Source organism: Bacillus sp. 9.4, assembly GCF_055486415.1.
On record NZ_JBVFMU010000001.1, the window covers coordinates 393,113 to 505,278 of the forward strand.

Sequence of the window (112,166 nt, forward strand, 5' to 3'; positions counted from 1 at the left end):
CTAGTAAGACAAGCACAATGCAGTTTTTATTGCCATATGGATTTTTGCTTTTTAGAAGTTATTCTGGCGCGCAAAGAGTCACAATGTGTGTTTCAGGCTCAGCACCTAAACGAAGAGGCACTTTTGTCGTGCCGTAGCCGTTGCTGATCAGATATGCCGCGTTTTTAACAATACCTGTATTCCCCAGTTCATAAGGGCCAAATTTCCCAAACCTGATCTGGCCTCCATGGGTATGTCCGCTGAATATCATATCAATACCGTCATCTTCATTGATTTGTTCATGAATCTCCGGATTATGGCAAACCAGAATATTCAGCTGGCTTTCATCAAGTTCTTTGATGGCTTCCTCATAATGATCCATCTCCATCCTGATATCATCAACCCCCGCAATCGCAATCGTATGCCCATTGTATGAAAACGGGACTGACTCATTTCTCAGAGTGATGACGCCGTGCGCTTTAAATATGGAATACAGCTTATGCTGCCTGACTTCATAATCATTATTCCCCCACACAAACACGATAGGGACCCCGAAATGTACGAGCCTTTTGATGTTTTCCTCGATTCTCGCACTGGGCACCCCGCCCTCAGCTAAATCACCGCCGATTATAACCAAGTGGGGGGCATGGCTTCGCGCTTTTTCTAAAAGGTCTTGATCGATGAGACGTTTGTGAATGTCTGAAATAAAAAAGATTGTCAGAGGCGGCTTGCCCTTCATCTTTGATAAAGGAAACGTATGTGTCTTCAAATGATTGCCTTTTGCTGTTGCATACATTTTTGCCGTCATTGCCGCTGCCGCAACAGTTAGTACACCGGCAATTTTCACTGATAGCTTCATAAAAAACTCTCCATTCTTTTTAGAACTTATCAATAAGACGGACAATAAAAAAAAGACGTTTCTATCGTTTGAGAAAACGCCCCATTTTATTTACTTTCAAAATATAGATTAATGTCATATTTGTGCTTCATCATGTGAAAAACAGACTCTCTTGCCTTCCATTTATCAGGCTGCGGCCAGAGATCCGTGCTTTTCTGAATAATTTCACATCTCAGTTTATGGAAATCAGTCTCGGATTTTTCTTCCTTTTTCTTGAAATAATATGAAGTGCAGTAGGCAAAAGCGGTTGCCAGCATCCAAAATAAATAAAAGGTATGGCTAAGTATTTCTTGAAGTATAAGCTGAGGCTCCGGGCTTTTGATCATGATCATAACACATAATAAGCCTAGGCAGATAAGTGAAGCCCATCGCCATCTGCGGCATTGTGCTGCATAATTTTCGAATTTTTGTTTTCGTTTTACCAGCGCTTGGAGCATCTGTTTGGTCGGCGCGTCTGTAAACTGATCCAGCTGATTCCATAAGGATTCCATACGCTTCACACCTTGTCCATTTTCATTGCTACAATATATGAACGTAAAATAAAAATAATACCCTATTCATCCATTAAGGGGATGTCCAAAACTTGTCCGGTGTAAACATCATTTCCATTCAGATGATTATACGCTCGAATTTTTTCTTCTCCTGTCCGGCTTTTATAATACTTCATGGAAATGCGGTATAGCGTTTCTTTCTTTTGGACGGTGTGCTTGACAACGCGATTCGGCACATTTTGAACTGGCTCAGCCGGCTGCTGTTGCTGTTCTTGCTGTTGTACTGTTGATTGGGAAGAGGAAGCAGCCGCGGCGGTTGCTTCCTCCTTATTTGCCGAGTCTTCTTTTTCCGCTACAGCAGTCTGTTTCTTATCATCAGCGGTTTTTGCCGGCTCTTTTGGCTTGGAATCTTCAGGCTCTTTTTTTGACTCCTTCTGCAGTGCGGTTTCTTTAGTGTCTGCGGTATCGTTTTTATCCTCTGATTTCGGGACAACCTCATATTTGCTTTGGCTGCTGTCAATAAAAACATCTTCATAATCGTCATGATTATCCGGGTGGCTCTTTAGATAAAATAAGGTGACTAAAACGATAACCGGCACAAATACAAATATTACTGCAAGTACTGTGAATAATGGCGTTTTTGTTTTGCCTTGCTTTTTTTTCTGTTCTCTTTGATTTTTTACAGATTGTCTTGTCGGAAGGCTTTCTCCATCATCGACATAATCGTCCGCCAATGCGGCGTTTTGATCTTCATAAAGATTCTGGGCTTTTCTTCTCTCTACTCTCGACATGTTCGTCATGTTTATCCCTCCTCACATGTTCAAAACGAATCTGACAGGCAAACACGGCATCAATGATAAAATGCGCCGTCATCGGAACAAATAAGTTGCCGGTCCATTCATACATCAGACCGAGCAAAAAGCTGATTGCTGTCACCATAATAAATAACAGCCATTTTGACAAATACCGAAAGTGCAGAGCGGCAAATATAAGGCTGGCCGCCCATAAACCGATATGAGTCTGCAGCACTCCTCTGAATAACATTTCTTCCGCGAAAGCAATCAGAAGCGTTAAAAATATAATATGAGGGATTGACCTCTTACTGAATATTTTTTTATTGATTCCGCCGTCATCATATAAATGAGACGGAAACCATTTCATTACTGCCATATCGGCTAAAATAACAATAACAGCTATAGAAACACCATACCAGATGATTCGCATATCGCGAATGTCCCAGAGCTTTAATACGTCCCGTACATCCTCAAAAAAGAACAGTCCTGCTGCAGCAGCGGCAAAGATGATGAGTAGCTGCGTCAAATATAACTGCTTCAGCATATCACGGTCAGACATATGCTGAATATAATCTTTTTGCTGTTTCAGTTCAGCTCACCTACAGTCTGCAAGCTGAATATCCGGTGCAATTCCGAACTCCAGCTGTCTAATGGCGCCATTTTACTCCGTTCCCCTTTTTGTTCATACAAGGATAAATCAAAACCGCAATGTGAACAGCACGGGAGGTTTCCGTCATCAGGCTCGTATGATTCATCAAAGTAGGTTAACAGTGCCTGCCTTAAACAGCCGTCACGCTGAAGCAAAAATGATACACGGTGCATTTTTTCCAGCTTCAGCTCCATGCGATATGAAATTTCTTTCTTCATCAGTTCAACTGATGTTTTTCCCTGCATAAAGAGATGAATCATCATACGGGCCTGTGTCTCTCCGACTCCATACTGAAGTAATACGTCACGAAGCCTTCTCTCATCCCGCTCCTCCGTCTTCTCTAGCACACGGATTACGTCGGCGATTTCTTCAGCTGTGACACTCTCCATCTGGATAATCTGTTCCTGCAATTCAAAATCCCCTGGCGCCCGCAGCAAAATGCTGACACTCGGCTTTCCGTCGCGTCCCGCTCTGCCGATTTCCTGCATAAAAGCTTCTGCCGTCTGCGGGAGGTGAAAATGAATTACATATCTGATATCAGGTTTATCGACACCCATTCCAAACGCATTCGTACAACATATCACATCAAGCTGGTTATGAATAAACTGCTGCTGAATTAAAATCCTGTCCCCTGACTCCAAACCGCCATGGTAAAAGTCGGCTCTGCTGCTCGTTTTGCTTTTAATTTCACCCGCTAATTCCTCAGCCCATTTCCGTGTCGGACAATAAACAATTCCCGGACCTTGCAGGTTTTCAACCAGCTGAATGACCCTATCTGTTTTTTCGGCAGTATCCGCCGCATTTTCAACCCTCAGTGCGATGTTTGGGCGGTTGACTGAGTTGAGATGGCGTACAGCATGCTGCAGCTCCAGCAGGTTCATGACATCTTGCAGCGTTTCCTTTGTAGCCGTGGCCGTCAATGCCAGAACGGGCGGGTGACCAAGTTTTTTTCTCAGCTGCCCGAGCTTTGAATAATCAGGCCTGAAGTCGTGTCCCCATTCAGAAATACAATGCGCTTCGTCAATAACAAATAGGCTGATCGGGACGCTTTTCAATTTTTTCAATACATATGGAGACTGTAAAGCTTCAGGAGACAAGTACAAAAATTTATATCGATGAATATGTTCTAAAACAAATTGTCTTTCCTGCCTGTTAAGCATGCTGTTCAAAGCTGCAGCACGCTTTTCCCCCCGGGCTTTGAGCTGCTGCACCTGATCCTCCATTAAAGAAAGCAGTGGAGAAACGATTAATACCATGCCGTCAAGCATATAACCAGGCAGCTGGTAGCAAAGCGATTTTCCTCCCCCAGTCGGGAGCATTGCAATGGTATCCTTCCCGCTGAGTATGCTTTCAATAATGTCCTGCTGCCCTTTTTTAAAGGAAGTAAAACCAAAAAACTGATATAACGTTTGCTGTAATTTAGTCATATTGCTGCACCTGCTTTGTCAATGCCAGTCTGATTTGAAAGTAGCTGAACCGCTGTTCCAGCCCGTCGCGAATTTGTTTGATTTTATTCGTCCGCATCCGTTTGGCAAACTCTGCGATTTGAAGCTGGTCTTCTGCTGATACATAGTCATTAATCATAAACGCAGGCTCATGGAGAGAAATCTCGACAATGTGGTCTTCGATCGTCGCTGTTTTCAGCTTTCTGATTTCAGCAATTCGATGTATCGGAAACCCTTGTTTGACCATCTGCCATGTTTTCCTCGTCGACTCTGTCAGGGCATTATCTAAGTGCACATCAGAAAGGAGATCCTTTAACAAAGCATCTTCACACTCCGGAAGAGAATGAATAAAATAATGTACCGAAGCCCAAAACATGATATAGACATACCATTCATCTTCTTTCAGCGTATCAGCAAGCTGCCTGCTCGTATAACCGATCCGATCGTGCGAAGTTAAGGAGTAGACAAAAATTTGCGCTGCTTTGTCTTCAATCATTTTCAGATGCGCCTCAAGCATGGCAAAAAGGCTTTTTGCCATCTCTATATGATCCGTATGCCGGGACAGGTATTTCTTTACCCAGTGAAGTGTCTTATGATTCTTTGTGACAGGGATATACTGCCTGCTCCCTTGCTGTTTATGGGATAGGACCTGCACAAGCAGCGAAAGCCTTTTCCAAAGCACGCCGGCAGCCTGCTGATAATGAGCGCCGTGACAATGAACGGGCCAAGGCCGCTCGCTAAGGGCATGTCTCAAAACTGCTGCGCCGCTGGCTGTCACTTTGTATGTATCTGTTTCAGACATTGGCGAGAGATATGAATGCTTTTCAAGCTTATCAAGCGACGCAGAAATATCGCTTCTCGAACATTGCGCCGCCATTCCAAAGTATTTTGCAGTCTGAAATAAGCCGGCATCTTGAATGGTTTGTGACGACCTCTTGCCCTTGAATAGGTGAAAAACAGCGCTTCCCGACCGTTCCCCGTTTATTTTGCAAAGGCAATCGAGAACCATAATATCGAAGTAATTTAATGACAACCTATCCACCTACATTCTTCCTGACAAAAATCGTTGATTTGCTCTTTTTATTTTAACAGATTTCAAACAGAAATCGACGTTTAAAGTCATCATTAAGGGGGATGTTATGTAGATAACCCCTTATGTGATAAGCATTCTCAATCATTTTTCTGTTGAAATGTGGCAGCAACATCATTACAATAAGTAAGAGGAATAGGTGTTAAATTGATTAAATATAAAGATTGATCCATTTGTTCCACCAAGAACAATCTGGGAGGTTTTATTCATGGCAAAGTACACAATCGTAGACAAAGATACATGTATTGCATGCGGCGCTTGCGGAGCTGCTGCACCAGACATTTACGATTACGATGATGAAGGCATCGCGTTCGTAACGCTTGATGAAAACAAAGGTGTTGTCGAAGTTCCTGAGGTACTGGAAGAAGATATGATTGACGCTTTTGAAGGATGCCCTACTGATTCCATCAAAGTGGCGGATGAGCCATTTGAAGGCGACCCGCTTAAATTTGAATAGAAGTAACAAAAAAGCTCCCGAACGGGAGCTTTTTTATTTAATGGATATGTGCACTTCGCTGCTGCTCAATCCATGGCTTAAGCTTGATAAAAATTAGTGAGAATACAACCGTAATTACAATACCTTTTATCATGTTAAACGGCAGGATACCTGCGACGACTGCTGTTTTTAGCGCGCTGTCGGATAATGCCGGTGAATGTAAAAACCACGTGTATGCCGGAAGAATCAGAACATAATTTAAAATACTCATTAAAATGGTCATCGCTGCAGTTCCCAAAAGCAGGCTGACAGCCAAGCCCTTTGCTGAGTTGAGTTTTTTAAATAAGAAAGCAGTCGGTAATATAAAGAGTGTTCCTGCAATAAAATTCGCAACTTGCCCTACAGGAACTCCGGCCATGCTTCCCTGAATGATATACTGAAGAACATTTTTTATCGCTTCTACGGCAATACCGGCCAAAGGTCCGTAAATCAGAATGGCAATAATAGCGGGAACGTCGCTAAAATCGATTTTTAAATAATCCGGAAGACCCGGAAACGGGAAATTTAACAGCATCAAAACAAATGCAATGCTGCTCAGCATGCTGACCACAACTAATTTTTTTACTTTCACTTCATTCTCTCCTTTTCGATCACATCTTACTCGAAAACGGAAAGGTTCTTTTCCAGCCAATAAAAAAACCGCTTCATATATAAAAGCGGGGTTTCGAAAATTAGGCTAGGCAAAGAAACGTTTGAAAAATTCAATTTCAAAACGCTTATGAACCTCCATCTTCTCCCATCCAGACTGTACTGTCGGCTCCGGAATCTCACCGAATCCTGCTGTAAAGACAGCTCGCGGGCTTAGAGCCATTGGCTCATCACCGCCGGTAGGGAATTTCACCCTGCCCCGAAGATTGATCATATGAAATTTAATTACATTATAAACGATAACTGGTTGGCTGTATAGAGAATTGCTTCAAATTATATATATTACCTGCAAGCTATCAGATCATTGATTTATTAGGCTTTACTTTTATCCTTTACTGCGTCAATACACGTTGACACTCTTTTGAGAATATGTTAAATTATCAGATATTTAGTTTGTCAATTTAGGAGGAAATCTAACGATGTTTCGAGTATTGGTCTCAGACAAAATGAGCAACGACGGTTTACAGCCACTTATTGAATCAGACTTTATTGAAATCGTTCAAAAAAACGTAGCAGATGCAGAAGATGAATTACATACTTTTGATGCTCTTTTGGTGCGAAGCGCGACAAAAGTAACAGAAGACCTTTTTAACAAAATGACTTCTTTAAAAATTGTCGGAAGAGCCGGTGTCGGTGTCGATAATATCGATATTGATGAGGCTACGAAACACGGGGTAATCGTGATCAATGCTCCGAACGGCAACACCATTTCGACAGCTGAGCATACATTTGCAATGATCTCTTCTTTAATGAGACACATTCCGCAGGCTAATATCTCAGTGAAATCCAGAGAGTGGAACCGCACAGCTTATGTGGGTTCAGAGCTCTATGGAAAAACGCTTGGTATTGTAGGATTAGGCCGAATCGGAAGTGAAATTGCACAGCGTGCGAGAGCGTTCGGTATGACAGTGCACGTTTTTGATCCTTTCTTAACGGAAGAAAGAGCGAAAAAAATCGGCGTAAACAGCCGTACATTTGAAGAAGTGCTTGAAAGTGCGGATATCATTACCGTTCACACGCCTTTAACAAAAGAAACAAAAGGCTTATTGAATAAAGAAACGATTGCAAAAACGAAAAAAGGCGTTCGCTTAATTAACTGTGCGCGAGGCGGAATTATCGATGAAGCTGCACTTCTCGAAGCTTTGGAAAACGGGCATGTTGCGGGAGCGGCTCTTGACGTTTTCGAAGTTGAACCGCCAGTTGACAACAAACTTGTTGATCATCCATTAGTCATTGCCACTCCTCACTTGGGAGCATCAACGAAAGAAGCACAGCTCAATGTCGCCGCCCAAGTGTCAGAAGAAGTTCTGCAGTTCGCAAAAGGCCTGCCTGTCATGTCAGCTATCAACCTGCCTGCCATGACAAAAGATGAATTTGCTAAAATTAAGCCCTACCATCAAATTGCAGGAAAAATTGGCAGCCTTGTATCACAGTGCATGAAAGAACCAGTACAGGATGTTGCCATTCAATATGAAGGCACAATTGCTAAACTTGAAACATCGTTCATTACAAAAGCCCTTCTGTCAGGCTTTTTAAAACCGCGCGTTGACTCTACTGTTAATGAGGTCAATGCCGGGGGTGTCGCAAAAGAACGCGGCATCAGCTTCAGTGAAAAAATTTCCTCTTCTGAATCTGGATACGATAACTGCATCAGCGTAAAAGTGACAGGAGACCGCAGCACCTTTACTGTAACGGCTACGTATATTCCTCATTTCGGAGAACGAATTGTCGAGATCAATGGATTTAATATTGATTTTTATCCGACAGGTCACTTGGTGTATATCCAGCATCAAGATACAACAGGTGTCATCGGCCGAGTAGGACGTATTCTCGGAGATAATGATATTAACATTGCAACCATGCAGGTTGGCCGTAAGGAAAAAGGCGGAGAAGCCATCATGATGCTTTCCTTTGACAGACATCTGGAAGATAAAATTGTGAAAGAACTAACAAATGTCCCTGATATTGTGTCCGTGAAGCTCATTGATCTGCCATAATCCAAAAAAACTCAAGCTATAAAGCTTGAGTTTTTTTATTGTCTATTCTCGTGTGTTTTTATGCAAAATGTCTAAGACACTCCTTAGCTCAGAAACAGGTATTTGGCCTGGTGCCGACGCCTCTTCTCCCGCGCCAAAAGTACAAGCCGATCCAAAAACCTCACCGCTCAGCCTGCTGATAAGCCCTGTTGCAGCCATTGACATTGTAATAATGGGACGGTCTGCATATTTTGTTTTCATTGTATACGTCGCATCAAGCAGCGTTAGGAGATCTCCAGTATCATTCGGCATGACAGCCATTTTTGGAATATGCGCGCCTAATTCCTGCATTTTTCGAAGTCTGGAAAGAATTTCATCTTTTACAGGTGTTTTTTCAAAGTCGTGATTTGACATCACCACATAGACGTTGTTTTCTTCCGCCATCGATACTAACGCTTTTACATGTGCATCTCCTGAAAATAATTCGATGTCTATCAGATCGATGTCTTTTGTTTGGATTGCCGATTCCAGCAAAGCAAGATAGGAGCTTTCGTCCATCTCCATGCTCCCGCCCTCTTTGTGGGTTCTGAATGTAAATAGAAATAGCTTGTCTTCTAAAGATTTACGAAGCTTAGAAATGAGCTTTGTGACCGCTTCTCTGTCATTCGCTTTTTCAAATACGTCGACTCTCCATTCAACAATGTCCGGATTCAGTAATTTTACTGCTTCTGCTTCATTCAGAATTTGTTTTTCTGTCTTTCCCATCAGCGGAATGATGATTTTCGGCATTCCTTCCCCGATGGAAACTCCTTTAATCGTTAACACGTTCACTCGTCTCAAATCCTTTCAATCGTTACCTTGTTTTATTATACACGTACAACTTTTTTTTGAAAATTTCTATTATATGAATAGCAACTAAAAAAGAGCCTTAAAGGGCTCTTTTTAGTTTAAGGAAATCGGATTTGGAGCAGCTGGCACCGGAATTGCATCTGATATGTCATATTTGCCGATTTTTATCGTTCTGGTTTCCGTAAAGGTCACTTCTGTGAAGCCAAACTCTTTTGCAGTCAAAAGTAGTCCCTCAATCATTAAAATACCGGCAATAGAATCATCAACTTCTGACTCCTTTGAAAAGCGGATATATAAGTGTTTCTGTTTCTTCGTTACAGATTGGACAGCACCCGCTTGAATAAGAGGTGTCGTATCTTCTTGGCTGCTCGATTCCATCTCCTTAATCGCTTCTTTTACTGTATCAAAAGAATTATTTGACGGAACGAGAAAGTCTTGTCCTTGTTTATTTTGGTACAAGTAGTAGGATCGTTTTGACTGTTTGGGAATCGAAATTTCCGTAAAAGTGCCATATGAGCCAATCCGAACCCCAGTCTCATTTTGATCCGATAAAAATTTTACTTTTTCATAAGGACTCCATTTTAAGGATTCTTTAAGCAATTTTTTTAACAGTGTATCATCTTTTATAGAAAATGCCGTAGCTGGCTGATGGACTCGTATACTTAATTCCTTCTGCTTTGGTTTTTCCTTTATTTCTACTTCATCTATGAAGGTTGGAATTGTAATGGCATGATCAAGGATGCCCAATTCACTACTTTCAAACAGCATATCCTGGATCGTTTGGTCTGCATTTGTTTTTTGAATGCTGACGGGTATGATTGCAGATGTATCGGCATCAGCAACCGCTACAGTGATGTAATTGTCTTGTTCCTTTTCAGGAACGACAAACGATGTCTGATCCAAGGATGATGCAGCTTTTGGGCTGTCTTCTGTCTCAGTTTTCGTTACTGCGTTCTCTTGGGACGCTTCTTTTTGTTGAGGCTGTGCCTGATCAAAGAAATGAGGAGAAATAATGAAGGCGATATAAACCGCAATTGCAGCGGCACACGCGGGGCCAATCCACCTGACAGCGGGCTTATTTTTACGCTTTGCCATCGTCAGCCGCTTGTAAATATCCTGAGGCGAACGATGGTCTTTAACTGCCGGAAGTTGACTTAACAACTCCTTTATCTGTTCTTCGTTCCATTCTGACTTCATCATCCATTAGCTCCTCCCTCAAAAGCTCCATATGTTTCCGAAGTACTTTGAGCCCTCTGTGTTGGGTCGTTTTTACTTTGCTTTCCGAGAAGCGCAGAGCCTTGGCTGTTTCCTGTATTGAATACCCCTGAATAAACCGCAAGATAATCACAGCTCTTTGATCGATTGTACATTGATCAAGCGCAGCATAAATTTCCCGGACATTTTCATGTTGAACGGCAAGTTCGTCCGGTAGCAATTGCTGATCCCTGACATCCTGTGTATCCCAGTCAAATGTACCGAGTATACGCTGTCTGATTGTTTGCTGTTTACGGAACCAGTCTATCGCAACATGGCGTGCGATAGACAATAGCCATGTTTTTTCACTGCTTCTTCCTTCAAACGTATGATAAGAATTTAATACCCGGATATAAACCTCTTGAAGAAGGTCTTCTGTCTGGTTTTTATCCTTTACCATATAAAATAAAAATTGGTACAAATCTTGATGATATGTATCATATAATAATTGAAAGGTTTCTTCCATTTGAAACCCCTCCGTTCACTTTTTTGTCGTATGAATAGCTTGAAAAGTTACATTACAACTATATTACGAGTAACTGGAATTTGGAAGGGAATTTATATTAACATATCCTTAAATTTTATTAATGTTGGCTATTAAAAAAACACCCGCTTAGTCAGCGGGTGTTTCTTATGGAACAAGATTCTTCGGCAAATTCAGACTCGATTTTACCGTTTTGTCGGAATATAAAAAGTAAATGTTGTTCCTTTATCTATTCGGCTGTGCACAGTAATTGATCCGTTGTGGGCTTCCACGATATTTTTAACGATAGCCAGCCCTAACCCGGTTCCTGCTCTGCCCCTTGTCCGCGCTTTATCTGCCTTATAAAACCGTTCAAAGATAAATGGCAGATCTTCTTCCGGTATGCCGGACCCGGAGTCTTTGATATCAATTTTCAATCCATCCTTCACAGAATGGACTGAAATGGAGACACTGCCGCCGGCTGAAGTATGCCGCAGCGCGTTATCGATCAAATTGGTAAATACCTGCTCCATCTTGTCTTCATCAAACATAAATTCCTCTTCTGTGAGAGAAATGTCATGATGTAAAGCAATATTTTTTTCTTTAGCAACACCGGAAAACTTCCGAATGATCTTTTCTAAAAACTCATTCACATTGATTTTTTCATAATGTAAGCCTGTATGGCCTGATTCCATTCGGGCTAAATCAAGCAAATCATTAACTAAACGGCCCATTCGGAGCGATTCGTCATAAATGATTTGGGCAATTTCTTTCCGGTCTTCTTCAGAGCTTGCAATGTCATCAACAATTGCTTCACTGTATCCCTGGAGCATGGAGATCGGTGTTCTCAGCTCATGACTGACATTTGCGATAAAGTCCTCCCGCAGCTTATCAAGGCGGCGTTCTTCTGTCATGTCACGCAGTACGGCAACCGCTCCTCTGACATGCGATTCCGCATAAAGCGGCGACATCAAAAGCACCCATGATCTGCCTTGCAGCGTCATCTCAATCATTTGTTCTTTTTCAGTGCTGACAGCGTTTTGAAACAGCTCTTTTGCTTCAGGCGGAAGGTTGTCGCCTTCTTTGATATTCATGTTCTGTTCATAATACCAAGCCTGAAGAAAACGTTCAGCCGGCGGGTTGGTCACAAGAATCGTACCGTCAATATTAATGGTAATAACCCCGTCAGCCATACTGCTCAAAATGTTAGAAAGCTGCTCTTTTTCTTGATTGAGCGCATTGATATGAAAGTTAAGCTGCCGGCCCATTTGATTAAAAGCGGTTGCCAGTTCACCGATTTCATCCTGAGTTAAAATCGGGATTTTTGTGTCGAACTTGCCCTTCGCCAAATCCTGCGCGCCTTCTCTCATTTTTCGGAGAGGGTACGTGACCCTGCTTGATAAAAAGAATGCGAAAAATGTGGTCAGCACAATCGCAATTCCAGCGGCAAGAAAAATATAGCGGGTCGTATGTTTTGTTGTATCTTTAACGGCAAGCAAAGACTGGGATAAAAAGACCATGCCTTTCTTTCCGTCTTTTTCATACGGGACACCTACAATCAGGCGTTCATTATCCGTGTCTGTATCGCTCAGTCCCGTCCGTTTGCTTACTTTTTTATGGTCTTTGAGAGCTTTATTTAAGTCTTTGTCATGCTGTATTTGCTCAACCGTAATAGACGACAGGCGATTTTTATCATTCGGAGAATACCAGTGGTTCTTCTCATCCTGGATGATGGCAATGCTTGTTAAGTTATCAGCGAGCTCCCAAGTGATTGACCTTGCCAGTGCCTGGTCCTCGTGATTTTCTAGGATGACAGCAACTTTATTCGCAAGCTGTGTTAAATCATTCTCGGCTTCTTCCACATGGTAGTTTTCAATAAACTCCAGCAAAAGAACCGTTAAAATGAACAATACGATCAAGACGAGTGAAAGGATCGTAAACCACAGCTTGCCTACTACGCTTTTCCAAAATTTCATTCAGCGCCGACCTCAAATTTATAACCTACACCCCATACGGTGACAATTTTTTTCGCAGCCTCCGGAGAAACCTTGTTCAGCTTCTCTCTCAAGCGTTTGACGTGAGTGTCCACTGTCCGTAAATCACCAAAAAACTCATATTGCCACACTTCTTTCAGAAGCTTTTCCCGATCATACACCTTGTCAGGCGTTTTCGCTAAGAAATATAGAAGCTCATACTCTTTTGGCGTCAGGCTCACTTCTGTACCATCAGCTGTTACGCGGTGAGCGTCATGGTCTATGGACAGATGTGAAAACACGAGCACATTTTTCGTCGGTGTATTGGCATTGAAATAAGAGGTTTGGGATGCTCTTCTCAAAAGGGCCTTTACACGCAGCACGACTTCTCTCGGGCTGAACGGCTTAACAATATAATCATCTGTTCCCGCTTCAAACCCCTGCACCCGGTTTGCTTCTTCTCCTTTTGCGGTCAGCATGATAATGGGTGTCGCTTTTTTTTCACGAATTTGCCGGCACACTTCAATTCCATCAGTCCCCGGCATCATCAGATCAAGCAAAATTAAGTCATAATTGGCTTCAAGCCCTTTGGCAATGGCTTCATCACCATTTTCCGCTTCATCTATAGCATAATTTTCACGTTCAAGATACATTCTTAAAAGGCGGCGAATTCTGGCTTCGTCATCAACTACTAATATTTTTGTTTCGTTCGTTTGGTCCATGTTTTCCCCCTGCTTTCCTTCTGTTACTTTCATTTTATCAAATCGTGAGAAAGTTTGAGAACTGTGTCGCTTTCAAAGGACTATGCATAAGAATGAAGTCCGGCAAGCACAAGATTTACGAATATTAAATTAAACATAATAATAGCAAAACCGATTACGGCCAGCCATGCTGACTTCTCACCGTGCCAGCCTCTTGACAGTCTTAAATGCAAGTAGGCGGCATAGAACAAAAATGTGATCAGCGCCCATACTTCCTTAGGGTCCCAGCCCCAAAATCTGGTCCACGCGAGCTGAGCCCAAATCATTGCAAAGATCAGCGCGCCGAGTGTAAAGATCGGAAATCCGATTGATACTGCCCTGTACCCAACCTCATCCACCAGATCAAGATTGACGTTTTTCACCAGCGGATGTAATAGAGCGCTGATTCTTTTTCTGATGATCAGACGGAGAGCCCCATACAACACAAGACCTGCTCCAAATGACCAAATGACAGTGTTCACTTTTCTGCCTGAGAAAAGCGCGGGAAGATCAACAAGCGGTTCCATTCTTCCTTCGGTCAAAAGCTCTCCCTGATGCGGACCGACAAGCGCGGGCATTTCGTACACCATCACGCTTTTTTCTTTACTTTTGTCCACCCAGTTAAACTCCGCTTCATAGCCTGCAAGACGAAATGCTGATGTGATTGCAATAAAGGCTACGGTTGTGACCAGGATAAACATAATCGCTTCAAGCCAGAAGGTCTTTTTGCTTGGCTTTGTCTGGTCTACATGCTTCAAAAGAAAGATGACACCAGCGACAAAGCTGATGGCAAGTATAGCTTGCCCAAGCGCAGCCGTTGTTACGTGAATATACAGCCAGTTACTTTGGAGCGAAGGAATTAAAGGCGAGATATCTGTCGGAAACATGCTGGCGTAGGCAATCAGCAATAAAGCAATTGACAGCGTAAACAGGCCTAATGAAGGCAATCTATAGAGAAAATAAAGAATGATAAACGCCAAAACAAGCATCATGCCAAAAGCGGTGGTGAATTCAAACATATTGCTGACAGGCGCATGGCCGCTGGCAGCCCACCTTGTGATGAAATATCCAAGGTGGCAGAAAAAACCAACAATAGAAAGGGTGATTCCAATGTTGGCCCATCGGTTTGGCCTGCCCTTTTTATTTTTATTCCCACGTATGGCCCCGCCGAAAATTGGGACAGCGATTAAATACACAAGAAAGGCCGCATAAAGAAAATTTCCGCTCAGCTCTGCCATGACATCACTCCCTTTTCGCCTATTTCTGTGTTTTGATTAATTCTTTTTGGTCCGCCGGTTCAGTCAGTCCGGAATCAGCCAATATAAATGCTAAATCCTTCTTCAGGCCAAACCAGTTTTTATTGGTATGCCCCGCTACCATAACTGCACCGTCCTGTGAGTGCAGCCAAATTCTTCGATGCTGCCAGTACATACCTTGAATAACACCGATCATAAAAATGGCTCCGCCGACAGCAAGCACCCAGAGTGTCAGATCCTTTCTGACTGTAAGTCCAGTAATGTTTTTCGTTTCGACATGGTCAAATTTCAGCTTGTATTTATTATTGCCTGATCCTTCGATGGTTTCTTGGATGGCGACAAAGCTCTTTTCGCCTTTCGGTTTGTCCGGCGTTATAATATTAAAGACAAAAGCCGGATTGTTAGGGATCTTTGTTTTTGTGCTTGGCTCTCCGTCCTGATTAAAATAGAAGTCAGGCAGGTAGCTGGCGATTTCCACCTTGTAACCGTTGCCAAGATCATAGACCGAATCTGGATCCAGAAGGTTGATCTTCAGGCTCCCAAAGGATTTTTTTGTTTTTTTATCAATCAGCTGGAACACCATTTGGTCAAGCTGATTCTCTTTGTAATCCACCTGGTAAACGGAAAAAGATTCAAAACGCAGCGGCTGATTGACACGGATGTCTTCTTCTGTTACTTTTTTCAGCTTCGGCTTCTCGCCATAAACAATTTTTCCTTCTCTCTTGTAGAGTACGGCATCGGTTTGAAAGTTCTTTGCCACTCTACCGTCCCCGACTCTGTCAATGGCATCTGCAAATACCTTTTTTTCTGTTTTGCTGTTATAGGTCTCTACGCTGAATTGATTGTTTTTCAAATAATATTTTCCGTCTGTACCCGGAATTGCGGCGGTTTCGCCTTCTCTGACCCAAAGCGTCTCATCGACGTACATGCCAGGTACAAATCTCAGCATCGCACCAATCAAAAAGATGATCAATCCAATATGGTTGACATACGGGCCCCAGCGGGAAAAGCGTCCTTTTTCAGCAAGAATGCTGCCCTCTTTTTCTCTGATTCTATAATGTTTTTTCTTTAATAGAGCAACTATCTTTTCTTTCGATTCCCCGTTCAGTACAGTAACTGTTTCACTGAACAAGCGCTGCCTTCTTAAAAAAGCTGGGCTCCTTCTGACGCCTTGGTTTTTTAACGCTCTGTACAACGGAATGACCCGATCAAGGCTGCAAATCACGAGTGAAATGCCGATCGAGGCAATGAGCAGCAAATACCACCAAGAACCATATAAATGATGAAACCCGAGCAAATAATAAAGCTGGCCAAACGTGCCGTACTGCTCCTTGTAATAAGTATCAGCCTGTGCGCCCGGAGGCAGATAGGCTTCCTGGGGAAAAATGGTGCCGAACGCTGATGCGGCAAGGGTTATGACGATAAGCCATATTCCCACCTTAACCGAGGAAAAGAAATTCCAAATTTTGTCGATGATCGTTTTGTTATAGGTTTGCGAACGTCTTGCGCTTCCGTCATATCTCATATCAGCGAGCGGAGGTTGAGTTTCCTGAAGAGCTCTTCCGCACGATTCGCATAAAACGGTTCCGACCGGGTTTATATGTCCGCATTCACATTTGACTTGCTTCATCCCGAAGTCTCTCCGGGTTTTATGAGATTCATATAATCGTGTATCATGCTTTCTGTCATAGTGCCGGTCACCACCTTGACAACTTTTCCTTCCGGATTGATCAAAAAGGTTGTCGGAAGTGGAGATACGTCATAGGCATCAAGCACTTGGCGATCTGTATCCAGAACAACCGGGAAATTGACTCCGTAGGATTTCATAAAATTATGTACTGCTATCTTTGACTCCCCAACATTTACAGCGACAATTTCAACACCTTGGCTTTTAAAATACTTATATTGGTTTGCCATATAAGGAAACTCTTTTTTGCACGGTTCACACCATGTACCCCAGAAATTCAAAAAAACACCTTTCCCTTTTAAGTCACTGAGCTCGATACGTTTCCCATTCGTATCCTCTAGGACAAAATTCGGTGCGTCGGACCCTTCGGATATACTCTCTTTGCCGGCAAATACAGCGTTGTAAATGGTATAGCCGAGTGCGCAGATTAAAACGAGAAGGATGCCGGTCCGAATGAATAAACGCCTTTTTTTCTTCATTGTCCACTGCCCCCTTCCCCCTATTGCAGATCCATTCAATTATATCATTGCACGTTCATTTCACATTTCTTACTTTTTGAAGGTTATGTGAAATTTAGAAAGCGTTTTTACCGTGATCCGCCAGTGCTCTGAGCCTTTTTACTTCGTGAGGCGTAAGCTCTCTGGCATCGCCCGTGTGCAGGCCTCGCAGGTTTAAAAACGCGTATTCCTCACGCTTCAGCTTGATTACCTCATGTCCGATCGCTTCAAACATGCGGCGCACCTGTCTGTTGCGTCCCTCATGGATCGTCAGCTGAATAATGCTTGTCTGCTTTTTCTTATCCAAAGACAGCAGCTTCGCTTTAGCAGGCGCTGTTTTGCCTTCCTCCAGCCTAATTCCGCGCTCCAGCTTTCTGAGCAGCTCTTTAGGCGGGATTCCTTTCACCTTCGCCACGTATGTTTTGTCTATTTCATACTTAGGATGCATTAGCTTATTGGCGAATTCGCCGTCATTGGTTAAAAGCAAAAGACCGCTCGTATCATAGTCCAGACGCCCAATCGGATAAATGCGCTGCGGAATATTTTTAAAAAAGTCCGTCACCACTTTGCGTCCTTTATCATCTTGCGCTGCGGAAATAACGCCTCTTGGTTTATATAAGAGAAAGTAAACCGGCTCTTCGCGTTCAACCTTTAACCCGTTTACCTCAATCTGATCAGAACCGGTGACCTTAACACCTAGCTCTGTTACTACTTTGCCATTCACCTTTACTTTTCCTTCTTTAATCAGCTCTTCTGCCTTTCTGCGCGACGCAACTCCGGCATGAGCAATCACTTTTTGCAGTCTTTCCATGTCTTTCACCTCAAGTATTATCTTACTTTTTTCAACCTTAACAAACAAGCTTTTTCAAATTCCTATGCCAAATCTAAAAAAAACGCCGTTTTCAGGCGCTCCCAAATAATAACGTAACGATGATGATAGATGCAACTACGCCGATTAAATCTGCAAGAAGTCCCACCTTTAATGCATCACCCATTTTTTTAATGCCGACTGCTCCGAAATACACAGTCAGTACGTAAAGCGTTGTATCTGTAGATCCCTGCATGACGGAAGCCAGCCTGCCGATAAAGGAATCGGGCCCGTATACTGCAATTAAATCGGTCGTCATTCCGAGTGCGGCCGTACCGGAGATCGGGCGGATCAGAGCAAGCGGCACTACTTCAGCAGGGATGCCGATAGCGGAGAAAGCCGGTTTTAAAAGATCCATTATAAAATCAAGCGCGCCTGATGATCTGAAAACAGTTATAGCGACAAGCATTCCGACTAAATAGGGGATAATGGAAAAGGCGATTTCTATCCCCTCTTTTCCGCCTTCGACAAACGATTCATATGTCGGAACCTTTTTGATCGTTCCATAAAGAAGAATTCCGGCAATAATGATTGGAATCATGGCTAAAGACAGCCAGTTGATGATTTCCATCCGCTCACCTTCCCTTCTTTTTGCGGCGGTAATAAAAATACCGATCAATGATAATGGCACCGATTCCGGAAATAAGCGTTGCCAAAATGCTTGGCCCGACGATATCTGTCGGCGTTTTGGAGGAATAAGCCATTCGGACAGCGATCACCGTTGTCGGGATGAGTGTGATGCAGGACGTATTAACAGCTAAAAAAGTAATCATCGACCGGCTTGCTTCCGATCGGTTTCCGTTCAGCTTTTTCATTTGTTCCATTGCTTTAATGCCAAGCGGAGTTGCTGCATTTCCGAGGCCGAAGAAATTCACCATAAGATTAGATAAAATATAGCCCATCGCCGGGTGATCCGGCGGTATATCAGGGAACAGTTTAGATATAAAAGGCCTGCACATCCGGCTGAAAATATCCAAAAGCCCTGACTGCTCGGCGATTTTCATTAAGCCAAGCCAGAAAACAAGCACGCTCATCAATCCGAATGAGATCGTAATCGCTTCTTTCGCACCCTTAAACACGGCTTCATTTACATCTTGCAGAGTTCCGTTGCACATCGCAAAAACGAGTCCGATCACGGTTAAACAGACCCAAATTATATTGACCATTTTGCTCCGCCTGCCGCATTCAGAAAGATTGATTTAAACGTTTCAAAAAATTGTTTCTTCGGTTTTTGATGCCGCTCATTTTCATAATAGATCGGCACTTTTGCGATGGTTGCATCGTTGAACATGATCTCCATGTGCCCTACGATGTCAGGGATTTTCGAGGCATCTTTTTCCCATGCTTTTTTCGGCTTGAGCAGTGTGGTATTAATTTTTACATCTTCTTTTTCCTCTTCGGTCAGCAAATAGGTGATATCACGTTTGATAAAAGCCTTCGATTCATAAAATGTGCCTTTCAGCTTTGGAATATCCCCTTTTTTTGCAATTAAATAGGTTTGATAATGCTCAAACACATAGTTAAACATCTTCATATGGTCATCCCAATCATTAGGGTCATTAATGGTGACGGCTATCAGGTCAATGCCGTCCTTTGAAGCCGTAGAGACCAGTGTCCGTTTTGCAAGTTTTGTATAGCCTGTTTTTCCTCCTGTGCTGTACGGATAAAGCATGGTCAGCAGTTTGTTTTTGTTTTTCCATACGCTTTCCATCGTTTCCGCTTTGTATATTTTTGTGCCTGAAATCTTTTGATAGTCTTTCAGCTTCATAGCATACTTAGTTAAAATGGCCATGTCATAGGCTGTTGAATAATGATTTTCATGGTCGTCCAATCCGTGCGGGTTTTGAAAACGGGTGTTTTTCATACCAAGCTGCTCGGCTTTTTGATTCATCATATAAACAAACCCATCGAGGCTCCCACCGACATGCTCAGCAATCGCGACAGCGGCGTCGTTTCCTGATCTTAGCATCAGGCCATACACAAGATCTTTCAGCTTCACTTTTTGACCTTCTGTTAAATAAATGGCGGAGCCTTCTGTTCTGACAGCATTTGCCGAAACCGTCACTGTTTGATCCATTTTGCCGGATTCGATGGCGAGGACGGCGGTCATAATTTTTGTGATGCTCGCGATCCGCCTTTTTTGATGCTCGTCCTTGGCATATAACACTCTGCCTGACGCACCGTCAATAATGATCGCGCTTTTTGCACTGACATCTATAGCAGCATGTGCTGTATTCACATTTACAGTTGCAATAAGAAAAGAAATCATGATCACGAATACTGCCTTTTTGAAAATGCGCATGTTTGCTCACGTCCTTGTGGTGGTTTGTACAAGTTTATGCGCATGTCCATCAGTTATGAATAACAATTATATTTCTGGAAGCAAACATAAAAAAACTCTCCCTGAAAAAGGGAGAGTAAACGTTATCTGATTGGCGCCATGCTTGATCCGGACGCTTCGTAATGAGCCAGCTCTTCCCTCATCTTCAGAAAGGCCGCGCTCAACGGCAATAATAATTGCTCAAGCGACGCAGGAACAGCATGATAAAACTCAATTGCGCTGACCCCAGTATAAGACGCCCGGCTATTTTCACACCACGTGTCTTTTTTCGGCATAAAGAACTCTTCAATGCATTGGTGATACACATTATAAAGTGTTTTTTCCGCTCTGGCTTCCTGAAAAGGCTCCTGCATCAGGAGACGGCGGCACGCTTCTGCGCCTCCTTCACAAAATACTGCCATTCTTCTCAGAGTGCTCAGCACATCACAGCAGTATCCTTTTTCAATAGGCAATTCAGCCTGTAAGGACTCAAGCGTCGTTTGATTTAGGTAATCGTTCACGGTATTGACAACCATTGATAAGAATTCGCCTGTTTTTTGAGTCTGCGCTCGCACAATCGAATGTCCCATTTCGTTTGGTATCTTCCCCTCATGTCTTTGTCTCTCACATTTTGCTTCTTTCATGATAGCTTCTTCCTTATATCTTATGATGATGAAAAAGCGCGATTCATTAAACTTCTATTTTATATCTTCGAAGGTTTGGTTAAAGTTTTCAAAAAATAAATCTGCTTCTTCTTGAAGAACGTCTTCTTCCGCATTTTCAGGCAGCGGCGGAAGCTCGTCCAGCGTTTTCAGACCGAATTGTTCAAGAAAAGTCGGCGTAGTACCGTATAAAATGGCCCGCCCCGGACCATCGGCACGCCCTACTTCACACAATAGCGCCTTCGCGACAAGACTGTGTAAAATCCGCTCTGATTTTACTCCTCTGATTTCTTCAATTTCTGCTCTCGTAATTGGCTGTTTGTATGAAACAATGGCCAGTACTTCTAAAGATGCTTGAGAAAGGCCCTTTGACGGCACTTCAATCAGTTTTTTCAAGTAAGGCGCAAAGTCTTTTTTGGTAGAGAGCATGTACGTATCTGCATACTCAATAAGTTCAATCCCTCGTGTATCTCCGCGGTATTCGTCCGCCACATCCGCCATGATCGTGTTCAGTTCAGGCTCTTCGATTTCAAGCACTGTTAACAGCTGCTTTTTTGTAAGCCCTTCATCGCCTGCCGCATAAAGAAGGGCTTCCACAATAGCTTTCCAATTCACGATATCAAGCCCCATGAATGGATTCACTCCCCGTAATGTAAATATCTGAAAAATTGTGCTCCTGTTCAATGAGGACCAGCTGATTTTTCATCAGCTCAAGAACAGCTAGAAAGGTCACTACTAAATGTTCTTTTTGCTCATATGGAAACAGATCCATAAAGTTGATTCTCGTTCCTCTAGATTTCAAGCTGTGCACGATTTCGTTCATTCTGGCTTCGATTGGTATGTCCTGTCTTGTAATTGTTGTTTCCATCGGCCTGTTTATTTTTTTGCGTTTCAGCACTTTTTGAAAAGCTCCGATCATATCATAGACCGTGACAGAGAGCTTTTGCTCAGACTGTTTTACTTCTTTTGCATATTCACTCAAATCACTCGGCGGTTTCGTGAACGATTTTTGTCTTTCTTCTTCCCGTTCTTTTAAATCCTTCGCCGCATCTTTATATTTTCGATACTCAATCAGCTTTTCAATCAGTTCCTCCCGCGGATCTTCTTCTTCAAGTAATTCATCTTCAAAAAGCTCCTCCTCTTGCTTCGGGAGCAGCATTCTGCTTTTAATGCTGAGCAGCGTGGCAGCCATAACCAAATACTCGCTGGCCATATCGAGCTCAAGCACACGCATCGTATGTACATATAATAAATATTGTTCAGTGATCTTCGCCACAGGTATATCATATATGTCAATTTCAAGACGATTGATTAAATGAAGCAGCAGGTCCAATGGGCCCTCAAACGTATCAATTTTCACTTGATATTCTTCCATCATCTCACCATTTTCAAGTATCACTCTCATTGCCGGAAAAACTGGCTACCCTATAGTATAAGCCACCAAAAAGCTCTCGTCCAATACTATTTCATTTCCTGTTTTGAACAAGTTTGTACAGAATATTCAAAACACGAGAGGTGTTTGCTCGGAGCGCTGAAGCGGGAGAAAAAGCCTTAGCTTCTGGTTTTCCTTTCTAAGAAGCAATAGAGGCCGAGCGTTCTTTTTTCCTTTTATCCCTTCTATGGTACACTAAAAGCACATTAAAGGAGGAAACACCTTGTATCCGAAAGCTTATATAGATTATCTCGTTGAGTTTCACGCGACACGGGATTATTTTGAATGCCATGAAATATTAGAAGAATATTGGAAGGAAGATCCGCCAAAGAAACGAAAACGCTATTGGGTCGGCTTTATTCAGCTTGCAGTTGCTTTATATCATCACAGAAGGCAGAATACAGCCGGGGCAAAAAGACTGATGGCGAACAGCATCCGGATTCTTCAAGCAGAATACCGGGCAGTCGAAGACTTAGGGCTCGATCATGGCCGTTTGCTCGAACTTATGCAATCGGTTTACGAACAAATCGAAACCGGCTCTGCCTATAAAAGCATTATGCTGCCAATCAAAGATGAGAAACTGGAGGAAGCATGCAGGATCGAATGCAGGGAAAAAAAGTATACATGGGGGCAGCCCAGTGCACTCAGCAACATATTTCTTATCGACAAACACCGTTTGCGGGATCGGACTGACGTCATCAGTGAACGTGAAAAAGAAATAGAACGCAGAAAAAAAAGCAGAGGCTGATCACAGCCTCTGCTTAATTATTGTATGAAATGTCTTGATCCTGCTGACCTTGACAACGTTCGAAAAAGCTCTGCGTTAATTCATTTGGAACCAGTACTTGCGTTTTGAATAAATGCTTTAAAGCATCCATCATCTGTTTTCCGATTCCTTGATGGCGATGAGAAGGATTCACACTGATATGCCGGATCTCAACCTCAGAATCCTTTTTTTCGACTCCGATTGCTCCGACGATATCCTCGTCCTCTTTCCAAAGAAAGAGCTGGCGGTCTGTATCCGTTTCGTAGTCCTTAATTGTCTGCTGAAGCTGCTTAAGGTCTTTTTCATTCGGCATAAACGAAAGAAGCCCCATCGCAATCTTTTCAAACGATTTTTTATAACGAATTAACATAAAAACCCCTCTATATCCAAAATGTCCAGTCTGCTATTAACGGATACGAATAGGTGATCCGTTTTCTCACATTATATCATTTTCGCCATATTTTTAAACTGTTTTCAGCAAATTATTCAAATGAGCGGTTTAAATTTGCCATTTCAATGGCAGAAACAGCACAATCTACACCTTTGTTGCCCGCTTTTGTGCCGGCACGCTCGATAGCCTGTTCGATGTTTTCAGTTGTTACAATTCCAAAGATGACAGGTACACCAGTAGTGTTTGCTGCTTGCGCGATGCCTTTTGCAGCTTCATTGCAGACATAATCGTAATGTGTCGTCGCGCCTCTGATGACAGTGCCCAATGTGATAATAGCATCATATTTTTTTGTTTCCGCCATTTTTTTCGCAGCAAACGGTATTTCAAATGCGCCTGGAACCCAAGCCACATCAATATCATTTGTGTCTACGCCATGTCTGAGCAGCGCATCTTCTGCTCCGCTCAGCAGCTTGCTCGTAATAAAATCATTAAATCTTCCTACTACGATTCCGATTTTAAGACCTGTACCAACTAAATTTCCTTGTATGATATTCATATGATTCCCATCCTTTTTTGTGATATTTGTAATTAGAAATGAAGTAAATGACCTAGCTTGTTCATTTTGGTTTGCAAATATTTTTTATTGTGTTCTTTCGCCTCCATTTGAAGCGGCACTCTTTCTGAAATACTGAGTCCGTAGCCTTCAAGGCCTGCGATTTTTCGCGGATTATTCGTCAAAAGCTTCATATTCCGGACACCGAGGTCGCGTAAAATTTGTGCTCCGATGCCATAGTTGCGAAGATCCGGCAAGAATCCAAGCGCCTCATTGGCTTCTACGGTGTCATAACCTTGTTCCTGAAGCTTATAAGCTTTTAATTTATTGATTAAACCGATGCCTCGTCCTTCTTGGCGCAAGTACAGAAGCACTCCACGGCCTTCTGCGGCAATTTGGTTCAGCGCGGCGTGCAGCTGCGGTCCGCAGTCACAGCGATGAGACCCAAACACGTCACCTGTGAGACATTCTGAATGCACCCGGACCAATACCGGTTCTTCTCCGAACGGCACCTCTCCCATCACAAATGCGACATGCTCTTTTCCATCTACCTCATTTGTGTATCCATAAACCTTAAATGTCCCAAAATCAGTAGGCAGCGTAATGTCAACTTCACGCTCGACAAGTGTTGTCAGATTGTAACGGTATTGAATCAAATCCTTAATGGTGATCATTTTTAATTGATGCTTTTTCGCAATTTCAATGAGCTCAGGCACTCTCGCCATCGTTCCGTCTTCATTCATAATTTCACAAATGACGCCGGCTCCTGGAGATCCGCAAGCTTCAGCAAGATCAACAGCAGCTTCTGTATGGCCCGCTCTTTTCAGGACACCTCCTTTTTTCGCAATCAGTGGAAAAATGTGCCCCGGACGCTGAAAATCAGATGGCACGGATTTGCTGTCCAGCAATGCTTGAACGGTAAAAGATCTTTCTTGAGCGCTGATACCTGTCTTCGTTTCACGATGGTCTATGCTTACGGTAAATGCAGTGTGGTGAGAATCTGTATTATGCTCAACCATAGGGTGAAGATCAAGCCTGTCTGCGATTTCCTCACTGAGCGGCGTGCAGATCAGTCCTCTCCCATGTGTCGCCATAAAGTTAATGACTTCAGGCGTTGCATGCTCGGCAAGAGCCACAAAGTCTCCTTCATTTTCTCTGTCTTCATCATCTACAACGATGATGACTTCGCCTTTTTTTAAAGCGTCCAGTGCTTCTTCTATCGGATGAAACATGCAAATCTTCCTCTCTAAAAGCCGTTTTCGCTTAAGAAGGCTTTTGTAATGGTTTGTTGGGTCTTATTTTCATTGGCTTTATGCAAAAATCGATACATATATTTTCCGATCATATCGCATTCGATATTCACTTTAGAGCCGATCGTTTTTTCTGAAAAAATCGTTTCGCTGATCGTATGCGGTATTAAGGAGATCGTCACTGTGTCTTCTGTCAGGCCGAATATGGTTAAGCTCACGCCATCCACAGTAATTGATCCCTTTAAAACCAATGTTTTTGTTAATGACGGGTCCATTTTTAAATCATAGTAAACTGCGTTGCTTTTCTCTTCAATTCGTGTGATTTCCGCAGTTCCGTCGACATGGCCTGAGACGAAATGGCCTCCGAAACGGCCGTTTGCCGCCATCGCTCTTTCCAGATTTACTTTGCTTCCTTTTGTTAAATCATTCAGTGACGTAGCTTTGACTGTTTCAGGCATAACATCCACTGTGAATTGATTTTTTGTAAAATCAGTGACAGTCAGACAAATGCCGTTCACTGCAATGCTGTCGCCAAGATGAACATCCTCTAAAATCTTTGAGCATTTAATAGTTAAGGCCATTGAATGCCCTGCTTTTTTCATGGATTCGATTGTGCCTGTTTCTTCGATAATTCCTGTAAACATGGTCACCATCCTATTCCTTTGTCGGTTTTGCCGTCAGTTTGATATCACGGCCGATTTGGGTTATATCAGTGAATTGTAATAAGGGGACATCTTTCATTGATTGAAAACCTTCACCGGAGATTAAGCTGGGAGCATGCGTTCCTCCGATTAGTTTAGGGGCAAAATAGAAGATGATTTCTTGAAAACAGCCTTCTTTGACAAAGCTTCCGTGAACAGCTGAACCGCCTTCCACATACACCGACATGATGCCTTCTTCCGCTAGGATCTTCAAAACATCGGGAATTTGAATGCGCTCGGTTTCAAGTGTAAATATGTTCACTCCGAAAGCTGAAAGCCGTTTTTTCTTTTCCTCTTCTGCGCGTGCCGTCGTAAAAATCCATGTCGGCGCTATTTGATCGCAAATCACTTTAGCGTCCTCAGGAATCGAGAGTACGGTATCAAGTATGACCCGAACCGGCTGTTTTGTTACATTCGGCAGTCTGCAGGTTAAGCTCGGATTGTCGGCTTTCACTGTGCCAACTCCGACTAAAATGCTTTGGTGTGTTTTCCTGTATTGCTGAGCATCCTGTCTTGCAGCCTCTGACGTGATCCATTTGCTGTCACCCGTGCTGGTAGCTATCTTGCCGTCAAGGCTGGCAGCCGCTTTTAGCGTGACGTACGGAAGGCCTGTCCTCATAAAGTGCAGAAATTTTTCATTCAGCCTCTCCGCCTGGTCTGCCAGGATACCTTCCCTTACCTCAATGCCGGCTTCTTTGATCATGCTGATCCCTCTTCCAGCCACAAGCGGATTAGGATCTCTCATCGCCACGAACACTCTTTTGATGCCAGAGTTGATAATCAATTCTGCACATGGCGGTGTTTTTCCGTAATGGCTGCACGGTTCGAGTGTAACGTAAATATCGGCACCCTCTGCATGTGCTCCAGCCATATGGATGGCATGAACTTCTGCATGAGCTTCACCATATTTTAAATGGGCGCCCATTCCGACAATTTGTCCGTCCTTTACGACAACAGCGCCGACGAGCGGATTGGATTCGGTCTGTCCTTCGCCCTGCTTCGCAAGATCTAAGGCCAGCTTCATATAATACTCTTCCATTTGTTTCCCTCCCCTCTTTTGTTATTTACCGTCAAAAAAGCCCCGAATTTATAAAAAATTCGGGGCTTTAGGTATTTTACGCAATAGGAAATAACACTATGCATTTTTGAACCATTTGCATAGCGGTTCATCATCCTTCTCCCATCCAGACTTTCACTGTCGGCTTCAGCTTAAACTGAATCCACCGCGTGCTTATGCACACGGGTCACGGGCTCTAAAGCAAATGTGCTTTACTACCGCCGGTCGGGATTTCCACCCTGCCCCGAAGGATACAATCTTTATTCATTTGTCCTTATTGGCTATTATAGCGATCCTTTTTAAAGTACGCAATGAAATAAACTTACAATTTGAGAAAAACAAAACATCACCCTTCGATCCGAAAGGTGATGTTTTTTAATCATTCACTTTTGCAACCTTGATTAATCCGTCGATCCGCTTTGATTTGCTGAAGTATGCCTTAATCTTGTCACCTTCTTTTATATCAGATAAATCCTGATTTAATTTTTTTCCGTTGAAGATGATTTTCGTTCCGTTTTCTGCTACTCCATGATACTCTGAGCCGTCAATTTTCGTCACTTTATATTCCTGGATGGTGTATTCCTCTTCTTCCGAGGACAAGGTTTGTCCAATTGCTGTCGGAACATCCTTCAGCTCAACATCATTTATGTACATATAACCGCCTGCAAGTAAAAGCAAAAGCACTAACAGAATGGTAATCTTGGTTTTTATTCTTCCCATTTCTAAACCTCCAGCCAATATGAATCTATTCATTCATATGAGTTATTCCTTATTTTCATGAATAAAAAACCGTAAATTCTCGTAAATTATTAATATAACGATACATAACGGGAATATGTTTCACATTTCTGCAAAAATTTCTTTTCTATAGATATACGAATTTATGTTCTGGTTTTGGGGGATAACCGTAAAAAAGATATAAAAAAAGCAGCCCCAATGGGAAACTGCTTGATCCTAATTTGTTTTGCGCATTTCTTTAAACGGGTAGAAAACAAACTTTGACGTACCCGCAATTTGTTTTTTCGTGAAGAGGCCAAGTCCGTTACGGCTGTCCATGGAATTCCGACGATTGTCACCCATCACAAAATACTTGTTATCAGGCACTTTAACCGGGCCGAAATCATCGGTCAAATGGTCAAAACCGTCCTGTTTCGCTCTCTTTTTATTAGCCGCCAAATAAGGTTCGTCCACCTTTTTCCCGTTGATATAGAGCTGGTCATTTTTCATCTCAACCGTATCGCCGGGAAGGCCGATAATACGTTTGACATAGTGAACATCATCTCCGTTTAACACGACGATGTCTCCTCTATCAAACTCGCCGATGTATTTGACTGTCATATTGACAAAGACCCTTTCACGGTTGTGAAGTGTAGGATACATAGAGTCACCATCAACGACATACGGCGCAAAAATAAAGTTGCGAATGAGCAAAGCAAGAACGACAGCAATCACAATTGCTTTTGCCCATTCTAATATTGATTTTTTCTTCGAAACATTTTCTGATTTCAACTGATTTCCTCCAATAAACAACGGTCTTCAATTTATGTTATCACGAATCGAAAAAAAATCCCATTAGGACCATTGAAGTGATTTTACAAACTGTTAATCTTCATCTTCTACCCACATCATGCCTATTTTTTCTTGTCGATCATAACTAGGCCTGAAAATATTGAAAGAAATGAATCGCATAATTCAGAAGCGATGGACTCAGAAGAAAGAGAGTTCTCATATGCAAAATCTTTAGATCGTATATAAAGCATGAGGTTACGGGCAGTTTGTTCATTTACTGCATTCCATTGATCCCCCAATCCATGATACCCATGGCACTTGACAAAAAACAATTCACGTCATAAAGGTTACTGGAATGTTTGCAGCAACCTATTTCACAGGTGATAACCGCATCCCGTTTTTGCTTTCATGATATGTTAAAAATCATTCAAGCTCGAAAAAAAACATGGATCAGCCTCCAAAAAATAAATCCAATATATTCCCGGCAGTTGAAGACTCTTTATTATAAAACTCTGAATATCCGCAGTTCTTACAGTAAACCACTAGAAATCGGTTATGCTGCACGTCAAACAGCTTTGATAATCCCGTGCCGGTTGTAGCTATTTCTTTTTGTCCGGCTTCAGTACTGCCGCATTTTATACAGCCTTTGTTGTTCATATCGCGATCTCCTTTTCATTACATCACGTTTGTTTGATTTATTTTACTACAAAATATCAATCCCAATGACCCGTACTACTTTAAAGTTTACTTAATTTTGATTACATACTAATTGGGTTCGTTTCTCAGCTTGGTAAATCTTCTGGAGAAACGGAAAAGCTCCATGACCAAAACATTCAAACTCAGCCAAACACCGCCGAAGGCGTAACCCGCAGCAACATCACTCGGATACTGCTCATTAAAGTACACACGGCTCAGCCCGATGAGGAATAAAACGATAATCAACAAAAAAACGCAACAGTTTGCAGACGCGCCTTGTGAGAATGACGAACAAAAAGATAAGCACAAAAACCAAAAATGACAAATGCCGTTAAAGTCTGTTCGCTCGGGAATGGATATAATACATGACTTTCCAAAGGAGCGTGAACAGGATGAAGGGAATGAAAGAGCCGTCTAATTCCCTCTTCATAAAGCTCTCGCACCAACGACTAGGAGAAAGAGAGTTCGATTTTCCGGTCTTGCCCTTTGAATACCGTCCAAAAAAAAGTTAGAACAATAACGGCTAACAGAACACCTCTCGACGCAAAAGCTTTCTGAATTGCAGCTGGGCCCAGTCTATACCCGATCCAATACGACATGCTTACTCCCGCACAGCTCCCCAATCCGGCCGCTAACATGCTTAGCACCCAGTTTAACTTTTCTTGAAACACGAGAACACCGGCAAACTCTCCCGGTCCAAGTAAAGCTAGAAGCTCTAACATCAAGACAATAAACAAGACGGCATATCCGTACTGTTCGAGCAACCCCGTCAAAACTTGCATGTGATTCTCCTTAAACTTTTTTGTTCTTTTATCATTCCCAATCCACTTTTTGTATAATCAGCACAATTTCACCTTCAGTCGTCCAACAACATTGTCTATGGCGGGATCTTCTCTCCTATACTCGTCACTCATACATTCTTTTTTGACAAGGAGGAGCAACAGCATGAAATGGGAGGAAACAAAAGATACGCAGGGAGTTTGCCAAAATTTTGGGCAGTTCATTCTGCCACCGAGTCAGGTGTTTGTTTGCCTACCTCATTCCTTGGCCATTCCCCATTTTTCCCGTTTGAGGTTCGCAATGATAAAGTATTTCACTTAGTTTCGTACATGAAGAGGTAAATTCTTTGCTCTCCGAACTAGGATGCGGCGCATGACGATTACTGCATTGCATAACCACTGGTTATTTAGTGAGCCGTGTGCAATGTATATGCACTTTGAGTCAGCACAGGATAGTCCTATTACATTCGACAGAAAAGCAGCTGCCACATTCAGAGTAGTTAAAAGAATAGACAGATAGCTGGGCTTCCGGAAGCTTTAAAGGAGGCTCTTTTTTGAGCATTTTTATAAATCAATGAAAACAGGCATCTCCTAAATATTTTTGCCAATAAGTTTACGCTAATCAACTCTAGTACTAATACATATAAAAAGTAGAATACTATGAAAGGAGATTTGATGGTATGATTGATTATCCTATTAATATAAACAACGTTTCCGGGAACAGTGTAATTAACGTAGGGGGCGCTTTTATGATCAGGCCTTTAACTTTGTCCAAATCTGTGTTTGGCTCTGGAGGTTTAAACACAGGAATTGTCTTTGAAAATAACTTTGTAAGCAAGGCTAAAATGATTAATCATCAATTTACTGATCAAAACGTCACCAAAACTTTTTAATCGATTCATTACGGGGGCTTGCGATGTCTCACTAACTAAACACCTGGTTTTGCCAACCGCCATCAACACTCGGCGGTTTTTTATTGAACATTTTTGGCCAATAAAAAAAGCTTCCTCTCTAAGAGGAAGCCTTTTGCCTGCCGATTAGCCTTCTACGCGAACTTCTTTCATGACATCGCCGTTAGACATGTTTTTCGCGAATTCTAATCCGCTTGTTACTTTACCGAATACAGTGTGAACACCGTTCAAATGAGGCTGTGGCTCATGAACGATGAAAAATTGGCTGCCGCCAGTGTCTTTTCCGGCATGTGCCATAGAAAGTGCGCCCGCCTCATGTGTATGCGGGTTGCCTTCTGTTTCACATTTGATTGTGTATCCCGGACCGCCAGTACCAGTTCCGTGCGGGCAGCCGCCTTGACTGACGAAGCCAGGAATCACTCGGTGGAATGTAAGCCCGTCATAAAAGCCTTCGTTCGCAAGCTTTTCAAAGTTTGCGACAGTTCCAGGTGCAGCTTCAGGATAAAGTTCAAATTCAATTTTGTTCCCGTCTTCTAATAAAAAGTAACCTGTTTTCAATTGTATGCCTACTTTCTTTATTTTAATTTTCAAAGGAGATTATGTATGATAGGTTATGGCCTGTCTCTCCTTGTCGCGGCTATTATACCACACCTTTCGGGGGAAAACGAATCTCCCGGCTTTACTAAAAAATAAAAATGAAACCTGAATCTCTTTATCTCCGTCTAACCTAACGGAACTGTATTTTTCATGATTCAGGTCCTCACAAAGCAGCACTATCCAGCTGCTTGTGAAATTGAAGGAGGTCAAACTGCTTTGAAGAAAATTTGGATTGGAATGCTGGCAGCGGCCGTTTTGCTGCTGACGGTTCCGAAGGTCAGTCTCGCGGATGCCGCAGTTGGAGATGTCATTGTAACACTGGGTGCTGATTTGTCAGAATCCGACAAACAAAAAGTGCTTGATGAAATGAATGTCCCTGATAATGCCACAACGGTAACCGTGACCAATAAGGAAGAACATGAATATTTAGGAAAATATATATCGAACGCGCAAATCGGATCGAGAGCGATTTCTTCATCCTCAATCACCATTGCCAAAAAAGGCTCCGGATTGAATGTTGAGACCCATAATATCAGCGGCATCACGGATGAAATGTACCTGAATGCACTGATGACAGCCGGTGTTAAAGATGCGAAGGTGTATGTTACAGCACCGTTTGAAGTATCCGGGACTGCGGCTTTAACTGGATTGATTAAGGCGTATGAAGTTTCTTCAGACGAAGCGATCTCGGAGGATGTTAAGCAGGTCGCCAACCAAGAGCTTGTCACGACATCAGAGCTTGGAGACAAAATCGGTAACGAAAATGCGGCAGCCCTGATTGCAAAAATCAAAGAAGAGTTTGCTAAAAACGGGGTGCCTGATAATAAAGCTGACATCGAAAAACAAGTGGATGACGCAGCTTCTGATTTAAACGTCACACTTACTGACAGCCAAAAGAACCAGCTTGTCTCCCTATTCAATAAGATGAAAAACGCTGACATTGACTGGGGACAGGTCAGTGACCAGCTAGATAAAGCGAAAGATAAGATTACGAAATTCATAGAATCAGATGAAGGCAAAAACTTCATCCAGAAAGTCATTGATTTCTTCGTATCTATCTGGGATGCGATTGTATCTATATTCAAATAAGAAAAGCGCCGAAAAATCGGCGCTTTCTTTTATTGCTTTACACCCGTTTTAAATGGCAGATCAAGTTTTACAATATCTTCGTATGTTTCTCGCTTCACGACTAAATGAGCCTCACCGTTTTCGACAAATACAACGGCGGGTCTCGGAATACGGTTATAATTGTTGGACATGCTGTATCCATAAGCGCCTGTACAAAAAACGGCAAGAAGATCGCCTTCTTTTACTTCCGGCAGGTCAATATCCCAAATCAGCATATCTCCGCTTTCACAGCACTTTCCGGCAATTGATACCGTTTTGTCATGCGCTTCTCCGATCCTGTTGGCTGCCGCAGCTTCATATTTAGCTTGGTAAAGCGCAGGACGAATATTGTCGTTCATGCCTCCGTCTACTGCCACATACTGGCGGACACCCGGCACTTCTTTTTGAGAGCCAACCGTATAAAGAGTTGTGCCTGCGTCTCCCACAAGAGAACGGCCCGGTTCGATCCAAATTTCCGGGATATCAAAACCGTAACGGGAAGCATTTTCTTTCACAGCTCCGATAATTTTTTCAACGTATTCAGTGGCATGAAGCGGTTCATCATCTTCCGTATAACGAATGCCGAAACCTCCTCCAAGATTCAGCACCTTGGATACAAATGAATATGAATCTCTCCACTCGTCTAGTTTTTTGAAGATTTTTTCCGCTGCTAACACAAAACCGGCCGTATCAAAGATTTGCGATCCGATATGGCAATGGACACCCAGCAGCTGAATGTGTTCCGATTGTAATACTTGTTCGATGGCCCGTTCAGTTTGTCCGTTATGAAGGTCGAAACCAAACTTTGAATCTTCCTGGCCCGTTGTAATGTAGTCATGCGTATGCGCTTCTACTCCGGGCGTGATCCGAAGAAGAACATCGATGGAGTGACCCGTTTCTTTACATAGGTCTTCAAGAAGCGCAATTTCATAGAAATTATCCACCACAATGCAGCCGATGCGGTGCTCAAGCGCCATGCGCAGTTCTTCCCTGCTCTTATTGTTTCCATGAAAGTGGATGCGTTCTGCCGGAAAGCCTGCCGCAACAGCCGTATATAGCTCTCCTCCGGATACGACATCTAAAGAAAGTCCCTCTTCCTCAGCGAGCTGAATCATTGCGACTGATGAGAATGCTTTGCTCGCATATGCCACCTGTGCTTTCAGCCCTGCAGAAATAAACGCCTGCTTAAAGCTTTTAGCACGCTCACGTATTAAAGCCACATCATATACGTAAAGAGGTGTACCATATTTCTCAGCTAAATAGAGAGCATCCACACCTCCGATTTCTAAATGACCATGTTGATTTTGTCTGCTTGTGCCGTGTAAGAACAATGTCATTCCCTCTTTCTCCGCTTATGGATGAAAGGACAGTTTTATGGACTGTCCCTTCATAATTAAGACATACATTATCATACTCTTCAGTCAGTTTCAATGCGATTATGAATTGGTAGGCTGTCTTAAGCGATTTTTGGGGTGAACGATACTGGGTCTTACTTTTGCGCCAGGTTTCGCTGTGCGGACAAGAACCTGCCACAGCGCCTTTCCGTTAAAGGGAATCAGCGGCCATAAGTACGGTGTCTGAAGGGATTTGATGCTTGCCATGGCAATAATTAGCACTGTAAATCCGATGACGAGCCCTTTTATATGAAATAAGGCAACGAGTATCATGAGGACAAGACGGCTCATTTTGTTTGCCAAGCTTAATTCATAACTAGGCGTCGTAAAGGTTCCAATCGCCGCAAGTGAGACGTACAGAATCACCTCAGGCGAAAAAAGGCCGACCTCAATCGCAATCTGCCCGATCAGAACAGCGGCAATTAAACCCATTGCTGTCGATAAAGCCGTCGGTGTGTGAATGGCAGCCATTCTGAGAAACTCGATTCCTAAGTCAGCTAAAAATATCTGCAGGATGATCGGGATATGCGTATCTTTATTTAAACCGATAAATTTCATGTTGTCCGGAAGCAGATCAGGCTGAAGCACAAAGAGAAACCAGATCGGAAGAAATAAAGTAGAAGCAAGAATACCGAAAAATCTTACCCATCTTAAAAAGGTCCCGACTGAAGGAGCCTGCCTATATTCTTCAGCATGCTGCACATGGTGAAATAAAGTCGTTGGGGTAATGATTACACTCGGCGATGTGTCCACTATAATGATAACATGGCCTTCTAGAACATGATTTGCGGCCACATCCGGTCTTTCTGTATAGCGCACGAGCGGAAAAGGATTATAGCTTTGATTAACAATGAATTCCTCGACAGTTTTGTCTGCCATTGTTAATCCATCGACATCAATGGATGCAATTTCTTTTTCTACGATCTCAACCAGATCCGGATCAGCTATATCTTCTATATAACAAATGCTTAAATCCGTCTTTGACCGCTCACCAACTTTCGTCATCTTGACTCGAAGGCGTTCGTCTCTGATCCGCCTTCTGAGAAGGGCCGTATTGACGACGATATTTTCAACAAATCCGTCTCTGGCTCCCCTGACCACCTTTTCCGTATCAGGTTCTTCCGGGTTTCTGCCCGGATAGCTTCTGACGTCAATTATAAATGCGAAGCCTGCACCTTCAACAATGACAGCGACGAGCCCGGACAGCACTTGGTCGGTGGTTTCATCCAAGGTTTTTACTTTTTCGACCTGGGCGTTAAGCAGCCTGTTTTCGACGATGTCGACCAGCTCATCAGGGTCTTCTTTCCGATTGTTAATGGCAACAAGTTCTCTCATTAAATGAATAATATAGGCTGTATCGCATAATCCATTTAGATAGTAAAGCTGGATCTCTTTATCTAAAATCGTGAGCTTGCGAACACCTACATCATAGCTCGTCCCCATCCCAACACGGTTTTTGAAATATTCTTCATTTTTAGCTGGATTCCGATAAACCCGAATTTTCTCTTCCTTGTGGTCCGGCATGATACCCGCTCCTTTCTAAAATAAACTCGACCGCTTTCATGGTGATTGGCGACCCTTTTGAGATATCGTCTTTTCTGCCCATTTTGCCGATATCCCCGATACCGACAATAAGCGGGAGATCAAGTTTATCAAGGCAATAGACTGTATCTCCACTCATTCTGTGGTCATCAAATTCCCTTTCCCCGACTTTATCGACGCCGTATTCAGTTATTTCTCCATTGCGGTCAATGCTTACATCGACCCTGGTCCATTCAGCCTGATGTGTTTTTGACGCGACCGCAATCACACCGAGCACTTCAATAGACGGATGGGTTGCGACATAGGTCAGAGCGGCTTCTCCCGGACCCTCTCCTTGAAGGCCGGAGTCGTCAAACATGACAAATACAGGATCATACGGTGCTGAGGCGATCAGCTTGACAAGCTCGGCGCCGCTGCGGGTGGAAGGATTCCCTTTTGATTGTGAAATACATCGACCTCCCACTTTGCTTGCGGCGTATTCAATTGTTTTAGCGGCATAAACATCCCCGTCTGTTACCAGTATGACCTTGCGTTTTGTCGTCATGTCGGCATTATCCTTTCGGTTTGAAAATAACAGCTACGATAAAGGCGAAAAGAATAGCGGCTGAGATACCGGCCGAGGTCAGCTCAAAAATCCCCATGCCGATTCCTATAAATCCGTGTATATGCGCCTGATGCATAGCACCGTGCAGAAGACTGTGACCGAAGCTGACGATCGGAACGGTGGCGCCTCCTCCGGCAAATTCAATAAATTTATCGTAAATGCCGAAACCATCTAATATTGCACCGATTACAACAAATGATGTCATGACATGAGCTGGCGTCAATTTAAAAATATCCAAGAGCAGCTGGCCGACGATACAAATGGCCCCGCCGCATACAAAAGCCAAAAGGTAGTCCATGTTAAGATGCACCTCCTGCACGCTCAAATACAACCCCGTGGGCGATAGTCGGAATGGTTTCTTTTTGCTGGATCATCGTCGGGCTTAACAGCGCCCCGGTCGCCACGACAAATACACGGTTTAATTTTCCTTCTCTCAGCTGCTTAAAAATATGAGAGTAGGTGACAACCGCTGAACAAGCACAGCCACTCCCCCCGGCAAAGACCTGCTGATCCGGAGTGTAAATCAGAAGCCCGCAATCATCATGCTTTGTGCCGACTGGATATCCATCTTCTTTTAAGATGTCTTTTACGATTGGAGAACCGACGCCTGACAGGTCACCTGTCAGGATTAGATCATAATCATCCGCTGTCCGGTTGAGATCTTTAAAGTGCTGCTTAATCGTATCAGCTGCAGCCGGAGCCATAGCCGATCCCATATCAAAAGGATCTGTAATTCCTAAATCAGAAACCTTTCCGACAGTCGCACTTGTGATTTGGATATCACCCGGTGTCTGACTGATGACAACTGCACCGCTTCCGGTTACAGTGGAGGTAGCAGTGTCCGGTTTTTGCCCTCCGTATTCTGTCGGATAGCGAAACTGTCTTTCCGCAGTTGCATTGTGACTGCTTGTGGCAGCCAGTGCCCTTTTGGCAAACCCGCCATCAACTAAGGCTGATGCGACAGCCACTGTTTCCATTGATGTTGAACAGGCGCCAAACATACAAAGAAATGGGATTTTCAAGTGTCTTGCCACATAGTTAGCCGTCACGTTTTGGTTCAGCAAGTCGCCTGCGAGCAATAGGTCAATATCATCTTTTGTCAGATTGTTTTTTTGAAGCGCAACATTAACAGCGTCTTCCATGAGCTGCCGTTCCGCCATTTCCCAGCTTTTTTGATTACAATGCATTTCGTCATAGGTTTTATCAAATAAAGAGCCGAGCGGTCCGTCTTTTTCCTTTGGTCCTGCTGCCGTTCCCGCTGAGTTGACAAATATGGGATGTTCAAATACCCAGGTTTGCTTTCCTGTTAATTTCATTTTCTTCTCCTCCTATGACATCAGTTTCTCAAAAGCAAACCGAATCATTCCAACGATGTATGCAGCTACAACTCCGAAAACAATAACATTTCCTGCCAGTTTAAACATATTTGTCGCTACTCCAAGCACTAATCCTTCACTTTTATATTCAAGAGCCGCGCTTGCCATACTGTTGGCAAAACCTGTGACAGGTACGGCTGAACCTGCGCCTGCGAATTGTCCGATTCTGTCATAGATGCCGAACCCTGTAAGCAGGGCGGAAATTAATATCAGCGTTGCAGCTGTTGGATTCCCCGCAGTTTTTTCATTGAAATCAAAAAAATGGATATAAAAATTTTGCAGACCTTGCCCGATTGCACAAATCAGTCCGCCCACTAAAAAGGCTTTTACACAGTTCCAGACGTAAGGCGGCTTAGGCTGATATGTTTTCACTTTTGATTTGTAATTTTCTTTTATGTTTGTCATCTTGAAACCTCCTTATGAATGGTCAATAAAGTACAGCCAATGAAATAAGGATCCCGCGATTTTCCCAATCACGATGGCCATTAACAGAATAATGATTTTACTTCTGAGCCCGATTCGTTTTGCCAAAATCGGCAGGACATTTAAAACCTCTGTAAGAGCAGCCGCTAGCATCCCGACGAACAAACCTGCCAGAAGCCCGACCGGCACAGCTATCCATTTTGTTAGATAAAGATGATTCATATGAAGCGTCTCCCATCCCCCGCAAACCGCGCCAAGAATAACAGCCGCTTCATAAGCCTGAACAAATCTCATTGTTTTGGTGAGCTGCATCAGCCGCGGAATGATTCCCATTACGGTTAAAAAAGCAACGAAACCCGCCCCCACCGTTATGCCTCCGCCGAGCCCGACAAAAATAATGAACAATACACTAACGATCATGCAGATCCTTTATGGTTTCTTGATTCTCATGCATGGCCACATATTGATCGAGATCAAGCTGATAGTTAAACATCTCAACCTCCAGCGGGCTGGGCTCTTCATTTAGGCGCTTTTTAAATATGTGGTTAAAAAACACGATCATCCCCAGTCCCAAACCGATGCTGTATGGGATTTGAAGCAAATATGGATAGTCATTCCTCTCTCCGGTTATGATTTCATATAGTGCGATATGAACATCTCTCATGCTTACATCCTCATGAAAGTTCATGATGGCAAGACACGATCCAATAAACAGAAGCAGCCAGACACCGATAAATAGAACCGTTGATAAATTTCGCTTTCGATATTGAATTTCAACAATGGTTTCTGCTCCGCCTACGGTTTGAACATCAAGTGTCGGATCTTGTAAATGAATGGCTCTGAGGACTTGTATGATATCCAGAATTACGATATTTTTATCTTTTTCGCTCACCTGATAAAGCGGCATAGCCGAAAGTTTCTTTTTCAGCTGAAGCTGCCCTTCTATTTGCGCGGCATCTCCAACGGTAATAATATCCCCTGGATGTGCCAGCACCCGGTGGCGAAGCCGGATAAATATTCGTCGTTCCATCATTGATCACCATCTTTCGGTGGTTATATATGTAGTATGTGGTTCGATTTTGTTCTCATTCATCCGCTCGAAAAGACCATAAATTACCACGCTTTTGCACATAAAAAAGCTAGCCTGCACTGCAGACTAGCCATCCGTATGATCCATTTGAACCTTGATCTGTTTTAATATTTTCTTTTCAAGCCTGGAAACCTGCACCTGAGAGATCCCGAGCCGCTCAGCCACCTCGGACTGTGTCTGGTCTTTATAATATCTGAGATAGACGATTAGTTTTTCCCTTTCCTCCAAATCGCTGATTGCTTCTTTCAGCGCAATTTTGTCAAACCATTTTTCTTCTGAGTTGTCAGCGATTTGATCAAGCAGGGTAATCGGATCTCCGTCATTTTCATAAACGGTTTCGTGAATCGAAGATGGAGCCCTTACCGCCTCTTGGGCCAGTACAACATCCTCAGCTTCAATCTCCAAATGGTCAGCGATCTCCTGCACCGTCGGCACTCTGCCCAGTGTTTTCGAAAGCTCATCCTTCGCGCGCCGGATTTTGTTTCCAAGCTCTTTTAATGACCGTGATACCTTTACAGTTCCGTCATCACGGATAAATCGCTGGATTTCTCCGATAATCATCGGCACTGCATACGTTGAAAAACGCACATCATAGGTTAAATCAAATTTGTCAACAGATTTTAACAGCCCGATGCAGCCGATCTGGAAGAGATCGTCAGGCTCATATCCTCTGTTTAAAAACCGCTGTACGACAGACCAAACAAGACGCATGTTTTTTTCTATGAGGAGGTCTCTTGCCTGCTGGTCGCCATTTTGGCTTTGTTTGATTAATTCCTTTACTTCATGATCCTTCAGCTGAGCGTTTTTGCCGTTTTTCTTAACCTCCACATCCATAACAAATCTCCTTAATTACAAAGCGCTTTGCTTTTTGATAAGTGCTTTGTTAAGCGAATCGTTGTTCCCATTTCAGGCGATGAATCGATACTGACATCATCCATGAAATTTTCCATAATGGTAAAGCCCATTCCAGAGCGCTCAAGCTCAGGCTTAGTCGTAAATAGAGGCTGACGGGCTTCTTCAAGATCTGTAATGCCTAAGCCTTCATCACGAATAGTCATATATACGACATGATCTTCCAGCGTCACTGAAATGTAAACTTTCCCTTCACAGTTCTCTTCATATCCATGGATAATTGCATTTGTGACTGCCTCTGACACGACTGTTTTGATTTCAGTCAGTTCATCCATTGTCGGGTCCAGCTGAGCTATAAATGAAGCAACTGTCACACGGGCGAACGATTCATTCTGACTGAGGGCAGAAAACTCAATGTGCATTTCATTTTTCATGATGCCACCCCCAGTGTCAGGAGCGCCTGCTGTTCAGATTGTTCAAATCGGATAATTTTAAACAGACCCGACATATCAAACAATCGCTTCACCGCAGGAGAGATAGCGCAAACGACCATTTCCCCGCCAATTTGCTTAATTTGCTTGTATCTTCCTAAAATAACGCCAAGCCCCGAGCTGTCCATAAAGGAAAGATCCTCCAAGTTCAGCACGATATGGCGAATATCATCCTTCTCCAATGATTGAGTCACTTTTTGCTTCAGGGTTTCAGCCGTATGGTGATCGAGTTCGCCTGTTAATCGAATACAAAGCACAGATTCTTTGACATTCATGTCAATTCCAAGGCTCATGCTCATTCCTCCTTGATATGATCGGATAATGAGTGTTTCGATTTCGACGGAATGAATTCCTTCACCGTGACAAAACTAGTGGTCATTCGGCATAATTACTTAAATTTTGTCCAGTCTCCCATCGTCCGCTTCAAGAATGTGATAAACCCGGCTTTCTTCATATCTTCTTTTGCAGCAACAGGACTTTCAGCGAGTACTTCTCCATCCTTTTTCAGAACTAGAGTGCCAAGCTCTTGGCCTTTTTGAATCGGAGCACTAATATTGTCCTTCATCTTGATTTCTTTTTTCACATCGTTCATATCCTCGCCTTTTTTCGTCAATATTGAAATCGACTCAGATGTAGAGAGTTCGATCAATTTTTGTTTCCCTTTTTTGACCTTTACTTTTGCTACTGTTTCATTTCGTTTATATAAAGGATGCGTTTCATACTGGCTAAAGGCGAAGTCAAGCATTTTTGTCACTTGCGCGTTTCTTTCTTTAGGCGTGCTCGCTCCGAATACAACCGCTATGGCCCGCATGTTTCCTTTTTTTGCCGAAGCAGTCAGACAATATTTCGCTTCGCCTGTATAGCCTGTTTTTACGCCGTCTACACCAGGATAAAATTTGATAAGGCGATTTGTATTCACAAGCCAAAACTTTTTATCTGTATTTTCACGAAGGTAATCTTCATACGTGCCGGTAAACTTCGTAATTGATTCGTATTTCAATAATTCCTTAGCCATGATTGCCATGTCATAAGCAGAGCTGTAATGTCCTTCCTCGGTCAATCCGGTCGGGTTTTTGAAGGATGTATTTTTCAATCCCAGCTCTTTTGCTTTTTTGTTCATTTTCTGAACAAATTCTTCTTCAGAGCCGGAAATAAATTCAGCCATGGCGACGGAAGCGTCATTTCCCGAAGCGATTGCGATACCCTTCAGCATTTCTTTGACAGTCATTTCTTCGCCGGGCTCAAGGAAGATCTGTGAGCCGCCCATTGACGCCGCATGCTCGCTTGTACGGACCTTATCACTCATTTTGATTTTGCCTTTATCTAAAGCTTCCATAATCAAAAGCATCGTCATAATTTTCGTCATGCTTGCAGGCGCCAGTCTCTCATTGCTGTTCTTGTTGTAAAGCACTTTTCCTGTGTCACGTTCTATCAGCACCGCAGACTTCGCTTCATGAGCAAGCTCCGATGTACGTTTTCCGTCTTGTTTTGCAAATGCAGACGGTGCAAATGTAAGCAGCATTATACCAATCAACAAAGTGGATAAAAGACGTTTCATCTCAAAAGCCCTCCATTTCATAATCCTTTTTATTTTTTCCAAGCGGGATGGTTTTATACGCCACTGATGGAAAATGTTTCGAATTTTGGGCATAAAAAAAGACAGCTGTGTGATATCAGACACAGCTGTCTTTTGGTTCTGCATTGATTCATATTTATTCGTACTGAGCGACGATCGCTTTAACAAGCTTCAAGAATCCAGCTTTTACTTTTTCGGTCACTTCCATAACTTCATCGTGACTTAAAGGCTGATCCAGAATTCCGGCTGCCGCGTTAGAGATGCAGGAAATGCCAAGAACCCGCATTCCCGCATGATTCGCCACAATGACTTCCGGAACAGTAGACATGCCGACTGCATCAGAGCCCATCGTTCTTAAGAAACGGACTTCTGCCGGTGTTTCGTAAGAAGGTCCTGTCACAGCAGTGTACACGCCTTTTTGAATTGGGATATTAAGGTCTTTCGCAATCTTTTCAGCCAGGCTGGACAGATCTTTGTCATAGGCTGAAGACATATCTGGAAATCTGGCGCCGAAATCAGCTTCGTTTGGCCCGATTAACGGGTTTGTTCCCATAAAGTTGATATGATCGGTAATAATCATTAAGTCTCCCGCACGGAATTCAGTGTTGACACCGCCTGCGGCATTTGTCACGATCAACGCTTCCACACCGAGCGCTTTCATCACGCGTACAGGGAATGTGACTTTCTCCATTGAGTAGCCTTCATAAAAATGAAAGCGGCCCTGCATTGCAATGACGGAAACTCCTTCAAGAGTGCCAAGCACAAGTTGTCCGGCATGCCCTTCAACAGTAGATACCGGGAATTCAGGTATGTCTTCATATTTCAGCTTGACCGGATTTTCGATTTCGTCAGCCAAAATGCCAAGACCTGAGCCTAAAATAAGGCCGATCTTCGGAGATTCCGGCAGGTTTTGTTTAATAAAAGCTGCTGCGCGTTCAATTCTGTCCTTCAAGAAACAGTCCCCCTATTGTAATAAAGATAAAAAGCTTTTCCCGTATTTCGGTTTATTCGTTTGGAAATTATCAGCGATCGTTGCGCCAATATCAGCAAATGTATCTGCAAGCGGCAGCATTTGCGCTTTCTTATGTTTTTTGCTGTAAGCGAGAATCGGCACATACTCGCGTGTATGGTCAGTCCCATGATGAATCGGATCATTGCCGTGGTCGGCTGTAATAATTAACAGATCGTCTTCTCTCATTTTTTCAAACACTTCCGGAAGCCGCGCATCAAATTCTTCAAGCGCGCGTCCGTAGCCTTCAGGGTCACGGCGGTGTCCGAATAACGCGTCAAAATCAACAAGGTTCGCAAAGCTCAGACCCGTAAAGTCTTCTCCCAGCGTATCGATCACCTTGTCCATTCCGTCCATATTAGAAACCGTTCTGCGTGAAGAAGTAATGCCTTCTCCGTCGTAAATATCAGAGATTTTACCGATTGAAATCACATCTAAGCCGCTGTCTTTCAATTCATTCATGACAGTACGGTCAAACGGCTTCAGCGCATAATCATGACGGTTTGGCGTCCGTTTGAATTGACCCCGCTCTCCGACGAACGGCCGTGCAATAATGCGGCCAACCATATATTTCGGATCAAGCGTCAGCTCTCTCGCCGTTTCGCAAATGCGATACAGCTCCTCAAGCGGCACAACCTCTTCGTGAGCGGCAATTTGCAGAACAGAGTCAGCAGACGTGTAAACAATTAAAGCCCCTGTCTCCATGTGCTCCTGACCAAGCTCATCCAAAATCGCTGTGCCGGAAGCCGGCTTGTTTCCAATAATTTTGCGGCCAGATCTCTTTTCCAGCTCTTGAAGCAATTCATCAGGAAAGCCTTCCGGGAACACTTTAAATGGTTTATCAATGTATAAACCCATAATCTCCCAATGGCCGGTCATCGTATCTTTTCCGTTTGACGCTTCTTGCATTTTTCCATAATACGCAAGCGGATGTTCTGTTTTTTCTACACCTTTGATATCTTCGATAAGACCAAGGCCGAGCTTTGCCATATTCGGCATATGTAATCCGTTCATATGCTCGGCAATATGACCGAGTGTATGAGCGCCTTCGTCATTAAAGTCAGCGGCATCCGGCGCTTCGCCGATTCCGACTGAGTCCATCACAATTAAAAACACACGATTATATTTGTATGCAGGCATCTTGAAAGCCTCCTTTTTTTCTATACGTCTATTGTATCGCTAAGAGGTCTGACAACTCAAGTATAAACCGTTTTCATTCCCGTTGACAATGTATTTGGAAATAATGAGAAACTTCAATATTTTCTGTCGCTCTAAACAAAAAAGCCGCAGCCACCTGCGGCTATGCTCGCGGATGAAACTGCTTGTACACATCCTTCAGCCTTGTTTTCGTCACATGCGTATAAATTTGCGTCGTGGATATATCCGCATGACCGAGCATTTCCTGCACCGCTCTTAAATCTGCCCCGTTCTCAAGCAGATGCGTCGCAAAGGAATGCCTGAGCGTATGCGGAGTCAGCTCTTTCTTAATGCCGGCTTCCAACGCGATTTTTTTCAGGTTCTTCCAAAATCCCTGGCGGCTGATCTGTTTGCCGTGATGATTTAAAAAGAGGGCGTCAGACACATTGTTCTTTAACAGTTTTCCCCTGGCTTTTGTCATATATTCCTCAATGGCGGAAGCGGCGGCTTCACCAATTGGCACAATCCGTTCTTTTCTGCCTTTGCCGAAGCATCGGATAAACCCCATAGATAAATGAACATCTGCCGTTTTCAACTCAATCATTTCACTGACTCGTATGCCTGTCGCATAAAGCAGCTCCAGCATTGCTTTATCCCGATAGCCGAATGGGCTCGTCAGCTTAGGCGTGTCCAATAATCGCTCGACTTCATTGAGTGCGAGCACCTTTGGAAGCGCCCGTTCCGTCTTTTGTGTTTCGATATGAACGGAAGGGTCCTTATCCGTTACTTTTTCCCTGAGCAGAAATTGATGAAAAGAGCGAATGGATGCCAAATGCCGCGCCGATGTCTTGCCGGATTTCCCCGAGTCCTTCAAATGCTTTAAGTATTGGATAATATGTATGCGGGTAACGTGATTCCAATCCGTAACATGAAGGGTTTCTGTTAAGTAGAGAGAATAGCTTTTCAAGTCACGTTCATAGGATACGATCGTATTTTGAGAGAGCCCTCTCTCTACCATGACGTAGTGGATGAAATCCTTTATTTGATCTTTCACTCTTGATCTACTCCCCGTTTTGGTAAAAAAAGATCAACCGGTCGAACCATCCGCCTTTTTCATCCTGATCCATTTCAACAACTTTTACAGCGGAGCCTTCCGGTTTATCATACCGATGATAGTTTTCATACTCTTGATTCACCCATATCATAGCATAATAGAACAAACCGGTAAAACCGGTAAACAGGATGAAAACTTTCAATGCATCGACAGCTGTTTTCAGGAATCTTCCCATGTCCTAATCGATCCTTTCCTATGGTTCCAGTTATATAAACCATATGCCAAATCAGAAAGGTTTTATACATAGAAACAGCAAAAAACCCTTTCCCCATGAGAAAAGGTTCGCGCTCGGCACCATCTATTCAGTTTCTTTTCCGTTACAGCGGTGGCAAATGCCGTGAAACGTCAATCTATGATCTTTAATCTTAAATTTCCAATCACGTTCAATGATTTCTTCCACGTCTTCAAGCAAATCTTCTTCAATTTCATCAACGGCTCCGCACTCCATGCACACCAAGTGGTGATGAAAGTGAGCTGCGCCCTCTTTCCGAAGGTCGTAACGGGACACACCGTCTCCAAAGTTAATTTTATCTACGACTTTTAATTCAGTTAATAATTCAAGCGTACGGTATACTGTAGCGAGACCGATCTCAGGAGATTTCTCTTTTACGAGGAGGTATACATCTTCTGCGCTTAAATGGTCTTCTTCGTTTTCAAGCAGCACTCTTACTGTCGCTTCACGCTGTGGCGTAAGTTTATAGCTGGATGAGTGCAGTTGTTTCTTAATTCGATCAATACGGTTTTCCATGTCTTTCCCTCCTACGCCGCATTCCATGACTCATTATAACAAAATACGCGCAGAGTTCCAACTATAATTATTATAAACTGATAAATAAAACGGTTTTCTTTTAATAATAATTTTAAAAAAGTCTAGATGTAAGCTTTTCCATTAAAACAGGAGATAAGTATGCTTCAAAGAGAGATGAGATCAGCGCTAAAAACAGAATGACCAGCAGCACAAAGGCATACCGCCCGAACCATTGAATCGGCGCGTCATGGAGGCTTCGTTTCACGAACAGCTGTCTGATTAACTTTAAAGAAAACGCAATTGCACATGTGCCCATAATGAGATAAGCCGGAATCAGCAGCACATTTTGCGGCAAAACGGAGACAAATGATAGGAAAAACCCGCTTACTCCCATCTGATTGACTAGGAACCCGACAGTAAAGCCGACGACGATCCCTTTCAGAAAGATCATGATGAAAATAATCGGCATCCCAATGACGGAAATTCCCAGTATCCACATCAGGCCTAAATACTTTGCATTATGAAAGATACTTTGCCCAAACATATCAGCTGAACTTGCCTGTTTTCCATCCGAAAGCTGTCCAAAAAATTGACTTAAGTAGTAGTATAAATCTTCTTTCTGGCTGATGGTCATACTGTTGACAATAATCGCGCCAAAGATGACACCCATGAAAAACAGCACTGACACAAATATATAAAGAGAGAGATGATCTTTAACATGCCTGAGAAACATGTCCTTATAAGAGATTTTTCGCATACCGTTTCCTCCCGCCCGCTCTAGTGATTTGATTTAATAGATTGTATGAAAGAAACAGAAAAACATGCCCTTTTTCAAAAAGAAACGATAGAGACGAATGCTAGGCGGCTTTTTGGGGCACAAAAAAATCCTTATCATCAACTGCTGTATGATCATAAGGATTCTTATGCTTCCGTTTATTCAAAATCTCTTTTTTGCTTTTTGTCATTCTTTCATGTGTGCTAAAAGATGGTGCGCTGCCTCTTGATAATAAGACGTCACGTCCGCCGTTTCTCAATCGATGCTCCCGCTTCTTTTTCGCTTGGCTTTTTGCCATGTGATCACTCCCTTTTTTATTTTCATAGTAATGATAACAAAATTGAACACAGATAAGAAAAAAACAGCACCTAGTACGACAGGTGCTGTTTAGCTACATTTATTTCACTGCTGTAAGAGCTGCATGCTCGACAGCTGCTGCTACCGCATGATGGACTTTTGAATCAAGCGGCTGAGGGACCACATCACCTTGTTTAGTGCAGGCTGCGATGGCCTCTGCTGCTGCGACAAGCATATCATGATTAATCTCCGTGCTTTTTGCGTTAAGCGCTCCTCTAAAAATCCCAGGAAAACCGAGTACATTATTAACAGAACGCCCGTCAGCTGCATATGCGGCGCCAGCCTGCAGCGCGGCCTCCGGCTCAATTTCCGGCTTCGGATTCGATAAAGCCAAAATCACTTGACCAGAACGTACAAATGTCGGTTTTATTAAACCCGGAACGCCCGTTGTAGCAATGACAATATCACATGTTTCCATAAGCTCCTCAATACTGGAAACTGCCTGTCCGCCGTATTGTTCGAGACGGTTCATTGCTGACTCTGATTTGTCTGTTCCGTACACAGCATTCACACCATAAGCCATGAACATCCGGCAGATGGCCACGCCTGCTGCGCCAAGGCCGATTTGCCCCACTTTCGCTTCCTTCAGGTCAACCCCCGCACTCCTGCATGCCGAAATGGCAGCTGCCAGCGTCACTACAGCTGTACCATGCTGGTCATCGTGCATAACAGGGATGTTCAGCTCCTCTTTTAGGCGATCCTCGATTTCAAAACAATGCGGCGAACCGATATCCTCAAGAAGGATGCCGCTAAAGCCCGGAGAAATATGTTTTACTGTTTTGATGATTTCTTCAGGATCACTCGTATCAAGAAGTATCGGAATGCCGCTAATACCCGCCAGCTGATCAAACAAAGCAGCCTTTCCTTCCATGACAGGCATGCCAGCCACAGAGCCGATATTCCCAAGGCCTAAAATTGCGGTTCCATCCGTTACAATTGCAACAGAATTGCTGATCGTTGTATAAATAGAAGCTTTTTCAGGTTCTTTTTCGATCAGTCGGCACACATCCGCAACACCTGGTGTGTAGACACGTCCCAGCTCTGCCAGTGAACGGATCGGCATTTTGCTTTTCATTTGGATTTTTCCGCCTTCATGTGCGGACAGGACTTCATCAGATACGGTGTGAAGCCTGATCCCTTCTCCGAGGGCCTGTACAGCCGCGATCACTTCCTGAAGCTGTTCTTCATTCTCCACTTGAACGGTAATATTCCGCATTGTGTAATTGGGTCCGACTTTTACCGTCTCCACTTCACCAATATCTCCGCCCAGAAGGCCGATTGCCGTAGCCACCCTTCCAAGATTTCCGGGAACCGAAGGCGTTTCGATCATCAGTGTCCGAATCATGTGTTTCGCTATCATTCAGTGATCCTCCCCTATTAGCCTAGTTTTTCGGCTTTAACTGTATTGTTTTTCGTATACCATATAAATTTTCCTGTATAACCATAGATAATTGCAAGACCTATTGCTACAAAACTGAGCCACATAAACGGCAGATAAGAGAAGGTAGAAACACCTAAAATACCAGCCATGTAAATCCCATTATCAGACCAAGGAACCATCCCCGAAGTCAATGTTCCCCCAACCTCTGAGTTACGTGATAACACTCTTCTGTCCAGATGTAAGCGATCATAGCTGTCTTCCATAATTTTCGGAGTCAAAATAAGAGATACATACATCGCACAGCCGAAGATGTTTGCTAAAAACGCTACAATCAGTGTAGATAAAGTGACATTGCCGGCAGATGTTAATTTCTTTTCAAACATAGAGACGATGACTTTCAGCACGCCGAGTTTCTCAAGCAGGCCTCCAAAACCAAGACCAAATATAATCACGACAAGGGAACTGAGCATTCCGACAATTCCGCCGCGGTTTAACAAGCCGTTCAAAAATTCAACATCTGTTTTAATAGAAAATCCGTTGTACGCAGTGGCAATCGCATCCGCAATATTCATGCCTTGGAACACAGCAGCCCAGATTGCGCCAAGCAAAGCACCGATCACGATAACCGGCATAGACGGCTTTTTCATCGCTAATAAGACAATGACGACAACAGCCGGAATCAGCATCCAAATATGAATATCAAACGTATTTTGCAAAGATGATTTCAAAAATTCAACTTTATTAAGATCAATATTTTTCCCGCCGTACATAAAGCCGGTAATAGTAAATAAAATAGCCGTAATCACATATGCAGGTATTGATAAATAAAGCATTGCTCTCACGTGGTCCAATACATCGACTTTTGATAGTGAGGAAGCCAAAACTGTACTGTCAGACAGAGGAGACAGCTTGTCCCCAAAATATGCGCCTGAAAGGATAGCTCCCGCTACAAGAGGAAGCGGAATCCCTAATCCTTCTCCAATTGCGATCATGGCGATGCCGGCAGTTCCGACTGTTCCCCATGATGTTCCTGTTGCCACAGACATGATTGAACAAATAATCAATGTTGCTAGTAAAAAGATACTAGGGTGAATAAATTCTAATCCGTAATAAATCAGTGTCGGCACAACGCCTCCGGCGATCCATGTTCCAATGAGCGCCCCAACTGAAACGAGAATCAGAACAGCTTCAAGACCGTTTGATATTCCATGCAGAATCGCATTTTGCATATCTTTATAAGAATAACCGAGTCTGATTCCGAGAATCATTGCAATAAACCAGGAAATGAAGAGCGCGAGCTGTATCGGCAAGTCTAAAAAGACTGTAAACGACATGACAAGTGCTAAAAATGATCCTAGTACAATAATAATTTCGAATAGTGTTGGCAGTCTTACATCCTTCATAAGAAGTCCCCCTTCATGTAAAAAGCTAAAACGCTTTCAATAAATAGTGCAACACGTATACTATACTTCCTCATCCCTATGTTGTAAACAGCTTATTCATCCGATTATTCGGAGATGAATAAGCTGCATTTTGTTCAAATTTTATTTTTCTAAGAGTTCTTTTCCTGCAATCCCTGGTTTTGTCATTTCATATGGATTTAAAATAATATCCAATTCTTCTTCTGTCAGCACATCATGCTGCAGGCAAAGGTCACGGACAGATTGCCCTGTCATAATCGCTTCCCTGGCAATTCTGGCAGCCGCTTCATATCCAAGATGCGGATTGACAGCTGTGATCACGCCTGCGCTTTTTTCTACGTATTGCTTCATACGCTTTTCGTTGGCTTCAATGCCTTTTAAGCAGTTGTCAGTGAACGAACGGAAGCCGTTGTTCATGATGCTGATGGATTGAAGCAAATTAAAGACAAGCACGGGCTCCATGACGTTCAACTCAAGCTGGCCGGCTTCTGAAGCAAGGCAGATTGTATTGTCGTTTCCGATAACCTGGAACGCAATTTGGTTGATCAGCTCCGCCATAACCGGATTGACTTTCCCCGGCATAATAGATGAACCCGGCTGACGTGCAGGCAGAGAAATTTCCGCAAGTCCGGCGCGCGGTCCCGACGCCATTAAGCGCAGGTCGTTTGCGATCTTCGACATGTTCATCATGCAGACTTTTAATGAAGCTGATACCTCTGTATAGGCATCTGTATTTTGTGTCGCATCAACAAGATGATCAGCGCCGACAAGAGGAAGCCCGCTAATATCAGCAAGGTGCTTTACTACCTGTTTGATATATTCAGGATCAGCGTTCAGCCCTGTACCAACAGCAGTTGCGCCCATGTTGACTTCATACAGATGCTGGCGCGATTGCTTGATTCGTTTGATATCACGCTCGAGAACACGGCTGTAAGCTTCGAATTCCTGTCCAAGACGGATCGGAACCGCATCTTGAAGGTGTGTCCGGCCCATTTTAATAACAGAATCAAACTCCTGTGCTTTTTGCTTAAACACACTATGCATATCTTCCATTGTTTTCAGCAGTTTTTCCAAGAGCTTCAATGTAGAAATATGAATAGCAGTCGGGAACACATCGTTCGTAGACTGTGACATGTTCACATGTGTGTTTGGACTTAAATGGATATAATCTCCCTTTTTATGTCCCATGATTTCAAGCGCTCGGTTTCCGATAACCTCATTCGCGTTCATGTTCATAGAAGTTCCGGCACCGCCCTGAATCGGATCGACGATAAACTGATCGTGCCACTTGCCTTCCAGAATCTCGTCAGCGGCTTGTACGATAGCTTGGCCAATTCCTTCATACAGCCGTTTTACGTCCATGTTAGCAAGAGCCGCAGCTTTTTTCACAATCGCCAGTGCGTTAATCATTTCCTCATGGATTTTGTATCCTGTGATCGGGAAATTTTCAGAAGCACGGAGCGTCTGAATTCCGTAATAAACATCTGCTTCAATTTGTTTTTCCCCAAGGAAGTCTTTTTCCACGCGATATTCTTTTTGGCCGTTTAACATAATCTTTAACCTTCTTTCTCTTTGCTGGTTATCGTTTTTACATTTTACAGGACAACGTCATCAGCTATCGGCGTTTCCATAATTCTCTTGACGACAGGAAGATCCGAAGACTGACCTAGTGCCCACATCAATTTTGGCACAATTGCTTCTGTGTTCATATTTCTTGATCGGATAATTAAGTCTTGGTTGACTCTGCGGCCAACTTCGTAAATGCTCATGTCTTCGCCTTCTTCAAGACATTGAGTCGTAATGACCACGACAATGCCGCTTTCGATCAGCTCATTCACTTTTGACAAAATGTCTCTGCCTTCAAACGGCACCCCTCCGCTGCCATAACTCTCAATGACAATTCCTTTGTACATGCTTTTCAGGGCATCAAACATTTCGGGCTTTAAGCCTGGATGCAGCTTCAGCAGACATACATCTGTACATAGTGAAGTGTCAACTGTGAAGGTGTCGTTCTCAGGTTCCGTTACTTGTTTGTTGTATTCGATCCCGTCTTCATTGATAAAAGCGATATATGGGTAATTGATGCTTTCAAATGCGTCGTAGCTTTTCGTTCTTAATTTGATCGCACGCGTTCCCTGAATGACTCTGCCGTCAAATACAACATAAACGCCGCCCACGCCTTCACAGGCAAATCGAATGGCATCAGTAATATTTTTTTTGGCATCGGTTTTTTGGAACGTGATCGGAATCTGCGAGCCGGTGATGACAATCGGCTTTTTGGCATGCTGCAGCATATACGATAGTGCGGCAGATGTATAGGCCATTGTATCTGTACCGTGAGTAATAACAAACCCGTCATAGGCATCATAATTTTCCTTAACGGCTTCCGCTATTTCCACCCAGTATTCAGGCTGCATATTGGTGCTGTCTATATTCATAAGCGACTGAGTTTCCATTGTGTAATCGTTATCAAGTTTTGATACGTAACTTAATAATTCATCAGCCTTGACTCCGGGAGCCAGCCCATTTTCCCCTTCAACTGAAGCAATCGTTCCCCCAGTTGTCAACATCAATAATTTTTTCATACCATGCACCTCTTCACTGTATCTAAAGATGGGTTGCGAGAAGGTATTCGCTTTTCGCATACTTTTAATGCAATTATAGACACGGAAAATAAAATACGCAAGACATTATTATTCAATTCGCGTACACTTCCTAATACCTATATGATATAATCAGCTCAAGGTGAAAAAGGAGCGGAAGTTCATGAATCTAGATCGTTTAACTGAATTGAGAAAAAAGAAAAATTGGTCGCTTCAATATACAGCTGACCTTCTCGGTATCGCAAAAAGCACATATGCCGGCTACGAGTCAGGCTACCGACGGCCTTCACTTGAAGCGCTCGCCATGCTGGCTGACCTCTTTGACACAACCTGCGATGAACTTTTAGGCCGCGAGAAACAAAAGCAGACTGCTCCTCAGGCCATAGAATTGGCCACGTGGAGCAGCCTTGACTTTACCATTTCTGTTGATGGCCAGCCGCTGAGTGAAGATGAAATCATCCAGCTGATTACCTTTATACGCACAAAAAGAAAAGTACAGGAGGAACTGAGTTAATCTTTAACTCACGGTTTAATTTTACCGTAGGTTCCTCCTCCTCCGGCTTTCAATTCCAGTTTTCCGGATCTCGCTTTTACGATAAGCGCCGCGGTTTTCGGCGGGACAACGCGAGCCAAATCTTCTTCTGCAGCCTCGTGAAGAACAGCCATTTCTGTTCCGAAGGCTTTTTTTAGTTTGTCCAGCGTTTTCGGGCCTACACCCGGAACAAATTGCAGCGGGATCTGATGTACATATCGCGGACGCGGGACGCGAACTTCAAGCTGATCACTCAATTCACGCAATCTTTCGCTGACTCCCTTGGTAAATCTGGCATTTCCGCAATTCGCGCACGCTGTTTCCCCGCTTACAGCAGGCTCTCCGCACGCTTCGCAAGCCGTCTGATAATATTTCCCCAATAACGGGTCCAAGCCATAATTTGCGATAATTTTCCTGTCATCTTGTCCCTTTAATGCAAGAGCAAATTCAGTAAAATCAGCTGACTGCACATATAGTTCATTATATTCTCTGCCGATTTTCCCCAACGAATGCGCATCAGAATTTGTTAAAAAAGGATACGGATTCAATTGCGATACGTGTGATGCCATGTCTGTATCACAGCTTAATCCAAGCTCCACCGCGTCTATCATAGATGGATCAAAAACCTCAGTTAAGCTTGATTTAACCCCTTTTCCATATAAGCTTTTATGCGGCGTAAAGATATGGGCGGGGATAAACAAGCCGCCCATATCCTGCACTTTTTTTTGCAGGTTTAAGCCCGTTTCATAAATCCGCTGCGAGCTTAAATGAATATTTTTCAGCCGGGCTGACAGCCAGTTTGAAAACTGTTTCATATCAGCCAGCGTCGGCATAAATACGAGCACATGGATCGGTCCGCTGCAGGCTTCATCATAAATCTCCAGCTCGCTCCCCAATAAAAGAGTCGTGCTGCGATAACGGATTCCTCCCCCGTCAAGCTCGCGATATTTTCCAGATGAAATGCCTTCCTCAATCTCTAGAATGACTTCCGGAGAATGACAGTCGATAATGCCAAGGAGTTCAATTCCTTTATGTTCACTGGCTTCAACCAAAATTCTGTCCAGCGTTAATGTTTTGGCGCCTGTTATTTTGACAGCCCTTCCTGTAAAGGTCCGGCCGATATGAATGTGCACATCCGCGTAAATCTTTTTCATTTTTGTGCTTGGAGCGCTTCTTTCAGCTGAAGATACTGAATCGCGTAGGCTGTTTTAGCATCGTATACTTCACGCGATTCAACCAGCTTTAGCGCATCTTCAAGCGTCACCTCCATCACTTCAACAAACTCGTCCTCATCAAGCTCCCGTTTTTCTTCAAGCACAGAAAGCTCCTCAGCAAGAAAAACGTGAACAATTTCATCTGCAAATCCGGGTGATGTATAAAACGCAGTTATTTTTGTCAGTTTTTTTGCTGTATAACCGGTTTCCTCTTCAAGTTCCCGAAGTGCCGTATACTCCGGCTCCTCACCTTTTTCAAGCTTACCGGCCGGAATTTCAACGATCGTCCGCTCAAGCGGCTTACGGAATTGTTTGACCATGATGATTTTCCCTTCATCTGTGACGGCTAGTACCGCTACAGCTCCAGGGTGTTTCACAATTTCACGTTTACTGGCTTTGCCGTTTGGCAGCTCTACATCCTCGACATAAAGATCAATGACTTTACCCGAAAAGATCTGTTCTTTGGCAATTGTTTTTTCTTCTAATGATTTCATTTCTTCATCTCCCGTTCTGTCTCTATATGATGCCCCATACATTTTATCATACTAGAGCAAAAGGGGGCTTCTTCGTGAAAGTGCACCGCTTGCCAAAAGGTGTTGTCTTAGTCGGAAAAGCATGGGAAATTCGGGCGAAGTTAAAAGAGTATGGACGCACATTTCAATATGTGAAAGATTGGATCTCAAAGCCATAAAAGTTGAAACTTTAGCTCCTTTATATTACGGTCAATACAAAGCCTAAAAAAGGAGTGTGCACATGAAAAAGCGCAAATTGGGTACATCTGATTTAGACATTAGTGAAGTCGGACTCGGCTGTATGTCTCTTGGAACTGAAAAAAACAAAGCATTGTCCATTCTGGATGAAGCGATCGAGCTTGGCATCAACTATTTGGACACAGCGGATTTGTATGACCGAGGCCGCAATGAAGAAATTGTCGGTGATGCGATCCAAAACAGACGCCAGGATATTATTCTGGCAACAAAAGCGGGAAACCGTTGGGATGACGGAAGCGAGGGCTGGTATTGGGACCCTTCAAAAGCTTACATAAAAGAGGCGGTAAAAAAGAGCCTTACACGTCTGAAAACAGATTATGTCGACCTTTATCAGCTTCACGGCGGCACGATAGAGGACAACATTGATGAAACGATTGAAGCGTTTGAGGAATTAAAACAAGAAGGTGTCATCCGCTACTACGGCATTTCTTCCATCCGCCCGAATGTGATTAAAGAATATGTAAAAAAATCAAACATCGTCAGCATTATGATGCAATTCAGCCTGTTTGACAGACGCCCTGAGGAATGGCTCCCGCTTTTAGAGGAACATCAAATCAGCGTAGTCGCCAGAGGTCCTGTTGCCAAAGGGCTCTTAACTGAAAAACCGCTTGATCAAGCTTCAGACAGCATGAAACAAAACGGGTACTTGTCCTATTCATTCGAGGAACTGACAAATGCCCGCAAGGCAATGGAGGAAGTGGCTCCCGATCTTTCCATGACAGAAAAGTCGCTGCAGTATCTGCTAGCACAGCCGGCTGTCGCTTCAGTGATTACAGGCGCCAGTAAGATTGAGCAGTTACGGGAAAATATTCAGGCAGCAAATGTACGGCGTTTAACCGAAGAGGAAATCAAAGCGCTCCAATCTCATACGAAACAAGACATTTACAAAGCTCATCGCTCATAGCAGAAAAACCAGCACCTGTACGGGTGCTGGTTTATTTATATTGATGCCAATCCATTTGGCTTTCATTTAGGAGTTCTTCAAAACTCTTATTTTTTTCGATCTCTTTTTTCTTTCTGATCTGTTCTGCTTTTTCTCTTTCCTGCCTCTTTTCATCCTCTTCCTTCAATTGGCTCTTCATCTCCATAAGCTTTGCTTTGATATCGGATTGAAGGCCGTCTTTTAGCTGGTGTTTGTCAGCGGATTTTTGTTTTTTCATTCAGACTTCCCCCATGTTTTGTTTGAAGACAGTTTATCACGGAGCATATACACTGAACAAGCAGACTCTCTTCTGATTACTTTCTCAGCGAAGCAGTGTTTAGGTATAATGATTTTAAACACGAATTACCTATATTTAGTTGAAAGGTGCTGTGACTTGTTGAAGAAAATCTTTTTGGCCATTGGCGCTCTCGTAACAGCTGTCATCGCAATCGGAATTGTTTTTTCGAATATGATTCTATTCATCAAGAGAAAAACGGATGAAGACATTATCAAAAGAGAGACAGACGACGGACATGATGTGTTTGAATCATTTGAACAAATGGAGAAAACCGCTTTTGTGATACCATCCGCTTACGGGTACGACATAAAAGGATACCATGTCGCACCGCATGACACACCAAATACCATCATCATCTGCCACGGGGTAACCATGAATGTGCTGAATTCTCTTAAGTATATGCATTTATTTCTTGGTCTCGGCTGGAATGTGCTCATTTATGACCATCGCCGGCATGGCCAAAGCGGCGGAAAGACGACCAGCTACGGGTTTTACGAAAAGGATGATCTCAATAAGGTTGTCAGCTGGCTCAAAAACAAAACAAATCATCGCGGATTGATCGGAATTCACGGTGAGTCGATGGGAGCTGTGACCGCCCTGCTTTATGCTGGTGCACACTGCAGCGATGGCGCTGATTTTTATATTGCCGATTGTCCGTTCGCATGTTTTGATGAACAGCTTGCCTACCGGCTGAGAGCGGAATACAGGCTCCCGTCTTGGCCCCTGCTTCCTATCGCCGACTTCTTTTTGAAGCTGAGAGGCGGCTATCGCGCACGTGAAGTATCTCCGCTTGCTGTCATTGATAAAATCGAAAAGCCGGTCCTCTTTATTCACAGTAAGGATGATGACTACATTCCTGTTTCTTCAACCGAGCGGCTTTATGAAAAGAAACGCGGGCCGAAAGCGCTGTACATTGCCGAGAACGGTGAACACGCCATGTCATATACCAAAAATCGGGATACGTACCGAAAAACAGTGCAGGAGTTTTTAGACAACATGAATGATTCAACAGAATAAAAAAGCGAAAGGCCTCTTCGGCTCTTTCGCTTTTTTATGTTACAGAACGTCGGTAATGCCATCCATATTTTCTCTGATCCATTCAATCGCAAGATCTATCGTTGTAAACTCCTGCGTCTCGAAGGTCATTTCATCCTGCAATAGCCAGACATCTTTCTTGATGGACTCTGCTCCTCCAATTGACCAGTGAAGCAAGGTATAGGGATGGTTTTGATTCAGGAAGGATACCCACGTTTTATTTTGTGCTGTGTTCTTCATTGCCTTCAGCTTTTGTTCCACGTTTCGCGTCTCCTACTTTACTAATATGCTCATTCTGGGGCTGAGCATTTCAGCCGGGCTTTTCAGCGCCAATGTTTTGGCTTTTTCATTGTAATCGATCGTCATTTGATCGTCAAAAAACACTTTTTGCGACGATTGGATATACAGCGGAATGCCGTTCGTTTCCAGCTGCTCGCACTGTCCCGTTAATTCTTCTGCCAGCCAGATTGTCGGGACACCGCTTACCGCGCAGCCGCATCCTTCTGCATCGTAACGAAGCTGGGCTTTTTTCCCCGGGTTGGCGTCAAACGCCTGCTGCAGTGCCTGTTTTGCTGCATCTGTCACATGTATGTTCATAAGGTGAACCCCCCGTTTTCATCATTTTCGCTATTGTAGCATACAACACTGCCATTCGCATTGTTTCTGCCTTTTTTCCACCGCTTCGCATTTTCTTCTGCAGTCTTGATCCACTCATCTTTCCCTTGTATGTACTGATTGATGCTGTCAGGATGCTGGGCCGCCAGCCGTTTTTTGAGAACGGCGTATTCTTTCGCTATGTTTGGATGAGCTCTGAGATAATCTCTGAATAACAGATGCCTTTCAATAGCAGGGTTTCCCTGTTCGTACATATGGACATGATGAGTGCGTTTATTTCCGCCCTTTTGGAAATAACGCCTGCCCGCTATGCCGTTCTCACCTTTTGGTGTATAGCCGTTAGCCTTCATTTGTTCATCAAATTGGCTCACAGCTTCAATGCTTCTGACTTCAATTAACATATCAATGATTGGCTTCGCTGCCATGTTCGGTATTGATGTGCTTCCGATGTGATGAACAGCGATAATCTCCGGCCCGAACACAAGTTTCAGCCGTTCTTTTTCTTCATCGAAACATTCTGCCCATTTTTCGTTGTAGATAATGACCTCAACTTTTCTTTTCGGATACAAATGAAAGACCGACAGCAATAGACCCTGCGCTGCTTTGACGGTTTCTGTCTTTTGGAATCCAGCCTGTGTATAGAGTGACACGGCCGGGGTATTGTTCTCGGCTGTGACTACTTCGATTTTCTCAGCGTCTTCATTATGATCAATGACAAATTGCAGAAGTGCTCGTCCAATTCCTTTTCTGAAACCGTCAGGATGCACAACAAGCCTGCAAATGGTGAGATGATGCATGTTTTTCTCATATGAAATGACACCGATCAGCTTGCCGTTTTTCCGATATCCCGCAAATCGTTCATGGGATGCTTGAATATCCTTCACCTTCTCTTGTAAAGCGGGAATACCGTCAAAACCGATAATCTCTGTTTCCTTTATGTAGGCGGGGATCTGTACGGCTAAAATCTCACGCGCTATAGTGGCTTCCTTATGCTGGAGAAATTCAATCATTCGTGTTCTCCTGAAACAGCCGCTGTCTGTCGACTTTTGCGACGCGGACTGCATACGACTCGTACCAAACGCTTTTTCCTTTTTCTTTTGCTGCTTGATGTTCAGTGTGATGCCTCCAATGGTTAATTGCGTCCATACTGTCCCAATAGGAAACTGTGATGCCCCTTCCATCCGCTTCACGTACGCTTTCCACGCCTAAAAATCCAGGCTGATCCGCCGCAAGCGATACCATCCGCTCCGCTGTTTCTCCATATCCTGTGTCATTTTCGCTTTTGACAGAAGAAAAAATGACTGCATAGTAAGGAGGCTCAGGTGTTTTTGATAAAAAATCCATCATATTTCCCCCTCATATGTTTTTGACAAACAGTACCCTGTCTTGGCCCGGGCCATCATAGTTTGCAAACACTGAGATGCCATTTACCGTCTTGGTGCCCTTTTCAATATCAAACCCCAATTTTGTGTGATATGCGATTGATACCTTATTCACAGGTGAAGTGACGCACTTTACCCGGGTGCAGCCTCTTTGTTTTACTGTTTCGATAAATACATCATACAATTGTTTCCCAATTTGCATTTTTCTGAAATCTGGATGCACACCGGAAAAATGAATGTACGCCGTTTCAGAATCCGATTGCGATTGAAATCCGATTAAAAATCCCGTCATGCTGTTATGTTCGGATGTAATAAAGCTTGTGTCCTGAAAATGCTCAAAAAATAGTCTCGGCAATTTTTCTTTCAGCTGTCTGCCGCCCCACCATTCATTCAGTACAGACGTTACCATTTCATAATCTGAAGACGTGATTGTTCGAATATCCATTACGATTTGATCTCCCTCCGTCTGGCAAAACGAATGTCAGCTCTTTTTCTCACAATATAAAAATTATATTTTGCCTGGCTGGAATTGTAAATGCCTTCTTTCCTTTATCATACGTTTCCAGACTGCCGAGGGAACAATGTTTCATCATTTTAGCCTATTTCTCCCCCAAGCAGGAGGAGAGACTTTACAGCACAATATCAAGCACTTGATCAAGTCTCAGCTTATAAAGCTGATCCTCGTCTCCTTTTATCCATACTGCTTTTTCAAACTCTTCATACCGGCAGATCTTCCCGGTGCAGCGGACAATCTCACCGTCCTGAAAGCAGCTGACAGTGATATCCTGAGCGAACTCCATCGCGGCGCAAAGCGTTTGATTCATCTCTTCCAGCTTATCGGGGTCAAGGATCGGCTTTTGCAGCTTCTGTTTAAGTCGCTTTCTCTCCAGCAGGCTTTGCTTATGTTCCGGCAGAAACATCCTGCTCCCTTCCCACAGCAGGTTGCCCCTTTTTAAATGATCGTTCATTTATAATGCCCCCCTATTTTAGCCGCACGTTCAAATGCCTGGCCTGCCGCTGTCAGTGACGCCGCCCTGATGATTGCTGTGTCGCCGAATCGATTTTTAATGCCGTCCATCACATAGCCTAGGCTCATTTTCTTTGCATAATCCTGAAATAAATTGAGCTGCCATATGTCATCAGATGAGAGCTGAGACAGATTGACACCGAGGCGGCGGACAGGTTTCCCGTCCCAAAATGTAAGAAACAGCCGGCGTACAGCCTCATATACATCCTGAGTAGAATTAGTCGGCTCTGCCAGCTTCACTTGCCGGTTGAAGCCCGTCGGCCAATCAAAATCAGCACCCCGGCAGCTCACTGACACCGTCTGCCCCATGACCCCGGCGTTTCGGCTTCGCCTGCACACTTCTTCACTCAGCTCAAGCAATACGACCTTGATTTCTTTGTCAAAGTGTTCGTAGTCTCTCGGGAGAGTCATTCCATGGCCTATCGCCTTTTGCCCGTCCAGAGACGAAGTTGACACAGGGGAATAGTCGATTCCGTTTGCCGTCATCCACAGCACGTGGCCGTTAATGCCCCATTTCTTTTTTAAAAGATCGAGCGGAAAAGCCGCGAGCCCGCCGATCGTGCTGATGCCCATCCGATTTAAATGATGCTTCATGCGGCTCCCGACGCCAAACATGCTGCCCACCGGGAGCGGCCACATTTCGGTTTTCATATTTTCTTTCGTTAAGGTAAAAATACCGTTCTTATTCTTTTTGGCAAAATTGTCACACGCAATTTTGGCCAGCGCTTTGTTAGGGCCGATTCCGACCCGTGCATAAACGCCGATCTCCCGCATGATTCTGCCCTGAATGCTTTTCGCGATCTCCATCGGCGTCCCAAACAGCTTCTGGCTGCCTGTAATGTCCATGAACTGTTCATCGATAGAATAAGGCTCCACAAGGTCTGTATACTCCTCGAGAATGGCCGTAATTTGCAGTGATACATCAATATACCGCTGCATACGCGGCCGGAGCACAACAGCCTCAGGACACTTTTCCTGCGCCTCCCACAGCCGTGAAGCATTCACCACACCCTTTTGTTTCGCCAGCGGGCAGGCAGCCAATACGACTCCGCCCCTTTTTTCAGGGTCACCCGAAACAATGACAGGCCTATTTTTCAAATGTGGATTTTCCGCTTTCTCTACAGATGCATAAAACGATTGCATGTCAACGAGAAAAATCACTTTTTCTTTCATCATACACACCTCTAAAAAGAACTTATGTTCGTTTTTCATTATATGCGAAAGTATGTTCGTTTTATACTGGTAAATGATTCTTGTCTGACAGAAAATATGATCCAAGGGTTTGAGAGAAGAAAAACATTTAGTAGAATAAAAGCGAAGCATAAGGATAGGAGAGTCATGATGGAGAAATTTGTCGAAAAAATGATGGAACAGGCATTGCGGCAATACGGCAGAAACGTTGCTATAGATCCGTTAAGCCCGTATGAAAAACAAAGCCTGAAAGCGGCTCTACAAGAGAGACGGAATGAAGAACCGGATGAGGATTTGCATGCGCATATAGAAGATATCATTTATGACTATGTCACAAACCAAGGCTTGTTCTCTTAAACGCATGACTTTCAGCCGCTGATGCGGCTTCCCCTTGAAAACACCGCCTGAAACAAATAAACAGTCTCAGGCTTACAGAAAAAAAGCAGGATTTTCTCACGCTCCATAGATTCATATGGCCTGGCGTAAAATTCCCCTCAATGCTCGCGCAAAACGGAATAAGCTGTCCATGATCACGCGTATACACTTTTTCGAAGAGATGTGCTCTCTTGTTCTGTCATGCGGTCCATGCCGGTTTTCAGCGTACATCTTGATCTCATAGCCGGTTTCACTGCCAATATGATCCACGTCCTGGCGGCTTAAACTCTTTTAATGTTTCAAACACACCCTCACTGAATTCGGACATACCGTCATTTTCCTTCTGTCATCACCTTCAAATTCAAGATGTCAACCCCGTCAGCCACACGCATCCTCAACGCATAGTATATTGCCATCCATACAATCAGGCATACTACATGTCAATAACGAAATATTTTGAACGATCTATTGGAGAAGGAAATTTTTTCATATATGATAGAGAAAGATCATACATACAGGAGAGAATATAATTCATGAAGAAATGGAAAGATATCCACCCGATCAGCTGGACAATTATAATCGGAACCATTTTCGGCAGAATGGCAACATCGATGAGCATTCCTTTTTTAGCGATTTATTTGACAGCCGTCCAAGGCGCATCAGCTTCCTATGCAGGGCTGGTCATCGCCGCGAGCTCATCAGTCGGCATCCTCGCAAGCTTTTACGGCGGATATATCTCAGATAAATTCGGCAGAAAAAACATGATGCTTGTATCGATTTTCGGATGGATGCTGGTATTTGCAGGCTTTGCGGCAGCATCTCATCTCTGGGTGTTTTTTGTAGTAAACGCATTAAACGGTCTTTGCAAATCACTGTTTGAGCCCGCTTCAAAGGCCTTGCTGTCTGATATGACAGAAGAAAAAACGAGACTGCTAGTTTTTAATTTACGCTATGCGGCTATTAATATCGGCGTTGTCTTCGGACCTGTGTGCTTGGCCTATATTTCGGCTCATCGCAATCGACTACGCCCTTTTTGGTGCCTGCAGTCATTTACGGACTATACGGAATTGTGCTTGCCCTCCAGTTTAAAAAACATCCATCCTTATCAGCACCAGCCCAATCCCGAAATATGAGCGTGCGGGAAGCGTTTATGGTCACGCAAAAGGATTATCTTTTTACCATTGCTTTGGTCGGCATTACGCTATGCACCTTCGGCTACTCACAATTCAGTTCCACATTCCCTCAGTATATGGCGCAGAACCCCTTGATCGACAATGGAACGAAGCTGTATGGGCTGATGCTGACATTAAACGCAATCGTTGTGTTGGCGACGCAATTTCCCATTGTCCATTTTGCAAAACGTTTTTCGCCGCTTTGTTCTCTTATGCTCGGTAATGTGATGGTTAGTATCAGCATGGCCATTTTCACCGTATCACACGGTGTTCCTTCAATTGTGATGATTGTCATCACATTTACAATCGGCGAAGTGCTTTTATTCTCTATGATGGATTTGTATGTAGACCAGATTGCAAAACCAGGATTAAAAGGCACTTATTTCGGGGCAATCGGTTTTTCCCAGCTCGGAAACGTCATCGGCCCTTGGGTCGGGGGGATATGTATAGACCTGTTTGGCGCTGGCCGGCCGATTTATATTTTTTCTGTCCTGAGCGGCATTACCCTGCTCGGCCTGCCATTTTTAGCGTTCGCCTATCGGCAAATGAAAACGGAGACCACAAAACACCGTTCCCGTCTGGAAAAGCCGCTTTACATAAAAAACGGAAGAGAATGAATCTCTCCCGCAAACATGAGGTGAAGAACATGAATATAGGTGATGTGATGTTTCAGCTGTTTGTATTTATTATATTTGCCGCTGTCATCTTTGCGGCTGTTACAGGCTTCAAGTATGCGAAAAACCGAAAAGCGCAGCTGGATCGCATTGAGAAAAAGCTGAACAGCCTGTCCGAAGATCACGATTAACAGCTTGGGGCAACGAGCTCTACCTTAATCCGGTCTGGATCCTCACAAAAGACTGCATAATGCCCGACTCCTCCGGCAAAAGGATGCCTGTCTCGGTACAACACACGATAACCTTTTGCCGTCAATTTTTCAGTCATCTGATCGACTTGAAGCTTGGATTCAGCATGAAATGCGAGATGGTTCAGACCGACTCGGCATCTATGGTATTCCGGCTCTAGAAATGGCTCTTTCGCCTGCACAATCACTAGGTAAAAACGATCTTTCTTCCAGCTGATGCCTGAGCTCCATTTTTGATACTCTTTATAGCCAAGTTCTTTTAAGAACCATCCCCAAAACCGCCTAGACGCCTCCAAATCAGAGACATACAGTTCGATATGATGCACAATTTCATACCCTCCTTACCAGCACTTCCTCGACCTTATGCCCGTCTCCCTTACGCAAAATGAGATCTGACCTGAATTTAGTCGGCAAAATATTTTCATATAAATTCGGCCGGTTGACACTCTCCCAAATCGAGGCTGCCATCTCGTCAGCCTCCTGATCGGACAAGTCTTTAAATTTATGAAAATATGAATCAGGATTTTGAAAAGCAGTTTCCCGAAGCAGGCGAAAACGCTCTAAATACCAAGTGAAAATCCGGCTTTCCTCCGCATCCACATAAATCGAAAAATCAAAGAAATCGGAAACAAAAATACGCGGGTTTTCCCGGTCATCCTCCAAGGTGGGCGACTGAAGCACATTAATGCCTTCAATAATCACAATATCCGCCTGTTCTACAACCTCGAACACACCTTCCTCGCGGTCATAGGTTAGATGGGAATACACCGGGGCCTTTACGCTGTCCTTTCCTGATTTTAAGTCATTCAAAAATTCGAGCAGCGCCTTTACATCATAGCTTTCAGGAAACCCTTTTCTAGACATCATATTTTTCTTTTTCAGCTCGGCAGTAGGAAATAAAAAACCATCTGTCGTGATAAGGCTCACTTTTGGACGGTCAGGCAAACGCGAAAGCAGCTTCTGCAAGATCCGCGCCGTCGTGCTTTTTCCGACTGCGACACTGCCGGCAATGCCGATAATAAACGGAATTTTGGCTGAATGTGGGTGCTTCAAAAAAACATTGACATGCTTATTGCGTTCAGCCGCAGACTTGACATGTAAATGAAGCAAGCGAACAAGCGGAATATAGATCGTTTCCACTTCTTCAACAGATAGATAATCATTCAATCCTTCCACAGCTTTTGCCTCTTCTTCAGATACAGCAATCGACAAATGCCCCCCAAAACCAGACCAAGACTCACGATTGTGCTGTGTATATAAAGTATGTAAGTTAAGTTCTTTATTTTTCACTGTTTACACCTGACTCTCTGTAGGTTAAAACCCTTACAAAGATTGTAACGGAAAACCTTTTCACTGTCTGCTTATTTTTCATTTCGTTTTTTTAGCAAATCGGCACCGATTCGGTTATACGCAGCCATTTCTTCTTTTGGAACCATGCTTCCTCCCGTTCCCCAGACGACATGTACGGCATGTTCCATCTTATATTTCTGACCATAGCGCCTTCCCTCTTCTGTCGAAAAAAGCTGAACCGGCCCGAACATGCCCGCAAGAGCAGAGGGCTCTAAATATTTATCTTCAGATACAGCCAGCATATGAAGCAAAGTATAAAGCGTATTGTCCTCTACCGTATAACAGCCGCTCAGAAGCGGTTCAATCAGCTTGCCGACAAATCCTGACGGCCTCCCTACGGCAAGTCCGTCAGCAGCAGTCTGATTATCCAGGCCGATATCCTGGACGGAGATCTTCTCGTGAAGTCCTGAATAAAGCCCTAACAGCATACAAGGTGAATGAGTTGGTTCTGCGAAAAACACATGAACATCATCTCCGTATAAAAGCTTCAGCCCAAATGCTACACCGCCCGGTCCTCCGCCGACTCCACACGGCAGATACACAAACAAAGGCGTCTCAAGACTCGGCTGTATATTCATACAGTCAAGTTGTGTTTTTAATCGGCTTGCAGCAACAGCATATCCTAAGAACAACTGACGAGAATGTTCATCATCAATAAAATAACAGAATGGATCTTGTTCCGCCTGCCGTCTCCCTTCGTTGACCGCTTCGCTGTAATCTGTTTCGTACTCCATAACAGTGACTCCCTTTTGGCGGAGGAGATCCTTTTTCCACTGCTTAGCATCGGCGGACATATGCACTGTCACGCGAAACCCGAGTGCCGCGCCGATGATGCCGATGCTTAAACCCAGATTCCCTGTCGAACCGACAGCAATCGAATAGCGGGAGAAAAACCCGGTAAACCGCTCTTCCTGTAAGATGCGGTAATCATCGGTTTCCTGAAGCATTCCTTCTTGAAGCGCGAGATTTTCAGCATGCTTTAACACTTCATAAATCCCGCCCCTCGCTTTAATCGATCCTGAAATCGGAAGCTCATGGTCGCACTTTAAAAGCCATCTTCCCGGAAGTGGCTGCTGATATGCCGCTTCCAGCTTTTCCTTCATATGCTGCACCTCAAAAAGCGGAGACTCGATGATTCCTTTAGCACCTTTCGTCTCAGGAAACACCTCGGAAATGTAAGGTGCAAACCGCCGCATTCTTTTTTCCGCTTCCGCTATCTCGGTTTCCCACTCATCTGCACGGGGTAATGGCCCCTCTTTCTTGCCTGAATTTGCCCAGAATACAGGCTCTGCATCAATCAGTTTCTGTATAAATGGATCTTTAAACAGAGCATGAAGGACTTCTGAATGAACTGACATTCAACAATCTCTCCCTTCCACTATCAAAAACTGCCTCGTGAGAAACAAGCCACTCCACCACAGGCAGTTCCATCATTATTTTTTCATGAGCGCGCGTCCTGCCAGCTTTTCTACAAGAGCTGGAAACAGCTGATACAACTTAGTGCCGGCATTCATTAAACGCGGAAGATTGATCTCCCGCTTGTTCGTAAAAATTGCAGCTGTAATTTGAGCTGCCACGTCATCAGGATCAAGCATCCAGCGGCCGACATTTTTGACGTAGTCCCCGCCTTTATCAGCAATGGAAAAAAAGTCCGTCTGAATCGGTCCCGGGTTGACTGTTGTTACATAAATGCCGGTTCCCAAAAGCTCCATCCGCAAAGCGTTTGAGTAACCTAACACGGCATGCTTGGTCGCGGAATACAGGCTCGACTTCGGTGTTGCGATTTTCCCCGCTTGAGAGGCGATATTGATGATATGGCCCTTTTTTTGCTCAAGCATTTGCGGAAGCACCGCTTTTGTACAGGCGATCAGGCCGAAGACATTCACATCAAACATCGCTTTCATGTCATCCAATGTAGAGTCTAAAACCGTTTCAAATATACCGAAGCCTGCATTGTTAATCAGTACATCAATCGAGCCGATCTGATCGCGGACCCGGGCGATATCCTCTAGGCGGCCGACATCCAGAGGAAAAATCTCACACTGTCCGCTCCATTCCTCGGTTATTTTCCTTTTGATTTCTATCAAACGATCCTCGCGTCTAGCAGACAGCAGGACATGGGCTCCTTCAGCCGCGCATAAGTATGCGATTCTTTCTCCAAGCCCTCCTGAAGCGCCGGTTATCCAAATCCTTTTTCCCGCTATATGTTTCACCCATTTCACCTCTTCATTGTTTTAAAGTATGCGGTATTTCCTTCCCAATATGACGTGATGGCTTCTTCAGCCTCCAACACATCAAGGTGACCTGCCGTTTCTGACATCGTTAAAAACAATTCCTTTTCATATACAGCAGGAAAAAGCTGCTGACAGACCTGAAAAGCGGTCATCGGCTTTTCATCCAGCATGCGACGCACATCCTCCGTCCTGTTCCTCTGCTTGTCAAAACGCTTCTCAATCAGCGCTTGTACACTGGTGATAGGCTCGCCGTGACCAGGAAATACGATTGTTGGATCAAGTTGAGACAGCCTTCGCAATGACCGCTGATAATCCACTAAAGGCTTTGACCTGACGTCTCCCGCTTTCGGCGCTTCCAAAATCGGATTAGACGAGCTGTTGGCCAGCAGTAGATCGCCGCCAAGCATCCTTCCGCTTTTTTCATGGAACAGAACGATATGCGATTCAGCATGTCCAGGCATCTCCAACACAGACCAGCCCTCAAGCCCATCTATGCCCATACCTTCTCTGATTGATTTTGTCAGAGATCTCGTACAGGAAAATGCGTACGCTGATCGAATCAGCTTTTCCGCCTTCCCCGTATCAAATGGAACGCCTAATTCAGGCAGCAGCTTTTGAAAAAAACGTTTTTGCCAATCCATAAAGGCTTGATTTTGGCTGATATAAGGTTCGTTGAATGCATGCCCAATCACTTCGATTTCATCTGAAAAGACATCAAGCAAGCCTGCATGATCAGCATGATGGTGAGTCAGTACAACCTGCTCGATATCTGACATTTTCACATTTACAGCGGCAAGCTGCTCTTGTAAGGCTCTGGCAGCCTCTTTTGTATTCGGCCCTGCATCAATAAGTGTCAGTGCATCACCTTTTACGAGGTAAACGATAACATCGCCGACAGCAAACGGCGTTGGGACGCGGATCGCAATTACATCTTCAGTTGTCATCCTTTCGCTCCTTGTCTTCATTCATTATTCATATTTTAGCTTTTTCTCGATCTTGTGTCATTATTGCTGAATGAGAACAAACCTTTTTGAAAAAGCTATTGACATCAGCTTGTCCGCCATTGCATAATGAACAACAAACTAAAACGAGAACCATTGGAACGCTATGACGAGGAATAGTATACAAGGCAATGGCCTAAGAGAGCGATACCCCCTGGCTGAAAGGTGTTGCGGCCCGCTTGTTTGTAGAACCTGCCCTCAAGTCGCGGTTAGGAAAACCTAAACGTTTCCCGCGTTACGGGATTTGAGCTGAGCACAATTTGTGCTAATGAGGGTGGTACCGCGAACCTTTTCGTCCTTTACGTGATGAAAAGGTTTTTTTGTTGTTCTGATAGAAGGAGGATATCAATGAAAAAGATAGGATTTGTCGGCGCCGGGTCAATGGCAGAAGCAATGATCAACGGCATTTTGCAAAGCGGCATCACAAAACCAGAACATATCTATATTACAAATCGCTCAAATGACGAGCGTCTGATTGAATTAAAGGAAACGTACGGCGTGCGTCCATGCAGAGATAAAAATGAGTTTTTCACTCACACCGATATCATTATCCTCGCTTTCAAACCGAAAGACGCGGCGGAAAGCATCGACAGCATCCGGCCGTATATCAAGGACCAGCTTGTAATTTCAGTACTTGCAGGCCTTACCATCGAGACCATTCAGCATTATTTTGGCAGAAAGCTCCCGGTCATTCGCGTCATGCCTAATACATCGGCGGCAATCAGAAAATCAGCAACCGGATTTTCCGTAAGCGCGGAAGCAAGCAAGAATGATATAATTGCCGCAAAAGCTCTATTGGAAACAATCGGTGATGCAACACTGGTTGAGGAGCGGCATCTTGACGCTGTCACTGCAATTGCAGGCAGCGGCCCGGCCTACGTGTATCGTTATATTGAGGCGATGGAAAAAGCGGCACAAAAAGTAGGATTAGATAAAGAAACGGCAAAAGCACTCATTTTGCAGACAATGGCAGGGGCAACAGATATGCTCCTTCAAAGCGGCAAACAGCCGGAAAAGCTGCGTAAAGAAATCACTAGTCCTGGAGGCACTACAGAGGCAGGTCTTCGCGCTTTACAGGACTCCCGCTTTGAAGAAGCAATTATTCACTGTATTGAAGAAACAGCTAAACGGAGCGCAGAAATCAAAGAACAGTTTGCCGGTGCCGCCTTAGAGAGACATTCTTAGATGTAAGACAAAAACAGAAGGCACAGTGCCTTCTGTTTTTTATGTTTCCCGCAATAGCTGGCCGGCAGATTCTGATTGCTTTAATAGCGCGGAGATCGTAAATGAAAGCAAATCGGGAAGCACTTCAAAGGAATAAGGCATATACAATCTTTCCGTCCATTTATGCGGGTCTTTACCAGCCGGACCGACATTTAAAACCGGGACATATAAAGCCTGATCTTTACCGCTTGGCAATGAATATCCTCTGTTAAAGAGCGGCATATTGCTTGTGTATGCATCAACCTCCTGCTTTTCCAGCTGAAGATAACTCAAGTCCGAAAGTCCGGGGAAATACTGAACCTCCCGTAATGCAATGCCGTATCGGTCAGCCGCGTACTGCATAAGCTGATCAGCTGTATTCCTGATCAATTGATCATCCTTCGAAGAAACCGCCGGATACAACGGCGGGCTGTAAAAAAGCACAATGAGCGGCGCATCCTCCTTACAAAGCGAAGCAAGCTCAGAAACAATTTTCGTCGAAAAATCCCTGTCTCCAAGCTCCCCCCTGTTAGCAAAGGCATAATTTAGAGCCCGCTCTGTTTCCGAGATCCCCGCACGCTTTTTTGCACGCGAGACCAGCTCATCAAATGTCAAAACAGTGATGTTCCGCTCAATCGGCTGAAATGGCTCAAATTGTTGAAAATCCTGTGTTTTCTTCCGAACGTTCGACATGATTTCCTCCGCCGCCTGTTCTGCTGTTTTAAGCAGCATCTGATGCATCTCACTAGCTGAGCGTTTCATTGACAGCACATTAAATAATGTGACAGCTGTATGCGGTGTCTGGACTGAATATGCCTCTTTCAAGTCCTTTTGCATTAAGTTTACCGGCGGCGGAGTGACCTCGCCATCAACCTTTTCGCAATAATCAGCATTCAGTTCAAGCAAACGGTTAATCTCAGATACCATTAAATTTGCGTTTAGGCCTGAAAACGGCTCTCCAACATGTGTCTCAATCCCCTTGCAGAAAAAACCCGCAAGCACCTTGCCAATGCTTCCTGTATAAAAATATTGCTGCTGATCGCCGGGAAATTTTTCAAACATCGGTTCGGCATTCAGGCAAGCGGTTAATGTGATATCATGCTTTTTCTCCATTTCCTTCAATGCAGGAACCACTTCAATCATGCCTCTTGAATTCACTTCCTCGTCCGGAACCGTTATCAACAGCAGATTGCCCTCAAAATGCCCGTTCATTGCCCTCTCCAGCATCGACAGTTGAACACAAAGCCCCGCTTTCATATCCATCGTCCCTCTTCCGAACAGCCAGTCTCCGCTTTCGGCATCTCTTCTCACACGTTCCGGGAGCAGCTCTTTTTTCTCTAAAAAGGAGCTCAAAAGCTCAGCAGGCTTGCAAGCCATATGTTTAAATTCGCCGTAATCTTCTATGTCAACGACATCAAAATGACTCAGCAGAAGCACTGTCTTTTTGACATTCTTCTTTTTGACTAGAGCCGTAAGAAAAGATCTGCCATCGTCCATCGGATGAAGTATTACATCATCAGGGTGCTTTTGAAAATAGGGCTTGTCCTTCAAAATAAAATAAAGATACTCTGCAAGTGCTGCCTCGCCCTTTGAACCGGTGATGCTTTCGTATTGCACAAGAGAAGTTAAAAGTGCCAGCAATTCGTCCTTCGTCTGCCAATTCATTGATTTCGCCCCTCCTATGAATAAAAATGCTTCTATACTGAAAAATAAACTGATTTCTCGTCTATTATACAGAAATGTTTGACAAAAGCGGTTCTTTTGAGCAGTTTATATGACGGGAAAGAAATGACTTGATATAATCAATCTCTAAAAACCTTACGGGAGGCGAAAGAAATGGCCAGAAAATTATTCACACCTATTACAATTAAAGATATGACGTTAAAAAACCGCATTGTCATGTCGCCAATGTGCATGTATTCTTCTCATGAAAAGGACGGAAAATTGACACCGTTCCACATGGCACATTACATATCGCGCGCAATCGGCCAGGTCGGACTGATTATTGTAGAGGCGTCAGCGGTTAACCCTCAAGGACGAATCACAGACCAAGACTTAGGCATTTGGAGCGACGAGCATATTGAAGGCTTTGCCAAACTGACTGAGCAGGTCAAAGAACAAGGTTCAAAAATCGGCATTCAGCTTGCCCATGCCGGACGTAAAGCTGAGCTTGAAGGAGATATCTTCGCTCCATCGGCGATTGCGTTTGACGAACAATCAGCAACACCTGTACAAATGTCAGCAGAAAAAGTAAAAGAAACAGTTCAGGAGTTCAAGCAAGCGGCTGCCCGCGCAAAAGAAGCCGGCTTTGATGTGATTGAAATTCATGCGGCGCACGGATATTTAATTCATGAATTTTTGTCTCCGCTTTCCAACCATCGCACAGATGAATACGGCGGCTCACCTGAAAACCGCTACCGTTTCTTGAGAGAGATCATTGATGAAGTCAAACAAGTATGGGACGGTCCTTTATTTGTCCGTGTATCTGCTTCTGACTACACTGATAAAGGCTTAGACATTGCCGATCACATCGGTTTTGCAAAATGGATGAAGGAGCAGGGTGTTGACTTAATTGACTGCAGCTCAGGCGCCCTTGTTCACGCAGACATTAACGTATTCCCTGGCTATCAAGTCAGCTTCGCTGAGAAAATCCGTGAACAGGCGGACATGGCTACTGGTGCCGTCGGCATGATTACAGACGGTTCAATGGCTGAAGAAATTCTGCAAAACGGACGTGCCGACCTCATCTTTATCGGCAGAGAGCTTTTGCGGGATCCATTCTTTGCAAGAACTGCTGCGAAACAGCTCAACACAGAGATTCCGGCCCCTGTTCAATACGAAAGAGGCTGGTAATGCCATAAGAGATATCCTGTAGAGGATATCTCTTTTTTTATTTTTAGAGAAACGATCGGCTAAGGTTCTCCGTCTCCCTAGTAGAACCAATTAGAGGAGATGACTCCAATGAAATCAGCTTGGATGGAAAAGACATATACAATTGACGGATGTGCGTTTCATACACAGCACCGGAAAGGATCAAGCGGTGTAACGATTGTCTTTGAGGCCGGCTATGGTACTTCTTCTGAGACGTGGAAACCATTAATGGCGGACATTGATGATGAATTTGGCATTTTCACATATGATCGGGCAGGCATAGGAAAAAGCGGGCAAAGCAGAGCTAAACGAACAGCTGATCAACAAGTGAAAGAATTGGAGAGTTTGCTTAAAGCAGCTGATGTAAAACCTCCTTATTTGGCTGTTTCACACTCATACGGAGCTGTCATCACCGGTTTATGGGCCTGCAAAAACAAGTATGATATTATCGGCATGGTCCTTCTTGACCCAGCTTTAGGCGATTGCGCCAGCTTTACCTTTATACCCGAAGAAATGCACAAATCACATACGAGAAAGATGATGTTTGAGGGCACACATGCAGAGTTTTCAAAAAGTCTGCAGGAGCTCAAAAAGCGGCAAGTCCACTTAGGAAACATGCCTCTCCTTGTGTTGTCATCAGGAGAACGGACTGAGAAATTCGCTGCTGAACAGGAGTGGCAAAACTTGCACAGCAGCATATTGTCTCTATCTAACCAAAGCGGCTGGATTCAAGCTAAAAACAGCTCCCACAACATCCATCATGATGAACCTCATATCGTTCACTTGGCTATTTATGACGTATGGTGCGCAGCGTGCCAGCAGGCCGCTCCTCTTTACCAGGCAGTCAATTAACGTAAAAAAAGACCGGGCCGTAAGGGATTCCCGGTCTTTAATATTATTTTGTTTCACGGTGAAGGGTATATTTCTTTAAACGCGGTGAATATTTTTTCAGCTCCAAACGGTCTGGATTGGTGCGTTTATTTTTTGTTGTGATGTAATTTCGGTCTCCCGTTTCAGTGCAGGCTAAAGTAACATTTACTCTCATAATTAACGTCTCCTTATAAAGCGTAATGATTACGTTTTATTATACAACATCATCACAAATTGTCAAATAAGAGCTCCGCCTTCAGCCTCGCGGGACATTTACCTCTAAGAAATCATATGCCGCCACGCTATTGGGGAAAACGTCAACCGCTTCTTTTTGAAGCTCCAAAGAAGCATCTCCCTGATATCTTGCGCTGATATGGGTTAAAATGAGCTGCTTCGCCCTTGCTTCTTTCGCTGTTACAGCCGCTTGTTCCGTTGTACTGTGATAATAATCATAAGCAAGTTTACGGTCTTCCTTAGCAAAGGTTGCTTCATGAACAAGCACATCACAATCCCTCGCAAGCTCTTTTAGTTTGTCACTTACTCTCGTATCACCGGAGAACACAACAGATCTTCCCTTTTTGGGAGGCTCCAGAAAATCATTCCCATTGATGATTCGTCCGTCTTCAAGCGTTACCGTTTCGCCTTTTTTGATTTTCTGATATACAGGTCCGGGCGGGATGTTCATTTCTTTTAATACATCAGCCTTCAAGGAACCCGGTACGTCTTTTTCCTGCACACGGTACCCAAAGGCTTCCACTCCATGAATAACAGATACCGCTGTGACAATAAACTGATCGTCCTCAAACACGATTCCTTCTTCAATTTCCTGGATCGCAAGCGGATATGTCAAATGGGTCTTCGTGACGGCAAGGCTTGTTTCAATAAACGCCTTGATCCCTTTAGGTCCGTACACTGTCAGCTCGTCCTCTCCGCCTTGAAAGGAACGGCTCCCCAGAAGCCCCGGAAGTCCGTATACATGATCGCCGTGCATGTGTGTAATAAAGATTTTCTCTATTTTACGAGGTTTAATCGTTGTATGTAAAATTTGATGCTGTGTGGCTTCCCCGCAGTCAAAAAGCCATACCGAACGCCTTTCTTCAAGCAATTTTAATGCTACAGAGGTGACGTTTCTCGCCTTGGCGGGAATGCCGGCTCCCGTCCCTAAAAAAAGTAATTCCACGTTTCCTTCCTCCTACTAGAACCAGATACCTACAAGAATACAGGATCAAGCGCAAAATGTGAATCTTGCCTCTGAAAAGAACAATCCTTTCGTGCTAGAAACATTTTTTCAGCATTCTGCTTAAAAAAGGGCTTAAATGTTTGCTTTCGTTGAATTTTAGATTTAAAATGAAGGAAATATACGGGGTGTACTAAAATAAAGCTTCGAATAAAGTGAGGTACTTTTAGTGAAAACAAACCAACAACCAAAAGCAGTAATTGTCATATTCGGTGCAACTGGAGATTTAGCAAAACGAAAATTGTATCCGTCTATTCACCGTTTATATCAAAACGGACAAATCGGAGAAGAGTTTGCAGTGGTAGGAGTTGGAAGAAGACCTTGGTCTAATGAGGATCTTCGCCAAACTGTTAAAACATCCATTTCCTCATCTGCAGATAAGCATATAGATGATTTCACGTCTCATTTTTACTATCACCCGTTTGACGTGACAAACCCTGGTTCTTATCAAGAGCTTAACGTATTGCTTAACCAGCTGGAAGATACATATCAAATTCCTAACAACAGAATGTTCTACTTGGCAATGGCTCCTGAATTCTTCGGAACGATTGCAAAAACATTAAAATCAGAGGGCGTAACAGCTACAACCGGCTGGTCCCGCCTTGTCATCGAAAAACCGTTCGGCCATGATCTGCCAAGCGCACAGGCATTGAATAAAGAAATCCGCGAAGCATTTACGGAAGATCAAATTTACAGAATCGACCATTATCTAGGCAAACAAATGGTTCAGAACATTGAAGTGATTCGATTTGCCAATGCGATTTTCGAACCGCTTTGGACAAACCGCTACATTTCAAACATTCAAATCACATCTAGCGAATCACTAGGCGTTGAAGACCGCGCAAGATATTACGAAAAATCAGGCGCCCTTCGCGACATGGTGCAAAACCATATTATGCAGATGGTTGCCCTTCTTGCAATGGAGCCGCCTATCAAATTGAACACAGAAGAAATCCGCAGCGAAAAAGTGAAGGTGCTGAGAGCACTGCGTCCTATAGCAAAAGACGAAGTGGATGAATACTTTGTGCGCGGACAATATCAAGCTGGTGAAATTGACGGTGTACCGGTTCCTGCTTATAACGATGAGGATAATGTCGCTCCTGACTCCAATACAGAAACTTTTGTTGCCGGCAAGCTCTTGATCGACAACTTCAGATGGGCTGGTGTTCCATTCTACATCAGAACCGGAAAACGAATGAAAGAAAAGTCCACAAAAATTGTCGTTCAATTTAAGGACATTCCGATGAACCTGTACTACGGTAATGAAAACAACATGAATCCGAACTTGCTTGTCATTCATATTCAGCCTGACGAAGGCATTACGCTTTACTTAAATGCTAAAAAGCTTGGCGGAGCAGCACACGCACAGCCAATCAAACTCGATTATTGCAGCAATTGCAATGACGAGTTGAACACCCCTGAAGCATATGAAAAACTCATTCACGACTGTCTTCTTGGCGATGCAACAAACTTTGCACACTGGGATGAAGTTGCCCTTTCTTGGAGCTTTGTCGACTCTATTTCTGAAACATGGGCAGCAAACAAAACCTTATCTCCTAACTACGAATCAGGCTCGATGGGACCGAAAGAATCTGATGATCTTTTGGCGAAAGACGGCTTACACTGGTGGAATATATAAGAAGAAAAAAAGCCGAAAATGCTTGTAAGCATTTTCGGTTTTTTTGCAACTGTCACAAAGGTATAACAATCTTTTTAATAACAAAACCCCCAAAGCTCTAGAGCTTCGGGGGTTTCTATTGATTACTTCATCCATTCAGTATGGAAGATGCCTTCTTTGTCAGTACGCTCATAAGTATGAGCGCCAAAGTAGTCGCGCTGTGCTTGGATTAAGTTTGCAGGCAGTACGGCTGTGCGGTAGCTGTCATAGTAGGCTAATGCGCTTGAGAATGATGGCACCGGCACACCTTGGGCAACTGCAAGTGAAATCACTTGGCGAAGCGCTCCTTGGTAGCTTTCTACAATATTCTTGAAATAGCTGTCAAGAAGCAGGTTGTCAAGCTCAGGCTCGCGATCGTAAGCTTCTTTGATCTTCTGAAGGAATGCCGCGCGAATGATGCAGCCACCGCGGAAGATCATAGCGATTTCACCATATTTCAGATCCCAGTTGTATTCTTCAGAAGCAGCTTTCATTTGGGCAAATCCTTGCGCGTATGAGCAGATTTTACTCATGAACAACGCTTTTCTGACCGCTTCAATCAGCTCTTCTTTATTTTCTGTAACAGGCTTCACTTCTGGTCCTGAAAGAAGTCCGCTCGCTTTCACACGCTCTTCCTTCATAGCTGAGATAAAGCGTGCGAATACAGATTCAGTAATAATCGGAAGCGGAACGCCTAAGTCAAGTGCGCTTTGGCTTGTCCATTTTCCTGTTCCTTTTTGCCCTGCTTTATCAAGAATCACATCAACAAGCGGCTTGCCTGTCTCTTCGTCTTTTTTTGTAAAGATGTCAGCCGTAATCTCAATCAGGTAGCTGTCAAGCTCGCCTTTATTCCATTCAGCGAAAACTTCATGAAGCTCATCAGCAGAAAGGCCCAGCACCTGTTTCAGAATGAAATATGATTCAGAGATCAGCTGCATATCTCCGTATTCAATTCCGTTGTGCACCATTTTTACGTAATGGCCGGCGCCGTCCGGACCGATATATGTCGTACAAGGTTCTCCGTCAACTTTTGCAGAAATGGCTTCAAGAATCGGTTTTACAAGCTCATGTGCTTCTTTTTGTCCGCCAGGCATGATAGAAGGTCCTTTAAGTGCCCCTTCTTCTCCGCCGGAAACGCCTGTTCCGATAAAATGAATGCCGCTTTCAGCGAGTTCTTTGTTACGGCGCTGTGTATCTTTATAGTATGTATTACCGCCGTCAATTAAAATATCATCCTTCTCTAGATGAGGAAGAAGAGATTGAATTGTCGCATCTGTTGCAGTTCCCGCTTTAACCATTAATAAGATTTTGCGCGGTGTTTCCAAGGATTGGACAAATTCTTCAATGCTGTAAGTGCCAACAACATTTTTTCCTTTTGCCTCCTGTAAAAACTCCTCAGTTTTACTGCTTGATCTGTTGTAAACAGAAACAGAAAATCCCCGGCTTTCGATATTTAAAGCCAGATTTTTACCCATGACCGCAAGTCCGATAACGCCGATTTGTTGTTTTGACATATTCTAACGTCCCTTCTGCAAACGTTTAATCATTTTAAAATTTAAATTAAAATAAAATGATATTTATAATAAAGAAATTACCATACATTCACCCTTTTTTTCAAGCGATTCAGCTTTTCTTTTCATCTTGAAAAAAATCTTTATTAAAGCTTGTTCCCTTTGTTTTGCTCTCCTCTTTTTTTAACGTTGCCCCTTTTCTGATCAGTTTGGTACCGTACTTTTTATTCAGCTTTTCCATCATCTGCTGAATGGGCTCATCCTTCGCATCCTCATTAAAGCTGAACAAATCGAGCTGCTTATAGGCCTGCTCTTTTTCTACCAAATCGGTTCCGGTAATGCCAAGCAGTCTGACAGGATTTTTATTCCAGTGTTTAAAAAAGAGGTGCTCTGCTTCTTTCAAAATGTCATTTTTTTGATCAATCGGGTTTCTCAGCGTAGTGCTTCTTGTGATGGTTTTCCAATCCGCATATCTAATCATAATAAAAAGCTTCGAAGCCATGACTTCCTTGCGCTGTAAACGGTCACTCACAGAAGCGGCAAGCTTTCTAAAAACGCCTAACAGCTCTTCTTCATCACTGGAATCATGGGAAAGTGTCGATGAGTTGCCGACGCTTTTAAATTCGTAAATGCGCTCCGGGTCAACCGGCGCATGGTGAATGCCATTTGCTTTATTTTTAAGGCGCGGACCGTTGATGCCAAGCAGGCGCTTCAGCGAGTGTTCATCAGCTGCAGCTAGCTCTCCGATTGTATGGATGCCGAGTCCCTTCAGTTTTTCCGCTGTCTTTTTGCCGACTCCGTGCATCTCTCCAACAGGAAGCGGCCACAGGATATCAGGCACTTGCCTCTTTCTTAAGATCGTAATTCCAAGCGGTTTTTTCATATCAGACGCCATCTTAGCGAGAAATTTATTCGGCGCGATTCCTATGCTTGACGGAAGCAGCAGCTCTTTTTGCAATCTGCTTTGGATTTCTTTTGCCGTCTCTAGCGCGCGGCTGCTGTATGGTGTATCGGTCATGTCCATATAGCCTTCGTCGATGGAGACAGGCTCCACTAGGTCAGTATATTCACGAAGAATGGTAAACATCGCTCGTGAAGAGTTTCTATAGCGGTCAAAGTTCGGCGGAAGAACGATGAGCTCAGGACAATGGCGCTTCGCTTGCCAAACCGGCATCGTTGTTTTGACGCCGCGCGCTCTTGCTTCGTAGCTGCATGTCACCACAATGCCCTTTCGCTCCTTTACGTTTCCGGCAACTGCGACCGGCTTTCCCCGGAGAGCCGGATCATATGCCATTTCAACCGACGCATAAAAGCTATTCATATCAATATGGAAAATAATTCGGCTCTTTCCCGGCATAAACAAATCTCCTTTTCGGTCATTAGACAACAGCTTGTACATATAGTAAAATGAAGCTATTGAATGGATGTGATGACAATGTTTGTGGAATCGATAAATGACGTTTTATTCTTAGTCGATTTTTTCACAATTATTCTTCCTGCTCTAACGGCAATCGGGATTGCATTCCTCTTACGGGAGTGCCGTGCGGGCGAGCAATGGAAATCAAAACGAACAGATGAACATCAGACGGTCTTTCACATTAACCGAACAGACTTTCTTATTATTATATATCATCGCATTACAACTTGGATACGTAAAGTCTTCCGCATGAATTCGCCTGTGAACGATGAGGAAGACGCCGGTTCTCTTCTTTTATAAACCGCATTTATAAAAAGGAGGAGAACAAAATTGTTAAAAACATATCAAAAACTTTTGGCTATGGGTATCTTTTTGATCGTATTATGCTCGGGCAATGCTGCATTTGCAGCGACTAATCAGGTGGGAGGCCTCAGCAACGTAGGTTTTTTCCACGATTATTTAATCGAACCGTTTTCCGCTCTGCTTAAGGGTGTTGCCGGGCTGTTTCACGGAGAATACGGACTCTCTATTATCCTCGTAACCATTATTGTGCGTATAGTTGTATTGCCTTTGTTTGTCAATCAGTTCAAAAAACAGCGCATCTTCCAAGAGAAAATGGCCGTTATTAAACCTCAGGTTGACAGTATCCAGGTTAAGTTGAAAAAGACGAAGGACCCGGAAAAGCAAAAAGAGCTGCAAATGGAAATGATGAAGCTGTATCAGGAGCATAATATCAACCCGCTTGCGATGGGCTGTCTTCCAATGCTGATTCAGTCTCCGATTATGATTGGGCTTTATTACGCGATTCGCTCAACACCTGAAATTGCGTCACACTCGTTTCTATGGTTCAGTTTAGGGCAATCTGATATTCTCATGTCCCTTAGTGCAGGGATTATGTATTTTGTCCAAGCCTATATCGCTCAAAAACTGAGCGCGAAATATTCCGCTGTCCCGCAAAACCCAGCGGCACAGCAATCCGCAAAATTGATGGTGTTCATCTTCCCTGTGATGATGACGATTTTCTCGCTTAATGTGCCGGCAGCCCTTCCGCTGTACTGGTTTACAAGCGGACTGTTTTTGACAGTGCAAAACATCGTCCTTCAGATGACGCATCATAAAAGTAAAAAAACAGCCGCTCTTACTGAGTCGGTGAAATAAAAAAACAACCCCGCGCGAAAAGCCGGGGTTGTTTTTTGTTACTTGCAAAGCATACCGCGCCAAACAGTCTTGATTATCATGGCTGAAGCAGAAATGGCCATCCTAAAAAATAGCCGTATCGTTTAAAAAGAAGGAAATCGGGAATACCTTTACTCACCTCCAAACGAAAGGAGCATATACGTTGACGGAACACTTTCAGCAAAAAAACATTTCTGTACCTGAAGGAATCTGGATCATGAGACAAACCTGGATTGATGTCTTATTTGCTCACTGGCCTGTTGATGTTTCTATCCTTCGCGCTTTGGTACCGTCCGTTTTAGAATTAGATACATATAACGGGCAAGCTTGGATCAGCATGCTTCCCTTTATGCTCACGAACCTGAGGGCGCGTTATCTTCCTGCCATTCCCGGTGCGCGTGCATTTCCTGAGCTTAACCTCCGCACCTATGTCACGTATAAAGGCAAGCCCGGCATTTATTTTTTTAGCTTAGATGCCGATCATCGTCTGGCGGTCCTTGGCGCTCGCACATTCTTTCATCTGCCTTATTTTTACGCGGATATGAAAGCCGAAAAAAACGGTGATGCCATTGACTATGTCAGCAAGCGGAAAGATGACAAAGAAGCAGCATTCCACGCCGCATACCGGCCCATTTCAGCGCCTTTTACAGCAGAAAAGGATTCGCTCGATTACTGGCTGACAGAACGGTATAGACTCTATACTACCAATCAAAGCAAACTCTATTACGAAGACATCCATCATCATCCATGGCTGCTGCAAAACGCTGAAGCGGAAATTTCAGTCAATACGGTGACTGATGCTCACGGCATTACATTGCCAGAGTCAGATCCCTTGCTTCATTACGCTAAAAAACAGGATGTGTTATTTTGGCCGCTTAGGAAACGGAGCTAAAAAAACCCGATGCGGGAAATCGCACTCGGGTTTTCTTTTTTTATTTTGCCGCCTCTTCAATAATGGCAACAACCATTTCTGCCGTTTTAACGAGCTCTTCGATCGGCATTTTTTCATTTTTTGTATGGATTTGCTCATAACCGACAGCAAGATTGACCGTCGGGATGCCATGACCAGCGATTACGTTCGCGTCGCTTCCGCCGCCGCTCGTTTGCAGCTCGCTTGGACGTCCGATTTTAGCAGCCGCTTTTTTCGCGATTTCAACAACTTGGTCGCCGTCTTGATATTTAAAGCCCGGATACATAACCTCAATTTCGACTTCTGCGCGTCCGCCCATATCAGCAGCTGCCTCTTCAAAAGCAGCTTTCATTTTTTGAACCTGAGCTTCCATTTTCTCAGGAACTAAAGAGCGCGCTTCAGCAAGAATATGAACTTCGTCGCACACAATGTTTGTTTGTGTGCCGCCTTCAAACCGGCCGATATTAGCTGTTGTTTCTTCATCGATACGGCCCAATGGCATTTTTGAAATGGCTTTGCTAGCGATTGTAATCGCTGAAATGCCTTTTTCAGGTTCAACCCCGGCGTGAGCGGTTTTCCCGAAAATTGCCGCTCTTACCTTCGCCTGTGTCGGCGCGGCCACAATGATATTTCCAACTTTTCCGTCTGAATCAAGGGCATAGCCGTAGGATGCAGTGATCATAGAACGGTCAAGAGCCTTCGCTCCGATCAGACCCGATTCTTCCCCTACTGTGATGATGAATTCAATCGTGCCGTGTTCAATGTTTTCTTCTTTCAGCACCTTAATCGCCTCAAACATTGCAGCCAATCCCGCTTTATCATCAGCGCCTAAAATCGTCGTGCCGTCAGTTTTGACGTAACCGTTCTCTACAACTGGTTTTACGCCGTTTCCGGGTACAACTGTGTCCATATGAGATGTAAAATAGATCGTATCTGTTTGTTTTGTCCCTTTTAGCGTGCAAATCAGGTTACCGGCTCCGTGGCCCGTGATATCCATTGTATCGTCTTCTTTAACATCCACACCTAAATCAGAAAATTTTCGTTTCAGCACTTTGCAGATTTCAGCTTCGTGCTTTGTTTCTGAGTCAATTTGGACAAGCTCTAAAAATTCTTCCAGCAGGCGTTTTTCATTCACCATTTGTAAGTCCCTCCATATTAAAGCGGTATGTTACCGTGCTTTTTTTTCGGTCTCTCTTCTGTCTTATGTGCAAGCATATGAAAAGCTTGAATCAGTCTTCCCCTTGATTCTTCCGGCAAAATGATGTCATCGACCATTCCACAAGCGGCCGCTTTGTATGGGCCGGCGTTTTGCTTTTTGTATTCAGCTGTTTTTTCGCGTTTCGTCTTTTGCGGGTCAGCTGAAGCTTTGATTTCCTTTTCATACAAAATCGATGCCGCACCTTCTGGACCCATCACTGCGATTTCAGCATTCGGCCATGCAAACACAAGGTCCGCTCCGATTGCTTTGCTGTTCATGGCCACATAGGCGCCGCCGTACGCTTTTCTAATGATGAGTGTGACTTTTGGGACAGTCGCTTCTGCATAAGCAAACAATAATTTTGCTCCATGCCTGATGATTCCGTTGTGCTCTTGCTGAATACCGGGCAGAAACCCCGGGACATCCTCAACAGTCAACAGCGGGATATCAAATGCGTCACAAAAACGGATGAACCTTGCTGCTTTATCAGCAGCGTCAATCGTCAAGCTTCCCGCCAGATGCTTCGGCTGGCTCGCCACGATGCCGATTGTTTTTTCACCCAGCCTTGCAAACCCAATGACAATGTTCTTCGCAAAAAATGGCTGAATCTCAAAAAAAGACTGCGGGTCGGCCATCTCCTTAATCACCGTCCGAACATCATACGGCTTTGTCGTGTCAGCAGGCACTAGACGGTTTAATAACGGTCTGGACGCCTCTTTCTCTGGCTTCGGCTCTGTTGTCCGGCCATTCAGCGGCAAATAAGACAGCAGTTTTCTCACCCCTGTCAGAACCTCCTTCTCCGTATGCCCGGAAAAGTGGGCGTTTCCGCTGACGGCATTATGTATCCCCGCTCCGCCTAAGCTCTCCGCATCAACCTGTTCCCCTGTCACTTTTTCAATCACCTTCGGGCCGGTAATAAACATCCGGCCGGTCTGTTCAGCCATAAATATAAAATCTGTGAGTGCCGGAGAATATACAGCGCCTCCAGCGCACGGCCCTAAAATAACCGATATTTGCGGAATGACTCCGGAATATAAGACGTTTCGGTAAAATATGTGACCGTATCCATCTAATGATACCACACCCTCTTGAATTCTCGCACCACCTGAGTCATTCAGCCCGATAATCGGCGCCTTATTTTTTGCTGCCAGATCCATCAAAGCGCAGATTTTCCTGGCATGGGTTTCGCCAAGCGCCCCTCCGAATACTGTGAAGTCTTGCGCAAATACATAAACTGAGCGGCCGTCAATTGTGCCGTACCCTGTCACGACCCCATCCCCTAACATGCGCTGTTCTCTTGTTAACACTTGACTTTCCATGAAGGGGTGTAATTCGATAAAGCTGTCCTGATCTAGAAGAAATATGATCCTTTCCCGAGCAGTGAGCTTGCCCTTTTGCCGCTGCTGAGCCAGCTTTTCCCGTCCTCCGCCTTCTTCTGCCTGCTTGCGTTTCGTGTATAAATGATCTATGTGCTCATTCATATTCATTGTGTTGGTCTCCTTTCGGTTCACAAAGCTCTACAAGAACACCGTTTGTTTCCCGAGGGGAAATAAACGCGATCTTTTTCCCGTTCGCTCCCTGTCTTGGAAACCTGTCAATCAATTGAACATGCCGGTCAGACAATGCTTGAAGCTGTTCAGATAGGCCGTTGCACAAAAACGCAATATGATGCAGTCCCTGCCCTTTCTTCTCCAAAAATAAACGGACGGGGCTGTCAGCTGTCAACGGCTCTATCAGCTCAAGTTTGACGCTACCCGCTTGAAAAAAAGCAACATTCACCTTTTGCTCTTCAACCGTTTCTTGATGAAGAAATGCAAGCCCCAATACATTTTCATAAAAGCTTCTTGCATCTTTTATCGAAAAAACGGCTATCCCGATATGGTCAAGCCTGTTCATTTGCATCCCTGCTTTCGCTAATAGATATCGCTTGTCCGCCCATTCAAAACACGCTAAAATATAGACAGATTGTTTAAGGAGTGAAAATCATGTCTCAAAAACTGATGAAAAGCGTTTTGATCGTGATTTTGGGAGTTTTTATTCTTTCAACTGTACTCTCAGGAATCGTCATGTTTCTATAACGATAAAAAAGCAGGCGCCTTATTCAATGGGAATATCCTGCTTTTTTATCAGAGCTTTATGCTCGATGGCAATCTCCTCAAAAGAGCGGTTGTCGTCCGTGATCAGCACTCTCGTTCCTATTGGTATCGTTTGAAACAAATGAACGACCTCATCGTTATGCATACGTATACAGCCGTTAGACACAAATTTTCCTACTGATTCCTCTCGGTTTGTCCCATGAATTCCATAAATCCGCCCGTCCGTTCCTTTCGCGTCAAATCCGATCCATCTTGCCCCAAGCGGGTTATCAGGAGATCCCCCTTCAATATTTTTCTTTCTGTAGTAAGGATTTTCCGCTTTTACCGTTACCGAAAACTCTCCTTCAGGCGTCAAATCATCTGTTTTTCCAGTCGCCACACTGTACACGCCTTCTACTTTGTTGTCGAGGATAACAGCAAGTTCATTTGTTCGCTTGTTGACAATAACATATGGATCACCCGGCAGCTGATTTTCGCCGAGCGGCCAAATCGGTGAAATCATCATAAAAATCGAACATAAGAAAAAACGCATAAGCTCCTCCTTTTTCATTAGGTTGACCAATGAAGGAAGAGCTCATGCGAATCATCCGAGTGATTTTTGCGCTTTTATTCCTTTAAAATAACTTTTAATCACTAAATATTGTTCCATTTCGCCGAGAAGATGGAAGAGAGCGGCCCTTGCTTCAAATTCCTCTCTAGTCGCCGGAAGCGGCATCTCCTCAAATTCTTTTCTCATGTCAGCAAGTCTTTTCAGAAATTTGTACGCTGTATTCCCAGGGTGTATCGCCTCCCGCAAATCATGAATAAATTCAGCGATCATTTTTCCCTGATCTACCGTGATGGAGATCGATGTTACTTTAGGGAGAAGGCGTTCGATAATTTCAAATTGCTTTTCTCTCATTTTAAAATAATGATAATGCAGATTTTCGTAACGCAAAATGTGGTTTTGCACATCTCGATATGCCAGGTTTTTAGCCTCCGTAATGAGCTGGTGCGTTTCCGGAATTTCTTTTCCTGACCAATCTTGCTCACCAGTTAACAAATACCGTTCGATTTCTGCAAAAATGACAGCAAAGTTATCCTCTATCTTTTTGCGGTAGGCAATCAGTTTCCGATCAAGACTAGGCATATACAAGTTCATCAATAGAGCGACGCCGATGCCAACCGTAATCAGCTGAACTTCATTCCAGATGAAAGCAAGCGTAATGCCGCCGGACATGTATAAATGAAGGATAATAACGGAACTGGTGACAATACCCTCGTTAATTTTTAACAGAACCGTTATTGGAATGAATATCAAAAGAAGCGCTCCGATCACAAACGGGTGGTAGCCAATAAGCTCGAAAAAGAGATAAGAAAAAACAATTGCCAGACAGCATGCCGCAAAGCGGGCCCATGAGGCCTGAAGCGACCGTTTTTGTGTGATTTGTATGCACAAAATGGTGATGATTCCTGCTGATGCGAAGTTTTGCAAATGCAATAACTGGCTTACATAAATAGCCAAAGCTGTTCCAAGCGCGGTCTTTATTGTGCGGTAACCAATTTTAAACATGTCGGACTCCATTTCTATTTGTTTCTTCAATAAAAAAGAAGAGGCGGCCAGCCTTCTTCTTTTTTATATTCTATAATATTTTCTCTAAAAAGTCCTGCGCTCTTTTGGATTTTGGCGACATAAAAAATTCCTTCGGATTGCCGTCCTCGACAATCATTCCTTGGTCCATAAACAGCACGCGGTCTGCCACTTCTTTTGCGAAGCCCATTTCATGTGTGACAATCACCATGGTCATGCCGGTTTCGACCAGCTCTTTCATCACCTGTAGCACTTCTTTGACCATCTCCGGATCAAGGGCGGAGGTCGGCTCGTCAAACAGCATGATGTCCGGATTCATCGCAAGAGCCCTGGCAATCGCGACACGCTGTTTTTGTCCGCCAGACAAACGGTTTGGATAGTCATTTCGCTTTTCAAACAAACCGACTTTGCGGAGCAGGTCCTCAGCTTTCTCCTGTGCAGCCTGTTTTGATTCTTTTTTTACATTGACAGGCGCGTACATGATGTTTTCGAGAACCGTTTTGTGCGGAAAGAGATGAAAATGCTGAAAAACCATCCCGATGTTTTCCCGGACCTTTAATGTGTTGGTTTTCGGCTTCGTAATCTCTGTGTCTTTTATTGTAATGGTTCCGCCGTTAGGCTTTTCCAACAGGTTTAAACAGCGTAGGAACGTTGATTTGCCTGAGCCTGAAGGACCGATCACGGCAACAACCTCACCCTCAGCGATTGTTGTTGAAATGTTTTTTAATACTTCGTGTTTCCCAAATGATTTTGACAGCTTTTCAACCTTAATCATTGGATTTCAGCTTCCTTTCTACAGCCTTGCCGATAAACGTTAAAATCAGGACAAGCACATAATAAATCAATCCCGCGATAATGAGCGGCTCAAGGTAATTGTAAGTGGCGGCGCCAGCTTGATATGCGCGTCTCATGACATCACCAAGCCCGATGACGGTGACGATCGCCGATTCTTTTGTTAACGTAATTAATTCATTCACAATTGCAGGTGATATATTTTTGAAGGCCTGAGGCAGCAGCAGATCCTTCATCATTTTTCCATACGGGACACCGAGTGCAACAGCAGCTTCTTTTTGCCCTTTATCAATGGCATTGATTCCGGCTCTGATAATTTCCGATACATAAGCGGCGGAATTCAAAGACAATGCGACAACCGCAGCCCAAAACTGGTCAATTTGAAATCCGAGCAGCTGAGGAAGGCCAAAATAGACAATCATAAGCTGCAGCACTAAAGGCGTGCCTCGGAACACTGATGTATAAAAATCAGCGATCCAGATAAACGGGCGGAATGTGCTGATCTTGCATAAGCTTAGCACAATACCGAGTATAAGTCCGATAATAGCAGATACAACAACAATTTTTAATGTAATTGCCAAGCCTTCTAATATAAAAGGAATTTGGGGGATCGTTGCTGAAAAATCCAAATTCATAGCCTTTGTCTCCTTTTCTTACAGGAAAAAAGTTTCCTATTCAATAAAAAGGCTCAACGAAAAAGTTGAGCCGCTTTTTTTACTTCTCGCCAGTGAACCATTTTTTCTTCAATTTCTCAAGCTCTCCGTTATCTTCCATTTCCTTGAGCGCTTTATTGAATTTGTCTGTCAGTTCACTGTCCTTTCTGAAAGCAATTGCTGAACCGGCTTCTTCCGCTTTCGCATCAGGAATCACAAAGCCTTGCAGGTCATCATTTGATTTGAAATACCCTTCTGCAACAATGTCTTCAATAATCGCGGCATCGAAGCGGTCAGATTTGATTTCCTGCACCAAATCAGAAATTCTGTTGCGGTCTTCTGTTTTAAAACCATATTCCGGAGAAAGCTCTTTCCCCTTCTCTTCCTGAATAGAGCCAAGCTGAACGCCAACTGTTTTTCCTTTCAGGTCTTTCAAAGATTGAATGCCGCTGTCTTTTTTGCTGACAATCATATGGTTCGCTGTGTAATACACATCTGAAAAATCAACTTGTTTTTTACGCTCAGGCGTTGGTGTCATTCCTGACAGAACGAGATCCACCTGTTTTGATTTAAGCGCTGTAATTAAGCTGTTGAAGTCCATATCCTGCACTTCAATTTCATAGCCTGCCTTCTTTGCCAGAGCTTTTGCCAGCTCTACATCAAAGCCGACAATATTATCTCCTTCTTTATATTCAAACGGTTTGTAATCCGCCGAAGTACCCATAATTAATTTTTTCTTTCCGCTTTCTGAACCTGAATTGCTTGAGCCGCACGCAGTTAATGCAAAGGTGATGCAAGCAGCTACAAGTAATAAGAGCCATTTTTTCATGATCCATTTCCCCCGTATTCATTACTTTTGGTATATTTGAATATTTATTCGTTAATTTGTATTTTAAACAGTTTCTTATTTTTATGCAATACTATTTTTTAAAATTATCTTCAAGCTTATCTTTCCAGTGATCTCTTTTTGATATTACTAGATAAAAATAAAATCACTGTACAATCCGATTGAATAATCCCTTAATATTTATTCATATACTCTTGGAAATTTATGCACAAAAAAACCCGGGCCGCTTTGAGCATCCGGGTTGTTCGTCTTATACTTCTTCACAATATTCTTCAAAGGCTTCCTGCAGCTTTGCCACTACGGCCATCGGCTCATGGCCTTCAATTTCATGACGCTCTACCATTTTCATGATCTTTCCGTCTTTCAAAATCGCAAAGGACGGAGAAGATGGCGGATAACCTTCAAAATAGTCACGCGCACGCGCTGTCGCTTCTTTATCCTGTCCGGCAAAAACGGTGACGAGCTGATCAGGTCTTTTATCATAGTGAACGGAATGGTAGGCTGCCGGTCTTGCAATTCCTCCGGCGCATCCGCAAACAGAGTTTACCATGACAAGCGTCGTTCCTTTTTTCGTAAGTGCCTCATCCACCTCTTCAGCTGTTTTCAGCTCAGTGTATCCGGCAGCTGTTATTTCTTGTCTCGCTTGGCGGACAATATCATTCATAAATAAATTAAAGTCCATATTCAATGAAGACCTCTCCTTTTTCATCATCTGTTCTTATGATAGCAAGGAAACGTCCATATCGGCAAATGACTTTGCTTCGCCGTGCACTTTTTTTGCTCTTCGTTTACTGCTTACAGAAAAAGGGGATTATATAACCAGAAGTAAAATAAAGGAGCAGTTGTATATGAGCCACCGGAAAGCGTTACTGATTCATAACGGAAATGCCGGCAACAAAAATATAGAAAAAGCACTTGGTGCTGTCGTGCCGGTTTTATCTCACCATTTAGATGAGGTGATTATTAAACAGACAAAGAAAAAGGATGATGCGTATCATTTTTGCCGATCCATTGATGATTCTGTCGACACCGTCTTCATTCTCGGCGGCGACGGCACGATCCATCAATGCATAAATGCTATCAGCGCTCTAGAAAGAAAACCCGCGGTCGGAATTTTGCCCGGAGGCACGTGCAATGACTTTTCAAGAGTGCTTGGCATCCCTCAAAATCTTGCAAAGGCAGCGGAAGCACTTATGTCAGGAAAAAATACCAGCGTAGACGTATGTCAGATGAATGACCGTTATTTTTTGAATTTCTGGGGGATCGGCTTAATTGCAGAAACGTCGAATCAAATCAACGAAACGGAAAAAGCATTATTGGGAAAAATCAGCTATTTTACAAGTGCCTTGCGAACCGTCTCATCCGCTGCATCGTTTCCGATGACATTAAAAATTGATGGAGAAGAAATTAAAGAAGAAGCCGTTATGCTGCTTGTGATGAATGGCCAATACATTGGAACGAATCGAATTCCTCTGCCCGATGCCAGTATTGAAGACGGCTTACTTGATGTTCTCATATGCCGCAACACCAACCTCACCGCGCTGCGGGAGCTGATGAGCATGGAACAGGGCTCAATTGATCGTTTTACCGGAGAGCTGTCCTATGTCCAGGCCTCCCGTATCGAGATTGAAACAGACACTGCCAAAAAGGCGGATATGGATGGAGAAGTTTATACACATACACCCGCAGTCATTCAGGTCCTGCCGCAGCATATCGACATGCTTGTTCCCGCAAATGAATAACTGTCATAAGGCTTTAGAAAGATTTTGCAAATCCGTTGACTCTCCCCCAGGAGGAGGTCTTACAGTATAAGGGATACACACTTGAAAAAGGGGAAGTCATATGGAGAAGAAAAATATTACCTTAACGATATTATTAACCAATTTATTTATTGCTTTTTTGGGGATCGGGCTTGTGATTCCAGTAACGCCGACCATTATGAATGAATTGCATTTATCAGGGACTGCGGTCGGCTATATGGTTGCCTGCTTCGCTATTACACAGCTCATTGTCTCACCAATAGCCGGACGATGGGTTGATCGCTTCGGGCGCAAGATCATGATTGTGATCGGCCTGTTGTTCTTTAGTGTGTCGGAGTTTTTATTCGGCATTGGAAAAACAGTTGAGATGTTATTTATCTCCCGTATGCTGGGCGGTATCAGCGCAGCCTTCATTATGCCTGGGGTCACGGCTTTTATCGCAGATATCACGACCATTAAAACACGGCCGAAAGCGCTCGGTTATATGTCAGCCGCTATTTCAACAGGATTTATTATCGGCCCCGGCATCGGGGGATTTTTAGCAGAGGTCCATTCCCGGCTGCCTTTTTTCTTTGCGGCAGCTTTTGCACTGTTAGCAGCCATTTTATCAATCCTCACGCTGCGCGAGCCGGAACGAAACCCTGAAAATCAGGAAATAAAAGGACAGAAGACAGGCTTTAAACGGATTTTTGCCCCCATGTATTTCATAGCTTTTCTCATTATCTTAATTTCGTCTTTTGGTTTAGCATCATTTGAATCTTTATTTGCATTATTCGTGGATCATAAATTCGGTTTTACGGCCAGCGACATTGCCATTATGATTACAGGAGGAGCGATTGTTGGCGCCATTACGCAAGTCGTCTTATTCGACCGCTTCACAAGATGGTTTGGTGAAATCCATTTAATTCGGTACAGCTTAATTCTCTCGACGAGTCTGGTATTCTTGCTGACAACGGTACATTCATATGTTGCGATTCTGCTGGTGACAGTCACCGTATTTGTCGGATTTGATCTCATGCGGCCTGCGGTAACGACTTACCTGTCAAAGATTGCGGGAAATGAACAGGGGTTTGCCGGCGGTATGAATTCAATGTTTACAAGTATCGGCAATGTATTCGGGCCTATTATCGGCGGAATGCTGTTCGATATAGATGTAAACTATCCTTTCTACTTTGCAACGGTCACCTTAGCCATAGGGATTGCACTGACCATTGCTTGGAAAGCGCCTGCACATCTTAAAGCCAGCACGTGATAAGAAGCGCATTCTTTGTGTACTGCAAAGAATGCGCTTCTTCTTTATACTGATGATAGAAGGAGTGATGGCATGAAGGAATCATATTACTCAATTGGGGAAGTTTCAAAACTGGCAAACGTGTCGATTAAAGCGCTCCGTTATTACGATAAAATTGATTTATTTAAACCAGCCTACGTCGACCCGGATACCAGCTACCGCTATTATACAGATTCTCAGCTCATTCATCTGGATTTGATCAAATCATTGAAATATATCGGCACACCTTTAGAGGAGATGAAAAAAGCACAGGACTTAGAGATGGAAGAACTGTTTGCTTTTTATACAGAGCAGGAGAGGCAAATCAGGGAGAAATTAGACTTTTTATCAGCACTGGAGCAAACCATTTCATTGGTGAAAAAGCGGATGAAACGGCAGATGGAATATCCCGCGCTCGGTGAGGTGTTTGTTTTAGATGAAGAAGAAATACGGATCATTCAGACAGAGGCAGAAGGTATCGGGCCTGAAAACGTGCTCAATGCCTCCTACAGCAAATTAAAAAAATTTATCGAGTCAGCAGATGGATTTACGAACAATAGCTACGGTGCTACTTTCTCTTTTCAGCCCTACACCAGCATTGATGAAATGACTTACCGTCATATTTTCACGCCTGTATTGACGAATAAACAGATTTCATCAATTACGCCGGATATGGAAATCACAACAATCCCTAAAGGGAGGTATGCGTGTATCGCGTATAATTTTTCGCCTGAACATTATTTTCTCAACTTACAGAAGCTTATCAAGTATATCGCAGACCGCCAATTAACAGTTGTCAGTGATGTATACGAGTTAATCATACCGATTCATTACTCCCCGAAAAAACAAGAAGAATATCGAGTCGAAATGAAAATACGGATCGCTGAATAATAAATCATAGAAAAAGAGCATTTTTTGAAACAAAACTTCAAAAAATGCTCTTTTTGCTTATTTAGTAAACAGATGTCTTCTCGTCAATCGATTCTAAAATTTGTTTCACACGTCCCAGGAATCGTCCGCACACGAGACCGTCAAGCACTCTGTGATCTAAGGACAGACACAGATTAACCATGTCTCTGACAGCAATCATGCCATTGTCCATGACAACCGGGCGTTTGACGATGGATTCTACTTGAAGAATCGCAGCCTGAGGGTAGTTGATAATGCCCATCGACTGAACAGAGCCGAACGAACCTGTGTTGTTGACGGTAAACGTGCCTCCCTGCATGTCATCTGCAGTGAGTTTTCCGTCTCTTACTTTTTTAGCTAGGCCGGTAATGTCTTTCGCAATGCCTTTAATTGTTTTTTCATCAGCGTTTTTAATCACCGGAACAAATAAAGAATCCTCTGTGGCAACTGCAATTGAAATATTGATATCCTTTTTCTGAATAATTTTGTCCCCCGCCCACATGCTATTCATTTGCGGGAATTCTTTTAACGCCTGAGCGACCGCTTTTACAAAAAAGGCGAAGAACGTTAAATTAAAGCCTTCTGTCTTCTTAAAGGAATCTTTTATACTGTTGCGATATGCAACCATATTTGTGACGTCGACTTCCATCATCGTCCAAGCATGCGGAATTTCTGTTTTGCTTCGCTTCATATTGGAAGCAATTGCTTTTCTTACACCTGTGACAGGGATTTCTTTATCACCGGCTGCAGACGCAGGATATGACGTCTCTTCTTTTGGCTCAGGTTTTGATGCAGACTTCGGTGCAGGAGCTGCTGTTTTCGGCTCCTCAGCCTTCTGTTCTTGCGCGCCGCCTGTTTCAATTAAGCGCTGAATATCTTTTCGTGTGATGCGCCCGCCGGCACCTGTTCCTGTTACTTGTTCAAGATCAATGCCGTGCTCTCCGGCCAAACGGAGTACAGCTGGCGAGTAGCGCTTTTTATTGGGCTGATCAGCTGCTTCGGCACTTTTTGCAGCAGGCGTCTCAGCGGCTTTTGAAGCAGCTGGCTGTTCTTGTTTTTGTTCAGCCGGATTCGCGCCTTCTGTTTCAATTTTGCAAATCACTTCTCCGACTTGCAGGGTTTGGCCTTCTTCTCCTACAAGCTCTGTTATCGTACCAGTAAAAGAAGACGGAACCTCCGCATTTACCTTATCTGTCATGACTTCCGCGATCGGATCGTATTTGTTCACTTTATCACCGGGGGCGACAAGCCATTTGCTGATCGTCCCCTCTGTTACGCTTTCTCCAAGCTGCGGCATCGTCATTTGTTCAATTGCCATGATTGTATCCTCCCTTACGTCTTTAAAACTCCGCTAATTCTCTCATCGCCGCTTCCACTTTATCAGGATTGACCATAAAGTATTTTTCCATTGTCGGCGCATAAGGCATAGCCGGAATATCAGGACCTGCAAGCCGTTTGATTGGCGCGTCTAAGTCGAACAGACAATGCTCGGATATAATTGCGGCTACTTCGCTCATGATGCTGCCTTCTTTTGTATCTTCTGTGACCAAAAGAACCTTTCCAGTTTTGGACGCAGCTTCGATGATGGCTTCTTTATCAAGCGGGTAAACTGTTCTTAAATCCACCACATGCGCTGAAATGCCATCTTTTTCGAGACGTTCTGCAGCTTGTAAGGCGAAGTGGACACACAGACCGTATGTGATCACTGTGATGTCGTCGCCTTCCCTTTTTACGTCCGCCTTGCCGATTGGCAGGACATAATCATCAGCCGGAACCTCTCCCTTTATCAGACGGTATGCCCGCTTGTGCTCAAAAAACAGCACGGGGTCTTCGTCACGAACTGCGGCTTTTAAGAGCCCTTTCGCGTCATATGGTGTTGATGGCATGACAATTTTCAGTCCGGGCTGGTTGGCGAAAATTGCTTCGACTGATTGAGAATGATACAGGGCTCCGTGAACGCCTCCGCCGTATGGCGCTCTGACGACAATCGGACAGCTCCAGTCATTGTTGCTGCGGTAGCGGATTTTAGCCGCTTCAGAAATAATTTGGTTGACTGCCGGCATAATGAAATCAGCAAACTGCATTTCAGCAATCGGTCTCATTCCGTACATTGCCGCTCCGATACCGACTCCTGCGATCGCAGATTCAGCAAGCGGCGTATCCATAACGCGCTCTTCCCCAAATTGTTCATAGAGTCCGGCTGTCGCTTTAAACACACCGCCTTTTCTTCCTACATCTTCCCCAAGGACGAAAACGCGAGAATCTCGTTCCATTTCTTCTTTCATCGCCAAATTGATTGCATCAATATATGACATTACTGACATTTGTTCTTCCTCCCTACTTCGCATACACATAATCAAGCGCTGACTCAGGAGCTGCATAAGGGGCGTTCTCCGCTTCATCCGTCGCTTCATTTACGATTGCCATAATTTCATCCAGCATGGTTTGTTCTATCTCATCGGACAGCAGGCCTGTTTCCTTTAAGTAAGCTTGATAAGTAAGCAGGGGATCACTTTTTTTCGCTTCCTCTACTTCTTCACGGGCTCTGTAGCTGCTGTCATCGTCATCACTGGAATGTGGTGTAAGGCGGTAAGAAATCGTTTCAATTAATGTCGGGCCTTCTCCTCTGCGTGCCCTTTCGCGTGCTTCTTTGACCGCTTGATAAACTTCCAGCGGATCATTTCCATTCACAGTTACGCCAGGCATCCCATAGCCTATGGCACGGTCGGAAATGTTCTCACATGCGACTTGCTTATCGTAAGGCACTGAGATTGCGTATTTGTTGTTTTCACACATGAAAATAACCGGCAGCTTATGAACAGCGGCAAAGTTTGCCCCTTCATGGAAATCGCCTTGGTTTGAAGACCCTTCCCCAAATGTAACAAAGGCTGCGATATCCTTTTTCTCCATACGTCCCGCAAGCGCAATACCGACTGCGTGCGGCACTTGCGTTGTAACCGGAGATGATCCCGTCACAATGCGGTTTTTCTTTTGTCCGAAATGTCCCGGCATCTGGCGGCCTCCTGAGTTCGGATCTGCTGCTTTTGCAAACCCGGACATCATTAAGTCCTTTGCTGTCATGCCAAACGCGAGCACGACACCCATGTCTCTGTAGTACGGCAATACATAATCCATTTCACGGTCAAGTGCGAAAGCCGCTCCTACCTGTGCTGCTTCCTGTCCTTGACAAGAGATTACAAATGGAATTTTGCCAGAACGGTTTAACAGCCACATTCTTTCATCGATTTTTCTTGCTAACAGCATGGTTCTATACATATCAACGGCTTCCTGATCAGTCAGCCCTAGTGCTTGATGTCGGTTTATACTCATTCAAGCCCCTCCTTTATGCTTTTAAAAATGAATGGCTTTGCCATCTGCGGCAAGCGCTGCTTCTCCAATTGCTTCAGAAAGCGTTGGATGCGGGTGAATCGTTTGCCCGACCTCCCACGGCGTTGCGTCCAGCACTTTGGCAAGACCCGCTTCAGAAATCATGTCGGTGACATGCGGGCCGATCATATGAACGCCGAGAATATCATCTGTATCTCGGTCCGCCACGATTTTGACAAAACCGTCGCTTTCACCGTATACAAGCGCTTTTCCAATCGCCATAAATGGGAACTTGCCGATTTTGACATTATGCCCGTTCGCCTTTGCTTCGTCTTCGGTTAAGCCGACACTGGCAGCTTCAGGGCTTGAGTAAATGCACTTCGGCACAAGCGTCGGATCAAGCGGATGCGGATTGAGACCTGCAAAATGCTCAACAGCAATAATTCCCTCATGTGAAGCAACGTGAGCTAACTGCAGGCCACCGATTACGTCTCCGATTGCATAAATATGAGATTCCTTCGTTTGGCAGCTTTCATTGACTGAAATCATGCCATTTTCAGTAACAATATCGGTGTTCTCTAGGCCGATGCCTTCGATATTTGCCTGTCTGCCGATGGAAACAAGCATTTTCTCAGCAGAGTAGGTAACGGTTTCTCCGTCTTTTTCCGCTTGTATGCTGATATCGTCTGATGTTTTTGTCATTGTGTCAGGCAGCACTTTTGCCCCTGTTATGAACTGGATGCCTTTTTTCTTAAGAAGACTTTCCATTTCTTTTGAAATCTCTAGATCTTCAGTCGGCAATATGCGATCCGCGTATTCAATAACCGTTACCTTCACACCAAAATCATGAAGCATAGACGCCCATTCGATACCGATAACCCCTCCGCCGACAATGATGATTGATTGTGGCAGCTCCTCCATTTGGAGCGCCTCATCTGAAGTCAGTACAGACTTACCGTCCGCTTCAAGACCCGGAAGCATTCTCGGTCTTGATCCTGTTGCAATGATCACTTGTTTCGGTATCAGCATGTCATTTTCTTCACCATTTCCCCGCTCAACAGAAATTGTTCCCGGCAGCGGAGAGAAGATTGACGGTCCAAGGATACGTCCATATCCGGTGTACACGTCAATTTTTCCTTTTTTCATTAAATGATTTACACCCGCTGCAAGCTTATCAACAACGGCTTGCTTACGCTGCTGCACTTTTTCAAAGTTGAGGGACACGCCAGCCGTTTCCACTCCGAATTGATCGGCTTCACGAGCTGTCCGGTATACCTCTGCGCTTCTAAGCAGCGCTTTACTCGGGATACAGCCTTTATGCAGACATGTTCCCCCGAGTTTTTCCTTTTCCACAACGGCTGTTTTTAAGCCGAGCTGAGCGGCTCTGATGGCCGCAACATAACCGCCGGTACCGCCGCCCAGAATGACTACGTCATACTCAGTTGCCATGGTGACTCACTCCTGTCTGTCTATTCAATACGATATTGTTTGGATTGCTCTTCGCCCTGCAATACTCTGAGCGCCCCTTGGGCAAGAGACTGCAGTTCATTTTCACCCGGATAGACTAAAACGTCTGAAATCCAATCTATGTATGATCTGATAGCAGAAACAAAACTTTTTCCGTACGCAAGGCCTCCCGTCAGCACAATCGCTTCAACTTCGCCTTTTAACGCCGCGCTGGCTGCCCCGATTTCCTTTGCTACCTGATATGCCATGGCATCATAAATGAAGCGGGCTTTTTCATCGCCCCCCTGAATCATCTGTTCCACTTTTACTGCATCATTTGTACCGAGATAGCCTAAAAGTCCGCCGGTGCCAACAAGCTTTTTCATGATTTCTTCTTTTGTATATTCCCCTGAAAAACATAGATCAACAAGATCTCCCGCAGGCACTGTTCCTGCTCGTTCAGGACTGAATGGTCCCTCGCCGTGCAGGCCGTTATTGACATCTACCACTCGCCCGCGGTCATGGACGCCAATTGTAATACCTCCGCCCATATGGGTAATAATCATTTTCATGTTCTCATATCGTTTGCCAAGAGAGGCTGCCGCTTTACGAGCGACAGCTTTTTGGTTTAACGCATGGAAAATGCTTTTCCGTTCAATTTCAGGCATGCCTGAAACTTTCGCAAGCACTGACATTTCGTCTACGACAACAGGGTCGACGATATACGAAGGGATATTCAGGCCGTCAGCGATTTCCCGCGCGATAATGCCGCCGAGATTAGAAGCATGCTGACCGGCGTAGCCGCTTTTCAAATCCTCAATCATCTCATCATTCACTACGTAGGTCCCGCCTTCAATTGGCCGGAGAAGGCCGCCTCTTGCGCAGACTGCATCAAACTTTGAAATATTGATTCCCTGTTCATGAAGCGTTTCGAGAATATGGTTTTTACGAAATTCATACTGATCAATAATTCGGTCAAATCGCTGCAGCTCTTCTATGTTGTGTCTCAATGTTTTTTCAAAAATGCTTCTTTCGTTATGAAAAACACCGATTTTCGTTGAAGTTGAGCCTGGATTAATTGTGAGAATGCGTTTTTCGTCATGTAGCACTTTCATAACCTCCAGATCAATTTCTTAACGTCTGCTTAATACACTGTGGCCGTTTTGCAAAAACTGGCTTCTTGAGCGGCGCATGCGTTCAATACGTTCCTCTGCCAAGCGGTCAGCCGCTAAATATGCAGGAATGCCGTCACGCTGAGAAATCTCTAGTACACGCTCGATATTGCCGTAAATGCCTTCAACTTTTTTCAATGCACGTTCTGCATTATAGCCGTAAAGCTCATCTGCCACGTTGATAACACCGCCCGCGTTAATCACGTAATCCGGTGCATAAACGATGCCCATTTCGTGAATTTGATCACCATGGCGTGTCTCTTTTAATTGGTTGTTAGCCGCACCTGCGATCACTTTCGCCTTCAGCTGTTTAATGGTATCGTCGTTAATAGTCGCACCAAGGGCACACGGCGCATAAATATCGCAGTCTTGTGAATAAATATCATCAGGATCTACCGCACGGGCGCCAAAATCTTCAACTGCACGCTGTACAGATTGTTTGTTGATATCCGTAACGATTAAGTTTGCTCCTTCTTCATGCAGGTGGCGGCAAAGGTTATAGGCTACGTTCCCAACACCCTGTACAGCAATGGTTTTTCCTTCAAGAGAGTCGGTTCCAAAAGCAGCTTTAGCTGCTGCCTTCATTCCTCTGTACACCCCGTACGCTGTGACTGGGGACGGATTTCCAGAAGAGCCGAAAGCAGGAGAAATCCCTGTAACGTAGTCTGTTTCATCATGAATGATATCCATATCCTCGACCGTTGTGCCCACATCTTCAGCCGTGATGTATCTGCCGTTCAGCCCTTGAATATAGCGGCCAAACGCGCGGAACATTTCTTCATTTTTGTCTTTGCGCGGATCGCCGATAATGACTGTTTTTCCGCCGCCAAGGTTTAAGCCTGCCGCCGCGTTCTTATAGGTCATGCCTCTAGCCAATCTGAGCGCATCTTCAATTGCCGCTTCTTCATTTTCATATGTCCACATTCTCGTTCCGCCAAGCGCCGGACCAAGCGTTGTATCATGAATCGCGATAATCGCTTTTAATCCAGATTGTTCATCCTGGCAGAATACCAATTGTTCGTAATCGTATTTCTCCATATATTTAAAAAGTTCCATGTTCGTTCCTCCTAATGTGTGTATTCTTCAGATGCGCATATTGCCAGCGCAATGGAATACAGTTTATTTTCAGCAGAGTCCGCTCTGCTTGTTAAAGCAATCGGTGCTTTTGCTCCTGTAATGACAGCCGCCACGCTGGCCTTGGCAAAATAAATCAGTGATTTATATAAAATATTGCCGGCCTCAATTGTTGGGACGAGAAGGATATCAGCGTTGCCCGCTACGTCTCCCGAAATTTTTTTCTGGGCCGCGGCAATTTGTGAAACTGCGTTATCCAAAGCAAGCGGTCCATCAACAATGCAGCCTTTGATCTGGCCCCTTTTGTACATTTGAGCTAGAGCAGCTGCATTCACGGTCGCTTCCATTTTAGGGTTCACCGTTTCGACCGCTGCAAGGGCAGCTGCTTTTGGCATATTGTTCCCCACTGCATGGGCCACATGAACGGCATTTTGCAAAATCTGCCGGAGCTCTTCCAGCGAAGGAGCAATATTCATTGCCGAATCTGTCACAAACATCAGCCGGTCAAAATCCGGTATATCGAAGACAGCCACGTGGGAAAGGACACTTGCTGACCGAAGCCCCTCCTGTCTGTTCAATACCGCTTTAAGCAAAACAGAAGTCGGCACATTGCCTTTCATTAAAACGTCCGCTGTTTTATGATGCACAGCACGAACCGCTAATTTCGCCGATTCCTCAGGAGTATCGGCATGGACGATTTCCACTTGATGCCCTTGCATGGATGATGTCAGCTCGTTCAGTTTTGTGCTGTCGCCCGTTAACAAGAAACGGGCGGATAGGTGCTCGGCTGCCAGCTTTACAGCCCGGATCACTTCCTCATCCTCAGCATGAGCAACCGCAATGGTCTTATTTTTGTGTATCGACGCTTTGCCGATTAAATCTTTCAGCTTCATCTGTTACCACCTTTCTTGTTTCGACTCCGCCTTTTATTATGCAAGTTCCATGCCAGCTCTTAAGGGTGCTGTCATACCAGGTATATTGAAACATTCGTGCAGATGTTTGCGTTTATTCTGCAAATTATTGCATGCCTTCATTTGCAAGGCCATATTTATCCATTTTGTAATATAAGTTCCGAATGCTGACACCGAGAGCTTTTGCTGTTTTTGTCCGGTTAAAATGATGCTTTTCAAGCGTTTGCTGGATCAAATGTGCTTCAAATTTTTCTACTGCGACAGACAGCTTTTCGCCTTCAATATCCGGAAAATCAAAACCTGTTCCCTGGTCTGTGTCATTTTCTTTTTGCTCAAGTTCGAATACAGGCAAGTGATCTTTTTCAATCCATTCCATATGCGGATTCAGAAAAATCATGGCTCGTCCAAGGACATTTTCAAGCTCCCGGACATTCCCAGGCCAATGGTAGGCAGATAAGGCGCGCAAGGCTTGCTGTGAGAGCCCTTTTACATTCCTGCCGTAATCCCGGTTGATCTTTTGGATAAGTCTGACGCTCAGTGCTTCAATGTCCTCCAACCGCTGACGCAAAGGCGGGATGGAGATCGGATAGCGGTTGATCCGGTAATACAGGTCTTCCCGGAACGTTCCGTCCGCCATCGCCTTTTCAATATTTACATTTGTCGCCGCGATCACTCTGACGTTGACAGGGATCGCTTTCGTGCCGCCCACTCTGACGATTTCCTTTTCTTGAAGGACGCGTAGCAATTTGGCCTGCATATTTTGTGTCAGCTCACCGATTTCATCTAAGAAAATACTGCCGTTATTTGCTTCCTCAAATAAACCCTTTTTACCGCCGCGCTTCGCTCCTGAAAACGCGCCATCCTCATAGCCGAACAATTCTGATTCGAGCAGGTTTTCAGAAAGGGCTGCACAATTCACGCGAATAAATTTATTGTATTTCCGGTCACTTTCGTTATGGATGGCATGGGCGAACAGTTCTTTTCCTGTTCCTGATTCCCCGCGCAGCAAGATGGTTGCCGGTGTTTTCGCACCGAGCTTCGCCTGCTCAAGCGCAACCAGCATTTGCTCGCTTTTGCCGATAATGTCGTCAAACGTGTATTTCGCTTCAAGCGTGCGAATAATTTGTCTGGCGCGATTAAGCTCCGCTGTCAGCATTTTAATTTCGGAAACATCGTGAATCACGCCGACGCTGCCTTTCAAAATCCCGTCCACAATCACCGGTGCTACATTAACGATGACCTCTTTTTCATTCGGGCCGACCTTCATTCTGACACCGCGAACAGGACGTCTTGTTTCAAGCACCTTTAAATGCATGCTTTCGCCTTCGGAAATATCAGTGTTTGCAGGCTTGCCGATGACTTCTTTTTCAGAAAGCCCCGTCATTTTCGTATACGCTTTATTGATTAGCAGGCCGATGCCGTTTTCATCAACGACAGAAATCGCCTCATCGGAGGATTGAATAATTGCCTCCAGCATCGTACGGACCTGCTTTAAGTTGGTCACTTCCTCTGCCAGCTCGACCGCATCAGTGATATCTTTAAACACACAAAGAGCCCCGAGCAGACGTCCGCCTTCATCAATAATCGGCAGCCTTGTGGTCACAATTTGCAAATGATCGCCTAACAGCTGCTTCTGGTTGTATTCAGGCACTCTTGTTTTTAAAATCCGCGGCATCTTAGTGCTCGGAATCACTTCTTTTATTGGGCGCCCAATGACTTCCTCACGTTTTTTCCCAACCATTTTTTCGGCCATATGGTTAAAGAGAATGATTTCTTCATTGATATCAATAAAAATCATTCCATCATGGGTCGAATTAAAAATTCTGTCATATTTATAGGTTTGCTCTTTTAGCATTTGAATCAGGTGCTGCTTTTCTTCCATCAGCTGAAAAACGATGTATGCCATTTTTCCCGGCATGACAATGGTATCTTCATGCTTTCTTTGAAGGAGCTCGTCAAACACGGCTTGATCGCCGGTGGTATGAATGACGATATCCGGTTTTTGTTGTATGTAAGGTTTCCAATCAGATGAAACGGCAATCCCATACTGTTCTGCTTCTTTCAATCCCGGCGCCTCGGGGTCTTTGTCAACTACGGCAATGATATCTATGATGGCTGTTTTAATCAGAATATGTAATAACGCCGTTCCCCTTTTGCCGGCACCTACTATCAGTACCTTTTGCATCCCGATACCCCTTTGTATGAAAAAATTTGCACACCTATTTATTCCGTTGCAATAATTTGCACAACCCTATGTTACCACGTTTTCTTCTCTTGACAAAATATTTTTTCCGCTGGACAATAAAGGAAATGAAAAGATAAAGGGGTTTTCTGAAGATGAGCCGACTTCTTGCGCTTTTAATATTAGTCATCCCCGGGGCTATTTCTGCTTTAGGCATTAAACTGATGAGAGATACACTTTTCGGCCATACAATCAAGCCATTTTCAGCTCTTTGGCTCCAAGGGTTGTCAGGATTCATCTTTTTTGCGATCGGCCTCTATGTGCTGGCCGGGTTCATTTTATACAGAGACAGAAAACGCAATCAAGTCAGCCCGCGATTCAGAAAACGATAGCTGCAAAAAAGCCGGAGAATACTCCGGCTTTTTTTGTTGCATTATTCGTCAGGCAAAACGGTCTTGGCAATCGTTTTGTCTAACGCTTCATAATCATAATAAGAAATCGTATCGTACAGTTCTTTTCGTGTCTGCATATCATGAAGTCCTTCTTTTTGTGAGCCGTGCTCCTTCATCAAACCAAACATCCGCTCACAAGCTTTTGCCGCCGCTCGAAGCGAGGTGACAGGATATATCACCATGTGAAACCCCATATCTTCGAATTCATCGGCACGATAATATGGCGTTTTCCCAAATTCAGTCATATTCGCAAGGAGCGGAACGGAGATACGCTCAGCAAACTGGCGGAATTCATTCTCCGCCTGTAGCGCTTCCGGGAAAATTGCGTCCGCTCCCGCCTCAATGTAAGCCTCTGAACGTTTTATTGCGGCATCAAGCCCTTCCTGCGCCCTGGCATCAGTACGGGCAACAACAATAAGGGAGGGAGCCGCTTGTTTAATGGCTTTTATTTTTTGCGCCATTTCCTTGATCGGAACTAGCTGTTTGCCATTTAAATGTCCGCATTTTTTGGGGAGCTGCTGGTCTTCTATTTGAACGGCTGCTACCCTGGCTTCAAGCATCTCCCGGGCGGTTCGGGCGGCATTTAAGACACCGCCAAATCCCGTATCGATATCCACAAGCAAAGGCAGATCAGCTGCACGCACAAGATCTTTGGCCCGTTCAGCTATCTCTGCCGATGTGATGATCCCTAAATCAGGCAGCCCCCTGCTGGCTGTATAGGCAGCACCGGACAAATAAATAGCAGAAAAACCGGCTTCTTTCGCAAGCAAAGCGGCCATCCCGTCATGGGCGCCGGGAATTTGAAGAATGTCCGGTGCTGACATCAGCTTGCGGAAACGCCCGGCAAGCTCCTCTTGTGACGATTGCTTATTGACGATCCACGACATGAAACAAATCCCCCTTTTACATGCAGAACATGTCTACGAATTCATTTACGCGCATCGTTTGTAATGTCTCATAGCTGGTACAGCGCTCATAAATGTGTTTGTGCTGTTTATCAGGAAAATGGGTTTTGAGATTGTCAGAAAACTTTTCCAGCAGTTTCGGCACTGCTTCCTCTCTTCGAAAACGATGGCCGAGGGGAAACTCACATTCCACCATTTCCGTGCTCGTTCCGTCTTTAAAATGAACCTGAACGGCATTTGAGATGGAACGTTTATCAGGTTTTAAATAATCCTCGGTATATGTTTTATTTTCAGTCACTTCCATTTTATCACGAAGTTTATCTATTCTCGGATCACTCGCTGTTTCAGCTTCATAATGCTGTGCGGTGATATCACCAAAAAGCAAACCGATTGCTGTAATGTATTGGAGACAGTGATCACGGTCTGCCGGATTGTGGAGCGGGCCTTTTTTATCAATGATTCGGATAGCGGATTCATGCGTTCTGATGACAACTCGGTCAATCTCGTCAATCCGGTTCTTTACCTGCGGGTGAAGAATGACGGCGCACTCCGCCGCTGTCTGGGCGTGAAATTCCGCAGGATAAGACACTTTAAATAACACATTTTCCATGACATAAGCGTCGAGCGGACGGGCAAGCTTGATCTCTTTCTTATTGAATAAAACGTCTTGGAACCCCCAACCCGGTGCACTCAGGGCTGTCGGATAACCCATTTCCCCTTTTAACGACATCAGCGCCAAATGAACACCTCTGCTTGTTGCATCTCCTGCCGCCCATGATTTGCGCGAGCCCGTATTCGGTGAATGGCGGTATGTCCTCAATGCTGCATTGTCAATCCATGCATTCGAAAGCGCATTTTTGATTTCTTCTCTTCCGCCGCCCAAAAGCTTTGCCGCAACAGCGGTTGTCGCAACTTTGACAAACAGCACATGGTCAAGGCCAACTCGATTTAAGCTGTTTTCTAACGCCAGCACACCTTGAATCTCGTGTGCTTTGATCATCATCTCAAGTACGTCGCGTACCGTTAACGGCTCTTTTCCTTCAGACAGCCTCACTCTTGATACATAATCAGCAGCGGCAAGGATCCCTCCCAAGTTATCGGACGGATGCCCCCACTCCGCCGCCAGCCACGTATCGTTGTAATCGAGCCAGCGAATCATGCAGCCGATATTAAACGCTGCCCTCACAGGATCGAGAACATATGACGTTCCCGGCACTTTGCTTCCATTCGGCACAGTCGTTCCTGGAACAATCGGGCCAAGCAGCTTTGTGCATTCCGGATACCGCAGCGCCAAGATCCCGCAGCCCAGGGTATCCAGCAATACATGCCCCGCTGTTGTATACGCTTCGGCACTTGTAATCTCTTTTTCAAGCACATAGTCTGTGATTTCTTCGATAACACGATCCGTTTTCGGCATTCTACCAGCTCCTTTCATGATTTTGTTTGATATCGCGGGCCCATGTAACTGACACGGGGACGGAAGAGCCGATTATTGGCATGCTGTTCGATCACATGGGCGCATAAACCGGACGTTCTTGCGCTGAAAAAGATCGGCGTATATAAAGGAATCGGTATGCCGAGCATCCAATACACTGGGGCAGCATAGTAATCCAAATTCGGGTAAAGCCCTTTTTCCTTCTCCATCAGCCGCTCACCCGCTTCACACATCTCATATAAACGATAGTCACCGGCTTTATCGCATAATTGCTGCAGCGCCTCTTTCATCATGAGTGCTCTCGGGTCCATTTTTTTCATATACACCCGGTGGCCGAAGCCCATGATTTTTTCTTTTCTTTTCAGTTTTGTTTGCAGAAGCTGCTCAAAATCAGATTTCGTTTTTGCCTCCAAAAGCAAATACATTACAGCTTCGTTTGCTCCTCCGTGAAGATTCCCTTTCAGGGAAGCGACAGCCCCAGTCAAAGCCCCATAAAGATCTGAATGTGTAGATGCAATGACCCTGGCCGCAAAGGTTGAATTCGGCATCTCATGCTCACTGTACAGGACGAGCGACCGGTCAAAAATCTGTTCTTCCAATGAAGACGGCAATTTCCCTGTCATCATGTAGAGAAAATTCGCACTGTAGGATAAGGTATGAAGCGGAAGAATCGGTTCTTTCTTATTAATGATCCTGTAGCTGGCAGCAGTGAGGGCAGGCATTTTCCCAAGAAGCTGATAGGCGCGTTCTTTGTTTGCGGAAGGAGACCGATCATCAATTTGCCGATCATAGCCAGCAAGTGCCGACAGGCCGGTACGCAGACTATCCATTGGATGAGTGTCCTCAGGGAGCAGCTCAAGCAGACGGAGATGATCAGCAGGCAGGCTTGCGGCACTGTTTATTTTACGTTCCAGCGTCTCCATTTCACTTTCTTCTGGCAGCCTGCCCTCCAGCAATAAATGGACAAGCTCCAGATAGCTTTTTGTTTCAGAAAGTTCTATTAAATCATAGCCTCTTATCAAAATCTGGCTGGACTGCGTGTCAAGATAAGAAATATGAGTTTCTGCCGCAATCACACCGTCCAACCCTGGAGAATATTGCTGTTTCTCCTCCATATCCTCAACCTCCGTTTATGCGTTTTTTGTCTATCAGGTTCCGCCAAGCAAATACTTAGAAATAATCAGTCTTTGAATCTCGTTCGTCCCTTCATAGATTTGCGTCACCTTTGCATCGCGAAGCAAGCGCTCAACCGGATAATCCTTCATATAGCCATATCCTCCATAAATTTGAACGGCGTCTAACGCTGCCTTCACGGCTGCATCGGAAGCAAATTGTTTAGCCATAGACGCTTCTTTTCCACAATTTAGGCCGCGGTTATGAAGGTCTGCGGCGTGGTAGACAAGATGTCTTGCCGCCTCTGCCCTAGTCGCCATGTCAGCCAGCTTAAATGATATGCCTTGATTGGCTGCGATCGGCCTTCCAAATTGCACTCGCTGCTTCGCATAATCAACGGCATGCTCAAGAGCCGCCTCTGCAATTCCGAGGGCCTGTGCCGCAATGCCGATCCGGCCGACATTTAAATTCGCCATGGCAATGTGAAAGCCATCCCCCTCTTTGCCAAGCAAATTGGCTTCAGGCACTTCTGCATTATCAAAAATCAGTTCCGTAGTATTGGAGCCATAAAGCCCCAGCTTTCTTTCTTTTTTTCCAACGGTAAAACCGGGTGTGTTTTTTTCAACAATAAAAGCCGAAATTCCGTGCCTGCCTTGATCTGGAGCTGTTAAAGCAAATGTGATATAGATATCAGCTGCTCCGCCATTCGTTATGAATATTTTCGATCCGTTTAATAGATATTTGCCGTTCTTTTTGATTGCTGTTGTGCGGAGGCTCCCGGCATCCGACCCCGAGTGAGGCTCCGTTAGTGCAAATGCGCCCAAATGGTCTCCTGACGCGAGCTTTGGTATATATTTCATCTTTTGTTCTTCGTTGCCGAAATACAGAATCGGATTCGTGCCGACTGAGGTATGAACGGAGAGTATCACGCCGACAGCCGCACTGATTCTAGAAATCTCATGAATCGCCAAAATATAAGAAACAACGTCCGCCCCGGCACCGCCGTATTGTTCCGGCACCGGTATTCCCATCAGTCCGTGTTCACCCATTTTTTTGATCAGCTGAAAGGGAAATTCGTCCGTTTTCTCCATGATTTCCGCAGCGGGAGCAATTTCTTTTCGTGCAAAATCACGCACCATTTTTCGCATCATGACTTGCTCTTGGGTTACATGCAACTCGGCCACCCCCGGATGGAATAGACTTTAGGAAGTCCTCTCCTCATAGTCATAAAAACCGCGTCCGCTCTTTTTGCCAAGCCAGCCTGCTTTGACATACTTGCGGAGCAGCGGGCAAGGACGGTATTTGGAATCGCCAAGGCCTGAGTGAAGGACTTCCATAATTGATAAACACGTATCCAGTCCGATAAAATCCGCTAATGCAAGCGGACCCATCGGATGATTCATGCCCAGCTTCATCACTTCGTCTATTGCCTCCGGCTTCGCCACTCCCTCATACACGCAATAAATGGCTTCATTAATCATTGGAAGAAGCACACGGTTGGAAACAAACCCAGGAAAATCATTGACTTCTACCGCTGTTTTCCCCATCTTTTCCGCTAATGCCATAACATCTAAGGCCGTTTCTTCTGATGTAGCCAAGCCGCGAATCACTTCAACCAGCTTCATTACAGGGACGGGATTCATAAAATGCATGCCAATAACCCGTTGAGGCCGGCTTGTTACAGCAGCGATTTCTGTAATAGGCAAGGAAGATGTATTGCTGGCCAAAATCGTATGAGGCGGGCACATGCGATCAAGTGTTTTAAACATCTCAGTTTTTGCCGCCATGTTTTCTGCGATAGCCTCAATCACAATGTCCGCATGCTCTGCCTCCTCAAGCGTTTGAGAAATCGAAATGCGGCTGATTACGCTCTTCACTTCCGTCACGGTCCTTTTTCCTTTCTCAGCATCACGGGCCAGCTGTTTCTTCAGCCGTTTCAATCCTGCCTCAGCGGCCTCTGGATTCACATCATACATCCGCACATAAAAGCCCGCGTCGGCAGCTGTTTGAGCAATTCCGCTTCCCATCTGACCTGCGCCAGCTACCATGATTTGTTTGATTTCCATTCAAATCCCCTTTTTCATCATGTTTTAATGAACCTGCACTAAGACGGCGTCTCCCTGTGCTGCCCCGCTGCAAATAGCGGCAACGCCCAGCCCCCCTCCCCGTCGCTTTAATTCATAAACAAGCGTCATGAGAATTCTCGCCCCGCTCGCGCCGATCGGATGGCCGAGCGCGATCGCACCGCCATTTACATTTACTTTTTCAAGATCGAAACCTACGATTTTTTCACATGTCAAAACAACTGAAGCAAAAGCTTCATTTACTTCAAACAAGTCAATATCTTGGACAGTTAAACCGTTCTTTTTCAGGAGCTTGTTAATGGCAAATCCCGGCGCTGCCGCCAGCTCGTGCGCTGGCATTCCCGTAGTTGAAAAACCAAGAATTGTAGCCAGAGGCCGTTTGCCAAGCTCAGCAGCTTTTTCCTCAGACATAAGCACGAACGCGCCGGCTCCGTCATTGACTCCAGGAGCATTGCCGGCTGTGATAGAACCGTCACTTGCATAAATAGGAGCAAGTTTCGCGAGCTGATCCAGACTTGTGTCACGGCGAATCGCTTCATCTTTATCAACAGCGTTTGGTTTTCCTTTTCGACCGATCCAGTTGACGAGAACAATTTCATCCTGAAACTTCCCTTCATCGGCGGCCTTAGCTGCCCTTGCATGACTTCTCAACGCCCATTCGTCCTGCTCTCTTCGTGAGATTGCATATTCCATGGCAGCTGTATTTCCGTGAACAGCCATGTGCACCTCGTCAAATGCGCACGTTAATCCGTCATACACCATTAAGTCCCTAAGCTCGCCGTCCCCCATCCGTGCTCCCCAGCGCCCGGCGGGAACGGCATACGGAATATTGCTCATGCTTTCCATTCCCCCCGCAACAAGTATGTTCGCATCCTGCGCCCGAATCATTTGATCACATAAAGTGACAGCGCGAAGGCCGGAAGCACAGACTTTATTCAGTGTTTCTGACGGCACACTCCAAGGCATTCCCGCCAGACGGGCAGCTTGACGGGAAGGTATCTGCCCTGAGCCGGCCTGGACAACCATGCCCATGACGTTTCCTTCTACATCATCTCCAGAGACTCCAGCCCGTTGCAGCGCCTCCTTCATCACAATGCCCCCAAGCTCAGCAGCTTTCACCTCTTTCAAAACTCCGCCGAATTTGCCAAATGGAGTTCTTGCAGCACTTACAATGACTGTTTTCCTCATGGTTTCACCTCATTCAGAAGATAGACAGCGCTTACAATTTCTAGTTGTCTTCTATGAATGTATGCTTTGAAACGGGCATGAATGAATGAAAAAAGAAGGCTGCATCAAACAGCCTCCTTCTAACAACTATTCATTTTTCAGCAATGCCGAAGCCTTTTCTGGAAAGTCGGTAAACATGCCGTCTGCTCCCGCTTCAATGAGACACTTCATATCTTCCGGACGATTGACTGTATACGGCCTTACCTTAATCGAACTGTTCCTCATTTTCTTCAGCACTTCATCTGTGACCCCTGGGCTGTTTAACTTCGGGTGATAGCCGGAAGCCGGAATAGACGCGATATATCGATCTGCCTGATAAAGCACATCTGAAGTTAATACTGCCCGTTCGATATGCGGCGCAAGCCGGGCGCATAGCGCCAAGCTGTCATGATTAAAGGTGGATAGGATGACTCTCTCCTCTACATTGAATCGCTTCACTGCCTCCAGCACTTTTTCTTCCATTCCCTCATAGCGGATCACGCTGTTTTTTAATTCAATGTTGATGAGAAAATCCTTTTTTACCGCCCACGAGAGCACATCTTCTAGCAGCGGCACTTTTATATCGCTGTACGCTTGATCGTGACCAGCGGCCGCATTCACAGTCTTCACCTCATCATAGGCTGTATCCTTCACGAATCCTTTAAGTGATGTCGTGCGATTAAGTCTTTCATCATGAATTACAACAATGCGTCCGTCTTTCGTCAGCTGTACATCAAGCTCTATCCCATCCGCTCCGGCTTCAATTCCTTTTTCAAATGCAAGCATTGTATTTTCGGGAAATTGACCTGATGCCCCCCGGTGGGCAAAAATCTTTGTCATCGTTTCACCTCAAACCCTAAAGTTTTCTCCATTATACTTATTTTGTCGGCTCCACTCTAGGATTAAGGCTGTATCAATCTACTGATCATAATAAGAATCAATGCCGTTGACAATCGCATCTGCGGCCTTTTGCTGGTATTCTTCACTTCCCAGCTTGTCCGCATCAGAGCTGTTCGTGATAAACCCAAGCTCCGCTAACACACTTGGCATTTGTGAATATGTAATGACGTAAAAGTCTGATTCTTTCACGCCCCTGTCTCTCGTTTGTAAGGATGAAACGAGCTGTGACTGAATATCGGATGCCAGACGCCGGCTGTTCTCCCCTTCATAATCAGATTGAAAATACGTTTCTGTTCCTGAAGCTGAAGCAACCCCTGAATTCACATGAATGCTGACAAAAAGGTCAGCCTGATTGGCACTTGCCTTAGCCACTCTTTCCTCCAAGGTCAGAAAATGATCGTCAGACCGGGATGCAACAGGATTGGCTCCCTCCTCTTTTAGTTTGTCTGTCACATGCTCTGAGACAGCCAAATTAATATCCTTTTCAAAGAGCCCGTTTCCGACCGCTCCACTGTCTTCACCGCCGTGTCCGGCATCAATATACACTGTTTTCCCTTCTATCGGCTCTGCTGCCTGTGCACAAGGCGCGAGCGTCAAAGCCAATCCGCACAGCGCCAAGCTCCTCCATAACATTCTCAACTTACTCCCTCCGGTCTTTTTATGACGAGTTCTTTCGCAGCTGAATATCTTCCAGCTGTAAAGTTCCATTATCCTTCTTTGTATATTTCACCAGGACATGTGTCTGATCTGGCAGTGATTCACATTCATCACGTTTATCCTTCGGAACTTGTATCATGGTTTCTTCTCCATTAAGAGACACCGCAATCGTATGAGGATCAGCCGAGCCAATGTATTTTCCCTCTTCGGTAAACCTTGGCACTGAGTCATCCGCACTTGCAACACTGCACCCCGAAAGAAAGAGCGCAGTAAACAGCAAAAGAACCGTTTGTTTCACATGACCACCTCTTCCTGATGTTTGGCTTTTATCTTTGACCAGAATGGCGAATTTGTAAAGACAACGCGAATGCAGGCGAGCAAGTTCCATGATTTTCAAAAGGGCTATACGACCCGATCATTTCCTGTTGTTAGAAAGATAACGAGCAGATTTGTCTATGAGGATGGCTCTAATTGAGGCGCCAATTAGAAAAAATTAGCGGAAAGAAGCAACTTTTTATTCATTTTAAAAAATTTGAGAATAGGGTGAGCAAATCGTTTGACGGGTGGGTCAGCCAGGCGTAACCTTTTAAAGGATATTTACTTTATTGAAAGAAGTTAAAGCCATGAAAAAATTCGTTCTGCTGCTGGCGGCAGCTGTCATCACATGCTCCATCGGCCACCAAATCAGCGGCGGCTAC

The 112,166-nt window shown here is 44.3% G+C and carries 127 protein-coding genes, 3 pseudogenes and 2 riboswitches (1 of these 132 cut by a window edge); of the genes and pseudogenes, 28 read left to right on the forward strand and 102 right to left on the reverse strand.

Translation table 11 applies throughout. The annotated features are described in order from the left end of the window. Positions 1-58: 58 nt before the first annotated feature. The 6 genes from ACZ07B_RS02485 to ACZ07B_RS02510 all read right to left on the reverse strand — a co-directional run bounded on the left by ACZ07B_RS02485 (position 59) and on the right by ACZ07B_RS02510 (position 5,289). Positions 59-838 (reverse strand): metallophosphoesterase, encoded by a 780-nt coding sequence (locus ACZ07B_RS02485; protein ID WP_217003111.1) that lies wholly within the window; start codon positions 836-838, stop codon positions 59-61. Positions 839-924: 86 nt separating this feature from the next. Continuing rightward, positions 925-1,368: a YpbF family protein gene (locus ACZ07B_RS02490; protein WP_003230531.1), complete on the reverse strand. Its 444-nt coding sequence runs from the start codon at positions 1,366-1,368 to the stop codon at positions 925-927. A gap of 62 nt (positions 1,369-1,430) precedes the next feature. Continuing rightward, positions 1,431-2,168 (reverse strand): LysM peptidoglycan-binding domain-containing protein, encoded by a 738-nt coding sequence (locus ACZ07B_RS02495; RefSeq protein ID WP_046663505.1) that lies wholly within the window; start codon positions 2,166-2,168, stop codon positions 1,431-1,433. Beyond that, positions 2,119-2,721: a CPBP family intramembrane glutamic endopeptidase gene (locus tag ACZ07B_RS02500; RefSeq protein WP_024573135.1), complete on the reverse strand. Its 603-nt coding sequence runs from the start codon at positions 2,719-2,721 to the stop codon at positions 2,119-2,121. The genes ACZ07B_RS02495 and ACZ07B_RS02500 overlap by 50 nt, the downstream gene beginning before the upstream one ends. A 26-nt stretch (positions 2,722-2,747) precedes the next feature. Further along, positions 2,748-4,238 (reverse strand): RecQ family ATP-dependent DNA helicase, encoded by a 1,491-nt coding sequence (locus ACZ07B_RS02505; RefSeq protein WP_464876866.1) that lies wholly within the window; start codon positions 4,236-4,238, stop codon positions 2,748-2,750. Beyond that, complete coding sequence (locus tag ACZ07B_RS02510; protein WP_464877031.1) at positions 4,231-5,289, reverse strand: YpbB family protein; 1,059 nt, start codon at positions 5,287-5,289, stop codon at positions 4,231-4,233. Before ACZ07B_RS02510 ends, ACZ07B_RS02505 begins: the two co-directional genes overlap by 8 nt. A gap of 265 nt (positions 5,290-5,554) precedes the next feature. Between ACZ07B_RS02510 and ACZ07B_RS02515 the strand changes: the two genes are divergently transcribed. Then, positions 5,555-5,803, forward strand: coding sequence for a ferredoxin (locus ACZ07B_RS02515; RefSeq protein WP_003225461.1), 249 nt, complete (start codon positions 5,555-5,557; stop codon positions 5,801-5,803). A gap of 37 nt (positions 5,804-5,840) precedes the next feature. On the opposite strand, the gene fmnP is transcribed toward ACZ07B_RS02515, so the two are convergent. Continuing rightward, positions 5,841-6,413, reverse strand: a complete 573-nt coding sequence (gene fmnP, locus ACZ07B_RS02520; protein ID WP_004399159.1) for a riboflavin transporter FmnP — start codon at positions 6,411-6,413, stop codon at positions 5,841-5,843. A gap of 153 nt (positions 6,414-6,566) precedes the next feature. Further along, positions 6,567-6,701, reverse strand: a riboswitch (FMN riboswitch). A gap of 208 nt (positions 6,702-6,909) precedes the next feature. Here fmnP and serA point away from each other — a divergent pair. Continuing rightward, positions 6,910-8,487: a phosphoglycerate dehydrogenase gene (serA, locus tag ACZ07B_RS02525; RefSeq protein WP_004398713.1), complete on the forward strand. Its 1,578-nt coding sequence runs from the start codon at positions 6,910-6,912 to the stop codon at positions 8,485-8,487. A gap of 42 nt (positions 8,488-8,529) precedes the next feature. Here serA and aroD read toward each other — a convergent pair whose 3' ends face one another. The 15 genes from aroD to scpA all read right to left on the reverse strand — a co-directional run bounded on the left by aroD (position 8,530) and on the right by scpA (position 22,410). After that, positions 8,530-9,297, reverse strand: coding sequence for a type I 3-dehydroquinate dehydratase (gene aroD, locus ACZ07B_RS02530; RefSeq protein WP_464876867.1), 768 nt, complete (start codon positions 9,295-9,297; stop codon positions 8,530-8,532). A 111-nt stretch (positions 9,298-9,408) separates the two neighbouring features. Beyond that, positions 9,409-10,515 carry an anti-sigma-X factor RsiX gene (gene rsiX, locus ACZ07B_RS02535; protein WP_464876868.1) on the reverse strand — a complete coding sequence of 369 codons (1,107 nt, stop codon included), beginning with the start codon at positions 10,513-10,515 and terminating at the stop codon, positions 9,409-9,411. Next, positions 10,451-11,035, reverse strand: a complete 585-nt coding sequence (gene sigX, locus ACZ07B_RS02540) for an RNA polymerase sigma factor SigX (RefSeq protein WP_003230521.1) — start codon at positions 11,033-11,035, stop codon at positions 10,451-10,453. The genes rsiX and sigX overlap by 65 nt, the downstream gene beginning before the upstream one ends. Positions 11,036-11,238: 203 nt before the next feature. Next, positions 11,239-13,008, reverse strand: a complete 1,770-nt coding sequence (gene resE / locus ACZ07B_RS02545) for a sensor histidine kinase ResE (RefSeq protein ID WP_015714187.1) — start codon at positions 13,006-13,008, stop codon at positions 11,239-11,241. After that, positions 13,005-13,727, reverse strand: a complete 723-nt coding sequence (resD, locus tag ACZ07B_RS02550) for a DNA-binding response regulator ResD (protein WP_003246107.1) — start codon at positions 13,725-13,727, stop codon at positions 13,005-13,007. Before resD ends, resE begins: the two co-directional genes overlap by 4 nt. Before the next feature lie 80 nt (positions 13,728-13,807). Further along, the gene (gene resC, locus ACZ07B_RS02555) at positions 13,808-14,983 is read right to left on the reverse strand and encodes a cytochrome c biogenesis protein ResC (RefSeq protein ID WP_230488241.1); all 1,176 of its coding nucleotides are present in this window, start codon (positions 14,981-14,983) and stop codon (positions 13,808-13,810) included. Positions 14,984-15,002: 19 nt separating this feature from the next. Continuing rightward, positions 15,003-16,631 carry a cytochrome c biogenesis protein ResB gene (resB, locus tag ACZ07B_RS02560; RefSeq protein ID WP_464876869.1) on the reverse strand — a complete coding sequence of 543 codons (1,629 nt, stop codon included), beginning with the start codon at positions 16,629-16,631 and terminating at the stop codon, positions 15,003-15,005. Then, positions 16,628-17,167 (reverse strand): thiol-disulfide oxidoreductase ResA, encoded by a 540-nt coding sequence (gene resA / locus ACZ07B_RS02565; protein ID WP_464876870.1) that lies wholly within the window; start codon positions 17,165-17,167, stop codon positions 16,628-16,630. Before resA ends, resB begins: the two co-directional genes overlap by 4 nt. A 94-nt stretch (positions 17,168-17,261) precedes the next feature. Then, positions 17,262-17,996: a 23S rRNA pseudouridine(2605) synthase RluB gene (gene rluB / locus ACZ07B_RS02570; RefSeq protein ID WP_004398815.1), complete on the reverse strand. Its 735-nt coding sequence runs from the start codon at positions 17,994-17,996 to the stop codon at positions 17,262-17,264. A 91-nt stretch (positions 17,997-18,087) separates the two neighbouring features. Beyond that, a complete protein-coding gene (gene spmB / locus ACZ07B_RS02575; RefSeq protein WP_003230509.1) occupies positions 18,088-18,624 on the reverse strand; it encodes a spore maturation protein SpmB in 537 nt (178 codons plus the stop codon). 4 nt (positions 18,625-18,628) lie between these two features. After that, positions 18,629-19,219, reverse strand: coding sequence for a spore maturation protein SpmA (gene spmA / locus ACZ07B_RS02580; RefSeq protein ID WP_464876871.1), 591 nt, complete (start codon positions 19,217-19,219; stop codon positions 18,629-18,631). Then, positions 19,207-20,355, reverse strand: a complete 1,149-nt coding sequence (gene dacB, locus ACZ07B_RS02585; protein WP_014480157.1) for a D-alanyl-D-alanine carboxypeptidase DacB — start codon at positions 20,353-20,355, stop codon at positions 19,207-19,209. Before dacB ends, spmA begins: the two co-directional genes overlap by 13 nt. Positions 20,356-20,477: 122 nt before the next feature. Continuing rightward, the gene (locus ACZ07B_RS02590) at positions 20,478-21,017 is read right to left on the reverse strand and encodes a YpuI family protein (protein WP_014477219.1); all 540 of its coding nucleotides are present in this window, start codon (positions 21,015-21,017) and stop codon (positions 20,478-20,480) included. A 54-nt stretch (positions 21,018-21,071) separates the two neighbouring features. Beyond that, the gene (gene scpB, locus ACZ07B_RS02595; RefSeq protein ID WP_003223904.1) at positions 21,072-21,665 is read right to left on the reverse strand and encodes an SMC-Scp complex subunit ScpB; all 594 of its coding nucleotides are present in this window, start codon (positions 21,663-21,665) and stop codon (positions 21,072-21,074) included. Further along, positions 21,655-22,410 (reverse strand): segregation/condensation protein A, encoded by a 756-nt coding sequence (gene scpA / locus ACZ07B_RS02600; protein WP_014477220.1) that lies wholly within the window; start codon positions 22,408-22,410, stop codon positions 21,655-21,657. Before scpA ends, scpB begins: the two co-directional genes overlap by 11 nt. Positions 22,411-22,690: 280 nt before the next feature. Between scpA and ACZ07B_RS02605 the strand changes: the two genes are divergently transcribed. Beyond that, positions 22,691-23,215, forward strand: a complete 525-nt coding sequence (locus ACZ07B_RS02605) for a DUF309 domain-containing protein (protein ID WP_464876872.1) — start codon at positions 22,691-22,693, stop codon at positions 23,213-23,215. A gap of 13 nt (positions 23,216-23,228) precedes the next feature. Here the strand turns inward: ACZ07B_RS02605 and ribT are convergent, their stop codons facing one another. The 7 genes from ribT to sipS form a co-directional block, all read right to left on the reverse strand. Beyond that, positions 23,229-23,603: a GNAT family N-acetyltransferase RibT gene (gene ribT / locus ACZ07B_RS02610; protein WP_003223910.1), complete on the reverse strand. Its 375-nt coding sequence runs from the start codon at positions 23,601-23,603 to the stop codon at positions 23,229-23,231. Positions 23,604-23,715: 112 nt separating this feature from the next. After that, on the reverse strand, positions 23,716-24,180 hold the full coding sequence (gene ribH, locus ACZ07B_RS02615) for a 6,7-dimethyl-8-ribityllumazine synthase (RefSeq protein WP_003223915.1): 465 nt from the start codon (positions 24,178-24,180) through the stop codon (positions 23,716-23,718). 32 nt (positions 24,181-24,212) lie between these two features. Next, positions 24,213-25,409: a bifunctional 3,4-dihydroxy-2-butanone-4-phosphate synthase/GTP cyclohydrolase II gene (locus tag ACZ07B_RS02620; RefSeq protein WP_003230496.1), complete on the reverse strand. Its 1,197-nt coding sequence runs from the start codon at positions 25,407-25,409 to the stop codon at positions 24,213-24,215. Between the two features lie 14 nt (positions 25,410-25,423). Then, a complete protein-coding gene (ribE, locus tag ACZ07B_RS02625; protein WP_014480161.1) occupies positions 25,424-26,071 on the reverse strand; it encodes a riboflavin synthase subunit alpha in 648 nt (215 codons plus the stop codon). 10 nt (positions 26,072-26,081) lie between these two features. Beyond that, entirely contained in the window at positions 26,082-27,167 is a 1,086-nt protein-coding gene (gene ribD / locus ACZ07B_RS02630) for a bifunctional diaminohydroxyphosphoribosylaminopyrimidine deaminase/5-amino-6-(5-phosphoribosylamino)uracil reductase RibD (protein WP_086344033.1), read from the reverse strand. A 129-nt stretch (positions 27,168-27,296) separates the two neighbouring features. After that, positions 27,297-27,441: riboswitch (FMN riboswitch) on the reverse strand. A 119-nt stretch (positions 27,442-27,560) separates the two neighbouring features. Continuing rightward, entirely contained in the window at positions 27,561-27,905 is a 345-nt protein-coding gene (locus ACZ07B_RS02635; protein ID WP_003230488.1) for a hypothetical protein, read from the reverse strand. A 234-nt stretch (positions 27,906-28,139) separates the two neighbouring features. Next, positions 28,140-28,694 carry a signal peptidase I sipS gene (gene sipS, locus ACZ07B_RS02640; protein ID WP_464876873.1) on the reverse strand — a complete coding sequence of 185 codons (555 nt, stop codon included), beginning with the start codon at positions 28,692-28,694 and terminating at the stop codon, positions 28,140-28,142. Positions 28,695-28,960: 266 nt separating this feature from the next. On the opposite strand from sipS, the pseudogene ACZ07B_RS02645 reads away from it, so the two are divergent. Next, a pseudogene (locus ACZ07B_RS02645) lies at positions 28,961-29,202 on the forward strand (hypothetical protein). Here ACZ07B_RS02645 and ACZ07B_RS02650 read toward each other — a convergent pair. The 3 genes and pseudogenes from ACZ07B_RS02650 to ACZ07B_RS02660 all read right to left on the reverse strand — a co-directional run bounded on the left by ACZ07B_RS02650 (position 29,145) and on the right by ACZ07B_RS02660 (position 30,172). Then, on the reverse strand, positions 29,145-29,351 hold the full coding sequence (locus tag ACZ07B_RS02650; RefSeq protein WP_003223929.1) for a zinc ribbon domain-containing protein: 207 nt from the start codon (positions 29,349-29,351) through the stop codon (positions 29,145-29,147). The pseudogene ACZ07B_RS02645 and the gene ACZ07B_RS02650 sit on opposite strands and share 58 nt — an antisense overlap. 108 nt (positions 29,352-29,459) lie before the next feature. Further along, positions 29,460-29,699 carry a phosphatase PAP2 family protein gene (locus ACZ07B_RS02655; RefSeq protein WP_464876874.1) on the reverse strand — a complete coding sequence of 80 codons (240 nt, stop codon included), beginning with the start codon at positions 29,697-29,699 and terminating at the stop codon, positions 29,460-29,462. A 267-nt stretch (positions 29,700-29,966) separates the two neighbouring features. Beyond that, positions 29,967-30,172, reverse strand: a pseudogene (locus ACZ07B_RS02660) (hypothetical protein). Between the two features lie 370 nt (positions 30,173-30,542). Between ACZ07B_RS02660 and ACZ07B_RS02665 the strand changes: the two are divergent. Then, the gene (locus ACZ07B_RS02665; RefSeq protein ID WP_088326390.1) at positions 30,543-30,689 is read left to right on the forward strand and encodes a DUF1259 domain-containing protein; all 147 of its coding nucleotides are present in this window, start codon (positions 30,543-30,545) and stop codon (positions 30,687-30,689) included. A 160-nt stretch (positions 30,690-30,849) separates the two neighbouring features. Next, entirely contained in the window at positions 30,850-31,062 is a 213-nt protein-coding gene (locus ACZ07B_RS02670) for a spore germination protein (RefSeq protein WP_003230479.1), read from the forward strand. 144 nt (positions 31,063-31,206) lie between these two features. On the opposite strand, the gene ACZ07B_RS02675 is transcribed toward ACZ07B_RS02670, so the two are convergent. Next, positions 31,207-31,638 (reverse strand): peptidylprolyl isomerase, encoded by a 432-nt coding sequence (locus tag ACZ07B_RS02675; RefSeq protein ID WP_003223931.1) that lies wholly within the window; start codon positions 31,636-31,638, stop codon positions 31,207-31,209. 255 nt (positions 31,639-31,893) lie between these two features. Between ACZ07B_RS02675 and ACZ07B_RS02680 the strand changes: the two genes are divergently transcribed. Further along, complete coding sequence (locus ACZ07B_RS02680) at positions 31,894-32,766, forward strand: DUF1002 domain-containing protein (RefSeq protein WP_464876875.1); 873 nt, start codon at positions 31,894-31,896, stop codon at positions 32,764-32,766. A gap of 29 nt (positions 32,767-32,795) precedes the next feature. On the opposite strand, the gene lysA is transcribed toward ACZ07B_RS02680, so the two are convergent. The 23 genes from lysA to ansA form a co-directional block, all read right to left on the reverse strand. Next, positions 32,796-34,115 carry a diaminopimelate decarboxylase gene (gene lysA, locus ACZ07B_RS02685; protein ID WP_086344610.1) on the reverse strand — a complete coding sequence of 440 codons (1,320 nt, stop codon included), beginning with the start codon at positions 34,113-34,115 and terminating at the stop codon, positions 32,796-32,798. 105 nt (positions 34,116-34,220) lie between these two features. Further along, the gene (gene spoVAF, locus ACZ07B_RS02690) at positions 34,221-35,702 is read right to left on the reverse strand and encodes a spore germination protein SpoVAF (RefSeq protein ID WP_003230471.1); all 1,482 of its coding nucleotides are present in this window, start codon (positions 35,700-35,702) and stop codon (positions 34,221-34,223) included. Further along, a complete protein-coding gene (gene spoVAEA, locus ACZ07B_RS02695; protein WP_003230469.1) occupies positions 35,653-36,264 on the reverse strand; it encodes a stage V sporulation protein SpoVABEA in 612 nt (203 codons plus the stop codon). The genes spoVAF and spoVAEA overlap by 50 nt, the downstream gene beginning before the upstream one ends. Before the next feature lie 7 nt (positions 36,265-36,271). Next, the gene (gene spoVAE / locus ACZ07B_RS02700; protein WP_003230467.1) at positions 36,272-36,622 is read right to left on the reverse strand and encodes a stage V sporulation protein AE; all 351 of its coding nucleotides are present in this window, start codon (positions 36,620-36,622) and stop codon (positions 36,272-36,274) included. A gap of 1 nt (position 36,623) precedes the next feature. Beyond that, a complete protein-coding gene (gene spoVAD, locus ACZ07B_RS02705; RefSeq protein ID WP_003230465.1) occupies positions 36,624-37,640 on the reverse strand; it encodes a stage V sporulation protein AD in 1,017 nt (338 codons plus the stop codon). A gap of 12 nt (positions 37,641-37,652) precedes the next feature. Beyond that, positions 37,653-38,105, reverse strand: coding sequence for a stage V sporulation protein AC (spoVAC, locus tag ACZ07B_RS02710; protein WP_003223947.1), 453 nt, complete (start codon positions 38,103-38,105; stop codon positions 37,653-37,655). 12 nt (positions 38,106-38,117) lie between these two features. Continuing rightward, entirely contained in the window at positions 38,118-38,543 is a 426-nt protein-coding gene (gene spoVAB / locus ACZ07B_RS02715; RefSeq protein ID WP_003230463.1) for a stage V sporulation protein SpoVAB, read from the reverse strand. Continuing rightward, positions 38,533-39,153, reverse strand: a complete 621-nt coding sequence (gene spoVAA / locus ACZ07B_RS02720) for a stage V sporulation protein SpoVAA (RefSeq protein ID WP_015714205.1) — start codon at positions 39,151-39,153, stop codon at positions 38,533-38,535. The genes spoVAB and spoVAA overlap by 11 nt, the downstream gene beginning before the upstream one ends. Before the next feature lie 126 nt (positions 39,154-39,279). Beyond that, on the reverse strand, positions 39,280-40,047 hold the full coding sequence (sigF, locus tag ACZ07B_RS02725) for an RNA polymerase sporulation sigma factor SigF (RefSeq protein ID WP_003230458.1): 768 nt from the start codon (positions 40,045-40,047) through the stop codon (positions 39,280-39,282). An 11-nt stretch (positions 40,048-40,058) separates the two neighbouring features. After that, positions 40,059-40,499 (reverse strand): anti-sigma F factor, encoded by a 441-nt coding sequence (gene spoIIAB, locus ACZ07B_RS02730; RefSeq protein WP_014477237.1) that lies wholly within the window; start codon positions 40,497-40,499, stop codon positions 40,059-40,061. Next, complete coding sequence (spoIIAA, locus tag ACZ07B_RS02735; RefSeq protein WP_004398633.1) at positions 40,496-40,849, reverse strand: anti-sigma F factor antagonist; 354 nt, start codon at positions 40,847-40,849, stop codon at positions 40,496-40,498. The genes spoIIAB and spoIIAA overlap by 4 nt, the downstream gene beginning before the upstream one ends. A 95-nt stretch (positions 40,850-40,944) precedes the next feature. Continuing rightward, positions 40,945-42,114, reverse strand: coding sequence for a D-alanyl-D-alanine carboxypeptidase DacF (dacF, locus tag ACZ07B_RS02740; protein ID WP_464876876.1), 1,170 nt, complete (start codon positions 42,112-42,114; stop codon positions 40,945-40,947). A gap of 154 nt (positions 42,115-42,268) precedes the next feature. Further along, positions 42,269-43,084 carry a purine nucleoside phosphorylase I, inosine and guanosine-specific gene (locus tag ACZ07B_RS02745; protein ID WP_003230447.1) on the reverse strand — a complete coding sequence of 272 codons (816 nt, stop codon included), beginning with the start codon at positions 43,082-43,084 and terminating at the stop codon, positions 42,269-42,271. Between the two features lie 12 nt (positions 43,085-43,096). Then, positions 43,097-44,281, reverse strand: a complete 1,185-nt coding sequence (deoB, locus tag ACZ07B_RS02750; protein ID WP_086344036.1) for a phosphopentomutase — start codon at positions 44,279-44,281, stop codon at positions 43,097-43,099. Positions 44,282-44,441: 160 nt separating this feature from the next. Then, positions 44,442-45,332, reverse strand: coding sequence for a site-specific tyrosine recombinase XerD (xerD, locus tag ACZ07B_RS02755; RefSeq protein WP_004398985.1), 891 nt, complete (start codon positions 45,330-45,332; stop codon positions 44,442-44,444). A gap of 7 nt (positions 45,333-45,339) precedes the next feature. Further along, positions 45,340-45,567, reverse strand: a complete 228-nt coding sequence (locus ACZ07B_RS02760; RefSeq protein ID WP_024572755.1) for a YqzK family protein — start codon at positions 45,565-45,567, stop codon at positions 45,340-45,342. Positions 45,568-45,690: 123 nt separating this feature from the next. Then, positions 45,691-46,140: a ferric iron uptake transcriptional regulator gene (gene fur, locus ACZ07B_RS02765; RefSeq protein ID WP_003223972.1), complete on the reverse strand. Its 450-nt coding sequence runs from the start codon at positions 46,138-46,140 to the stop codon at positions 45,691-45,693. Between the two features lie 112 nt (positions 46,141-46,252). Next, positions 46,253-46,897: a stage II sporulation protein M gene (gene spoIIM / locus ACZ07B_RS02770; protein WP_004398593.1), complete on the reverse strand. Its 645-nt coding sequence runs from the start codon at positions 46,895-46,897 to the stop codon at positions 46,253-46,255. Positions 46,898-46,997: 100 nt separating this feature from the next. Further along, a complete protein-coding gene (locus ACZ07B_RS02775) occupies positions 46,998-47,213 on the reverse strand; it encodes a hypothetical protein (protein ID WP_046381161.1) in 216 nt (71 codons plus the stop codon). 99 nt (positions 47,214-47,312) lie between these two features. Next, a complete protein-coding gene (locus ACZ07B_RS02780; protein WP_029317957.1) occupies positions 47,313-48,632 on the reverse strand; it encodes an NAD-dependent malic enzyme in 1,320 nt (439 codons plus the stop codon). 17 nt (positions 48,633-48,649) lie between these two features. Then, the gene (mleN, locus tag ACZ07B_RS02785; protein ID WP_464876877.1) at positions 48,650-50,056 is read right to left on the reverse strand and encodes a malate-H+/Na+-lactate antiporter MleN; all 1,407 of its coding nucleotides are present in this window, start codon (positions 50,054-50,056) and stop codon (positions 48,650-48,652) included. Between the two features lie 141 nt (positions 50,057-50,197). Further along, positions 50,198-51,625, reverse strand: coding sequence for an aspartate ammonia-lyase (gene aspA, locus ACZ07B_RS02790; protein WP_003230430.1), 1,428 nt, complete (start codon positions 51,623-51,625; stop codon positions 50,198-50,200). A gap of 44 nt (positions 51,626-51,669) precedes the next feature. Further along, positions 51,670-52,659 carry an asparaginase gene (gene ansA / locus ACZ07B_RS02795; protein WP_004399032.1) on the reverse strand — a complete coding sequence of 330 codons (990 nt, stop codon included), beginning with the start codon at positions 52,657-52,659 and terminating at the stop codon, positions 51,670-51,672. A gap of 181 nt (positions 52,660-52,840) precedes the next feature. Here ansA and ansR point away from each other — a divergent pair, with 181 nt between their 5' ends. Next, positions 52,841-53,191 (forward strand): HTH-type transcriptional regulator AnsR, encoded by a 351-nt coding sequence (ansR, locus tag ACZ07B_RS02800; protein WP_004399024.1) that lies wholly within the window; start codon positions 52,841-52,843, stop codon positions 53,189-53,191. A gap of 8 nt (positions 53,192-53,199) precedes the next feature. Here ansR and ACZ07B_RS02805 read toward each other — a convergent pair whose 3' ends face one another. Both ACZ07B_RS02805 and nudF read right to left on the reverse strand, forming a co-directional pair. Further along, positions 53,200-54,363, reverse strand: coding sequence for a TIGR00375 family protein (locus tag ACZ07B_RS02805; RefSeq protein ID WP_464876878.1), 1,164 nt, complete (start codon positions 54,361-54,363; stop codon positions 53,200-53,202). Further along, complete coding sequence (gene nudF, locus ACZ07B_RS02810; protein ID WP_004398600.1) at positions 54,360-54,917, reverse strand: ADP-ribose pyrophosphatase; 558 nt, start codon at positions 54,915-54,917, stop codon at positions 54,360-54,362. Before nudF ends, ACZ07B_RS02805 begins: the two co-directional genes overlap by 4 nt. Before the next feature lie 74 nt (positions 54,918-54,991). Here nudF and mciZ point away from each other — a divergent pair, with 74 nt between their 5' ends. Both mciZ and ACZ07B_RS02820 read left to right on the forward strand, forming a co-directional pair. Continuing rightward, positions 54,992-55,114, forward strand: a complete 123-nt coding sequence (mciZ, locus tag ACZ07B_RS02815) for a Z-ring formation inhibitor MciZ (RefSeq protein WP_123373120.1) — start codon at positions 54,992-54,994, stop codon at positions 55,112-55,114. 62 nt (positions 55,115-55,176) lie between these two features. Further along, positions 55,177-56,097: an aldo/keto reductase gene (locus ACZ07B_RS02820; protein ID WP_464876879.1), complete on the forward strand. Its 921-nt coding sequence runs from the start codon at positions 55,177-55,179 to the stop codon at positions 56,095-56,097. A gap of 31 nt (positions 56,098-56,128) precedes the next feature. Here the strand turns inward: ACZ07B_RS02820 and ACZ07B_RS02825 are convergent, their stop codons facing one another. Beyond that, positions 56,129-56,353 carry a YqkE family protein gene (locus ACZ07B_RS02825; protein ID WP_003230416.1) on the reverse strand — a complete coding sequence of 75 codons (225 nt, stop codon included), beginning with the start codon at positions 56,351-56,353 and terminating at the stop codon, positions 56,129-56,131. Positions 56,354-56,512: 159 nt separating this feature from the next. On the opposite strand from ACZ07B_RS02825, the gene ACZ07B_RS02830 reads away from it, so the two are divergent. Continuing rightward, on the forward strand, positions 56,513-57,430 hold the full coding sequence (locus ACZ07B_RS02830) for an alpha/beta hydrolase (protein WP_123373260.1): 918 nt from the start codon (positions 56,513-56,515) through the stop codon (positions 57,428-57,430). Between the two features lie 39 nt (positions 57,431-57,469). Here the strand turns inward: ACZ07B_RS02830 and ACZ07B_RS02835 are convergent, their stop codons facing one another. The 7 genes from ACZ07B_RS02835 to ACZ07B_RS02865 all read right to left on the reverse strand — a co-directional run bounded on the left by ACZ07B_RS02835 (position 57,470) and on the right by ACZ07B_RS02865 (position 61,648). Next, positions 57,470-57,709: a YqkC family protein gene (locus ACZ07B_RS02835; RefSeq protein WP_003230411.1), complete on the reverse strand. Its 240-nt coding sequence runs from the start codon at positions 57,707-57,709 to the stop codon at positions 57,470-57,472. 12 nt (positions 57,710-57,721) lie between these two features. Further along, entirely contained in the window at positions 57,722-58,045 is a 324-nt protein-coding gene (locus tag ACZ07B_RS02840; protein WP_003226552.1) for an iron-sulfur cluster biosynthesis family protein, read from the reverse strand. Next, positions 58,042-59,073: a GNAT family N-acetyltransferase gene (locus ACZ07B_RS02845; protein WP_464876880.1), complete on the reverse strand. Its 1,032-nt coding sequence runs from the start codon at positions 59,071-59,073 to the stop codon at positions 58,042-58,044. Before ACZ07B_RS02845 ends, ACZ07B_RS02840 begins: the two co-directional genes overlap by 4 nt. Beyond that, complete coding sequence (locus ACZ07B_RS02850) at positions 59,066-59,410, reverse strand: antibiotic biosynthesis monooxygenase family protein (RefSeq protein ID WP_041053294.1); 345 nt, start codon at positions 59,408-59,410, stop codon at positions 59,066-59,068. Before ACZ07B_RS02850 ends, ACZ07B_RS02845 begins: the two co-directional genes overlap by 8 nt. Before the next feature lie 9 nt (positions 59,411-59,419). Continuing rightward, on the reverse strand, positions 59,420-59,890 hold the full coding sequence (locus ACZ07B_RS02855) for a GNAT family N-acetyltransferase (RefSeq protein ID WP_015384025.1): 471 nt from the start codon (positions 59,888-59,890) through the stop codon (positions 59,420-59,422). A gap of 184 nt (positions 59,891-60,074) precedes the next feature. Continuing rightward, positions 60,075-60,413 (reverse strand): YolD-like family protein, encoded by a 339-nt coding sequence (locus ACZ07B_RS02860; protein WP_003230403.1) that lies wholly within the window; start codon positions 60,411-60,413, stop codon positions 60,075-60,077. Further along, on the reverse strand, positions 60,410-61,648 hold the full coding sequence (locus ACZ07B_RS02865) for a DNA polymerase IV (protein WP_010886562.1): 1,239 nt from the start codon (positions 61,646-61,648) through the stop codon (positions 60,410-60,412). The genes ACZ07B_RS02860 and ACZ07B_RS02865 overlap by 4 nt, the downstream gene beginning before the upstream one ends. Positions 61,649-61,813: 165 nt before the next feature. On the opposite strand from ACZ07B_RS02865, the gene ACZ07B_RS02870 reads away from it, so the two are divergent. From ACZ07B_RS02870 to ACZ07B_RS02885, 4 genes and pseudogenes are all read left to right on the forward strand, one after another. Next, positions 61,814-62,020 (forward strand): YqzH family protein, encoded by a 207-nt coding sequence (locus ACZ07B_RS02870; protein WP_014477257.1) that lies wholly within the window; start codon positions 61,814-61,816, stop codon positions 62,018-62,020. A gap of 551 nt (positions 62,021-62,571) precedes the next feature. Beyond that, positions 62,572-63,171, forward strand: a complete 600-nt coding sequence (locus ACZ07B_RS02875) for an MFS transporter (RefSeq protein ID WP_464876881.1) — start codon at positions 62,572-62,574, stop codon at positions 63,169-63,171. Continuing rightward, positions 63,075-63,722, forward strand: a pseudogene (locus tag ACZ07B_RS02880) (MFS transporter); the annotation flags it as partial. The gene ACZ07B_RS02875 and the pseudogene ACZ07B_RS02880, both read left to right, overlap by 97 nt. Then, complete coding sequence (locus ACZ07B_RS02885) at positions 63,653-64,015, forward strand: hypothetical protein (protein ID WP_464876882.1); 363 nt, start codon at positions 63,653-63,655, stop codon at positions 64,013-64,015. The pseudogene ACZ07B_RS02880 and the gene ACZ07B_RS02885, both read left to right, overlap by 70 nt. On the opposite strand, the gene ACZ07B_RS02890 is transcribed toward ACZ07B_RS02885, so the two are convergent. The 5 genes from ACZ07B_RS02890 to ACZ07B_RS02910 all read right to left on the reverse strand — a co-directional run bounded on the left by ACZ07B_RS02890 (position 64,012) and on the right by ACZ07B_RS02910 (position 68,600). Next, positions 64,012-64,398 (reverse strand): VOC family protein, encoded by a 387-nt coding sequence (locus tag ACZ07B_RS02890; RefSeq protein WP_123373116.1) that lies wholly within the window; start codon positions 64,396-64,398, stop codon positions 64,012-64,014. The genes ACZ07B_RS02885 and ACZ07B_RS02890 overlap by 4 nt on opposite strands. A 4-nt stretch (positions 64,399-64,402) precedes the next feature. Then, positions 64,403-65,362, reverse strand: coding sequence for a type I pantothenate kinase (gene coaA / locus ACZ07B_RS02895; protein ID WP_003245966.1), 960 nt, complete (start codon positions 65,360-65,362; stop codon positions 64,403-64,405). 71 nt (positions 65,363-65,433) lie between these two features. Next, positions 65,434-66,780, reverse strand: coding sequence for a D-serine ammonia-lyase (gene dsdA, locus ACZ07B_RS02900; RefSeq protein ID WP_217018273.1), 1,347 nt, complete (start codon positions 66,778-66,780; stop codon positions 65,434-65,436). Between the two features lie 75 nt (positions 66,781-66,855). Next, complete coding sequence (locus tag ACZ07B_RS02905) at positions 66,856-67,635, reverse strand: SDR family oxidoreductase (RefSeq protein ID WP_326248284.1); 780 nt, start codon at positions 67,633-67,635, stop codon at positions 66,856-66,858. 5 nt (positions 67,636-67,640) lie between these two features. Continuing rightward, positions 67,641-68,600, reverse strand: a complete 960-nt coding sequence (locus tag ACZ07B_RS02910) for an MBL fold metallo-hydrolase (protein WP_003230383.1) — start codon at positions 68,598-68,600, stop codon at positions 67,641-67,643. Positions 68,601-69,005: 405 nt separating this feature from the next. Between ACZ07B_RS02910 and proC the strand changes: the two genes are divergently transcribed. Beyond that, positions 69,006-69,842 (forward strand): pyrroline-5-carboxylate reductase, encoded by an 837-nt coding sequence (gene proC / locus ACZ07B_RS02915; protein WP_029946536.1) that lies wholly within the window; start codon positions 69,006-69,008, stop codon positions 69,840-69,842. Positions 69,843-69,881: 39 nt separating this feature from the next. Here proC and ACZ07B_RS02920 read toward each other — a convergent pair whose 3' ends face one another. Further along, a complete protein-coding gene (locus ACZ07B_RS02920) occupies positions 69,882-71,525 on the reverse strand; it encodes a M20/M25/M40 family metallo-hydrolase (RefSeq protein ID WP_464876883.1) in 1,644 nt (547 codons plus the stop codon). A gap of 171 nt (positions 71,526-71,696) precedes the next feature. Here ACZ07B_RS02920 and namA point away from each other — a divergent pair, with 171 nt between their 5' ends. Further along, entirely contained in the window at positions 71,697-72,713 is a 1,017-nt protein-coding gene (namA, locus tag ACZ07B_RS02925; protein ID WP_326248282.1) for an NADPH dehydrogenase NamA, read from the forward strand. 108 nt (positions 72,714-72,821) lie between these two features. Next, positions 72,822-73,583: an alpha/beta fold hydrolase gene (locus ACZ07B_RS02930; protein ID WP_326248281.1), complete on the forward strand. Its 762-nt coding sequence runs from the start codon at positions 72,822-72,824 to the stop codon at positions 73,581-73,583. Positions 73,584-73,626: 43 nt separating this feature from the next. Here ACZ07B_RS02930 and rpmG read toward each other — a convergent pair whose 3' ends face one another. Both rpmG and rnz read right to left on the reverse strand, forming a co-directional pair. Next, positions 73,627-73,776, reverse strand: a complete 150-nt coding sequence (gene rpmG, locus ACZ07B_RS02935; RefSeq protein WP_003226511.1) for a 50S ribosomal protein L33 — start codon at positions 73,774-73,776, stop codon at positions 73,627-73,629. An 81-nt stretch (positions 73,777-73,857) separates the two neighbouring features. After that, the gene (rnz, locus tag ACZ07B_RS02940; RefSeq protein WP_004398681.1) at positions 73,858-74,781 is read right to left on the reverse strand and encodes a ribonuclease Z; all 924 of its coding nucleotides are present in this window, start codon (positions 74,779-74,781) and stop codon (positions 73,858-73,860) included. Between the two features lie 226 nt (positions 74,782-75,007). Between rnz and zwf the strand changes: the two genes are divergently transcribed. Further along, positions 75,008-76,477, forward strand: coding sequence for a glucose-6-phosphate dehydrogenase (gene zwf, locus ACZ07B_RS02945; RefSeq protein WP_086344049.1), 1,470 nt, complete (start codon positions 75,008-75,010; stop codon positions 76,475-76,477). Between the two features lie 122 nt (positions 76,478-76,599). On the opposite strand, the gene gndA is transcribed toward zwf, so the two are convergent. Further along, a complete protein-coding gene (gndA, locus tag ACZ07B_RS02950; RefSeq protein ID WP_003230365.1) occupies positions 76,600-78,009 on the reverse strand; it encodes an NADP-dependent phosphogluconate dehydrogenase in 1,410 nt (469 codons plus the stop codon). A 109-nt stretch (positions 78,010-78,118) separates the two neighbouring features. Beyond that, positions 78,119-79,363 (reverse strand): DNA polymerase IV, encoded by a 1,245-nt coding sequence (locus ACZ07B_RS02955; protein WP_015251756.1) that lies wholly within the window; start codon positions 79,361-79,363, stop codon positions 78,119-78,121. 72 nt (positions 79,364-79,435) lie between these two features. Between ACZ07B_RS02955 and mifM the strand changes: the two genes are divergently transcribed. The 3 genes from mifM (at position 79,436) to ACZ07B_RS02970 (ending at position 81,491) form a co-directional block, all read left to right on the forward strand. Further along, positions 79,436-79,723 (forward strand): membrane protein insertion/folding monitor MifM, encoded by a 288-nt coding sequence (mifM, locus tag ACZ07B_RS02960; protein WP_010886563.1) that lies wholly within the window; start codon positions 79,436-79,438, stop codon positions 79,721-79,723. Between the two features lie 30 nt (positions 79,724-79,753). Next, positions 79,754-80,581, forward strand: a complete 828-nt coding sequence (locus ACZ07B_RS02965; RefSeq protein ID WP_003230359.1) for a membrane protein insertase YidC — start codon at positions 79,754-79,756, stop codon at positions 80,579-80,581. Between the two features lie 181 nt (positions 80,582-80,762). Then, positions 80,763-81,491, forward strand: a complete 729-nt coding sequence (locus tag ACZ07B_RS02970; protein ID WP_464876884.1) for a YqjF family protein — start codon at positions 80,763-80,765, stop codon at positions 81,489-81,491. Positions 81,492-81,531: 40 nt separating this feature from the next. On the opposite strand, the gene ACZ07B_RS02975 is transcribed toward ACZ07B_RS02970, so the two are convergent. From ACZ07B_RS02975 to mce, 3 genes are read right to left on the reverse strand one after another with little or no spacing between them, the layout of a single operon-like run. Then, on the reverse strand, positions 81,532-82,647 hold the full coding sequence (locus ACZ07B_RS02975; RefSeq protein WP_003230352.1) for a tripeptidase T: 1,116 nt from the start codon (positions 82,645-82,647) through the stop codon (positions 81,532-81,534). A gap of 17 nt (positions 82,648-82,664) precedes the next feature. Beyond that, positions 82,665-84,188, reverse strand: a complete 1,524-nt coding sequence (locus ACZ07B_RS02980) for an acyl-CoA carboxylase subunit beta (RefSeq protein WP_464877032.1) — start codon at positions 84,186-84,188, stop codon at positions 82,665-82,667. Then, positions 84,181-84,603 (reverse strand): methylmalonyl-CoA epimerase, encoded by a 423-nt coding sequence (gene mce, locus ACZ07B_RS02985; protein ID WP_129092513.1) that lies wholly within the window; start codon positions 84,601-84,603, stop codon positions 84,181-84,183. Before mce ends, ACZ07B_RS02980 begins: the two co-directional genes overlap by 8 nt. A gap of 89 nt (positions 84,604-84,692) precedes the next feature. Here mce and prli42 point away from each other — a divergent pair, with 89 nt between their 5' ends. Continuing rightward, a complete protein-coding gene (prli42, locus tag ACZ07B_RS02990) occupies positions 84,693-84,785 on the forward strand; it encodes a stressosome-associated protein Prli42 (protein WP_003226489.1) in 93 nt (30 codons plus the stop codon). 19 nt (positions 84,786-84,804) lie between these two features. Here prli42 and ACZ07B_RS02995 read toward each other — a convergent pair whose 3' ends face one another. The 6 genes from ACZ07B_RS02995 to brxB form a co-directional block, all read right to left on the reverse strand. Beyond that, entirely contained in the window at positions 84,805-85,335 is a 531-nt protein-coding gene (locus ACZ07B_RS02995; RefSeq protein ID WP_464876885.1) for a L,D-transpeptidase, read from the reverse strand. Between the two features lie 51 nt (positions 85,336-85,386). Next, positions 85,387-86,355, reverse strand: coding sequence for an aromatic acid exporter family protein (locus ACZ07B_RS03000; protein WP_464876886.1), 969 nt, complete (start codon positions 86,353-86,355; stop codon positions 85,387-85,389). 70 nt (positions 86,356-86,425) lie between these two features. Then, complete coding sequence (gene artR / locus ACZ07B_RS03005; protein WP_004398740.1) at positions 86,426-87,148, reverse strand: arginine ABC transporter ATP-binding protein ArtR; 723 nt, start codon at positions 87,146-87,148, stop codon at positions 86,426-86,428. Next, positions 87,141-87,800: an arginine ABC transporter permease ArtQ gene (gene artQ, locus ACZ07B_RS03010; protein WP_003230340.1), complete on the reverse strand. Its 660-nt coding sequence runs from the start codon at positions 87,798-87,800 to the stop codon at positions 87,141-87,143. The genes artR and artQ overlap by 8 nt, the downstream gene beginning before the upstream one ends. 79 nt (positions 87,801-87,879) lie before the next feature. Beyond that, positions 87,880-88,647, reverse strand: a complete 768-nt coding sequence (gene artP / locus ACZ07B_RS03015) for an arginine ABC transporter substrate-binding protein ArtP (RefSeq protein ID WP_004398706.1) — start codon at positions 88,645-88,647, stop codon at positions 87,880-87,882. Between the two features lie 268 nt (positions 88,648-88,915). After that, positions 88,916-89,353 carry a bacilliredoxin BrxB gene (gene brxB, locus ACZ07B_RS03020; protein ID WP_003226477.1) on the reverse strand — a complete coding sequence of 146 codons (438 nt, stop codon included), beginning with the start codon at positions 89,351-89,353 and terminating at the stop codon, positions 88,916-88,918. A gap of 160 nt (positions 89,354-89,513) precedes the next feature. On the opposite strand from brxB, the gene ACZ07B_RS03025 reads away from it, so the two are divergent. The 3 genes from ACZ07B_RS03025 to bmrR all read left to right on the forward strand — a co-directional run bounded on the left by ACZ07B_RS03025 (position 89,514) and on the right by bmrR (position 92,586). Further along, positions 89,514-90,407, forward strand: coding sequence for a diacylglycerol kinase family lipid kinase (locus ACZ07B_RS03025; RefSeq protein WP_464876887.1), 894 nt, complete (start codon positions 89,514-89,516; stop codon positions 90,405-90,407). A gap of 100 nt (positions 90,408-90,507) precedes the next feature. Beyond that, the gene (gene bmr / locus ACZ07B_RS03030) at positions 90,508-91,677 is read left to right on the forward strand and encodes a multidrug efflux MFS transporter Bmr (RefSeq protein ID WP_003230328.1); all 1,170 of its coding nucleotides are present in this window, start codon (positions 90,508-90,510) and stop codon (positions 91,675-91,677) included. A gap of 72 nt (positions 91,678-91,749) precedes the next feature. Continuing rightward, positions 91,750-92,586 carry a multidrug efflux transcriptional regulator BmrR gene (bmrR, locus tag ACZ07B_RS03035; RefSeq protein WP_003230325.1) on the forward strand — a complete coding sequence of 279 codons (837 nt, stop codon included), beginning with the start codon at positions 91,750-91,752 and terminating at the stop codon, positions 92,584-92,586. Positions 92,587-92,647: 61 nt separating this feature from the next. Here the strand turns inward: bmrR and bfmBB are convergent, their stop codons facing one another. The 8 genes from bfmBB to ACZ07B_RS03075 form a co-directional block, all read right to left on the reverse strand. Further along, a complete protein-coding gene (gene bfmBB, locus ACZ07B_RS03040; protein WP_230488251.1) occupies positions 92,648-93,922 on the reverse strand; it encodes a branched-chain alpha-keto dehydrogenase complex dihydrolipoyllysine-residue (2-methylpropanoyl)transferase in 1,275 nt (424 codons plus the stop codon). A gap of 22 nt (positions 93,923-93,944) precedes the next feature. Further along, the gene (gene bfmBAB, locus ACZ07B_RS03045; RefSeq protein WP_004398638.1) at positions 93,945-94,928 is read right to left on the reverse strand and encodes a 3-methyl-2-oxobutanoate dehydrogenase subunit beta; all 984 of its coding nucleotides are present in this window, start codon (positions 94,926-94,928) and stop codon (positions 93,945-93,947) included. Between the two features lie 13 nt (positions 94,929-94,941). Then, positions 94,942-95,934 (reverse strand): 3-methyl-2-oxobutanoate dehydrogenase subunit alpha, encoded by a 993-nt coding sequence (bfmBAA, locus tag ACZ07B_RS03050; RefSeq protein ID WP_464876888.1) that lies wholly within the window; start codon positions 95,932-95,934, stop codon positions 94,942-94,944. A 21-nt stretch (positions 95,935-95,955) separates the two neighbouring features. Next, the gene (lpdA, locus tag ACZ07B_RS03055) at positions 95,956-97,380 is read right to left on the reverse strand and encodes a dihydrolipoyl dehydrogenase (RefSeq protein WP_015384052.1); all 1,425 of its coding nucleotides are present in this window, start codon (positions 97,378-97,380) and stop codon (positions 95,956-95,958) included. A 20-nt stretch (positions 97,381-97,400) separates the two neighbouring features. After that, a complete protein-coding gene (gene buk / locus ACZ07B_RS03060) occupies positions 97,401-98,492 on the reverse strand; it encodes a butyrate kinase (RefSeq protein ID WP_003230311.1) in 1,092 nt (363 codons plus the stop codon). 18 nt (positions 98,493-98,510) lie between these two features. After that, the gene (bcd, locus tag ACZ07B_RS03065; protein WP_003230309.1) at positions 98,511-99,605 is read right to left on the reverse strand and encodes a branched-chain amino acid dehydrogenase; all 1,095 of its coding nucleotides are present in this window, start codon (positions 99,603-99,605) and stop codon (positions 98,511-98,513) included. A gap of 11 nt (positions 99,606-99,616) precedes the next feature. Then, entirely contained in the window at positions 99,617-100,516 is a 900-nt protein-coding gene (gene yqiS, locus ACZ07B_RS03070) for a phosphate butyryltransferase (protein ID WP_017696446.1), read from the reverse strand. A gap of 124 nt (positions 100,517-100,640) precedes the next feature. Beyond that, positions 100,641-102,719, reverse strand: a complete 2,079-nt coding sequence (locus ACZ07B_RS03075; RefSeq protein ID WP_004398669.1) for a sigma-54 interaction domain-containing protein — start codon at positions 102,717-102,719, stop codon at positions 100,641-100,643. A 152-nt stretch (positions 102,720-102,871) separates the two neighbouring features. Here ACZ07B_RS03075 and ACZ07B_RS03080 point away from each other — a divergent pair, with 152 nt between their 5' ends. Next, on the forward strand, positions 102,872-103,108 hold the full coding sequence (locus ACZ07B_RS03080; RefSeq protein WP_003230304.1) for a DUF2627 domain-containing protein: 237 nt from the start codon (positions 102,872-102,874) through the stop codon (positions 103,106-103,108). A gap of 41 nt (positions 103,109-103,149) precedes the next feature. On the opposite strand, the gene prpB is transcribed toward ACZ07B_RS03080, so the two are convergent. The 9 genes from prpB to ACZ07B_RS03125 all read right to left on the reverse strand — a co-directional run bounded on the left by prpB (position 103,150) and on the right by ACZ07B_RS03125 (position 111,766). Further along, positions 103,150-104,055 carry a methylisocitrate lyase gene (gene prpB, locus ACZ07B_RS03085; RefSeq protein WP_014480218.1) on the reverse strand — a complete coding sequence of 302 codons (906 nt, stop codon included), beginning with the start codon at positions 104,053-104,055 and terminating at the stop codon, positions 103,150-103,152. Positions 104,056-104,071: 16 nt separating this feature from the next. After that, positions 104,072-105,490, reverse strand: a complete 1,419-nt coding sequence (locus ACZ07B_RS03090) for a bifunctional 2-methylcitrate dehydratase/aconitate hydratase (RefSeq protein ID WP_015251743.1) — start codon at positions 105,488-105,490, stop codon at positions 104,072-104,074. A 14-nt stretch (positions 105,491-105,504) separates the two neighbouring features. Further along, entirely contained in the window at positions 105,505-106,623 is a 1,119-nt protein-coding gene (mmgD, locus tag ACZ07B_RS03095) for a citrate synthase (RefSeq protein WP_464876889.1), read from the reverse strand. A 33-nt stretch (positions 106,624-106,656) separates the two neighbouring features. Beyond that, on the reverse strand, positions 106,657-107,796 hold the full coding sequence (locus ACZ07B_RS03100; RefSeq protein ID WP_032726112.1) for an acyl-CoA dehydrogenase: 1,140 nt from the start codon (positions 107,794-107,796) through the stop codon (positions 106,657-106,659). Between the two features lie 27 nt (positions 107,797-107,823). After that, positions 107,824-108,687 (reverse strand): 3-hydroxybutyryl-CoA dehydrogenase, encoded by an 864-nt coding sequence (locus ACZ07B_RS03105; protein ID WP_464876890.1) that lies wholly within the window; start codon positions 108,685-108,687, stop codon positions 107,824-107,826. A gap of 24 nt (positions 108,688-108,711) precedes the next feature. Beyond that, positions 108,712-109,893, reverse strand: coding sequence for an acetyl-CoA C-acetyltransferase (locus tag ACZ07B_RS03110; protein WP_464876891.1), 1,182 nt, complete (start codon positions 109,891-109,893; stop codon positions 108,712-108,714). 126 nt (positions 109,894-110,019) lie between these two features. After that, positions 110,020-110,751 (reverse strand): glycerophosphodiester phosphodiesterase, encoded by a 732-nt coding sequence (locus ACZ07B_RS03115; RefSeq protein WP_464876892.1) that lies wholly within the window; start codon positions 110,749-110,751, stop codon positions 110,020-110,022. 78 nt (positions 110,752-110,829) lie between these two features. Further along, a complete protein-coding gene (locus ACZ07B_RS03120) occupies positions 110,830-111,450 on the reverse strand; it encodes an N-acetylmuramoyl-L-alanine amidase family protein (RefSeq protein WP_010886565.1) in 621 nt (206 codons plus the stop codon). A gap of 19 nt (positions 111,451-111,469) precedes the next feature. After that, positions 111,470-111,766 (reverse strand): hypothetical protein, encoded by a 297-nt coding sequence (locus ACZ07B_RS03125; protein WP_014480225.1) that lies wholly within the window; start codon positions 111,764-111,766, stop codon positions 111,470-111,472. Between the two features lie 307 nt (positions 111,767-112,073). On the opposite strand from ACZ07B_RS03125, the gene ACZ07B_RS03130 reads away from it, so the two are divergent. Then, positions 112,074-112,166: the 5' portion of a hypothetical protein gene (locus ACZ07B_RS03130; protein ID WP_015384065.1), read on the forward strand. Its footprint extends 60 nt past the window's final position; only the first 93 of its 153 coding nucleotides appear in the window; its start codon is at positions 112,074-112,076; its stop codon lies off the right edge, out of view.

Bases quoted from the DNA above. Each gene is read 5' to 3' on its own strand.
- ACZ07B_RS02485 (WP_217003111.1), bottom strand. From the start codon at position 838: ATGAAGCTATCAGTGAAAATTGCCGGTGTACTAACTGTTGCGGCAGCG.
- ACZ07B_RS02490 (WP_003230531.1), bottom strand. From the start codon at position 1,368: ATGGAATCCTTATGGAATCAGCTGGATCAGTTTACAGACGCGCCGACC.
- ACZ07B_RS02495 (WP_046663505.1), bottom strand. From the start codon at position 2,168: ATGACGAACATGTCGAGAGTAGAGAGAAGAAAAGCCCAGAATCTTTAT.
- ACZ07B_RS02500 (WP_024573135.1), bottom strand. From the start codon at position 2,721: ATGTCTGACCGTGATATGCTGAAGCAGTTATATTTGACGCAGCTACTC.
- ACZ07B_RS02505 (WP_464876866.1), bottom strand. From the start codon at position 4,238: ATGACTAAATTACAGCAAACGTTATATCAGTTTTTTGGTTTTACTTCC.
- ACZ07B_RS02515 (WP_003225461.1), top strand. From the start codon at position 5,555: ATGGCAAAGTACACAATCGTAGACAAAGATACATGTATTGCATGCGGC.
- serA (WP_004398713.1), top strand. From the start codon at position 6,910: ATGTTTCGAGTATTGGTCTCAGACAAAATGAGCAACGACGGTTTACAG.
- rsiX (WP_464876868.1), bottom strand. From the start codon at position 10,515: ATGATGAAGTCAGAATGGAACGAAGAACAGATAAAGGAGTTGTTAAGT.
- sigX (WP_003230521.1), bottom strand. From the start codon at position 11,035: ATGGAAGAAACCTTTCAATTATTATATGATACATATCATCAAGATTTG.
- resE (WP_015714187.1), bottom strand. From the start codon at position 13,008: ATGAAATTTTGGAAAAGCGTAGTAGGCAAGCTGTGGTTTACGATCCTT.
- resD (WP_003246107.1), bottom strand. From the start codon at position 13,727: ATGGACCAAACGAACGAAACAAAAATATTAGTAGTTGATGACGAAGCC.
- resC (WP_230488241.1), bottom strand. From the start codon at position 14,983: ATGGCAGAGCTGAGCGGAAATTTTCTTTATGCGGCCTTTCTTGTGTAT.
- resB (WP_464876869.1), bottom strand. From the start codon at position 16,631: ATGAAGCAAGTCAAATGTGAATGCGGACATATAAACCCGGTCGGAACC.
- resA (WP_464876870.1), bottom strand. From the start codon at position 17,167: ATGAAGAAAAAAAGGCGTTTATTCATTCGGACCGGCATCCTTCTCGTT.
- rluB (WP_004398815.1), bottom strand. From the start codon at position 17,996: ATGGAAAGACTGCAAAAAGTGATTGCTCATGCCGGAGTTGCGTCGCGC.
- spmB (WP_003230509.1), bottom strand. From the start codon at position 18,624: ATGGAAATCATCAACTGGCTGTCTTTAGCCATGATTCCAATCATTATT.
- spmA (WP_464876871.1), bottom strand. From the start codon at position 19,219: ATGGTCAATATAATTTGGGTCTGTTTAACCGTGATCGGACTCGTTTTT.
- dacB (WP_014480157.1), bottom strand. From the start codon at position 20,355: ATGCGCATTTTCAAAAAGGCAGTATTCGTGATCATGATTTCTTTTCTT.
- ACZ07B_RS02590 (WP_014477219.1), bottom strand. From the start codon at position 21,017: ATGAAAGAAGCAAAATGTGAGAGACAAAGACATGAGGGGAAGATACCA.
- scpB (WP_003223904.1), bottom strand. From the start codon at position 21,665: ATGGGGCTTGATATCGTGAATTGGAAAGCTATTGTGGAAGCCCTTCTT.
- scpA (WP_014477220.1), bottom strand. From the start codon at position 22,410: ATGGAAGAATATCAAGTGAAAATTGATACGTTTGAGGGCCCATTGGAC.
- ribT (WP_003223910.1), bottom strand. From the start codon at position 23,603: ATGTTAATTCGTTATAAAAAATCGTTTGAAAAGATTGCGATGGGGCTT.
- ribH (WP_003223915.1), bottom strand. From the start codon at position 24,180: ATGAATATCATACAAGGAAATTTAGTTGGTACAGGTCTTAAAATCGGA.
- ACZ07B_RS02620 (WP_003230496.1), bottom strand. From the start codon at position 25,409: ATGTTTCATCCGATAGAAGAAGCACTGGACGCTTTAAAAAAAGGCGAA.
- ribE (WP_014480161.1), bottom strand. From the start codon at position 26,071: ATGTTTACAGGAATTATCGAAGAAACAGGCACAATCGAATCCATGAAA.
- ribD (WP_086344033.1), bottom strand. From the start codon at position 27,167: ATGGAAGAGTATTATATGAAGCTGGCCTTAGATCTTGCGAAGCAGGGC.
- ACZ07B_RS02635 (WP_003230488.1), bottom strand. From the start codon at position 27,905: ATGGGAAGAATAAAAACCAAGATTACCATTCTGTTAGTGCTTTTGCTT.
- ACZ07B_RS02650 (WP_003223929.1), bottom strand. From the start codon at position 29,351: ATGAACAACAAAGGCTGTATAAAATGCGGCAGTACTGAAGCCGGACAA.
- ACZ07B_RS02665 (WP_088326390.1), top strand. From the start codon at position 30,543: ATGACGATTACTGCATTGCATAACCACTGGTTATTTAGTGAGCCGTGT.
- ACZ07B_RS02670 (WP_003230479.1), top strand. From the start codon at position 30,850: ATGATTGATTATCCTATTAATATAAACAACGTTTCCGGGAACAGTGTA.
- spoVAF (WP_003230471.1), bottom strand. From the start codon at position 35,702: ATGCCGGACCACAAGGAAGAGAAAATTCGGGTTTATCGGAATCCAGCT.
- spoVAEA (WP_003230469.1), bottom strand. From the start codon at position 36,264: ATGACGACAAAACGCAAGGTCATACTGGTAACAGACGGGGATGTTTAT.
- spoVAE (WP_003230467.1), bottom strand. From the start codon at position 36,622: ATGGACTACCTTTTGGCTTTTGTATGCGGCGGGGCCATTTGTATCGTC.
- spoVAD (WP_003230465.1), bottom strand. From the start codon at position 37,640: ATGAAATTAACAGGAAAGCAAACCTGGGTATTTGAACATCCCATATTT.
- spoVAC (WP_003223947.1), bottom strand. From the start codon at position 38,105: ATGACAAACATAAAAGAAAATTACAAATCAAAAGTGAAAACATATCAG.
- spoVAB (WP_003230463.1), bottom strand. From the start codon at position 38,543: ATGATCGTTAGTGTATTGTTCATTATTTTTGTCGGGCTCGGCGGAGGC.
- spoVAA (WP_015714205.1), bottom strand. From the start codon at position 39,153: ATGGAACGACGAATATTTATCCGGCTTCGCCACCGGGTGCTGGCACAT.
- sigF (WP_003230458.1), bottom strand. From the start codon at position 40,047: ATGGATGTGGAGGTTAAGAAAAACGGCAAAAACGCTCAGCTGAAGGAT.
- spoIIAB (WP_014477237.1), bottom strand. From the start codon at position 40,499: ATGAAAAATGAAATGCACATTGAGTTTTCTGCCCTCAGTCAGAATGAA.
- spoIIAA (WP_004398633.1), bottom strand. From the start codon at position 40,849: ATGAGCCTTGGAATTGACATGAATGTCAAAGAATCTGTGCTTTGTATT.
- dacF (WP_464876876.1), bottom strand. From the start codon at position 42,114: ATGAAACGTCTTTTATCCACTTTGTTGATTGGTATAATGCTGCTTACA.
- deoB (WP_086344036.1), bottom strand. From the start codon at position 44,281: ATGCCTGCATACAAATATAATCGTGTGTTTTTAATTGTGATGGACTCA.
- ACZ07B_RS02760 (WP_024572755.1), bottom strand. From the start codon at position 45,567: ATGGGAAGATTCCTGAAAACAGCTGTCGATGCATTGAAAGTTTTCATC.
- fur (WP_003223972.1), bottom strand. From the start codon at position 46,140: ATGGAAAACCGTATTGATCGAATTAAGAAACAACTGCACTCATCCAGC.
- spoIIM (WP_004398593.1), bottom strand. From the start codon at position 46,897: ATGCGAAAAATCTCTTATAAGGACATGTTTCTCAGGCATGTTAAAGAT.
- ACZ07B_RS02775 (WP_046381161.1), bottom strand. From the start codon at position 47,213: ATGGCAAAAAGCCAAGCGAAAAAGAAGCGGGAGCATCGATTGAGAAAC.
- ACZ07B_RS02780 (WP_029317957.1), bottom strand. From the start codon at position 48,632: ATGATAGCGAAACACATGATTCGGACACTGATGATCGAAACGCCTTCG.
- mleN (WP_464876877.1), bottom strand. From the start codon at position 50,056: ATGAAGGATGTAAGACTGCCAACACTATTCGAAATTATTATTGTACTA.
- aspA (WP_003230430.1), bottom strand. From the start codon at position 51,625: ATGTTAAACGGCCAAAAAGAATATCGCGTGGAAAAAGACTTCCTTGGG.
- ansA (WP_004399032.1), bottom strand. From the start codon at position 52,659: ATGAAAAAATTATTGATGTTGACAACTGGGGGAACGATTGCTTCAGTT.
- ansR (WP_004399024.1), top strand. From the start codon at position 52,841: ATGAATCTAGATCGTTTAACTGAATTGAGAAAAAAGAAAAATTGGTCG.
- ACZ07B_RS02805 (WP_464876878.1), bottom strand. From the start codon at position 54,363: ATGAAAAAGATTTACGCGGATGTGCACATTCATATCGGCCGGACCTTT.
- nudF (WP_004398600.1), bottom strand. From the start codon at position 54,917: ATGAAATCATTAGAAGAAAAAACAATTGCCAAAGAACAGATCTTTTCG.
- ACZ07B_RS02820 (WP_464876879.1), top strand. From the start codon at position 55,177: ATGAAAAAGCGCAAATTGGGTACATCTGATTTAGACATTAGTGAAGTC.
- ACZ07B_RS02825 (WP_003230416.1), bottom strand. From the start codon at position 56,353: ATGAAAAAACAAAAATCCGCTGACAAACACCAGCTAAAAGACGGCCTT.
- ACZ07B_RS02840 (WP_003226552.1), bottom strand. From the start codon at position 58,045: ATGAACATACATGTGACAGATGCAGCAAAACAGGCACTGCAGCAGGCG.
- ACZ07B_RS02845 (WP_464876880.1), bottom strand. From the start codon at position 59,073: ATGATTGAATTTCTCCAGCATAAGGAAGCCACTATAGCGCGTGAGATT.
- ACZ07B_RS02850 (WP_041053294.1), bottom strand. From the start codon at position 59,410: ATGATGGATTTTTTATCAAAAACACCTGAGCCTCCTTACTATGCAGTC.
- ACZ07B_RS02855 (WP_015384025.1), bottom strand. From the start codon at position 59,890: ATGGATATTCGAACAATCACGTCTTCAGATTATGAAATGGTAACGTCT.
- ACZ07B_RS02860 (WP_003230403.1), bottom strand. From the start codon at position 60,413: ATGAACGATCATTTAAAAAGGGGCAACCTGCTGTGGGAAGGGAGCAGG.
- ACZ07B_RS02865 (WP_010886562.1), bottom strand. From the start codon at position 61,648: ATGATGAAAGAAAAAGTGATTTTTCTCGTTGACATGCAATCGTTTTAT.
- ACZ07B_RS02870 (WP_014477257.1), top strand. From the start codon at position 61,814: ATGGAGAAATTTGTCGAAAAAATGATGGAACAGGCATTGCGGCAATAC.
- ACZ07B_RS02875 (WP_464876881.1), top strand. From the start codon at position 62,572: ATGAAGAAATGGAAAGATATCCACCCGATCAGCTGGACAATTATAATC.
- ACZ07B_RS02885 (WP_464876882.1), top strand. From the start codon at position 63,653: ATGTATAGACCTGTTTGGCGCTGGCCGGCCGATTTATATTTTTTCTGT.
- dsdA (WP_217018273.1), bottom strand. From the start codon at position 66,780: ATGTCAGTTCATTCAGAAGTCCTTCATGCTCTGTTTAAAGATCCATTT.
- ACZ07B_RS02910 (WP_003230383.1), bottom strand. From the start codon at position 68,600: ATGACAACTGAAGATGTAATTGCGATCCGCGTCCCAACGCCGTTTGCT.
- proC (WP_029946536.1), top strand. From the start codon at position 69,006: ATGAAAAAGATAGGATTTGTCGGCGCCGGGTCAATGGCAGAAGCAATG.
- ACZ07B_RS02920 (WP_464876883.1), bottom strand. From the start codon at position 71,525: ATGAATTGGCAGACGAAGGACGAATTGCTGGCACTTTTAACTTCTCTT.
- namA (WP_326248282.1), top strand. From the start codon at position 71,697: ATGGCCAGAAAATTATTCACACCTATTACAATTAAAGATATGACGTTA.
- ACZ07B_RS02930 (WP_326248281.1), top strand. From the start codon at position 72,822: ATGAAATCAGCTTGGATGGAAAAGACATATACAATTGACGGATGTGCG.
- rpmG (WP_003226511.1), bottom strand. From the start codon at position 73,776: ATGAGAGTAAATGTTACTTTAGCCTGCACTGAAACGGGAGACCGAAAT.
- gndA (WP_003230365.1), bottom strand. From the start codon at position 78,009: ATGTCAAAACAACAAATCGGCGTTATCGGACTTGCGGTCATGGGTAAA.
- ACZ07B_RS02955 (WP_015251756.1), bottom strand. From the start codon at position 79,363: ATGCCGGGAAAGAGCCGAATTATTTTCCATATTGATATGAATAGCTTT.
- mifM (WP_010886563.1), top strand. From the start codon at position 79,436: ATGACAATGTTTGTGGAATCGATAAATGACGTTTTATTCTTAGTCGAT.
- ACZ07B_RS02975 (WP_003230352.1), bottom strand. From the start codon at position 82,647: ATGGTGAATGAAAAACGCCTGCTGGAAGAATTTTTAGAGCTTGTCCAA.
- ACZ07B_RS02980 (WP_464877032.1), bottom strand. From the start codon at position 84,188: ATGAATGAGCACATAGATCATTTATACACGAAACGCAAGCAGGCAGAA.
- mce (WP_129092513.1), bottom strand. From the start codon at position 84,603: ATGAACAGGCTTGACCATATCGGGATAGCCGTTTTTTCGATAAAAGAT.
- prli42 (WP_003226489.1), top strand. From the start codon at position 84,693: ATGTCTCAAAAACTGATGAAAAGCGTTTTGATCGTGATTTTGGGAGTT.
- ACZ07B_RS02995 (WP_464876885.1), bottom strand. From the start codon at position 85,335: ATGCGTTTTTTCTTATGTTCGATTTTTATGATGATTTCACCGATTTGG.
- ACZ07B_RS03000 (WP_464876886.1), bottom strand. From the start codon at position 86,355: ATGTTTAAAATTGGTTACCGCACAATAAAGACCGCGCTTGGAACAGCT.
- artR (WP_004398740.1), bottom strand. From the start codon at position 87,148: ATGATTAAGGTTGAAAAGCTGTCAAAATCATTTGGGAAACACGAAGTA.
- artQ (WP_003230340.1), bottom strand. From the start codon at position 87,800: ATGAATTTGGATTTTTCAGCAACGATCCCCCAAATTCCTTTTATATTA.
- artP (WP_004398706.1), bottom strand. From the start codon at position 88,647: ATGAAAAAATGGCTCTTATTACTTGTAGCTGCTTGCATCACCTTTGCA.
- ACZ07B_RS03025 (WP_464876887.1), top strand. From the start codon at position 89,514: ATGAGCCACCGGAAAGCGTTACTGATTCATAACGGAAATGCCGGCAAC.
- bmr (WP_003230328.1), top strand. From the start codon at position 90,508: ATGGAGAAGAAAAATATTACCTTAACGATATTATTAACCAATTTATTT.
- bmrR (WP_003230325.1), top strand. From the start codon at position 91,750: ATGAAGGAATCATATTACTCAATTGGGGAAGTTTCAAAACTGGCAAAC.
- bfmBB (WP_230488251.1), bottom strand. From the start codon at position 93,922: ATGGCAATTGAACAAATGACGATGCCGCAGCTTGGAGAAAGCGTAACA.
- bfmBAB (WP_004398638.1), bottom strand. From the start codon at position 94,928: ATGTCAGTAATGTCATATATTGATGCAATCAATTTGGCGATGAAAGAA.
- bfmBAA (WP_464876888.1), bottom strand. From the start codon at position 95,934: ATGAGTATAAACCGACATCAAGCACTAGGGCTGACTGATCAGGAAGCC.
- lpdA (WP_015384052.1), bottom strand. From the start codon at position 97,380: ATGGCAACTGAGTATGACGTAGTCATTCTGGGCGGCGGTACCGGCGGT.
- buk (WP_003230311.1), bottom strand. From the start codon at position 98,492: ATGAAAGTGCTACATGACGAAAAACGCATTCTCACAATTAATCCAGGC.
- bcd (WP_003230309.1), bottom strand. From the start codon at position 99,605: ATGGAACTTTTTAAATATATGGAGAAATACGATTACGAACAATTGGTA.
- yqiS (WP_017696446.1), bottom strand. From the start codon at position 100,516: ATGAAGCTGAAAGATTTAATCGGCAAAGCGTCGATACACAAAAATAAG.
- ACZ07B_RS03075 (WP_004398669.1), bottom strand. From the start codon at position 102,719: ATGCAAAAGGTACTGATAGTAGGTGCCGGCAAAAGGGGAACGGCGTTA.
- ACZ07B_RS03080 (WP_003230304.1), top strand. From the start codon at position 102,872: ATGAGCCGACTTCTTGCGCTTTTAATATTAGTCATCCCCGGGGCTATT.
- prpB (WP_014480218.1), bottom strand. From the start codon at position 104,055: ATGTCGTGGATCGTCAATAAGCAATCGTCACAAGAGGAGCTTGCCGGG.
- ACZ07B_RS03090 (WP_015251743.1), bottom strand. From the start codon at position 105,490: ATGCCGAAAACGGATCGTGTTATCGAAGAAATCACAGACTATGTGCTT.
- mmgD (WP_464876889.1), bottom strand. From the start codon at position 106,623: ATGGAGGAGAAACAGCAATATTCTCCAGGGTTGGACGGTGTGATTGCG.
- ACZ07B_RS03105 (WP_464876890.1), bottom strand. From the start codon at position 108,687: ATGGAAATCAAACAAATCATGGTAGCTGGCGCAGGTCAGATGGGAAGC.
- ACZ07B_RS03110 (WP_464876891.1), bottom strand. From the start codon at position 109,893: ATGAGGAAAACAGTCATTGTAAGTGCTGCAAGAACTCCATTTGGCAAA.
- ACZ07B_RS03115 (WP_464876892.1), bottom strand. From the start codon at position 110,751: ATGACAAAGATTTTTGCCCACCGGGGGGCATCAGGTCAATTTCCCGAA.